Annotated in this window: 89 protein-coding genes and 2 tRNA genes (1 of these 91 running past the window's edge); 27 read left to right on the top strand and 64 right to left on the bottom strand. The window is 31.6% G+C overall.

Annotation, left to right across the window (positions count from 1 at the left end; genetic code table 11):
* From BM053_RS05090 to BM053_RS05080, 3 genes are all read left to right on the top strand, one after another.
* The coding region (locus BM053_RS05090; RefSeq protein WP_208600939.1) for a T9SS type B sorting domain-containing protein at positions 1 to 815 on the top strand (815 nt) is incomplete at its 5' end.
* 5 nt (positions 816 to 820) lie between these two features.
* Entirely contained in the window at positions 821 to 1,738 is a 918-nt protein-coding gene (locus BM053_RS05085; protein ID WP_091474713.1) for a PorP/SprF family type IX secretion system membrane protein, read from the top strand.
* An 18-nt stretch (positions 1,739 to 1,756) separates the two neighbouring features.
* Positions 1,757 to 3,682, top strand: a complete 1,926-nt coding sequence (locus BM053_RS05080) for an OmpA family protein (protein ID WP_091474710.1) — start codon at positions 1,757 to 1,759, stop codon at positions 3,680 to 3,682.
* Between the two features lie 66 nt (positions 3,683 to 3,748).
* Here BM053_RS05080 and BM053_RS05075 read toward each other — a convergent pair whose 3' ends face one another.
* The 4 genes from BM053_RS05075 to holA form a co-directional block, all read right to left on the bottom strand.
* A complete protein-coding gene (locus tag BM053_RS05075; RefSeq protein WP_091474708.1) occupies positions 3,749 to 5,938 on the bottom strand; it encodes an ATP-binding protein in 2,190 nt (729 codons plus the stop codon).
* A gap of 70 nt (positions 5,939 to 6,008) precedes the next feature.
* On the bottom strand, positions 6,009 to 7,700 hold the full coding sequence (ettA, locus tag BM053_RS05070) for an energy-dependent translational throttle protein EttA (RefSeq protein WP_091474706.1): 1,692 nt from the start codon (positions 7,698 to 7,700) through the stop codon (positions 6,009 to 6,011).
* 100 nt (positions 7,701 to 7,800) lie between these two features.
* Entirely contained in the window at positions 7,801 to 7,983 is a 183-nt protein-coding gene (locus BM053_RS05065; RefSeq protein ID WP_091474704.1) for a CAL67264 family membrane protein, read from the bottom strand.
* A 62-nt stretch (positions 7,984 to 8,045) separates the two neighbouring features.
* Positions 8,046 to 9,050: a DNA polymerase III subunit delta gene (holA, locus tag BM053_RS05060; RefSeq protein WP_091474702.1), complete on the bottom strand. Its 1,005-nt coding sequence runs from the start codon at positions 9,048 to 9,050 to the stop codon at positions 8,046 to 8,048.
* Positions 9,051 to 9,105: 55 nt separating this feature from the next.
* On the opposite strand from holA, the gene BM053_RS05055 reads away from it, so the two are divergent.
* Genes BM053_RS05055 through BM053_RS05045 form a run of 3 tightly spaced genes read left to right on the top strand, consistent with a single transcriptional unit; the run spans position 9,106 to position 10,867 of the window.
* Positions 9,106 to 9,558, top strand: coding sequence for a type I restriction enzyme HsdR N-terminal domain-containing protein (locus tag BM053_RS05055; protein ID WP_091474700.1), 453 nt, complete (start codon positions 9,106 to 9,108; stop codon positions 9,556 to 9,558).
* A 35-nt stretch (positions 9,559 to 9,593) separates the two neighbouring features.
* The gene (locus BM053_RS05050) at positions 9,594 to 10,586 is read left to right on the top strand and encodes a glycosyltransferase family 2 protein (RefSeq protein ID WP_091474698.1); all 993 of its coding nucleotides are present in this window, start codon (positions 9,594 to 9,596) and stop codon (positions 10,584 to 10,586) included.
* 41 nt (positions 10,587 to 10,627) lie between these two features.
* On the top strand, positions 10,628 to 10,867 hold the full coding sequence (locus tag BM053_RS05045; RefSeq protein WP_011963201.1) for a hypothetical protein: 240 nt from the start codon (positions 10,628 to 10,630) through the stop codon (positions 10,865 to 10,867).
* A gap of 50 nt (positions 10,868 to 10,917) precedes the next feature.
* Here BM053_RS05045 and BM053_RS05040 read toward each other — a convergent pair whose 3' ends face one another.
* Positions 10,918 to 11,058: a hypothetical protein gene (locus tag BM053_RS05040; RefSeq protein WP_091474695.1), complete on the bottom strand. Its 141-nt coding sequence runs from the start codon at positions 11,056 to 11,058 to the stop codon at positions 10,918 to 10,920.
* Positions 11,051 to 11,599 carry a hypothetical protein gene (locus BM053_RS05035; protein WP_167357288.1) on the bottom strand — a complete coding sequence of 183 codons (549 nt, stop codon included), beginning with the start codon at positions 11,597 to 11,599 and terminating at the stop codon, positions 11,051 to 11,053. Before BM053_RS05035 ends, BM053_RS05040 begins: the two co-directional genes overlap by 8 nt.
* 111 nt (positions 11,600 to 11,710) lie before the next feature.
* On the opposite strand from BM053_RS05035, the gene ade reads away from it, so the two are divergent.
* Entirely contained in the window at positions 11,711 to 13,360 is a 1,650-nt protein-coding gene (gene ade, locus BM053_RS05030) for an adenine deaminase (RefSeq protein WP_091474693.1), read from the top strand.
* 48 nt (positions 13,361 to 13,408) lie between these two features.
* Here ade and BM053_RS05025 read toward each other — a convergent pair whose 3' ends face one another.
* The 4 genes from BM053_RS05025 to BM053_RS05010 form a co-directional block, all read right to left on the bottom strand.
* Positions 13,409 to 13,930 carry a hypothetical protein gene (locus tag BM053_RS05025; protein WP_091474690.1) on the bottom strand — a complete coding sequence of 174 codons (522 nt, stop codon included), beginning with the start codon at positions 13,928 to 13,930 and terminating at the stop codon, positions 13,409 to 13,411.
* Entirely contained in the window at positions 13,931 to 14,389 is a 459-nt protein-coding gene (locus tag BM053_RS05020) for a hypothetical protein (RefSeq protein ID WP_091474688.1), read from the bottom strand.
* A 69-nt stretch (positions 14,390 to 14,458) separates the two neighbouring features.
* Positions 14,459 to 15,157, bottom strand: a complete 699-nt coding sequence (rsmI, locus tag BM053_RS05015) for a 16S rRNA (cytidine(1402)-2'-O)-methyltransferase (protein ID WP_091474686.1) — start codon at positions 15,155 to 15,157, stop codon at positions 14,459 to 14,461.
* Complete coding sequence (locus BM053_RS05010) at positions 15,158 to 16,012, bottom strand: hypothetical protein (RefSeq protein WP_091474685.1); 855 nt, start codon at positions 16,010 to 16,012, stop codon at positions 15,158 to 15,160. It abuts the gene before it with no gap.
* A gap of 101 nt (positions 16,013 to 16,113) precedes the next feature.
* On the opposite strand from BM053_RS05010, the gene BM053_RS05005 reads away from it, so the two are divergent.
* The 3 genes from BM053_RS05005 to mscL all read left to right on the top strand — a co-directional run bounded on the left by BM053_RS05005 (position 16,114) and on the right by mscL (position 19,643).
* Positions 16,114 to 16,734, top strand: a complete 621-nt coding sequence (locus BM053_RS05005) for a thymidine kinase (RefSeq protein ID WP_091474683.1) — start codon at positions 16,114 to 16,116, stop codon at positions 16,732 to 16,734.
* Between the two features lie 9 nt (positions 16,735 to 16,743).
* Positions 16,744 to 19,188: a bifunctional UDP-N-acetylmuramoyl-tripeptide:D-alanyl-D-alanine ligase/alanine racemase gene (locus tag BM053_RS05000; protein ID WP_091474681.1), complete on the top strand. Its 2,445-nt coding sequence runs from the start codon at positions 16,744 to 16,746 to the stop codon at positions 19,186 to 19,188.
* 83 nt (positions 19,189 to 19,271) lie between these two features.
* Positions 19,272 to 19,643: a large conductance mechanosensitive channel protein MscL gene (mscL, locus tag BM053_RS04995; protein ID WP_091474679.1), complete on the top strand. Its 372-nt coding sequence runs from the start codon at positions 19,272 to 19,274 to the stop codon at positions 19,641 to 19,643.
* A 43-nt stretch (positions 19,644 to 19,686) separates the two neighbouring features.
* Here mscL and BM053_RS04990 read toward each other — a convergent pair whose 3' ends face one another.
* Both BM053_RS04990 and BM053_RS04985 read right to left on the bottom strand, forming a co-directional pair.
* Entirely contained in the window at positions 19,687 to 20,070 is a 384-nt protein-coding gene (locus tag BM053_RS04990) for a hypothetical protein (protein WP_091474677.1), read from the bottom strand.
* Positions 20,071 to 20,077: 7 nt separating this feature from the next.
* Positions 20,078 to 22,045, bottom strand: coding sequence for a T9SS type A sorting domain-containing protein (locus tag BM053_RS04985; protein WP_167357287.1), 1,968 nt, complete (start codon positions 22,043 to 22,045; stop codon positions 20,078 to 20,080).
* 210 nt (positions 22,046 to 22,255) lie between these two features.
* Between BM053_RS04985 and BM053_RS04980 the strand changes: the two genes are divergently transcribed.
* The 3 genes from BM053_RS04980 to BM053_RS04970 all read left to right on the top strand — a co-directional run bounded on the left by BM053_RS04980 (position 22,256) and on the right by BM053_RS04970 (position 25,770).
* Entirely contained in the window at positions 22,256 to 23,245 is a 990-nt protein-coding gene (locus tag BM053_RS04980) for an aspartate-semialdehyde dehydrogenase (RefSeq protein ID WP_091474673.1), read from the top strand.
* A gap of 103 nt (positions 23,246 to 23,348) precedes the next feature.
* Positions 23,349 to 23,699, top strand: a complete 351-nt coding sequence (locus BM053_RS04975) for a hypothetical protein (protein ID WP_167357286.1) — start codon at positions 23,349 to 23,351, stop codon at positions 23,697 to 23,699.
* Between the two features lie 70 nt (positions 23,700 to 23,769).
* Positions 23,770 to 25,770 carry a TonB-dependent receptor plug domain-containing protein gene (locus tag BM053_RS04970; RefSeq protein ID WP_091474668.1) on the top strand — a complete coding sequence of 667 codons (2,001 nt, stop codon included), beginning with the start codon at positions 23,770 to 23,772 and terminating at the stop codon, positions 25,768 to 25,770.
* A 63-nt stretch (positions 25,771 to 25,833) separates the two neighbouring features.
* Here BM053_RS04970 and BM053_RS04965 read toward each other — a convergent pair whose 3' ends face one another.
* Entirely contained in the window at positions 25,834 to 27,879 is a 2,046-nt protein-coding gene (locus BM053_RS04965) for a M13 family metallopeptidase (protein WP_091474665.1), read from the bottom strand.
* A 137-nt stretch (positions 27,880 to 28,016) separates the two neighbouring features.
* Here BM053_RS04965 and porX point away from each other — a divergent pair, with 137 nt between their 5' ends.
* From porX to BM053_RS04940, 5 genes are all read left to right on the top strand, one after another.
* Positions 28,017 to 29,570, top strand: a complete 1,554-nt coding sequence (porX, locus tag BM053_RS04960; RefSeq protein WP_091474663.1) for a T9SS response regulator signal transducer PorX — start codon at positions 28,017 to 28,019, stop codon at positions 29,568 to 29,570.
* A 1-nt stretch (position 29,571) separates the two neighbouring features.
* The gene (gene tsaE / locus BM053_RS04955) at positions 29,572 to 29,979 is read left to right on the top strand and encodes a tRNA (adenosine(37)-N6)-threonylcarbamoyltransferase complex ATPase subunit type 1 TsaE (protein ID WP_091474661.1); all 408 of its coding nucleotides are present in this window, start codon (positions 29,572 to 29,574) and stop codon (positions 29,977 to 29,979) included.
* A gap of 43 nt (positions 29,980 to 30,022) precedes the next feature.
* Positions 30,023 to 31,216 (top strand): alanine dehydrogenase, encoded by a 1,194-nt coding sequence (locus tag BM053_RS04950; RefSeq protein WP_091474659.1) that lies wholly within the window; start codon positions 30,023 to 30,025, stop codon positions 31,214 to 31,216.
* A gap of 48 nt (positions 31,217 to 31,264) precedes the next feature.
* Entirely contained in the window at positions 31,265 to 31,639 is a 375-nt protein-coding gene (locus BM053_RS04945) for a DUF4258 domain-containing protein (protein ID WP_091474657.1), read from the top strand.
* 59 nt (positions 31,640 to 31,698) lie between these two features.
* Positions 31,699 to 31,773: transfer RNA gene (locus BM053_RS04940), tRNA-Val, on the top strand.
* A gap of 56 nt (positions 31,774 to 31,829) precedes the next feature.
* Here BM053_RS04940 and BM053_RS04935 read toward each other — a convergent pair.
* The 14 genes from BM053_RS04935 to BM053_RS04870 all read right to left on the bottom strand — a co-directional run bounded on the left by BM053_RS04935 (position 31,830) and on the right by BM053_RS04870 (position 42,343).
* Positions 31,830 to 33,584 (bottom strand): T9SS type A sorting domain-containing protein, encoded by a 1,755-nt coding sequence (locus BM053_RS04935; RefSeq protein ID WP_091474654.1) that lies wholly within the window; start codon positions 33,582 to 33,584, stop codon positions 31,830 to 31,832.
* Between the two features lie 204 nt (positions 33,585 to 33,788).
* Positions 33,789 to 34,322, bottom strand: a complete 534-nt coding sequence (locus BM053_RS04930; protein WP_091474652.1) for a hypothetical protein — start codon at positions 34,320 to 34,322, stop codon at positions 33,789 to 33,791.
* Positions 34,323 to 34,560: 238 nt separating this feature from the next.
* A complete protein-coding gene (locus tag BM053_RS04925; RefSeq protein WP_091474649.1) occupies positions 34,561 to 34,893 on the bottom strand; it encodes a hypothetical protein in 333 nt (110 codons plus the stop codon).
* A gap of 1 nt (position 34,894) precedes the next feature.
* On the bottom strand, positions 34,895 to 35,284 hold the full coding sequence (locus BM053_RS04920) for a hypothetical protein (RefSeq protein WP_091474647.1): 390 nt from the start codon (positions 35,282 to 35,284) through the stop codon (positions 34,895 to 34,897).
* Positions 35,253 to 35,483, bottom strand: coding sequence for a YtxH domain-containing protein (locus BM053_RS04915; protein ID WP_091474645.1), 231 nt, complete (start codon positions 35,481 to 35,483; stop codon positions 35,253 to 35,255). Before BM053_RS04915 ends, BM053_RS04920 begins: the two co-directional genes overlap by 32 nt.
* A 36-nt stretch (positions 35,484 to 35,519) precedes the next feature.
* Positions 35,520 to 35,705 (bottom strand): CsbD family protein, encoded by a 186-nt coding sequence (locus BM053_RS04910; RefSeq protein WP_091474643.1) that lies wholly within the window; start codon positions 35,703 to 35,705, stop codon positions 35,520 to 35,522.
* A gap of 113 nt (positions 35,706 to 35,818) precedes the next feature.
* Positions 35,819 to 36,235: a low affinity iron permease family protein gene (locus tag BM053_RS04905; protein WP_091474641.1), complete on the bottom strand. Its 417-nt coding sequence runs from the start codon at positions 36,233 to 36,235 to the stop codon at positions 35,819 to 35,821.
* A gap of 2 nt (positions 36,236 to 36,237) precedes the next feature.
* Positions 36,238 to 36,621 (bottom strand): hypothetical protein, encoded by a 384-nt coding sequence (locus BM053_RS04900; protein ID WP_091474639.1) that lies wholly within the window; start codon positions 36,619 to 36,621, stop codon positions 36,238 to 36,240.
* A gap of 12 nt (positions 36,622 to 36,633) precedes the next feature.
* Positions 36,634 to 36,858, bottom strand: a complete 225-nt coding sequence (locus tag BM053_RS04895) for a hypothetical protein (RefSeq protein WP_091474637.1) — start codon at positions 36,856 to 36,858, stop codon at positions 36,634 to 36,636.
* Positions 36,859 to 36,969: 111 nt separating this feature from the next.
* The gene (locus BM053_RS04890; RefSeq protein ID WP_091474634.1) at positions 36,970 to 37,425 is read right to left on the bottom strand and encodes a hypothetical protein; all 456 of its coding nucleotides are present in this window, start codon (positions 37,423 to 37,425) and stop codon (positions 36,970 to 36,972) included.
* 259 nt (positions 37,426 to 37,684) lie between these two features.
* Positions 37,685 to 38,365, bottom strand: coding sequence for a hypothetical protein (locus BM053_RS04885; protein WP_091474632.1), 681 nt, complete (start codon positions 38,363 to 38,365; stop codon positions 37,685 to 37,687).
* Positions 38,366 to 38,559: 194 nt separating this feature from the next.
* Positions 38,560 to 38,994, bottom strand: a complete 435-nt coding sequence (locus BM053_RS04880; protein ID WP_091474630.1) for a response regulator — start codon at positions 38,992 to 38,994, stop codon at positions 38,560 to 38,562.
* Positions 38,981 to 41,782: an ATP-binding protein gene (locus tag BM053_RS04875; RefSeq protein WP_091474628.1), complete on the bottom strand. Its 2,802-nt coding sequence runs from the start codon at positions 41,780 to 41,782 to the stop codon at positions 38,981 to 38,983. Before BM053_RS04875 ends, BM053_RS04880 begins: the two co-directional genes overlap by 14 nt.
* A gap of 15 nt (positions 41,783 to 41,797) precedes the next feature.
* The gene (locus BM053_RS04870; RefSeq protein ID WP_091474626.1) at positions 41,798 to 42,343 is read right to left on the bottom strand and encodes a helix-turn-helix domain-containing protein; all 546 of its coding nucleotides are present in this window, start codon (positions 42,341 to 42,343) and stop codon (positions 41,798 to 41,800) included.
* Positions 42,344 to 42,585: 242 nt separating this feature from the next.
* Between BM053_RS04870 and BM053_RS04865 the strand changes: the two genes are divergently transcribed.
* Positions 42,586 to 44,190 (top strand): class I SAM-dependent methyltransferase, encoded by a 1,605-nt coding sequence (locus BM053_RS04865; RefSeq protein WP_091474763.1) that lies wholly within the window; start codon positions 42,586 to 42,588, stop codon positions 44,188 to 44,190.
* 414 nt (positions 44,191 to 44,604) lie between these two features.
* Positions 44,605 to 44,784: a hypothetical protein gene (locus BM053_RS12095; RefSeq protein WP_143076464.1), complete on the top strand. Its 180-nt coding sequence runs from the start codon at positions 44,605 to 44,607 to the stop codon at positions 44,782 to 44,784.
* A gap of 297 nt (positions 44,785 to 45,081) precedes the next feature.
* Here the strand turns inward: BM053_RS12095 and BM053_RS04860 are convergent, their stop codons facing one another.
* From BM053_RS04860 to tpx, 34 genes are all read right to left on the bottom strand, one after another.
* Complete coding sequence (locus tag BM053_RS04860; RefSeq protein ID WP_091474761.1) at positions 45,082 to 48,318, bottom strand: S41 family peptidase; 3,237 nt, start codon at positions 48,316 to 48,318, stop codon at positions 45,082 to 45,084.
* Between the two features lie 218 nt (positions 48,319 to 48,536).
* Positions 48,537 to 48,833, bottom strand: a complete 297-nt coding sequence (locus BM053_RS04855) for a chaperone modulator CbpM (RefSeq protein ID WP_091474623.1) — start codon at positions 48,831 to 48,833, stop codon at positions 48,537 to 48,539.
* A complete protein-coding gene (locus BM053_RS04850) occupies positions 48,826 to 49,719 on the bottom strand; it encodes a DnaJ C-terminal domain-containing protein (protein WP_091474620.1) in 894 nt (297 codons plus the stop codon). Before BM053_RS04850 ends, BM053_RS04855 begins: the two co-directional genes overlap by 8 nt.
* A gap of 275 nt (positions 49,720 to 49,994) precedes the next feature.
* Positions 49,995 to 51,173, bottom strand: coding sequence for a DUF3570 domain-containing protein (locus BM053_RS04845; protein WP_091474618.1), 1,179 nt, complete (start codon positions 51,171 to 51,173; stop codon positions 49,995 to 49,997).
* 17 nt (positions 51,174 to 51,190) lie between these two features.
* Positions 51,191 to 51,394: a DUF4266 domain-containing protein gene (locus BM053_RS04840; protein ID WP_244148507.1), complete on the bottom strand. Its 204-nt coding sequence runs from the start codon at positions 51,392 to 51,394 to the stop codon at positions 51,191 to 51,193.
* Between the two features lie 26 nt (positions 51,395 to 51,420).
* Positions 51,421 to 52,314, bottom strand: coding sequence for an FAD:protein FMN transferase (locus BM053_RS04835; protein ID WP_244148505.1), 894 nt, complete (start codon positions 52,312 to 52,314; stop codon positions 51,421 to 51,423).
* Positions 52,315 to 52,354: 40 nt separating this feature from the next.
* Positions 52,355 to 52,789 (bottom strand): thioredoxin family protein, encoded by a 435-nt coding sequence (locus BM053_RS04830; protein ID WP_091474612.1) that lies wholly within the window; start codon positions 52,787 to 52,789, stop codon positions 52,355 to 52,357.
* Between the two features lie 154 nt (positions 52,790 to 52,943).
* Entirely contained in the window at positions 52,944 to 54,299 is a 1,356-nt protein-coding gene (locus tag BM053_RS04825; protein WP_091474610.1) for an MBL fold metallo-hydrolase RNA specificity domain-containing protein, read from the bottom strand.
* A gap of 4 nt (positions 54,300 to 54,303) precedes the next feature.
* Positions 54,304 to 55,134, bottom strand: a complete 831-nt coding sequence (locus tag BM053_RS04820; RefSeq protein WP_091474608.1) for an ATP cone domain-containing protein — start codon at positions 55,132 to 55,134, stop codon at positions 54,304 to 54,306.
* Between the two features lie 152 nt (positions 55,135 to 55,286).
* Complete coding sequence (locus BM053_RS04815) at positions 55,287 to 55,883, bottom strand: outer membrane beta-barrel protein (RefSeq protein WP_091474606.1); 597 nt, start codon at positions 55,881 to 55,883, stop codon at positions 55,287 to 55,289.
* 67 nt (positions 55,884 to 55,950) lie between these two features.
* A complete protein-coding gene (locus BM053_RS04810; RefSeq protein ID WP_143076463.1) occupies positions 55,951 to 56,397 on the bottom strand; it encodes a heavy-metal-associated domain-containing protein in 447 nt (148 codons plus the stop codon).
* 16 nt (positions 56,398 to 56,413) lie between these two features.
* The gene (locus BM053_RS04805) at positions 56,414 to 57,487 is read right to left on the bottom strand and encodes an MlaD family protein (RefSeq protein ID WP_091474602.1); all 1,074 of its coding nucleotides are present in this window, start codon (positions 57,485 to 57,487) and stop codon (positions 56,414 to 56,416) included.
* A gap of 11 nt (positions 57,488 to 57,498) precedes the next feature.
* Positions 57,499 to 58,275 carry an ABC transporter ATP-binding protein gene (locus BM053_RS04800; protein ID WP_394332544.1) on the bottom strand — a complete coding sequence of 259 codons (777 nt, stop codon included), beginning with the start codon at positions 58,273 to 58,275 and terminating at the stop codon, positions 57,499 to 57,501.
* Positions 58,276 to 58,284: 9 nt separating this feature from the next.
* On the bottom strand, positions 58,285 to 59,043 hold the full coding sequence (locus BM053_RS04795; protein WP_091474598.1) for an MlaE family ABC transporter permease: 759 nt from the start codon (positions 59,041 to 59,043) through the stop codon (positions 58,285 to 58,287).
* A 16-nt stretch (positions 59,044 to 59,059) separates the two neighbouring features.
* Positions 59,060 to 59,560 (bottom strand): TspO/MBR family protein, encoded by a 501-nt coding sequence (locus BM053_RS12280; protein ID WP_091474596.1) that lies wholly within the window; start codon positions 59,558 to 59,560, stop codon positions 59,060 to 59,062.
* 25 nt (positions 59,561 to 59,585) lie between these two features.
* On the bottom strand, positions 59,586 to 60,572 hold the full coding sequence (locus BM053_RS04785; protein ID WP_091474594.1) for a 2-hydroxyacid dehydrogenase: 987 nt from the start codon (positions 60,570 to 60,572) through the stop codon (positions 59,586 to 59,588).
* A 17-nt stretch (positions 60,573 to 60,589) separates the two neighbouring features.
* On the bottom strand, positions 60,590 to 61,450 hold the full coding sequence (locus tag BM053_RS04780) for a universal stress protein (protein ID WP_091474592.1): 861 nt from the start codon (positions 61,448 to 61,450) through the stop codon (positions 60,590 to 60,592).
* 190 nt (positions 61,451 to 61,640) lie between these two features.
* Positions 61,641 to 61,931, bottom strand: coding sequence for a heavy-metal-associated domain-containing protein (locus tag BM053_RS04775; protein WP_091474590.1), 291 nt, complete (start codon positions 61,929 to 61,931; stop codon positions 61,641 to 61,643).
* 41 nt (positions 61,932 to 61,972) lie between these two features.
* Positions 61,973 to 62,278 carry a cupin domain-containing protein gene (locus BM053_RS04770; RefSeq protein ID WP_091474588.1) on the bottom strand — a complete coding sequence of 102 codons (306 nt, stop codon included), beginning with the start codon at positions 62,276 to 62,278 and terminating at the stop codon, positions 61,973 to 61,975.
* 12 nt (positions 62,279 to 62,290) lie between these two features.
* On the bottom strand, positions 62,291 to 62,704 hold the full coding sequence (locus tag BM053_RS04765) for a cytochrome C (protein WP_091474586.1): 414 nt from the start codon (positions 62,702 to 62,704) through the stop codon (positions 62,291 to 62,293).
* Between the two features lie 6 nt (positions 62,705 to 62,710).
* Positions 62,711 to 62,962 carry a hypothetical protein gene (locus BM053_RS04760; RefSeq protein WP_091474584.1) on the bottom strand — a complete coding sequence of 84 codons (252 nt, stop codon included), beginning with the start codon at positions 62,960 to 62,962 and terminating at the stop codon, positions 62,711 to 62,713.
* A gap of 6 nt (positions 62,963 to 62,968) precedes the next feature.
* The gene (locus BM053_RS04755) at positions 62,969 to 63,982 is read right to left on the bottom strand and encodes a cbb3-type cytochrome c oxidase subunit II (RefSeq protein ID WP_091474582.1); all 1,014 of its coding nucleotides are present in this window, start codon (positions 63,980 to 63,982) and stop codon (positions 62,969 to 62,971) included.
* A gap of 6 nt (positions 63,983 to 63,988) precedes the next feature.
* The gene (locus tag BM053_RS04750) at positions 63,989 to 66,100 is read right to left on the bottom strand and encodes a cbb3-type cytochrome c oxidase subunit I (protein WP_091474759.1); all 2,112 of its coding nucleotides are present in this window, start codon (positions 66,098 to 66,100) and stop codon (positions 63,989 to 63,991) included.
* Between the two features lie 499 nt (positions 66,101 to 66,599).
* Complete coding sequence (locus tag BM053_RS04745; protein ID WP_091474580.1) at positions 66,600 to 69,128, bottom strand: cation-translocating P-type ATPase; 2,529 nt, start codon at positions 69,126 to 69,128, stop codon at positions 66,600 to 66,602.
* A gap of 55 nt (positions 69,129 to 69,183) precedes the next feature.
* Positions 69,184 to 69,618, bottom strand: coding sequence for a response regulator (locus BM053_RS04740; RefSeq protein WP_091474578.1), 435 nt, complete (start codon positions 69,616 to 69,618; stop codon positions 69,184 to 69,186).
* Between the two features lie 3 nt (positions 69,619 to 69,621).
* Positions 69,622 to 71,565, bottom strand: a complete 1,944-nt coding sequence (locus BM053_RS04735; RefSeq protein ID WP_091474576.1) for an ATP-binding protein — start codon at positions 71,563 to 71,565, stop codon at positions 69,622 to 69,624.
* A 5-nt stretch (positions 71,566 to 71,570) separates the two neighbouring features.
* Positions 71,571 to 72,158 (bottom strand): helix-turn-helix domain-containing protein, encoded by a 588-nt coding sequence (locus BM053_RS04730; protein ID WP_091474574.1) that lies wholly within the window; start codon positions 72,156 to 72,158, stop codon positions 71,571 to 71,573.
* 187 nt (positions 72,159 to 72,345) lie between these two features.
* A tRNA-Ser gene (locus BM053_RS04725) sits at positions 72,346 to 72,430 on the bottom strand.
* 136 nt (positions 72,431 to 72,566) lie between these two features.
* On the bottom strand, positions 72,567 to 73,700 hold the full coding sequence (gene ribB / locus BM053_RS04720) for a 3,4-dihydroxy-2-butanone-4-phosphate synthase (protein ID WP_091474572.1): 1,134 nt from the start codon (positions 73,698 to 73,700) through the stop codon (positions 72,567 to 72,569).
* A gap of 3 nt (positions 73,701 to 73,703) precedes the next feature.
* On the bottom strand, positions 73,704 to 75,143 hold the full coding sequence (locus BM053_RS04715) for an LptF/LptG family permease (RefSeq protein ID WP_091474570.1): 1,440 nt from the start codon (positions 75,141 to 75,143) through the stop codon (positions 73,704 to 73,706).
* Positions 75,144 to 75,148: 5 nt separating this feature from the next.
* Positions 75,149 to 75,790 (bottom strand): outer membrane lipoprotein periplasmic chaperone LolA1, encoded by a 642-nt coding sequence (locus BM053_RS04710; RefSeq protein WP_091474757.1) that lies wholly within the window; start codon positions 75,788 to 75,790, stop codon positions 75,149 to 75,151.
* A 1-nt stretch (position 75,791) separates the two neighbouring features.
* The gene (locus tag BM053_RS04705) at positions 75,792 to 78,254 is read right to left on the bottom strand and encodes a DNA translocase FtsK (protein ID WP_091474568.1); all 2,463 of its coding nucleotides are present in this window, start codon (positions 78,252 to 78,254) and stop codon (positions 75,792 to 75,794) included.
* 25 nt (positions 78,255 to 78,279) lie between these two features.
* Entirely contained in the window at positions 78,280 to 78,654 is a 375-nt protein-coding gene (locus BM053_RS04700; RefSeq protein ID WP_167357299.1) for a diacylglycerol kinase family protein, read from the bottom strand.
* A 7-nt stretch (positions 78,655 to 78,661) separates the two neighbouring features.
* A complete protein-coding gene (gene tpx, locus BM053_RS04695) occupies positions 78,662 to 79,159 on the bottom strand; it encodes a thiol peroxidase (RefSeq protein ID WP_091474564.1) in 498 nt (165 codons plus the stop codon).
* 163 nt (positions 79,160 to 79,322) lie between these two features.
* Between tpx and BM053_RS04690 the strand changes: the two genes are divergently transcribed.
* From BM053_RS04690 to BM053_RS04670, 5 genes are all read left to right on the top strand, one after another.
* Entirely contained in the window at positions 79,323 to 79,646 is a 324-nt protein-coding gene (locus BM053_RS04690; protein WP_091474561.1) for an ArsR/SmtB family transcription factor, read from the top strand.
* A 15-nt stretch (positions 79,647 to 79,661) separates the two neighbouring features.
* Positions 79,662 to 80,135, top strand: a complete 474-nt coding sequence (locus BM053_RS04685; protein WP_091474559.1) for a DUF6428 family protein — start codon at positions 79,662 to 79,664, stop codon at positions 80,133 to 80,135.
* 128 nt (positions 80,136 to 80,263) lie between these two features.
* Positions 80,264 to 80,878 (top strand): class I SAM-dependent methyltransferase, encoded by a 615-nt coding sequence (locus tag BM053_RS04680; RefSeq protein WP_091474557.1) that lies wholly within the window; start codon positions 80,264 to 80,266, stop codon positions 80,876 to 80,878.
* A 1-nt stretch (position 80,879) separates the two neighbouring features.
* Positions 80,880 to 81,302, top strand: coding sequence for an arsenate reductase ArsC (locus BM053_RS04675; RefSeq protein ID WP_091474755.1), 423 nt, complete (start codon positions 80,880 to 80,882; stop codon positions 81,300 to 81,302).
* Positions 81,303 to 81,381: 79 nt separating this feature from the next.
* Complete coding sequence (locus BM053_RS04670; RefSeq protein ID WP_091474555.1) at positions 81,382 to 81,756, top strand: DoxX family protein; 375 nt, start codon at positions 81,382 to 81,384, stop codon at positions 81,754 to 81,756.
* Between the two features lie 37 nt (positions 81,757 to 81,793).
* Here the strand turns inward: BM053_RS04670 and BM053_RS04665 are convergent, their stop codons facing one another.
* From BM053_RS04665 to BM053_RS04655, 3 genes are all read right to left on the bottom strand, one after another.
* Positions 81,794 to 82,051, bottom strand: a complete 258-nt coding sequence (locus BM053_RS04665; RefSeq protein ID WP_091474553.1) for a DUF6952 family protein — start codon at positions 82,049 to 82,051, stop codon at positions 81,794 to 81,796.
* Positions 82,052 to 82,124: 73 nt separating this feature from the next.
* Complete coding sequence (locus BM053_RS04660) at positions 82,125 to 82,433, bottom strand: thioredoxin family protein (RefSeq protein ID WP_091474551.1); 309 nt, start codon at positions 82,431 to 82,433, stop codon at positions 82,125 to 82,127.
* 84 nt (positions 82,434 to 82,517) lie between these two features.
* On the bottom strand, positions 82,518 to 83,156 hold the full coding sequence (locus tag BM053_RS04655) for a peroxiredoxin (protein ID WP_091474548.1): 639 nt from the start codon (positions 83,154 to 83,156) through the stop codon (positions 82,518 to 82,520).
* A gap of 299 nt (positions 83,157 to 83,455) precedes the next feature.
* On the opposite strand from BM053_RS04655, the gene BM053_RS04650 reads away from it, so the two are divergent.
* Complete coding sequence (locus BM053_RS04650; RefSeq protein ID WP_091474546.1) at positions 83,456 to 83,848, top strand: hypothetical protein; 393 nt, start codon at positions 83,456 to 83,458, stop codon at positions 83,846 to 83,848.
* Positions 83,849 to 83,885: 37 nt separating this feature from the next.
* A protein-coding gene (locus BM053_RS04645) for an alpha/beta hydrolase (RefSeq protein WP_091474545.1) crosses the window boundary here: on the top strand, positions 83,886 to 84,825 show its 5' portion. The gene runs 125 nt beyond the window's last position; the window shows 940 of its 1,065 coding nt (coding positions 1–940); the start codon lies at positions 83,886 to 83,888; its stop codon lies beyond the right edge, outside the window.

Raw genomic sequence — 84,825 nt, 5'->3', positions numbered from 1 at the left:
TTATTAAAGTGATAGATACAACACCACCTACTCTTTCAACTCCATTAGATTCTGTATTAAATGTAAGTTGTGGAGATGTTCCTGATGTTCCTGAATTAGTATTTGTAGATAATTGTTCGGCTATTGTTAATCCTCCTGTATTTACAACAGTAACAATAAACCAAACAGATTATACTTATACTATCGTTAGAACTTGGGTTGTTTCTGATACTTGCGGAAATTCTGATGAATTTACTCAAACTATAAATGTTAGTATAAATGAACCTTTTTCTTATGTAAATGCCTCATTATGTACTACAGAAGGAGAAAAAGATTTATTTGATTTATTGGATCCAAATATTGAAACTAATGGGACTTGGTTAGATGTAAATAACTCAGGAGGATTATCAGGTAGCATACTAGATCCTATTAATATCCCTTCAGGTTTCTATGTCTATAGATATACCATTCCTAACGGAAATTGCCCTCGAATTATCGAAGTATATATGACAATTGATAATTGTTTTGTATTAGGATGTGATATTTCAAAATTAAAAATTTCTAAAGTAGTCACTCCTAATAATGATGGTCATAATGATTTCTTTGAAATTGGAGGAATTGAAGATTGCAGATTTATTTATGAAGTAAAAATGTTTAATCGTTGGGGAGCTTTAGTTTATGAAAATAACAATTATAAAAATAATTGGGACGGAATAGCAAATGGTGCAATATCCAATAGTAACTTACCATCAGGTACATACTATTATATTGTAAATATTGTAGATAGCGGTTTTGATACATTCAAAGGTTACATTTATTTAGGAACTAAAAACTAAACGTTATGAAAAAATTATTATTAACAGCCATTATAGTTCTGAATGTGTTTTTTGCAAACGGACAACAAACACCACAGTTCACACAATATATGTACAACACTATATCCGTAAATCCTGGTTATGCAGGAAGTCGTGAAGCACTAACAGTTGTTGGTCTTCACAGAGACCAATGGGTTGGTTTTAGTGGTGGTCCAGTAACCAATACACTTTCTATACATTCTCCGCTTAGAAACGAGAGAATAGGCGTTGGTTTTTCATATATAAATGACCGATTGGGGTATGAAAATTTCAATTATATGTATGTAGATTTTTCGTACAACATTAACATCACCCAAAATACTAAGTTGGCTTTTGGAGTAAAAGGAGGTTTTAGTTATTATAACATAGACCAAAATTTATTTAATAATGAAGAAGTATATAGCGACCCTTATTTTCAAGAAAAATTAAATCGTTGGACACCAAATGTTGGAGCTGGATTATATTTGCATCAACCCAAATGGTATGTAGGAGTATCATCTCCAAAATTAATCGAAAATGATTACAATAAATTAGGAAATTATGTTGCGCTAGAACAATCTCATTTTTATGGAATTGCCGGTTATGTTTTTGACCTTAATAAAAGTGGAAATATAAAAATGAGACCAACTGCTTTAGTAAAATATACAAAAGGTTCTCCTCTTTCCTACGACACAACATTATCTTTCTTGTTTAATGAAAAATTCTGGATTGGTGGAGCTTATCGATTTGAGGATTCTGTAGGAGCTTTGGTCGATTTTCAAATAACCAAACAAATGAAATTAGGTTATGCTTATGATTATCCAATTTCAAAAATAAGACCTTTTACAACCGGATCTCATGAAATTATGATTATGTTTGATTTCAAATTTGATAACTCTAAATACAAATCTCCACGTTATTTCTAACCTAAAAACGCCTGAATTATGAAATCAATATTAAAATATATCTTGATATCTGTTATCCTATTTGGAATCATTCCTTCAGCTTCAGCTCAGTTTGGGAAACAGAAAAAAGCAGATGCTTTATATAACAGTTTTTCTTTTGTAAAAGCGATTGAAGTATACAAAGAAATGTTAGCCAATAATTATAATACAGACTATTCTAAAAGACGTTTGGCCGATTCTTATGCTATGCTTCGTGATCCAGAAAATGCCTCTGTTTACTATAAAGATGTGGTAAAACAAGACAAAGTAGAACCGGAATATTATCTGAATTATGCTTTGGCATTAAGAGCATTAAAAAAATATGATGAATCTGAAATTTGGCTCAACAAATACAAAGAATCAGGAGTTGTCGATTCTCGTATTGAAAAAATAATGCAAGACAAAAATTTTCTTACCAATATTTTTCAAATTAAGCCTCAGTTTTTTTCTAAAGAAGTTCCTTTTAATTCGGAATTAAGTGATTTTGGTGCTTTCGAAAGAAATAGCGTAATCACATTTGCATCAAGCAGAGACAAAGGTGTGGGAATAAAAAGAACGTATTCTTGGAACCAACAGCCTTTTTTAGATTTGTTTCAAATAACTAAGAACGGTGATAATCATTCTGAAGCCGAAAAAGTAAAAGGAGATGTAAATACAAAGTTTCACGAAGGTCAAATTTCGATTTCAAAAGACGGGAAAACAATGTTTTTTACTCGCAATAATTATACTAATAACAAAAAAGGAAAAGATGCTGAAGGAACTAACAACCTGAAAATATACCGTGCCACGCTAGATAAAGACAATAAATGGACAAATATTACCGAAGTACCTTTTAATAATACAAATTATTCTGTAGGTCATCCTAGTTTGTCTGTCGATGAGAAAACGCTATATTTTGCTTCGGATATGCCTGGAGGTTTCGGGAAATCAGACATTTATAAGGTAAGTGTTAATGATAATTCTTACGGAACTCCTGTAAACCTTGGTAATAAAATAAATACCGAAGGATCTGAAGTTTTCCCATTTGTGCATTCTGACGGAAATCTTTTCTTTTCTTCCGATGGACTTCAAGGTCTTGGTCAGTTAGATATTTTTACAACAGTATTAGATGGAGATGGTAATATTCAAGAAATTATAAACCTCGGAAGTCCTGTAAATTCTAATATGGATGATTTTTCGTTCTTCCTAAACGAATCTGGCGAAACTGGATTTATAGCTTCCAATCGTGAAGGCGGAAAAGGTGATGACGACATTTACGGATTTGATAGAATTCCTCCTTTCGAAATAAAAGGAACCGTAACCGATGCTATAAACAAGCAACCGATACCAAATGCTAAAATTGTGATAAAAGACAAAGATGGCAATATTATAGCCGATTTTATTACCGACGAAAAAGGAAAATACAAATTTGCTGCTGATAGGGAAACTACTTATAATCTAGAAGCCTCTCAAGTAAAATATAACTCAAAATCGAAAGTTGGAGATACTAGAAACACTAAAGGAAAGCCACATATAATTGTAGATTTCGAACTCGATCCTGTACAAGATGTAGATATTCTTGCAGGTGTAAATGTTGATAATATTTATTTCGATTTTGACAAGCAAAATATTAGAGATGATGCAGCTATCGAGCTAGATAAAATTGCTTATTTGATGAATACAACTTATCCTACAATGGCTGTAGAAATAGAGTCTCATACAGATAGCCGTGGTAGTTTTACTTACAACGAAGCATTAGCAATTCGCAGAGCAAATTCGACACATGATTATTTAATTTCTAAAGGTGTAAATTCTAATAGAATCAAAAAATTTGAAGGTTTTGGCGAATATAGTTTAGTAAATGATTGTAAAGATGGGATAGATTGTTCTGAATCTGCACATCAGTTAAACCGTCGTTCTATATTTAAAGTACTTAAAATGAAATAATAGATTGGTTATATTAATTCTTTAAAAAGCCTTTTAATTTAAATAATTAGAAGGCTTTTTTTATACTTAACTGGTTAATTTCACAATTAAATCATTTAATACACTCGACTCAAATGGTTTAACAATTATTCCATTCATTCCAGATTCAACTACCTGATGGTTAATTTCTTGTTTATCAAATGCTGTTAGAGCAATAATTGGTGTTAAAACATCGAATTCTCTGATTAGTTTTGAGGTATCGAAACCGTTTATTTTCGGCATATTAATATCCATAAGAATTACATCAAATTTTTCGGATTTTAATCTTTCTACTGCTTCAAAACCATTATCTACAACAATTGTTTTGTATCCAAAATTTTTCAAGATTTTCTGGGTAACCATTTGGTTAATCTTATTGTCTTCAATCAAAAGTATATTTAAATGCTTTTTTAGTTGTTTATTATTTTCTTCAACAGACAAAATATTTAAAGTTTCTTCGTTTGGGATATTAAACTTAATTGAGAAACTTATTTTTGTTCCTTTATTTTCTTCGCTTTCTAAATGAACTTCTCCACCAAAAAGTTGAATCAGTTTTTTTACAATAGGCAATCCTAAACCTGTTCCTTGATAATCGTCATCTCTCCGCTCTATTTGTACAAATTCTTCGAATACTTTCTCGTGATCTTCTTTAGAAATTCCTATTCCATTATCGGTAATTTCAAAAAATATTTGACAAGAATCATCCTTTTTGTCTAACACATTTGCTTTAATAATTATTTTTCCTTTTTCGGTAAATTTGAGTGAATTACTAATCAAGTTCATAAAAATTTGTGATAGTCTAATTTTATCCCCAATTATAAATAAAGGAATTGATGGATCTAACTCTAAACTTATTTTGTTCTTGTTTTTTGAGGCTAAAAATTGTAAACTATCAATTATAGAAACCAATTCTTCTTTCAAATTAAATTTAGAATTCTCAAGTACAATTTTATTTTCTGAAATTTTATAAATCTGTAATATATCGTTTACCAATGCCAATAAATATTTTGCCGAAAATTTTAATGATTTTATATACTGGCTATTTTTAAGCTCTGGATGCTCATCTGCAATTAAATCTGTAATTCCTACAACTCCGTAAAGTGGTGTTCTCAGCTCATGAGTTATTGTCGAAACAAATTGAGATTTTAATCTTGTTGCTTCTTCTGCTTTTTCTTTTGCAATTTGAAGATCTATATTTGCAATTGTAAGATCATTATTGTTTTGTTTTTTTAAGTTATAATTTTTGTATAAACTATAAACAAGTAATAATAAGAATGTTAATATTACAAAAAACAAACTCAAAATTGTATTCGATTTTTTTAGACTTAAGGATTGAATTTTTTTATCGGTTTCTAATTTTTCGATATCACTTTTGTAAATATCAAATTCTATATTTCTGGCAGCAAGATTGGCTTTTGCCATTTTCTCTTTATTAAAAAGTGATTCTACTATCTCATTATATTTTGCAAGATTTTCATAAGCTTTTTTATAATCTCCATTTTTGGCTAAGAACCTAGCGTATTCTAGATGCAAATATTGTTTTTCTTCATTAAAATCGATTTTTGTACTTTCATTTATTCCTTTCAAGTAATAATTATTAGCTGTTTCGTTTTCTCCTTTTCCTGCATAATACATGCCATTTAGCATGTTTATTGAGACAATGTAGTCTTTATCTCCAAATTTTGGTTGATATTTATTTACAAAATCTAAATTTTTAAAACCTAAATCGAATTCTTTTTCATCAAAACAAGTCCAAGCGATATTCAAGTTTATCATAACTAACCTTGTAGAATCTTTTTTTGTTTCGTAATATTCTTTAGCTTTTTTATAATAATACAATGATTTTTTGTACTGATTTAGTAAATCTGTTGAGTTTATATTTCCTAAATCATTATAGACGTTTGCTTTTATTTCCCCGTTTTTAGACTTCGTAGCATAATCTAAAGCTTTATTATAAAAAAATAATGCTTTATTTAAATCTTTTAATTCTTCGAAGTTCATACCTATTCTCTGACAGCTTATTGCTACTAGAGAATCATTACCAATAATTTTTGCATTGTGCAATGCAATACGAGAAATTTGCATAGACTTCTCGAAATTACCTTGTTTAAAATATTTTCGTGATTGCGTATTTAGTTGTACAATTTCTTGTACCGATTTTTTTTCTGACTGTGAGAAAGAATTATTCTGAAAAAGAACAAAGAATAAAAGGATGAAAAATAATTTATATTTACACATAGTGAGAACATTTTCAAAAAAACTAATGTAAAAAAAAATCCTGACAAAAGTCAGGATTCATAAAAAAATATTATCTTATTAATTTTCTATATTTCAATCGTTTAGGAGTTAAATCTCCACCCAATCGTTTCTTCTTATTCTCTTCATATTCAGAGAAGCCACCTTCAAAATAATACACTTCCGAATCTCCTTCAAATGCTAGAATGTGTGTACAAATTCTGTCTAAAAACCATCTGTCGTGAGAAATAACCACAGCACAACCAGCGAAATTTTCTAAACCTTCTTCGAGAGCACGTAAAGTATTTACATCTAAATCATTTGTAGGCTCATCTAACAAAAGTACATTTCCTTCTTCTTTTAGTGTCATGGCAAGGTGCAAACGGTTACGTTCTCCTCCAGAAAGTGTGTTTACTTTCTTGTTTTGCTCTCCTCCACCAAAGTTGAAACGGGATAAATAAGCACGAGAATTTACTTGTCGTCCGCCCATCATAATCAGTTCTTGACCATCGGCAAAGTTTTCCCAAATAGATTTGTTAGGATCTATATTAGAATGTGATTGATCTACATAAGCGATTTTTACAGTTTCACCAACAGTAAATTCACCAGAATCTGTTGCTTGTTCTCCCATTATCATTCTAAAAATAGTAGATTTACCAGCACCATTTGGCCCGATAATTCCAACAATTCCTGCTTGTGGCAAAGTAAAATTCAAATTATCATACAATAATTTATCTCCAAATGCTTTTGCTACATTTTTAGCTTCAATGACATTAGTTCCTAAACGTGGACCGTTCGGGATATAGATTTCTAGATTTTCATCTAGTTGTTTCTGATCTTCGTTTAGTAATTTATCGTAATTCTGTAAACGCGCTTTTTGTTTCGTTTGACGGCCTTTTGCACCTTGACGAACCCAATCCAATTCACGTTCTAAGTTTTTACGACGTTTTGAAGCTACTTTTTCTTCGAGTGCCATTCTGCTCGATTTTTGGTCTAACCAAGAAGAGTAATTCCCTTTCCAAGGAATACCTTCTCCTCTATCCAATTCAAGAATCCAACCTGCAACATTGTCCAAGAAATAACGGTCGTGCGTTACTGCAATTACAGTTCCTGCATATTGTGCTAAATGTTGTTCTAACCAAAGTACCGATTCTGCATCTAAGTGATTCGTAGGCTCATCTAACAACAAAACGTCTGGTTGTTGCAACAACAAACGACATAAAGCGACGCGACGGCGTTCTCCACCTGATAAATTTTTAATTGGTGTATCAGCTTCTGGTGTGCGTAAAGCATCCATAGCGATTTCTAGTTTGGTGTCTATTTCCCAAGCGCCTAATGAATCTATTTTGTCTTGCAAAGCTGCTTGACGATCCATTAGTTTGTCCATTTTATCGGCATCTTCGTAATATTCTGGCAAGCCAAACATATCATTTATTTTGTTGAACTCGTCAAGTACAGCCATAGTTTCGGCAACACCTTCGCGAACAATTTCTATAACCGTTTTAGAATCATCAAGAATTGGTTCTTGTTCTAAATAACCAACGGTATAACCTGGTGCAAAAACTACATCACCTTGGTAATTTTTATCTACTCCAGCAATAATCTTCAAAAGAGAAGATTTCCCTGAACCGTTTAGTCCTAAAATACCAATTTTTGCTCCGTAAAAGAAACTTAGATATATATTTTTTAATACTTGTTTGTCTGCTCCTTGGTAGGTTTTACTCAATTTTGACATTGAGAATATTACTTTCTTATCGTCTGACATTATTTAGATTATTAGATTAATTAGACTAACTTAGATTGTTAGATTTCTTTAGATTTTTAAAATTCAATAGAAAATTTGTAATTCGTAATTCGCAATTTTTTTATAAACGCCCTTTCAATGAGCTAAAAACCCAAGCATTTAATAAAAAACCGAAACCAACAGTTGCAAAACCCCAACCTGCTATATCAGCATATCTGTACGCTCCAAGACCGATGAGTACTAATCCCATGATTACCATCATTAATGTTGCCCAGCCTAAAATTGTATTTTTATTCATTCCCATAATTTCTTTTTTTATTTAATTTGAGGGGTACAAATATCGTCTTTTTTGAATAATTTTCAATGTTAATTAAAAATCTTAACCAACATTTCTTTCAATAAATCTGATTGCGGTAAAGCATTTGCTCCAACACCTTTACTTTTTACGTCAATATCACGTAAGGAAGCCACTATTTGACTTACTTTTTTCATAGGATAATTACGTAAAGCTACGTCATAATCCTTTAAGAAAAATGGACTTACACCTAAAATTGGAGCAACTGTTTTCGGATTTCTGTCTTTGAGTCCGTGGTATTTTAATAATTGGATAAAAAAGCTAAAAACCAAACTTGTCGTAACAACCATTGGATTATCCTTTGGGTTTTGAGCAAAATGGTCGGCAATTTGATATGATTTTAATTGGTTTCTTTCTCCAATAGCTTTTCTAAATTCAAAAACATTAAAATCCTTGCTAAATCCTATATTTTCTTCAATAACAGCTGGTGTAATTGTACTCCCTTGTGGCAAAATAATGGCTAGTTTGTCTAATTCGTTAGCGATTTTGCTTAAATCAGTACCTAAAAAATCGACTAACATAGCTGATGCTTTTGGTTCAATATTGAGTCTCTTGCCTTGTAAAACTCTCTTTAGCCACTCGCCTACTTGGTTTTCGTATAATTTTTTACTTTCGTAAACAACACCTTTTTGAGCTAAAATCTTTGTGATTTTTTTTCGCTTGTCGAGTGTTTTATATTTGTAACAAATAACTAAAACCGTTGTTGGCTGCGGATTTTCGGCATAAGATTCTAACTTATCTATTGTTTTTATTAAATCCTGAGCTTCTTTTACAATAACGACCTGACGATCCGCCATCATAGGATAACGTTTTGCGTTCGAAACCACGTCTTCAATCGTAACATCACGGCCATATAAAACCGTTTGGTTAAAATCTCTTTCGTGTTCTTGCAATATATTATGCTCGATATATTCCGACAATTTATCAATATAATAAGGCTCTTCGCCCATTAAAAAATAAATTGGCTTTATATTTCCAGCTTTTATATCATTAATTATTTTTACTACTTCGTCCACAAAAAAGTTGATTTGGTTATTTGGTAATTCGTTTATTTGATAATAGATTTGTTGAATGCAAAAACTGAATTTTCCAACTTATACATTTCGGTTCAAAAATAGTGAAAATAAAGTTTCTATTTTTGATGAAATTCGTAAAAAATTTGTGATTCTCACGCCCGAAGAATGGGTGCGTCAAAACGTAGTTCGGTTTTTGTTAGAAGAAAAAAAATACCCGAAATCATATATTAATGTTGAAAAGTTAATCAAAATCAATGATTTAAGTAAACGATATGATATAGTTGTATTTCAACCTAATGGAAAAATATTTTTACTTATAGAATGCAAAGCACCAGAGGTCCCTATTTCTCAAAATACTTTCGATCAGATTGCAAGATACAATATGGTCCTTGAGGCAGAATATTTAATGGTTACTAATGGTTTAAATCATTATTTTTGTCAAATGGATTTTGAAAACGAGAAATATTTGTTTTTGAAAGAACTTCCTGAATTCCAAATCAACGAATAACCAAATCAACGAATAACCAAATCAACGAATTAACATTGAAAATAGCCGTAGTTATATTAAATTGGAATGGACAAAAATTGCTAGAACAGTTTTTGCCTTCCATTATAGAATTCTCTCAAGAAGCTACGATTTATGTGGCTGATAATGCTTCTACCGATGCTTCAGTTTCATTTGTAAAAACTCATTTTCCTACGATAAAAATCATCGAAAACAAAGGTAATTTTGGTTATGCAAAAGGTTATAACGAGGCTTTACAGGAAGTTGAAGAAGAAATTTATGCTTTGGTAAATTCTGATATTGAAGTTACTGAAAACTGGTTACAACCTATTATTACTTTATTCGAAAACGAACCAGAAACTAGTATTATTCAACCCAAAATTCTTGACTTTAAAAACAAAGAATACTTCGAATATGCTGGTGCTGGTGGCGGATTTATAGATAAATATGGTTTTCCATTTTGTCGTGGACGTATTTTTGATACTATCGAAAAAGATAATGGACAATATAATGATACAATCGAAATATTTTGGGCTTCAGGCGCTTGTTTTTTTATTAGGAAAGATGTTTTTCGAGAGCTAAATGGTTTTGATGCTAGTTTTTTTGCACATCAGGAAGAAATCGACTTGTGTTGGAGAGCATTTAATAAAGGATATATTGCCAAATATTGTGGAGAATCGACAGTTTATCATGTTGGTGGAGCAACTTTGAATACAGAAAACCCTAAAAAAACATTCCTGAATTTTAGAAACTCTTTGTGGATGATGCTTAAAAATCTTCCAACAAACCAATTATTCACTACTTTATTTATAAGATTAAGTTTAGACGGAATTGCTGGAATTCGTTTTTTAACACAAGGAAAATTGAAACATTTTTGGGCTGTTTTAGAGTCTCATTTTTATTTCTATTATTCTCTATTTAAGTTTTTAGGAAAACGGGATATCAATCAATTTGAAAAATATTACAAGACAAAAAGCATTGTTTATAGTTATTTTATTAAAAATATAAAGATTTTTACAAACAATTTTTAGAGATTAATACTACCTTTGTCCTTTCTTTATAGAATATTATTATGACAAAATCGCTAGAAAAAAAAGGTCTTTTTACAGGACTGATAGAACAAGACGAAAACGGAAATTTCTTTTGCGGAGAATATTTATTGGATTATAAAATGGTCGTTTCTAACTTTAAATTAGGTGATAAAATCACACTAAAAACTGCTATTACAAATCCAAGTGACATTTCTTTTAAGGCTTACGAAAAGAAGTCTAAAAACTTCGCTTTATTTAATCTGAAACCAGATCACGAGTAATAAAAAAAGGGTTTAGAAATTTTCTAAACCCTTTTTTTATTTTAAAGTAATTATTCTTTTTGTTCGTTAAATTTCTTTACAATAGCTTTTAGTTGTGCCGCACGATCTACTTTTGCTTTTTTGACCTTGTCCTGAGCTTTATGAAGCTTATCATTGTGTTTCTTGATATTTTTTTCAGTGTTTCTACTCATGACAATTGCGTTTTATTTCTTCTAAATTCTTATCGGTATAAATTAATTCGTTGATGATTTTTTTTCTTAATTCATCAATGTTTTGATTGCTAAAATATTTTGCCCAACTAGTCAAAGTTAATATATTTCTAGCTTGTTTTATCCTTTTTGCAGTGTCTAATGTGTTTCTTAAAATTGGTTTATTATCAAAATCAGGGCTATTTTTGTGTTGGTAATTTATCGTTTGCCTATCAAAATCAGCTTCTAAATAATACAATTTTTCGAAGTTATTGTCTGGATAAAAACTATCCCACTTCGCAAAACCTAATTTAGTTTTCGATGTCGATTCTGGATCGAAAGCAACCAATCGCCACTTGCTATTTGCTAGTCTTCCCCAGTGATTAGAGAGGCGATACATTCCTGCTTCTGTATAAAAATATTGACTCCCAGATTCACTTTTGTAATTAGGAATCAAAGATTCAACAGTTTTAATTTCTACTTCATTAAAAACACAAAAAGTATTTTTGAAGGATTTAGAACTAGGATTAAATTTATTTAGCAACACAATGTTTTCATTAACAATTCTTAGGTACAAAATAACAACAAATATCTGATTACAATTAATAAAAATGGTGTTACTTTTGGCTTTTATTACTTTTTTAAAATAAACAAAATGCAGATTCAAGGACAAATTGTAGATATAGAAAATAAGCGTATTTATTCAGGTGAAATAAATGTCGAAAACGGAAAGATTATTTCTATCATTGAGAAAAATCATGATGTGAAAAACTATATTCTTCCAGGATTTATCGATGCACATATTCATATCGAAAGTTCGATGCTTGTTCCTTCTGAATTTGCTAAAATTGCTGTCCTTCATGGAACGGTTGCTACCATTTCCGATCCGCACGAAATTGCCAATGTTCTTGGGAAAGAAGGTGTTTATTATATGATTGAAAACGGAAAAAAAGTACCGTTGAAATTTCATTTTGGCGCGCCATCTTGTGTTCCTGCAACCGCTTTTGAAACCGCTGGTGCTATTATCGATTCTGAAGAAATAAAAGAATTAATGGCTTCACCAGACATTTATTATTTGTCGGAAATGATGAATTATCCTGGTGTTTTGTTTAATGATGAAGAAGTTTTGAAGAAGATTGCTTGGGCAAAACATTTCAACAAACCTGTTGATGGTCATGCGCCTGGATTGCGTGGCGAACCTATCAAAAAATATATTTCGGCAGGAATTACAACTGATCACGAATGTTTTACTTACGATGAAGCTCAAGAAAAATTGTCACTTGGTATGAAAGTTATTATTCGTGAAGGAAGCGCAGCCAAAAACTTCGATGCATTAATAGATTTGCTTCCAGAAAATTACGAAAATATGATGTTTTGTTCTGATGACAAACATCCTGATGATTTGATTTTAGGACACATTAATTTACTTTGTGCTCGTGCTGTTGCAAAAGGAATTGACATTTTTAAAATCCTGCAAGTCGCTTGCGTAAATCCAGTAAATCATTACAAAATGAATGTTGGTTTGTTGAAAAAAAATGACGCTGCCGATTTTATTATTGTAGATGATTTAGTAAACTTCAAAGTCAATAAAACGTATATAAATGGTGAATTGGTTGCCGAAAACGGACAATCATTTGTAAAACATATCGATTTTGAAACACCAAATAATTTTAATATTACCGAAAAACAAATTAGTGATTTCGAAATTCCGAGTTCTGCATCAAACTCGAGCGTAAGCGAACAGGCGAAGCAAATTAGAGTTATTGAAGCTTTGGAAGGGCAATTAATTACGAATGAAATTCATCATAATTCATTTATAAAAAACGGAAAACTCGTTTCAGATATTGATAATGATATTCTGAAAATGGCTGTTGTAAACCGATATTTTAACACCAAACCAGCAGTGGCATTCATTAAAAATTTTGGGTTAAAAAAAGGCGCCATTGCAAGTTCCGTAGCGCATGATTGTCATAATATTGTGGTCGTTGGAACATCAGACGAAGAGATTTGTAATGCTGTAAATTTAATTATCAAAAATACTGGCGGAATTTGTGCCGTAAATGGCAATCTAAATAAATCGTTAGCCTTACCAGTTGCCGGAATTATGAGTGATAAAGATGGTTGGGAAACAGGAAAATTATATCAAGAAATTGATGCCATGGCAAAAGATTTAGGTAGCAATCTAAAAGCGCCTTTTATGACACTTTCGTTTATGGCACTTTTAGTAATCCCTGATTTGAAATTATCTGACAAAGGATTGTTTAGTGGGAATACTTTTTCGTTTGTAGATTTGAAAGTGGAATAGTTTTTTTGACAGTAATTATATCAAAAACGCCTGTTGGCAGATCGTTTTTTATCTTTCTATTATTTTTGCTTTTAAAATTTCTTCTAAATCTTTTATACTTTTTTTACTTTCTGCTTTGAATCCAAAAGAAACTAAAACAACTCCAAATATTAGCATAAAAAAAGGAATAAACATAAACATTCCACCTTCTGAATTTAAACCATTTTTGAATATTAAGCTATATGATGTTGCTAAGCAACCAACTAAAACACCGCCTAACCAAATTATCATAAAGACTTTTACAATGTCAATTAGCTTCATATTTACATTTATTTTAGAACCATTTATATCATCTTTAACTTCTCCTTTTATTAGAGGCAAAAATGAATTTCTATAGTTTATAGCTCTTTTTATCTCAAATGTATTATTGTAAATTTTACCAATATATGGTTTAGAATATGAAAATTGATTAGCACCAAAACCAAAAGCCTTTTCAGCTTCAATTTCATTTTGTAGATGTTTTAAAAGTTCTTCTTTAGTTAATGTTGAACGATAAACTAATTTTTCAAAAGGCAATATTTTTTTTATCATCTATTTTTTAAGTTGTTTTTCAGGAAATAATATCATTTTGTTTTCTGTTTCTATTGGCTCAACATTGAATCCCATTAATTCGGGTTCATCTTCGACATTGAATGACAATATAAATCTTAAGCTATCACATTTGAGATAATATTCATAAATAAATGAGGTTTGGTTAACTCCTCCAATGTTTTTAGCGGTAAAAAAATCAACGAATTTTCCGTCTTTATTTTTCCAATCACAATTTTGTCTAATTCCACCTATTATTGGTTCTAATTGTTCTTTAGGAAAATATTTCACTGGAAATTTTTCTACAACATTTGGTTTGTCAAGATTTTCCATTATATAATCCGCTTTTTCTTGAGCTAACTCTAATTTTTGCATACTTTTCCAACCAAAATAGCTTATTATTCCAATCAAAAGAATAATAACTCCTACAATAATTCCAATAATTTTTAATGCCTTTTTCATTTTTAAATTTTACGTTTCGTTACCCCAAAATGTCTGCCAACTTGTATATTAGTGCAATCCGTGTTAAAATTATTTATCTTCTTTTTTCTCTTTTACAGAAATCTTTCCACCTACAATAACTACAATTTCACCTTTTGGCGGTTTTGTTTCAAAATGTTTCAAGACTTCTTCAGCTGTTCCTCGAATGGTTTCTTCGTGTAGTTTAGATATTTCTCGAGAAACAGAAACAGGTCTTTCTGCACCAAAATATTGAACAAATTCTGCTAATGTTTTTACTAATTTGTGTGGAGAAACATATAAAATCATTGTTCTTGTTTCTTCTGCTAAAGCTAAATAACGAGTTTGACGTCCTTTTTTTTCAGGCAAAAAACCTTCAAAAATAAATTTATCATTAGGAAAACCACTATTTACTAAAGCTGGGACAAATGCTGTTGCTCCTGGCAAACAATCTACTTCTATATTATTTTCGACACAAGCTCGAGTGAGTAAAAATCCTGGATCTGAAATAGCTGGCGTTCCTGCATCGGAAATTAAAGCAATATTTTCGCCCGTTTGTATGCGTTTTATAATGTTTTCAATGGTTTTGTGCTCGTTGTGCATGTGATGACTGTGCATATGTGTCGAAATCTCAAAATGTTTTAAGAGTTTTCCACTGGTGCGCGTATCCTCAGCGAGGATTAAATCGACTTCTTTAAGCACACGAATGGCACGAAAAGTCATGTCTTCAAGATTACCAATTGGTGTTGGAACAAGATATAATTTCCCCATTTAAACGAATTTACTGGCTACAAATTCCATAAAACGTTCTTCAAATTCTTCTTTTCCTTTCCAATCGTTGTAATCTGGCTTTACCATTTCTTCAATAAAATTCTTAGCATCTTCTAATGAATCGAAAGTCGAAATTTGTGAAACTACTCGATTGAAATCTTCAACACTTCCGTCAAATAATTGTTTTTCGAAAGCCAATTTATCGTTTAAACCAATATTGACACTTTTGTTCAATTTGTCATTAAGATTTATGGCGGGTTTCGAATCTACTTTATCAAAAAATATTTCTGTTTCAATTTTTACTTCTGGAACAACTTTTTCTTCAATTTTATCATCTATAATTTTTGATATTTCAGCTGGAATTTTAGAATCTTCTGTTTTTTTAGTATTAGAAACTCTTTCAAAAATAGGCTCTGGTTGCATATTACTTAAAAAATCATCTATAGCAATTTGCTTTTTTTCTAGCTTAGGAATTTCAATAATTGGAGTTTCAATTGTTGCTTTCGGCTCTTCAATAACTTCTTTTGGTTCCTCAATAGCCACTTTTACTTCTTCAGCAACTGCTTTTACTGGAGGAATTTCTTCATTTATGTCATGAATAATAATTTCTTCTTTAGCTTTTATAGCTGAAATTTTTTCATCAAAATCGAATGCTTTTTCAACTATAACTTCTATATCATGCAAACCAATTGTAGGCTTTGTTTCGCTAAAATGCTCTTCTACAAATAACAAAACAGACAATTTTTCGTATAATTTTTGAGTTTCGTGGTGTAATTCACGAACATCTTCTTTGTGTTTTAGTTGTAAAATTCGGTGCGCAATGCTAATTAATTCGGCTTCCAATCTTTTTTTCATAACTTTTACTATTATACGCAATAAAGCTTATCTTTTTTAATAAATTTGTTCTGTTACAAAGTAATAAAAACTATTCATTTTTATCGTTATAAAAATAAAAAATGTTTCTCGAAAATACAGTAAATCATAAAGAGCAGTTTGGTTGGATTGAAGTTGTTTGCGGATCGATGTTTTCGGGCAAAACCGAAGAATTAATTCGTAGATTAAAAAGAGCCCAATTTGCCAAACAAAAAGTCGAAATTTTCAAGCCATCTATCGATACTCGGTATGATGAAGAAATGGTGGTTTCGCACAATAAAAACGAGATTCGCTCTACTCCTGTTCCTGCCGCTGCAAATATTGCAATTTTGGCACAAGGTTGCGACGTTGTAGGGATTGATGAAGCTCAGTTTTTTGATGATGAGATTGTCAAAATTTGTAATGATCTTGCTAATTCTGGGATTAGAGTTATTGTAGCTGGATTGGATATGGATTTTAAAGGAAATCCTTTTGGACCAATGCCAGCACTTATGGCAACTGCCGAATATGTTACAAAAGTGCACGCTGTTTGTACTCGCACAGGAAATCTTGCCAATTATAGTTTTCGTAAAACCGATAATGACAAACTTGTTATGCTTGGCGAAACCGAAGAATATGAGCCGTTAAGTCGTGCCGCTTATTATAATGCAATGCGTGAAAATATGATTGTAAAAGATGCTGAACATTTATCAAAAGAAAAATAATTATACCTATTGGCTATTTCCTTACATAATATAATTCCAGTTCTAAATGCCGATTTTCAAGGTATTGAGACGGATATTCATATCAATAATATTTCTATAGACAGTCGTTCGCTACAAAATAATGAAAACACTTTATTTTTTGCTATAGTTGGCCCTAATAATGATGCTCACATTTATATTGGAGATTTAATTTCTAAAGGTGTCAAAAACTTTGTAGTTACCTATATTCCTCAAAGGTTAAAGGATAAAGCTAATTTTTTAATTGTCGAAAATACACTTTTTGCTTTACAAAAATTTGCCAGTTATTACCGTAATTTATTCCATTTTCCAGTCATAGGAATTACAGGAAGTAACGGAAAAACCATTGTAAAAGAATGGCTTAATTTTTTATTAAGTCCTGATTATAATATTATTAGAAGCCCAAAAAGTTACAATTCGCAAGTTGGTGTTCCGCTTTCGGTGATTGGGATTAATGAACATCATAATTTCGGAATTTTTGAAGCTGGAATTTCTACCAAAGGTGAAATGGAAAATCTTCAAAAGATAATTCAACCAAGCATTGGAATTTTAACGAATATTGGAACCGCTCACGACGAAGGTTTTGCCGATATTTCTGAGAAAATAAAAGAAAAACTGAAGCTATTCACTAACGTTGAAGTTTTAATTCTGAATAAGAATAAAACCATCGAAGCTTTTATAAAATCGGAAATAAAAACCTTTACTTGGAGTACAAATGATAAGTCTGCTGATGTTTTTTTTCAGAAGAAAACCTTCGATGATTATTCGATTTTGAATATTACAAATGAGGAGAAATGTTTTAAAATACAAATTCCATTTACCGACGAAGCTTCGTTAGAAAACAGCATGCATTGTATCTTAACTATGTTATATTTGAAGTATGATTTAGATACAATCGAGCATCGAGTAAGCCAATTATTTCCTGTTGAAATGCGATTGAAAGTAAAAAAAGGTATTAACAATTGTACTTTAATTGATGATAGTTATAGTGCTGATTTTCAGTCATTAAAAATTGCTTTAGATTTTCTTGAAAACCAAAAGCAACATTTAAAGAAAACACTTATTTTATCTGATATTTACCAATCTGGATTAGAAGACGAAAATTTATACGCTCGTGTTTCTCAGCTTATTATTTCAAATAAAATAAATCGAGTAATTTGTATTGGAGATATAATTTCTAAATATAAAAACAAGTTTCTCAATGCTATTTCTTATGTTTCAACCAATGATTTTATTGACGATTTTGAGAATTTAGATTTTGCAAACGAAACGATTTTAATAAAAGGCTCTCGTCATTTCGAATTCGAAAAAATCGTAACGTTACTTGAGGAAAAAACACACGAAACCGTTTTAGAAATTAACCTGAATGCGATAAGTCATAATTTAAATTACTACAAATCGAAACTGAATCCGGAAACCAAAATTATGGTTATGGTAAAAGCTTTTGGCTATGGAAGTGGCGGATTTGAAATTGCCAAACTCCTCGCCCATCACAAAGTCGATTATCTTGGTGTGGCTTTTGCCGATGAAGGAATCGAACTTCGTCAAGCAGGAATCGAATTGCCAATTATGGTTCTTAATCCAGAAATGACGAGTTTTCCATCGATAATTCAATATAATCTAGAACCCGAAATATATAGTATTCGAGGTCTTAAAGCATTTATAAAAATTACGGAACAAAAAGAACTCACCAATTATCCAATACATATTAAAATAAATACAGGAATGAATCGTTTGGGTTTTGATGACGAAATTATCCCAGAACTTATATCTATTTTACAGAAGAATGATTCAATTCAAGTAAAAAGTATTTTATCTCATTTAGCCGCTAGCGATGATTTAACACACGATATTTTTACAAAAAAACAAATTTCAGATTTTGATATAATATCTAGTAAAATTACGAGAGAGCTAAAAATATATCCTATTCGTCATATTTCAAACACTTCAGCAATAAGCAATTATCCACAAGCACAATTTGATATGGTACGATTGGGAATTGGTTTATACGGAGTTTCTAACGATATTAATGAAACAGAAGAGTTGGAAAATGTGGGTACATTAAAATCGATAATTTCACAAATACGAACTTTAGATATTGGTGAAAGCGTGGGTTATAGTCGCCGATTTATGGTCGAAAAACCAACAAAAACAGCCACAATTCCTATAGGTTATGCTGACGGAATTTCTCGTTCTTGGGGAAATGGAGTTGGTTATGTTCTAATTAATGAACAAAAAGCACCAATTATAGGAAGTATTTGTATGGATATGCTCATGGTTGACGTAACAGAAATTAATTGTTTTGAAGGAAATGAAGTTGTGATTTTTGGTAAAAATCCATCAGTTACAACCATTGCAAAAGCTATAAATACCATTCCTTATGAGATATTAACAAGTATTTCTGGCAGAGTAAAACGGGTTTTTTATAGAGAATAACTTATTAATTATTTGGTGATTATTAAAATAAAATGTTAAATTAGCTCTTTATAACAATTAAAATTAACCTAAAACAAACAATTATGGGAATGTTATCAGAATTTAAAGCTTTCGCAATGAAAGGTAATGTAGTTGACTTAGCAGTCGGTGTAGTTATTGGAGGTGCATTTGGAAAAATAGTTAGCTCATTAATAGATGATGTAATTACTCCATTATTGTTAAAACCAGCTTTGTCAGCGGCTAATTTATCTAAAATAGAAGAGTTAACTATTTTTGGCGGAGTAAAATACGGTATGTTTATATCTGCAGTAATTAACTTTATTATTATTGCTTTTGTCTTATTTATGATTATTAAAGGTATAAATGCAGCTAAAAAGAAAGAAGAAGCTGCAGCACCAGCTGGACCAACACAGGAAGAATTGCTTACTCAAATTAGAGATTTATTAAAGAAATAAATAACATATCTAAACAAAAAAGGAGGACATATGTCCTCCTTTTTTATGCTCTAACTAGCAACCAACCTTTTAAATTATACGGTACTCCAAGTATTATCAGTAATGCAAGTGGTAAACACCAGTTAGCAGATCTTTCTACAAACTCCACGATAGACTCCCCAGATATTGGTCGGCTCAAGGCAGTCATAAATGCCCACAAAACAGCCCATCCTACTATAGCACGAATTGGATAAAATAAAACCATGAAAGCAACAGCTACATCTGCTATTCCAATATAAGGCATCAAAGTAACTGCTTGGTTTTCTGTAAATCCAAAGCAGGTAAGCAATGGAATCCATTTTTGATTAATGCTTAATGCTACAATTCCGTGACCTAAGAAGGTACCAAAAACACCAACTCTAATACATTTTTCTAATATGTTATTCATTTCATAATTATTCACGAATCAGTATTGAAGTATCTTTTTGATTTCCCATTTGAATTTCAAAAGCATATACTCCTGCATTTAATGATGAAGCATTATAGCTGTATGTAAATTCAACTGATGATTTTGTGGCTTTTTCTGTTACTATAAGTTTACCTTTTATATCATAGATATTGATTTTTACATCACCTGTATTTGGAGAAGAATATTCTACTTTGAATATATCTTTTACAGGATTTGGATACAACTTAATTGGATAAAAAATTCCTTTTGGAGTATCTGTCGATAAATAAGGTTTGTTAATGCAAAAATTATCGATAACAAGATTAGAATCATCATAAACAGTACCACAAAGTGTTGTATTTGTAACATCAAACATCACATAATGATAATCTGATTTGAACGTTTGTAAAAATGAAGAAGTACCTGCTGTATACAATGGAGCACCCGCGCCACCACAAACCACTTGGCATCTACCTTCGCCAGCTAAACTACCATAATTTGCTACAGGAACTGTTGTACTCACATTTCTGTTAATAGGCTTGAATCTTTCGTATAAATGATCGTGACCAGTTAAAATTAAATCTACCCCATAATCATCAAAATCCTTAAACCATGTATTCCAATAACTATCCATTTCGCCAGCGTGTGGTCCTACAGTATAAAAAGGTCTGTGGAACGAAATAATCTTCCATTTTTTACTTGCATTTGCTATCAATGTATTGGTAAGCCATGTTCTTTGAGCTGCATCTGCTGGAGTCTCAGAATTCAAACATATAAAAATAGTTTCTCCATAATCTACAGAATAATACAATTCAGTTGTAGGCACATTGTTTTTTGGTAAATCAAAAATATTCTGATAATAAGATGCAGAAGCTACATCATGATTTCCTTGTGCGTGTAAGATTAATTTATTGTTGATTAAATTAGTTCCATTATCGAACCAAGCGTCCCATTGTGAAGCTGAACTTCCAGTATCAACAATATCACCATTAAAAACCACAAATGCTGGATTTCTTGCATTCATTAAAGTCGAAATATTGTTCCATACACTCACATTTGTTCTACTATCTCCCACGGCTGCAAAAGAAAATGCATTAACATTCAAAGGAGGTGAGGTAATATATGTTTTTTGAGCCGTCCATGTGCTAGATACAGAATCATATAACGAATAATATATTGTTGCGTTTGATGATAATACTCCAGGAAATGTGAAACTAAAAAACTTATTTGTAGCTGCGGCATAACCTGCTCTTGAAACAATATTAGTAGTTCCTTGCTCATAATCAGTCGTATATCCCCATCTAATTTGATCGGTAGTAGCTGCTGTAGAATTTGTCCATGCAACGGTTAATCCTTCTAAAGGATTTTTTGTAGTTCCCCAACGAATATGTTTCTGTGTTGTTACTACAGGAACTGTAATATTTCCGATAAGCCCAAGATCAAAACTAATATCTGAACTGTTGGCTACATTTTGATGAATTTCTACAGCAATGGTATTGTTTCCAGTTACAAATGTTCCTATTGGTAATGTTGTAGTTTGAAAAGTACCACCATCATCGCTTGCAAGTGTGGCTAAAGTTGTATTTGATGCTCCGGCGGCTAAATTATTTCTATAAACCTCACTTCCGTTTACATAAACCGCCACACCATCATCTCTTTTTACATTCAAAGTATAATTTAAAAATAAGCTCGCATCGGCTACTGAAAATGTTTTTCTAAAATAAGTTGTTATGTATTTATTTGTAGAACTCGCTCCATAACTAACTACGGTTGCTTCGTCACCATCTCCATAACCTAATTGAGCATTACCTTGTGACCAACTCGTTTCATCTATTGTCGTTGCTCTCCAAGCCGTTCCTTGATTAGAACCATTGTCTAAATATTTCCACGATGAACCTGTATTGATAAGCGTAGTTTGTGACATCATCATGCTCTGTATTCCTATGCATAACATTGCAAAATAAATTTTCTTCATTTTTATTGATTTTAGTTGTATTGATGCAAAAGTATAAAACATAGGCTTTTGTTAAATGATATAATGTTATCATTTCGTAAATGAAAGTTTAATTCTTCAATTTATTTTAATTTTAGGGTAAATACTAAACTATTCATAAATGCATAGGTTTTTTGTTTTTTGAATTTAATTATTAATTACTTTTGCACTACAAAATTTAATAAATAAATTATGAGAATTGCAGTTGTTGGTGCAACCGGAATGGTTGGTGAAGTAATGCTTCAAGTTTTAGCCGAAAGAAATTTTCCTGTAACCGAATTAATTCCTGTTGCTTCAGAGCGATCTGTAGGAAAAGAAATAGAATTTAAAGGTATAAAATATAAAGTAGTAGGAATGCAAACAGCAGTAGATATGAAAGCTGATATTGCTTTATTTTCTGCTGGTGGAGAAACTTCTTTAGAATGGGCACCAAAATTTGCCGCTGCTGGCACAACTGTAATTGATAATTCGTCGGCTTGGAGAATGGATCCAACTAAAAAACTGGTTGTTCCTGAAATAAACGCTTCGATATTAACAAAAGAAGACAAAATTATTCCAAACGCAAACTGTTCTACCATTCAATTGGTTATGGTTTTAGCTCCGTTGCATAAAAAATATAATATCAAACGAGTTATTGTTTCAACTTATCAGTCTATTACTGGAACTGGTGTAAAAGCGGTACAGCAACTAGAAAACGAATATGCAGGAATTTCTGGAGAAATGGCTTACAAATATCCTATTCACAGAAATGCTATTCCTCAATGTGATAGTTTTGAAGAAAACGGTTACACTAAAGAAGAAATGAAACTAGTTCGTGAAACTCAAAAAATTCTTGATGACAAAACTATTGCTGTTACAGCTACTGCCGTTCGCGTGCCAATTGTTGGAGGACATAGTGAAGCGGTAAATGTCGAGTTTTCTAATGATTTTGATGTGAATGAAGTTCGTCAACTTTTGCATAACACGCCTGGAGTTGTTGTACAAGATAATAACGACACTTACACGTATCCGATGCCTATGTATGCGCAAGGAAAAGATGATGTTTTTGTAGGAAGAATTCGTCGTGACGAAAGTCAACCAAACTCAATAAACATGTGGATTGTAGCCGATAATCTTCGCAAAGGTGCTGCTACAAACACAGTACAAATTGCTGAATATTTAGTAAAAAATAGTTTGGTGTAGATAAAACCTAACGTCATTTTAGAAATCCGTTTAAATTTAGCAAATCATAAATTTTGTTAAATTTAAATGGATTTTCTTTTTTGCTTTGTTACATTTGCCTTACATGAAAAAGAAGTTTGTCATCATAAATTTGCTGTTAGCGATTGTAGTATTATTTTCGATACTATTTCAATCGGTGCACAGTTATGAGCATTTGGCAAAACAAGTTTCTGAAAACAAATGTCATCACAAACCAACTTCTGGTCATCAAATTACCCACCAACACCATAATTTTGACCACTGTTTTGTTTGCGATTTTACTTTAGGTGGATTTGTTACTCCAAATATTTCTCATTTTCAATTCATAAAAAAGCAAGTCTCTACCGGATATACCTTCTTATATTCTAAAGAAATAACCAACTTTTTTAAAGGAAGCCTTTTTGCGCTTCGTGCTCCTCCCTGTTTTATTGTTTAATTTTTTTTATTACTGAAAACTTTCGGTAATAACTTCAATTTATTTTTTAAACAATAAAATATCATTAAATATGAAATCATTTTTAGTTGCCCTTTTATTAGGGTTTTCAGGTATGCTTTATGCTCAAGTTACTCAAGATACACTTCATAAAGACAAACCATTTGTAATGGATGAAGTCAAAATTTCTTCCAATGCTTTTAATAAAATTCAATCGCAAAATGTGATGAAGATTGAACACAAAAGCATCAAAGAATTACAACAAAAAGGAGCAGCAACGCTCATGGAAGGATTGGCTTCAATTCCTGGAGTTTCACAAATATCCACAGGAACATCTATAGGAAAACCTGTTATTCGTGGACTAAGCGGCAATAGAGTTTTGGTTTATACACAAGGTGTACGACTAGAAAATCAGCAGTTTGGAGAAGAACATGGTTTGGGACTTAGTGATAGCGGTATAGAAAGTGTCGAAGTTATAAAAGGCCCTGCTTCTTTACTTTATGGTTCCGATGCTTTGGGTGGTGTTTTGTACTTTAATCCAGAAAAATTTGCCAAGCCTAATTCCTATTCGGCAGATTTTAATCAAAAATTATTTTCAAATACTCACGGAAGCAACACATCATTTGGACTAAAATCATCCTCTGAAAATTGGAAATTTATCATTCGTGGTGGTTATAACAATCATGGCGATTACAAAATGCCAAATGATAGTTTAGTTACCAATACTCGTTTTGATGAAGCTGATGTAAAAACAGCTATTGGTTATAGTAATCCAAAATTCGCTACTATTTTACGTTATAATTTGAATAATTTAAACTTAGGAATTCCCGAAGAAATAGGTTTGCAAACCAGAAAAAGAGATCCTGATTATCCTAGACAAGGTGTTTTAAATCATATTTTGAGTTTGCATAATAATTTTTTCTTCAAAAACTCAAAATTGGATGCTAATTTTGGTTATATTTCTAACAATCGTAAAGAATTTGAAGACAGTACAATTCCAGTTTTAGATATGAATTTGAATACGGTAAATTATGATTTAAAATATTATTTACCAAAAATAGGAAAATTAGAAACCATAATTGGTTTGCAAGGAATGAGCCAAACCAATAGAAATTCTGGTTTAGAATTACTAATTCCTGATGCTAATACAAATGATATCGGAGCTTTGGCAACATCTAATTACGAATGGAAATCGAATGTAATACAAGCAGGATTTCGTTTTGATACCAGAAAAATTAATACCGAAACTCATGGAATTATAGGCGATGAAGGTTATTTTGAAGCCATCGACAAAAAATATACTAGTTTTAATGCTTCTTTGGGATACAAAACGAAACTGACAGACTATTTGTCTTTTAGATTTAATGTGGCATCTGGATTTAGATCGCCAAACTTGGCCGAACTAACTTCAAACGGTGTTCACGAAGGAAGTAATCGTTATGAAATTGGAAATTCTAACTTAAAAAACGAACAAAATATTCAAACTGATTTGAATCTTGAATACGGAAATTCTCATTTTGAATTTTTCGCAAATGGTTTTTACAATCACATTAACAACTACATATTTATTTCTCCAAACGGAAATATAATCGATGAGAATGATGTGTACGATTATGTACAAGCCAACGCAAAATTATATGGAGGAGAATTTGGTATTCATTTTCATCCGCATCCGTTAGATTGGTTGCATATCACGAGTAGTTTTGAAACTGTAACTGGTCAGAAACAAAACGGTGAATATTTGCCGCTTATTCCTGCAAACAAATGGAATAATAATCTTCGTACCGAATTTGATATCAATAATTGGATTAAAAAAGGTTTTGCCACAGTAAATGTTGAAAGTATTTTTAAACAAAATAACAACAGTACTTTTGAAACAAAAAACAATGATTATACATTAGTAAATATTGGTTTAGGTGGAAATATAAATATTAACAAAACCAATTTTGATATATCTATAAATGCAAATAATATGCTTAACAAAAGCTATATTTCGCATCTTTCGAGGCTAAAAACTGACGGCATTCCTAATATTGGAAGAAACATTGTTTTAGGTGTTAGTTTCTTGTTGTAATAGAAAATAGGCATAAAAAAAAACGAGGCTAATTACCTCGTTTTTTTTTATTTCAAATAAATACTACCAAATTACCACTCTTTCATTTTCTGGTAATCTCATTTTACTTCCTTCTTTGATATTAAAAGTTTTATAAAACTCAGGAATATTACTCAACGGTCCGTTAATTCTGAATTTTGCTGGCGCATGCACATCGGTCATCATTTGTTGTGCTAACGATTCTTTTTTAATGTTTACCATCCACGCATAACCATAAGCCAAGAAATAGCGTTGGTCTGGTGATAATTTTGCAATTTTCTGATTGGTTTTGTATTGATTTGTTTTCTTAAATGCTTCGTAACCCATAACAACTCCGCCTAAATCAGCAATGTTTTCTCCTTGAGTAGCATCACCATTTACAAATTTAGTTGGCAAAGCTTCGTACTTGTTAAACTGAGCAACGATAAGTTTTGTTTTAGCTTGAAATTTTTTCAAATCTTCAGCTGTCCACCAGTTGTTTAGGTTTCCGTTTTCGTCATACTGACTTCCTTGATCATCGAAACCATGTGTAATTTCGTGTCCAAAAGTAGAACCTCCAATAATTCCGTACAAAACAGCATCATCTGGCATACGACCTTCAAAACCTGGAACTAAAATATTACAAGCTGGCACACAAATTTCGTTATTACTCGGATTATAGTAAGCATTATAAGTTTGAGGAAACATTCCCCATTCGGTTCTATCTACTGGTTTTCCGTATTTAGAAACCATATCATTGTGTGACCATTTGTTTACTGCCATAACATTAGCACAATAAGAATTTTTAGTAATATTTACAGAACTCATGTCTTTCCATTTGTCTGGAAAACCAACTTTCATAACTATTTTTGCTAATTTACTTAATGCTTTTTTCTTAGTTGGTTCGCTCATCCAATCTAATTTTTTGATGTGTTCTGCATATACATCACGAATATTATTTCCTATTTCGAGTAACTTTTCTTTGGTTCCTTTTGGCAAATATTCATCAACATAAACTTGACCAATTAATTCTCCTAGTGAACCATCTGTTTGCTCTACTACTCTTTTCCAACGAGGTTTCTGAGTGGCAACTCCGCTTAAAACAGTCGAATAAAATTTGAAATTTTGTTTTTCGATATCACTTCCTAAATATGACGCAAACGTATTTTGTAAATCCCATTTCAAATACGTTTTCCAATCGGCAATCGAATAGCTTTTTATCATAGTATTCAATGCTTTGTAGAATTCTGGTTGTCCAACAATTACCGAATCGGCTTTATTAATTCCCATTAATGGCAATGTTTTGTCCCAAGCGATGTTTGTTGTGATTTTATTCAAATCGGCAACAGCCATTTTATTATAATTCTTAATTGGATCACGAAGCGCTTCCAACTTTCGAGAAGCTTTAGCCAAATCGGTTTCTAATCTCATAATAACCGAAGCGTTTTGAGATGAAACTGCCTCGCTATTTCCTAAAAATCTAGACATAACTTGAAGATGTTTCACATACTCATTACGAATGTTAACTGTTTCTTTATCGGTATTAAAATAATAATCTCTGTTACCAAGACCTAAACCACCTTGAGAGAAAAATACAGCATATTTTGTACTTATTTTATCATCTTGACCAACATAAGTAGAAAATGCTGGGCTTGCTCCAATGGTGTGCAAATGCGCCATAGCTGATAATAAAGATGGAACATCGGTAATGGCATCAATCTTAGCTAATTCGCCTTTTAGTGGAGATAATCCAGCTTTATTAATAGCAATGGTATCCATTCCTGAAGCATAAAAATCACCTATTTTTTGTTTGTTACTTCCTTTGTCTGCATTGGCAGCAGCCGATTTTTCACAAATTTGTTTTACCTGATTGTTTATCGTATCTTGAATGGTTCTAAAAATTCCGTTGCTACGTTCCGAGTCTGGAATCGGGTTTTGTTTGAACCAACCTCCATTTGCATACATAAAAAAATCGTCCGAAGGATTTACTAAAGTATCACGATTTGTAGCCAACGCATCTGACGCATTTGGGTCGAAGTCGTTCTCTTTTTTGCAACTTGTCGTTAGCATAATTACTCCCGAAAAAAGTAATGCAATGGTATTAAATTTCATAGTAAAATTGTTTGATAATTCGTCAAAGATATAAGTTTATGATAAAGTATTAAAAACTTACTATTTATTTTACAATAAAATTAAGAATCCTATGTTTAATAAGTATTAAATTGCACCATCAAAACATAAATAACGCCATGAACAGCATCAAAATACTTTGGGTAGACGACGAAATCGACTTACTAAAACCACATATTTTATTCCTAGAAAAGAAAAATTATACTGTAACGACTTGTAATAATGGTCGTGATGCTGTAGATATGTTTCAAGAAGAAAATTTTGATATTGTTTTTCTTGATGAAAATATGCCTGGAATGTCAGGTTTAGAAACGCTTTCGGAGATGAAAGAGAAAAAATCTTCTACACCTGTAATTATGATTACAAAAAGTGAAGAAGAATATATCATGGAAGAAGCGATTGGTTCTAAAATAGCCGATTATTTGATAAAACCAGTCAATCCGAATCAGATTTTATTGAGTTTGAAGAAAAATTTAGATCATTCTCGTTTAATTTCCGAAAAAACAACTTTAGATTATCAGAAAGAATTTCGTAAAATTTCTATGGAAATGTCGATGGTTAATTCCTATGAAGAATGGGTCGAATTTTACAAAAAATTAATCTTTTGGGAACTTGAATTAGAAAATATCGATGACCAAAATATGTTTCAAATTCTGGAATCTCAAAAAACAGAAGCCAATCATTTGTTCGGAAAATTTATTGAAAATAATTATGAAGATTGGTTCGAGCCAAAAGCAGACAAACCAGTACAATCGCATGATTTATTCAAAAAATTAGTCATTCCAGAACTTAAAAAAGCAGAAAATGTACTTTTTGTTGTGATTGATAATTTGCGTTATGACCAATGGAAAGCTTTCGAAAGTGTGGTAAACAATCATTACAAATTAGAAAGCGAAATACCTTATTTTGCAATACTTCCAACGGCTACACAATATGCAAGAAATGCTATTTTTTCGGGTTTATTACCATCGGAAATGGAAAAACAATTTCCTCAATATTGGAAAAATGATGTTGAAGATGGTGGAAAGAATTTATATGAAGCCGAATTTCTTACCGCACAACTAAAACGCAATGGTTTAAATATTGAACAAGAATATTTTAAAATTACTAATTTAAATAACGGAAAAAAATTAGCCGAAAATTTTAAATCCTTAAAAGACAAAAAATTAGTCACTGTTGTTTACAATTTTATCGATATGTTATCGCACGCCAAAACCGATATGGATGTCGTAAAAGAATTGGCTTCAGATGACAAAGCATATCGTTCATTGACCTTAAGTTGGTTTAAAAATTCACCTTTATTAGAAATTATTCAACAAGCTCAGAAACTTGGATTTAAACTAATTATCACAACCGATCACGGAACTATAAATTGTAAAAATCCGTCGAAAGTTATTGGTGATAAAAACACGAGTTTAAACTTACGCTACAAAACTGGACGTAGTTTAACTTATGAAAATAAAGAAGTTTACGCTGTAAAAGATCCTAAAAAAATTGGTTTACCGTCTATAAATATGACAAGCGTTTATATTTTTGCGAAAAACGATTTCTTTTTGGCTTATGTAAATAATTACAATCATTACGTGAGTTATTACCGAAATACGTACCAACACGGAGGAATTTCATTGGAAGAAGTTATTGTACCATTTTTAGTATTTAGCCCGAAGAAATAAAATGAAAATCGAATTTAATCTCGACGAAATTGAAATTGTTGCAAAGCAAATTTTAGCTGCTAATCCAGAAAAAGTAATCCTTTTTAATGGAGAAATGGGAGCTGGAAAAACAACATTTATCAAAATTTTATGCAAGGAATTAGGTGTTAAAAACCCAACAAGTAGCCCAACTTTTTCTTTAGTTAATGAATATCAAATACCTAACAATCAATTAGTTTATCATTTTGATGTATATCGATTAAAAGATCAAACTGAAGCACTCGATATGGGAATAGATGAATATTTATATTCTGGAAACTGGTGTTTTATAGAATGGTCGGAAAAAATCCCAGATTTAATTCCAGAGAAACATTCGGTGGTTACAATTTCTGTTTTAAATAATGATAAAAGATTGATTGAACTTAAATAAATGTAATAAATTTTCGTAATTTGTGCCAAATAAGTTTAAAATCATGGCCATTACACCTTTTAGCAAACAAGATTTACTTCCGCAAGAAGAAAAATTAGAAATCGCTAAGCACAAGAGCGAACTTTTTATTGGTATTCCCAAAGAAACTTCTTATCAGGAACGTCGAATTTGCCTAACTCCAGATGCTGTAAATGCAATGACTTGCCATGGTCACAGGGTTTTAATAGAAGCTGGTGCGGGAGAAAATTCGAGTTATTCCGACAAAAATTATAGTGATGCAGGTGCAGAAATAACCAATGACACTAAAAAAGTTTTGGGTTGTCCCATGATTCTAAAAGTAGAACCCGCAACGCTAGTCGAAATAGAAATGATGAATCCTAAAACGATTATTATTTCAGCTATTCAGCTAAAAACCAGAAAAAAAGAATATTTTGAAGCCTTACAAAAGAAAAAAATAACTGCCTTAGCTTTCGAATATATTAAAGACGAAGACGGTTCATTTCCAGCTGTAAAATCATTAAGCGAAATCGCGGGAACAGCATCAGTACTTGTTGCTGCCGAATTATTAACTGCAAGTAAATTTGGAAACGGACTGCTTTTTGGAAACATAACAGGCGTCCCTCCTACCGAAGTTGTTATTCTTGGCGCCGGAACTGTCGCAGAATTTGCAGCCAGAACCGCCATAGGATTGGGAGCAAGTGTTAAGGTTTTTGATAATTCAATTACTAAATTACGCCGTTTACAAAATAATTTGAATCAAAGAATATTTACATCAACCATTCAAAATAAAACATTACTAAAATCATTACAACGTTGCGATGTCGCTATTGGTGCTATGCGAGGAAAATACCGCACACCAATCGTAGTGACGGAAACGATGGTAGAACACATGAAAAAAGGTGCTGTTATTGTGGATGTGAGTATAGATACTGGAGGTTGTTTCGAAACTTCAGAAATTACGACTCATGAGAATCCTACTTTTATAAAAAACGGAGTTATTCATTATTGTGTTCCCAATATTCCTTCTAGATATTCTAAAACCGCATCATTATCTATCAGTAATATTATCACACCCTATTTACTTCAAATTGCCGATGACGGTGGGATAGAAAGTGCGATTCGTTGCGATTCCGGATTAAAAAATGGTGTTTATTTTTATCATGGAATTTTAACCAACAAAACAATTGGCGAATGGTTCGATTTGACTTATCGTGATATAAATTTAATTGTATTTTAGATTCAAAATTTGGTTAATTCTAGCTACTTTTGTTGAAAATTAAATAAAATGAAATTTTCTTACAGATTAAGTTATTATCTTTTTGGATTCTTAGTTGGTTGTGTATTTTTATTTTTTGTATTAAACAAAAAAAATACCCGTTGTAGTTATTTTCCCAACGATAGGGTTTTAAATAATTTAAGATCAAAGCCCTTTTATTATTCTGATATTGCTTCAAAAGAGTTAGCAGAAGATTGGTTAGATACTATTGATGTTAAAAACACTTTACAATATGGTGATGTCGATTTCGATAGAAGTAATCTTGTAATATCCAAAGGTAAATTATACACAATTATTGGTAAAACTACTAAAAATCAACCTATTGAAGTAATTATAGAAAATTACGAAGATAAAGTTGTTTTAAGAGAGATAAAAAAACAATAATTTATTTCAAAAAAAGGTTGTTTATATAAAATCAAGCCTTATATTTGCAATCCCAATAAGGGCGATTAGCTCAGCTGGTTCAGAGCACCTCGTTTACACCGAGGGGGTCGGGGGTTCGAACCCCTCATCGCCCACAAAAAAACTCCTTAAGTACTTAAGGAGTTTTTTTATTTTAAATCGTTTATAAAAATTATTCTTTTACAATCTTAATTGTTTTTTGTTGGTTATCATTTTCTAAGACAATAATATAAATACCATTTGTTAGATTAGATAAGTCGATGGTTTTAGAAATCGAATTATTGTCAAAATCTTTCTCTTCTATTAATTGACCTAAAAGACTATAAACACTAGCTTTTTTAAGATTAATATTGTCTAGATACAATATGCCTTTTACAGGATTTGGATAATAATTGAATGCTGCAAAATTAGATTCTTCGTTACTTAATGTAGTACCAATTACAAACTGATATGGCGTTTGATAATTTGTATTTATAGGACTTGTACTTACTAATCTTAAAAAATAATCACCTGGAGCCAATACTCTTGTAAAATTTATTGTAGCACCAGTATTATTTTGAACCACTCCAACGGCGACTCCTGAACTATCTAGAATAGTTCCATTCATTGCGCTAGTTACAATACTGCTAACAGATACAGTTACACTTGAATTTTGTGAAATTGTAAATTTATAAAAATCATTATCCGCTGCAACTGGATTCTGAATAGTTGTATACCCCAAATAATTTTTATTTGTAGCAACACCATAAGCCAATGCTCTAACATTTGGTTCGTCTAATCCTTGCATTAATTGGTAAGGATACCCGGGCAATTCTGTATGATTTTCTATCAAGTCATAACCTGAATTAAAATAAAATAATTTAGCAGGATAAGTCATAGACGGATAATACTGATTTAAATTTGAAGATGGTTCGGGGACTACTCCATCGGTAGTAATATTAGTTCCAAAAGCATTTGTAATTCTTCCGATTATATTCGAATAATCAATTGAAGCATCAATAGGTTTCTGGTTTAACCCTGTAATTGTTTCTCCCAAAATTCCATTACAATTTATATCTACATTATAAAAATCAGGTGATGAGGAATTATCATTCATACTTGTACTATTTTGAATTTCTGAACCTCCAAACAAAAAATGACTACCTTCAGCACTATAATAATACGTAGCTTTAAGATCTCTAATCGCATCAGACCTTACATCAATACCTATAAAAAATCCACCTGGTGTATCGCTGGAATTACTTCCTCCATTTGGAGTTCCCGCAGTTAGTAATTTAGCAACATGATGCTTGTTATCTGCTTGCCAGTTAGATGCGTTTTGAATATATTCTCTCGATGCCAATCCGCCCATACTATGTCCTACAAGTACTACTTTGTCTTTTCCTGTAAGTGCTAAAACTCGCTCGACTGCTTTTTTTACAGCCACTCCTTGTTTTGCAATAGCTGCTTGGTTACTAAGTGTTGTTGTACCTATTGCTCCGTTTGGATTTAAATTAAAATTTACATAATAATAATCTGCATTTGCAATTATTGTGGTTTCAAAAGCTGCAATATCCGCTCCTGAAGTTGGATAAAAGTTTTTGTTTGCCGTTGTATTACTCCCATCTGCGTTTAAACAAAAATCGAAACGTCCTCCATAAGTATAAGTGTATTGAGAATCAAAATAATCTGTAGTAGGATTCCAAGTTTCTGAACTAGAATTAAGTCCGTGAATAAAAATAATTGGATAAGGTAATTTGCTTGGAACAGCAAGTTTATCGGTGTTAGTAATATTGGGGGTTTTAAGTGTTACTATACTGTCACCAAAATATTGAAAGTATTCAAAATCACTTGGTCGTGGTTTCAATTCAAAATTATTATCTTGTGCAAAAGACTTAAAAGATAGGAATACAAGAAGTAATATTGTTTTAAAAGTAATTTTATTCATAAACAATTTATTTTAGTATAATGATATGCAATATATAAATAAATTGTTAATTTTTTTAAAATTAACACGAAATAACTTAAAAAGTTATTCGTTTAATTTGAAATTAATTATAAAAAAAAATTAATATTGTTGTAAAAAAAATTTAATACAAAAAAAATCGACCCAAATTAATGAATCGATTGTTTATTAAAATTGATGTAAATCTTATTTTACAACTGCAAACTTTTCTATAATAACCTTATCCGACTTATCATCATAAGTTTCGATAATCAAGTTGCCATCTGTATCAAAATAACCAACAGCAACTTTATTTTTTAGTCGATAAATATAACTATTGGTTGATGTTTTTCTTAATAGAGCTGGTTTCGAATTACCATAAGTCATCACATAACCTGATGCATCTAATGCTAATTTGTATTTGTTTCCGCTTGATTCATAATAAGAGCTTCTATCGACATCTACTGTTCTAGTACTTCCATCAGGATTAGTAATTTTTGTCGTTGTGGTAACCATAACTGGTGAATCTATTGTTGGAATATTTATTGTATTCGCTTTTTCTTGTCCCAACTCAATTTTTTGAACTTCTTTTGTAACCTCTTTTTTAACTGTTTTGTGTTCTCCATCTGAATCTTTTTTTGTTAAGATTGTCGTTTTTGTTTCTGTTTGTGTGTTTGTACTTTGCGCTTGAATATTCATTGAAAATAGAAACGTAATTACTGATAAAAATAATGTTTTCATAATGTTGTTTTTTAGATTATTACATTACAAATTTAAGCTTATCAATTAGTAGAATTATTTATATAAGTTTCATAATTCACAGGTAAACAGTATGTTATTTAGATTGTTTTGGATATTCTACTCCAGTTTCAAATCATTTTATATAACCTAAGTTAGAATTTTACTTTTAATCATAAAAAAAACCGAAACTTTCGAATCGGCTTTTAATTTATTGAAAAAAAATAGCTTCAATATATCACTATATTTTCTTCGACTTTTTTTCAATAAAGTTCTTCAGTGCAAATTTTAAAGCTTTTCCAAAAACTCCTTTTATAGGATTTTCAGGATTATCTTTTAATAAATTTTTAGTTAAATAATTTGTTCCCAAACCAATGACTCCGTTTATTAAATTTGTTTTTAGATTGGGAGAAGTTATTACTTCTTGCAGTGAACTTTTTATTAAGTTTATAGCTTTAAAACTGTCAATAGTAGTATGATATTGATTTTTGAGTATCAAAAAATCTTCTGCTTGTTTGTTTTTCAAAAAAGTAATTTTTTCTTTAAGAGCGGCTCTTTCATCAATTGGTTTCATACTAATTTTTCATTTTATTAATAATGAAATTGCTAACTGGATTTTTAATCCATTCTTCTCTAAAAATATAAAGCAAAATAGTCAAGCATAAATATCCAAATGCTATTAGAAAAAAGCCTAAATATGTTTCGCCCAAATATTGTCCCACACAAAGTGCTAACCCAATATTAACTAGCAATAAAAAAAGAACAACAATAATAGCTATAGTCAACTTTACAGCTAGATTTGAAAATATATCTACCGATTTTTCGACAGCTTCGTATTTGCATAATTCGAGCGTTGTTTTGCTATAAATTTCTGCTTTCTCAATTAGTTTTTCTATTGTTGTTGCCGAATTTTCCATTGTTTTTAAGCTTAATTTATTTTGGAGTGACCATTGTTTTGGCTTCATCTAAAATATTTTCATATTTGTCTGAAACATCTTGATACAAACCATCAAATTTTCCTTTTAGTTCGTCAGCATAATCCTGACCTTTTCTCATAATTTTTTTTCTAGTTTTTGTTCCTTTGTGTGGTGCAAATAATACTCCTAATAATGCACCTACTCCAATTCCTAACAAAATCCCTGCTGCTGTTTTTCCTGATTCCATGATTTCTAATTTTAAATGATTATTTATATTTTTTCTTTAAAGAGCTTCAATAATTTTGTGTAATTCTTCTTTGGTTTTTCCTAATTTCATTTGAAGTTTACCTAACATTTCTTCTTTTTTTTCATCGATAAATAATAAGTCATTATCTGTCAACTTTGCAAATTTTTCTTTGAGTTTCTCTTTTTGTACTTCCCAATTTTGTTTTAGTTCTGTAGCATTCATCTATATAAATTTAGTATTAAGAATGCATTTTCTTAACCTTACAAAGGTGAGAACGATTGGCTCATAATGTCTTATACAATTTTAGATAAGAGTTGCAATATTCACAGTTAGATTTAGTTTTTGTTATTATTTTCTTTACTCTCATTATCCATTTCTATATCTGCTGAATCGTCGGTTTCTATATATTCTTTATAAAGTTCTACGATTTCTTTTTCGGTTTTTTTACCCATATCCATTACCGAATTATTGGCTGGCTCATGAGACGAAATAAGTTCATTCATTTTTAAATGAATTAATGCCGAATAACGGTTGAATGATTTCTGAATAATAAATAAACTCAAAAAAGTAGTACCAAAAATAATATCACCAATGTCTTGATGCAAATCGTTTGAGGTAAACAAATTAGTAGCCCACCAAAATAGCACCAAAATAAGTGCTAAAATAAACGTAATAGAATTCCCTAAAACTTCAGTGACTATTGATACTAATCGTTCAAATTGTCTTTCGATATTAAAATAGGCTTTTTTCATAATTAATTAATGTAAAAACAATCATTTACAAAAGCGATTTGTTGGTTTGCAGTTAGTTTTTCTGTGTTTTTAATGATTATTTCTATGTTTATAAACTTATCACCCGCTTTTAAAATATTTGATAATTCTGTTTTTGCATTGGTTGCACCAAACAATAACACATTATTATAATTTAAGAGTTCATCTCGCAATTTTATATAAAACTCGTTTTGCATACCTTGTTCTTTATTATGCGAATGAATTTCTCCTTTTTGCAAAATTTTCTCTTTTTCAAAATTATTAAATTCTGATTTTATGGTTTTTATTGTTGTGGCACTATTTGTATATTCAATAATATTTGCCGTAAAATGATCCATATAAATGGCTATTTTTTTTATTGTTTCCATTAAGATTAGATTTTAAAAGTTATTGATAAAACTTGGGTGAGTTGGAGCATATTTTCGGAGTAAATCCTGTAAAGATTCATAATAATCTTGCAGAATTTTGATGTTTATTTCCGGAGTTACAACATCAGGTATTGTGATTTGCATTTCGTTTAAATATTTCATTAACTCTGGAAATTCGTTCCGAATTGTCATGGTCATTTTTAAAATATTTTCGCTAAGTTCGGCTTCTGTTTTCATATTTTTTTATATAAAAAATTTAAAAAGCACCAAGTATAATTTGGTGCTTTTTAAGAATTAAAAATTAACCAAAAACTAAATTCTTAAGTCTAAATTTATAATTAAACCCAATTAATGTTTTCCTTTTTTATTTCCTTTTCCATTACCATTCCCATGATTATTCCCATGATTATTGCCATTATCATGACGCACTTTGTTACCTCTAGATTTTTCCCAATTGTTACCACTTTTATAATATTTCATTTTATGTTTTTTGTAATGAGAATAAGGTCTTTGTCCATGATAATCATTCAGAACAACCACATAACCTGTGTTTAAATTATAACTTCTGTAACGGCTTGGCAATGATGCCGAACGAATCCAGACACCTCTGTTTAAATATATAAATTGCGATTGATGAATGTCATAATACGAATTGATATCTGGTAAATAATAGTATTCTTCTGTTGTAACTACTGGTCCCCAAACTGGAGGCGCACCAATATTTACATTTACAGAAACTTGTGCTTTCGAGAAACTAAATACTAATAGAAATGTTCCTAAAATAATTATTTTTAATGTTTTCATTTTTCTTAAATTTATTAATGATTATTACTTCTACAAATTTAGTATTAGATATAACGTGAAATGTTATATAATTCATATCTAAAGTTGTAAAATTATTAGCAAAAAATAAAACATTTAACTAAATTTTAGTTTTTTTTATCTAATAATAATTTATTTTTCGCTTCTGTTTCCTGCTTTTATTAAAGGGCTTTTTAATAAAAAATGCCAACCATTTCTGATTGACATTTTTAATTTTATACTTTAATTTACTTTCTAAAATTTATTCTTTTGCTTCTTGATTTTCTCTGCTTTTTGCTCCAATTCTGTTTACTTTAAACATTGGTGCTAATTTAAATTTAATGGAAGCAATTTTTCTATTATCCTCAGATGATAAACCTTCTTTTTCAACAGTATTCTTTCTAGTATCTAATGCTTCATACATTAATTTTATTTCATCATAATCTTCTCTAGTAAAGTCGGCTTTGTTATCTTTATAAGATTGAAAAAAATTATCATAAACTTTTAGAATGTTGTCTTTATTTACCCAGGTAAAGCTCATGTCATTACCTATTTTTCCCGCTCCAAATAATCTGTCTCTTAACAGTTGTGATGGATTTCGTTTTCCTGTTGTAGCAACATCTTTTGAGACTGCTTCTTTTTCAACTTTATATTCCTCATATTTAGCATTAGAAGCATCTATTTTTTCTTGAGATTTTGTTTTTGAATCTTCATCAAGATTTGTTAATGCATCATTTGCATTTGCCTTTTTAGTTTCGAAATCTTGAGAAATTCTGTCCCAATTTGCTTCTCTATCACCTGCAGAAACAGTTTTTAAAGAATCTACATAACTTTCTAATTCGCTAATTTTTTTATCAGCCATTTCTTTTTCCTTATTTTTACAAGATACCATTCCTAATAGAATCATTGAAAATAATCCGAATTTTAATACACTCTTTTTCATAATAATTAAGTTTAGAAAACATTTAATTAAGTTTAAATATTTAATGTAAATCTAGCCTCTCATAGAACTTATAATGTTATATAATTTATTTCTTTAGTTGTATAATTATGATGAAAACAAAAAAATGGCTGTCAATTCTTAACAGCCATTTTAAGCAAAAACAAAACTGATTTTAACTTTTATTTTTCACGAATTTACATTCTATCCATATACCAATTCAATTCTTTTTTTATTTGTTTCAATTTAAAAATGGAAGAAATTATTTTTTGCAATCTGAAAAAAGCGGTTTCACTTTTCACAACATAATCAAAAGCATCATGATGAATACATTGCACTGCTACTTCAATTTTATCTTGACTAGAAAGCATAATCACAGGGATTTCTGCATCAAATTTCTTAATTTCATCTAATGTTTGAAGCCCATTTATAGCGGTTTTTTCAATTCCATCTAAATGAAAATCTAAAATTACAACATCTGGTTTTTTTGATAAATTGGCTAAACATAGTTCTCCTGTTGCAAAAGTTTCAATTTCAAAATCGGCGTGATCTAAAAATTGAATTTCTAATGATTTTAAGAAAACGGCATCGTCATCTACTAGAAATAATTTTATTTTGTTATCGATTTTCATCAGTAGGTTTATTTAGGTTAATCAATTCTAATTCAAGTTCCGCACAAGCTTTTGTACATACATTTTCAAGTTGTAGAATTAACTTATCCAAATCTTTAGTCAGTTCTAAACTATGAGCATATTCTTGGATCTTCATAGCCACTTCAGTTATTTCAGGATTTATTCCCATTATAGCAAAAGAAGGTATCATTTTATGAACTGTTGAAGCCAACAATTCCCAATTTTTATCTGTAAAACTTTTTTTCAAAGAAGTTACAAGTGGCGGTGTTTGCTTTAAATATAATGAGATAATTTCAGACATTAATTTCGAATTTGATTTGGTTAATTTTACCAAATAACTCATATCGACATATCGTATTTCTTCGGTTTTTATATTTCCATTTATTTTTTTCTCAATAATCAATACTGGTTTTTTCATAATACCAATAAGTTTACTGTATAATAATCGTTCATCAACGGGTTTTGAAACATAATCATTCATACCAACTTCTTTACATCTAGCCACATCAACAGTTGTAACATCAGCCGTTAAAGCAATAATTGGAATAGTTGATTTCATTTCTTTTCTGATATATTCTGTTGCTTCAAAACCATTCATTTCAGGCATTTGCAAATCCATTAGAATAATATCAAAAGCTTTTTCTTTTAATTTTTCGATAGCGATTTTTCCATTTGAGGCGATTTCACATTCAAAACCAAAATCATCTAAAAGGGTTTTCATAAGTAACTGATTCAGTTCCATATCTTCTACCACCAAAATTTTTATATCTTTTACATCCGTATTTAATTCTAACATTTCAGGTTCTAAAACGGCTTCTGCATTTGTTTTCTTAAAATCTAAGACAAAACTAAACGTAGAGCCTACATCCAATTTACTTTCCACTTCAATTTTTCCTTTCTGACCTTCAACTAATTGTTTTACAATCGCTAAACCTAAACCTGTTCCACCGAAAATTCTTGAAGTTCCGCTTGTTGCTTGTTGGAAATTTTCGAAAACTTTTTCAATTTTAGTGTCTTTAATACCTATTCCTGTATCGGTAACAGAAAACTTAATGGTTACTTTTTCTTCATTTTCATCAACTAATTTAACGCTTACTGTAATTTTTCCTTGATTGGTAAACTTAATAGCATTGCTTAATAAATTAAGAATAATTTGATGCAAACGAACTGGATCACCAACTAAAACTTCTGGAATATTTTCGTCATAATTGGTAATTAATTTTAAGTTTTTCTCCTGAATTTTTGTTTCAAAAAGATGCAACATAGCCTTAATTGATAGATTCAATTTAAAAGGAGTTTTTTCAAACGTCATTTTTCCTGCATCCACTTTTGCCAAATCTAAAATATCATTAATCAAAACAATTAGCGCATCGCCACTCATTTTGATGGCTGTTAAATATTCTCTTTGCTTGGCAGTAAGTTCTGTTTTTAGTACCACTTTTGTAAAACCAATAATGGCATTCATTGGAGTACGAATTTCGTGACTCATATTAGACAAAAACTGTTGTTTTGATTTTACCGCTTCTTCTGCTTTTTGAGTCGCACTTTCAGCAGTCAGTTTCGCTTCTTCAGCAATACTTGTGGCTAATTCTGCAAAAATTTTAGCTTCAGTTAATTGTGTTTCTAATATTTTTTGCTCTGTAATATCTCGGGCAACCAAAACGGCTCCAATAACATTTCCTTCTTCCGATTTATAAATTGAACCATTAAACAATACTTCTGTAAGTTTATGATCTTTAATAATAAGTGGGAAATCTGCTATAAAACCTTTAGAAAAAACTTCTTCATAACTTTCTTTAGCTTTACATGTATCAGTAAAATAATCAATAAAATTAGAACCTATTAGTTTATCTTTAGACACGCCAGTGGCTTGAACCGTTGCTTCATTTGTATCTGTAACTTTTCCTTCTGGACTGATGGCAAATAAGGGATCACGACTCGCTTCAATAATACTTAATGAATATTGAGAAGCCAATTTTAGCGAATTACTATAAACTTCTAATTCTTTATTTTCAATTACTCGTTTTTCTTTTTCATCGTTTTGAAAAGCTAATTCTATATCCGCAATAACTAATTCATCTGCTCGATTTTGTTTTTCACCTGATTGAAAAAGCAACTCTTTATTTGCGATTATTAACTCATCAGCGCGATCTTGTTTTTCACCATTTTGAAATAATAATTCTTTATTTGCAATTACTAATTCATCTGCACGATCTTGCTTTTCTCCAGTTTGAAATTTTAATTCTTTATTCGCAATGACTAATTCAGCCGCACGTTTTTCTTTATGTTTATTTTGAAGCTTTAATTCTTTATTTGCAAGTAGTAATTCATTGGCACGTTTTTCTTTTTCTTCATTTTGAAAAGCCAGTTTTTTATTCGCAATTACTAATTCCGCTTCATTTTTTTTAGATTTTGAAATATTAATAAAAGAAGAAAGCGAACATTTTTTTTCTTGAAACAAAATGGTTTGAAAGGAAACTAAAAACCAAAATTGTTCTCCTCTTTTATCTTTTAAAACAATTTCAACATCTTTTATAACTTCATTTTTTTCTAATTCTAATAATTTTTCTCGAAATTCAGATGTAACTAGACTTATTTCAGAGGGTGTTTTTCCAATAATTTCATCCTTATTATATCCGAAACAATGCAGAAATGATTTGTTAGCAAATTGAAATTTTTCGGTTTCAACTTCTATTACAGTCATTCCAATTGCGCTATATTCAAACATATCAAAAAACAAATCATCTGATTTGGACATTTTGTATTCTGATTTTATTAATTTTTCCATTTTATGTAATTAAAATTATTCTCCAATTTCTTCAATTGGATTTCGTCTTTTATCTTTCAATTGTTTAAAATGAGAAGGAGAAAGTCCGGTTACTTTTTTAAATTGGCTAGACAAGTGCGCCACACTACTATATCCCATTTTCCAAGCAATTTCTGTAATATTTAGCTCGTCATAAATCATCAATTCTTTCATCCGCTCAATTTTGTGCGAAATAATAAATTGTTCTATCGTTGTACCTTGAACTTCAGAAAATAAATTGGCGAGATAAGTATAGTTGTGATCTAGTTTTTCTGACAAATAATCAGAGAAATTAATCTTAATTGGTTCTTCGGTATGGTGCACCATTTGAACAATGATATTCTTTATTTTTTCAATAAGAATGGCTCGTTTGTCGTCCATCAACTCAAAACCAGCATCAATTAGTCCCGTTTTGAGTAATTGTCGTTTTTCTGGAGTAATGTTTTCCATAATTTCGACCACTCCCAAATCGACCATAATAAAATGTAGTCCAAGTTTTTTGAGCTCATCTCTAACCGCCAATTTACAGCGATTACTAACCATATATTTTATATATAATTTCAAATTATTGTCATTTACAGATTTACCAAAGGTGCTTAAATAGAAACCAAAAACGTTATAAAAATTTAACTAAAAGTTATATAATTCATAGGTTTTAGAAATATAATATTATGAATTTCAATAAATTATATTTTTGTGAAGTTACCGTTTTATATTTGGTTATTTTTTATTTTTTGTATCAAGACAAAAGAAAAATCTTTAAATTTGAGGAAACACATTCTCTTATGATAGAAAAAACGGACCAACGCCAAATCATATTCTCTCATCTCGACGGATTAGTCACCGCACCAGTCGCTTATTCATTATTAAAAAGTGGCATTTTAGATACGATTTTATCCCAAAAAAGTATTAGTCTCTCTGCATTAACACAGCAATACAAAGCCAACGAAGGTTATTTGAATGTAGCATTGCGTACTTTGGCATCACAGGGATTTTTAGACTATGTGATTAATAATAACACTAACGAAGTAATGGTTAGTACCAACGATAAAAGTGCTTATGCCTTTTCCCTTTTTCCATTGTATGAAGATGTTGTTAACGTTTTAAAACAAACTGATTTGTTTACTTCGGTACATATTGAGACTAAATTTCTGAATCAATTAGGGACCGTTTTTAATAAATATAAAAATCATTATGGGATTACTTTTTCGGAAAATCCTAAAGAAAAATCCTTACAAGAACAAATTTTAGGTCATATTGAAGGTTATTTGGTTGGTCCTATTATTGTAAGTTTGGGAATGACGGGTATGTTTCATAAGTATTTTATGGAAACGTCTTTCAGCCCCGAAGAATTTCACAAAGAACCTCAAGTGTTTAAAATCATACTCGAATTCTTTACTCATTTGCAATGGTTTACCCAAAAAAATGGTAACTATCAATTTACCGAAACAGGCTTGTTTTTTGCCAAACGTGCCAGCGCTTACGGCGTCACTGTTTCCTACTTGCCGATGTTTAAACACATTGATGATTTGTTGTTTGGCAATCCATCTTTATTGAGAAATGTTGGTGTTAATGACGATGAACTCCACGTAAACCGAGAAATGAATGTTTGGGGTAGTGGTGGCGCACATACTACTTATTTTAAAGTTATTGATGAAATTATAATAGCACTTTTTAACAAACCTATTCAAGAACAACCCAAAGGTATTTTAGATATGGGCTGTGGCAATGGCGCTTTCCTACAGCATATTTTTGAAGTGATTGAAAGACAAACTCTCCGTGGTAAGTTATTCAATGAATATCCGTTGTTCTTGGTTGGTGCTGATTACAATCAAGCGGCTCTAAAAGTCACTCGTGCCAACCTAATTAAATCCGATATTTGGGCCAAAGTGATTTGGGGAGATATTGGCGACCCGAAGCGTCTCGCACAGGATTTACAAGAAAATTACAATATAGATCTTAAAGATTTACTCAACGTAAGAACCTTTTTAGACCACAACCGCGTCTGGGAAGCACCAACGACTAAAAATAAAAACAGAGTAAGCACTTCGACAGGGGCTTTTACACACCGAGGAGAATACATTCATAACAATGAGGTAGAAGACAATTTGCTAGAACACTTCAATAAATGGTCTCCGTACGTACATCGGTTTGGCTTGTTAATGATCGAATTGCATACCGTTTCTCCACAACTCACTGCTGCGAATCTAGGCAAAACCGCTGCCACGGCTTATGATGCTACCCATGGATTTTCGGACCAATACATTGTAGAGATTGATGTGCTGAATAAAGTTGCCGCTGAAGCTGGGCTTCTACCCGATCCGCAGTTCTTTAAAAAATTCCCTAATACGGATTATGCGACAGTGAGTATTAATTTATTAAAAGGCTAAAAAAGACTTCCTGTACAGATAAATGAGGTTTAGCATTAAAAGTAAATTCATCAACTACTATATTAAGTTATTGTATTTTTAGATGCAGATAAATTATTTAATCATTTGAAAATTAAGTAATTATAACTAACTTTACTTAAATAAAAGTTTATTTATATGGAAGATACAAAGAAAACGCTAACTGTTCTTTCGTTGAAAATGAAAGTACGGAAGAAGGCAAACTGGAAGGTTCACTTTCAGGGATAACTGAAGTTGATTTTCGATATGAAGAAAATAGAAAAAATATCGCATCCGCTCCAGTTGGATATGAAAAAACTAAGGAATAATTTGAAACCCTTTACACTAAATTATAGTCGTGATTGGTTTGATAACACAAATTTAAAAAGTTCTTTAGTTTGATTGATACAACATGAAATGAGATTTCATTTTCAGGATTTTTCTAACGATTCACTTAATACTATTGTCATGAGCGAAAATGTTTTAACACTAATTGGCTTTTTGGTTCTTTTAGCAGGGGCTTCTGTAGTCTATTATATTTTCTTAGCAGACCATCATAGTCACCATCATAACAGACACCATCATCACCAACATTAAATACAGTATCTTGTTTTAATGTTTTGAATAAGTTTATTATTTATTTGATTTTCCCTTATCTGCAAATAGAAAAAGGGGTTAGTTAGTTGATACCCGCAGGTACTGTATTCTTAGGAGGAAGTGCTTGCGGGTATTTTTTATTTACTTTAAATATGAACCAGCTCTGCTCCTTCGATTCTTTTTCCTAACAGAGAAAATGTAAACAAATTATTTTCAGAGTGTTTGGTTAATATTTCGTAATGTCTATTTATAGTTCATCAATCTTATGCCACAATAACTTATCATTGATAATTTTTTTTATTTTTTCAGAAGTTCTTTAACTGCTACTTTAATTTGAGCATCGGTTCCGTTAAGGATTTCTTCGTAAGGTACATCAACTTTAATATCTGGATTCAGTTGTTTGTTTTCAAGAGCTTCCTTCTCTCCCATGGTATGAAACGCAATCATTGGAATTCCGAAAACCATTGTCGGATCTATTTGTGTTTCCCACCAAACGGCAGTCATTGTTCCGGGTACCGGCATTCCGATGAGTTTACCAATTCCTTTGGCTCTGTAAGCAAATGGAAAACCATGCGCATCAGAATAATTTCCTTCACTCATTAATACCGCACTTGGCTTAAACCATTTGTCGGCTGGTTCGCCTCCTTTAGATTCAAATCCATAAGGGTGAAATGTGGCATATTGTTTTCCGTTTAAAAAGTTAGATAAGTCTTCATGTAACCATCCGCCCCCATTGAATCGTGTATCTACAATTAGGGCATCTTTATCTATATTTCGTCCTAAAACTTCATCAAATACTTTTCTGTAACTCGGGTCGTTCATTCCCTGAACGTGAACATAACCCACTTTTCCATTACTTAGTGAATCTACCATTTTTCGCATGGTGGTGGTCCAACGTTTGTACAATAATGCGGTTTCTATATCTTGCGAAATAGGTTTTACGGTTTCTTCCCAGCTTACTTTTTTAATTGGGTCGTAAAGGCTCAGCAATAGATTTTTACCTGCTTTTCTATTCAGAAGTCCATTCCATTCTGTATTGGCTGTAATTTCTGTTCCGTCTATTTTTTTTATAATGTGTCCTTTTTGTATTTTACTTTTAGCATTTGCCAAAGGTCCTTCTTGTATTACTTCTTGAACCAACAAGCCATCTTCTTTCGATTTTTCATCATAAAACAATCCTAAACTAGCGGTTTGATCACCATTTTCTGATTGTGGTTTGTAGCGACCTCCCGTGTGGGATGCATTGAGTTCTCCCAATAATTCACTCAAAAGGATTTGAAAATCGTAATTGTTATTAATGTGGGGTAGAAATCTTGCATAATTATCTCTATACATTTCCCAGTCGATACCATGAATTTTTGGATCGTAAAATTTATTTTTTACCTGACGCCATGCATGATTAAAGATATAGGTTCTTTCGGCTGATTTATTAAGAAGCATTTCATCTTTTATGACTACGGGAGTTAATTTAGCTCCTTCAATTTCAATTTTAGAAATGTTTCCGTCAGCTAGAACAACCAGCATTTTTCCGTCCGCACTCAAAACCAAATCTCCTTCTTTGGAGTTTGTTTTGGCTAGTAATTTTAATTCTTTGGTTCGGGCATCTAATTCCCAAACATTGTATTTGTCTTCATATTTAGCCATAAAATAGACTTTACCACCATCGGCAGTCATTTGAAATGAAGATAAATCAACCGAGCCTGGAGTCAGTTTAACTTTACGATTATCAATATTGGTTAGCTCTAAAAGAAGCGGTTTTATTACTTCTTTTTTATCAGTGCTTTTCTTTTCTTTTTCGTCTTTCTCGTTTTTTTCTTTCTCTTCCTTATCCTTTTTTTCTTTTTCGATCAGTAGCGCATATTCGTCTTTATCTAATTTAAAGCGGTCAAATTCTTCTGGATCAAAAAACATAGCGTAAATATCAACATCACCCTCCCCAGAGTTTGCTAAAGATCTTTTTCCGTTTTTGTCAGTCAGCCAAATCAATGCCTTTCCTTTTAATGCCCATTGTGGATATCCATTATAAAATCCGCTATTGGTAAGGTTAATTCCTTTTTTGTCGCTATTTGCATCATATAAAACCAAATTACTTTTACCAAAATAACCTAGCGCATTCTCAGCTACAATCCATTTGCTATCAGGACTCCATGCAAAATGCTGGTCGCCGTCGCGATAAGAGAAATTCTCTCCGTATGAAATAATGGTTCTAGTTGCTTTTTTTTCGAGGTTGTATACTTTTAAAACATTTCTGTCTTCCAGATAGGCAATTTCTTTTCCGTCGGGCGATACAACAGGTTGAAAATCATCTTTCTTACCATTAATTACCAATTCTTCTGAAACCAAGGTAGCGTTAAAAAAATAAGGTTCTTCTTTTCTGACAAGAGTGGCTTTGTAAATATCCCAACTGTCTCCTCTTTCCGAAGCATAAAACAGGGCTTTGCCATCTAATCCCCAGCTTAACGAACGCTCCTGAGCTGGTGTATTGGTAATTCTTTTTGTCAGACTTTTATCGGTTGCCGTTACAAAAACCTCTCCCCTAAACACGAATGCTATTTCTTTTCCGTTGGGAGAAAGTGCTATTTCGGTTGCGCCACCATTTACTGGAATTATTTGCTCTTCGTTTCCTCTGATATCGGCATTAATTCTAATCGCTAGTTTGAATGGTTTTTGACCTTCTTTTACCGTGTAAATTTCTCCATTCCAGGTAAAACACAGTAAATCCTCTTTAGAGCGGCTGAGTTCACGAACTGGATGCTTTTCAAAAGTAGTCAGTTGCACCTCGTTTCCGTTGGCTAAATTTCGTTTGAATAGGTTTTGGTCCCCTTTTTTCTCGCTTAAATAATAAATAGATTGCGCATTGGCACTAAAAATAGGCTCTCTGTCTTCGCCTTCAAAATCGGTGATTTTAGTATAGCTTTGTTTTTTTAAGTCGTATTCCCAAATGTCTCTGGTTACCGAAGAAGTATGTCTTTTTCGCCATTCGTCTTCATATCCTTTACGGTCTTGAAATATTATTTTTTGTCCTGTATTATCATAATGTGCATTTTGAATTGCTGCCGATGAAATTAAAATACTCCGTCCTCCTGAAACTGGTACACTATAAAGCATACTAAAAAATCTTTTGGATGGAAATCGTACAGACTCTTTCATGCCATTTCGTGGCGACGAAAAAATAACTTCCTTACCGTCAGGACTGAAATCCGTGGGATAATCATTTCCTGAATATTGTGTTAATCGTTTGGCTTCACCGCCTGTTGCCGGCATTATAAACACATCAAAATTTCCATAACGATCACTTGCAAATGCAATTTTTGTACCATCCGGACTCCAAACCGGAGTCGCATCATAGGCTTCATTCAAAGTGAGCGGTATTGCCACACCACCTACTGTTTCTACTTTGTAAAGATCTCCTTTGTAACTAAATACAATTGTTTTTCCATCGGGAGAAATGGCGGGATTTTTCATCCATAAAGGAGTGATTTGAGCAGAAATAGACATAGATAAGCCAAATATGGCCAATAAAGTGGTACACATTTTAAACATAAAAAAAAGGATTTTTTGTTAGTAAAAAAATATTATAGTAGGCAATAACCTTAAAACAAAGCTTTGAATAATTTGAGTGTCTAAAGATACTGAATAATTTTACTTTGTTAGGTTTTTTCTGTAAGTAAATTATTGTAAAAATTGCTTCGCAAATGAATTTATATATAATAAAGTGAGTCGAAAAATTTAGTGCAGTATAAAAACAAAAATTATAATCTTTCTAAAAAATTTATTCTATTCTGTCTATTTATTAGTTCGGTTTGTAAATTTTCAATCTGTTGAAGTAAGGTCATTATTGTGTCAATGCCTTCAAGGTTAATTTCCAATTCATAATGCAGCCTTATCATTTTCTCAACTTGTGCAAGCTGTTCGTGTGGAAAGTATTGTTTTTCTTCTACAACAATAATCTCAATCATTCCATAATCGTGCAGACCTGTAATAAAAGTCATGTTTATATCGTGGTGCAGACAAAATTGGTCAATCAGTATTAAGTTTTCATTACTCATAGTTTCTTAATTTTGATAGTTCGGTAAATAATTCTTTTTCTTTATCAGTAAGGTTAGTAGGAAGCTTTATGTTATAAGTGACGTACAAATCTCCAAAATTTCCTTCTGATTTATAAACTGGAAAACCTTTACCTTTTAATTTGACTTTTGTACCTGTTTGTGTTTCACTAGAAACTTTCAGTTTCACTTTGTCATCAAATGTATTTACTAAAATAGTCCCTCCTAATAATGCAGTATAAAGATCAATATCAACATTTGAATACAAATTGCTGCCATCTCTTTTAAAATTAGGATTATCAGAGATTGAAAAGGTAATATATAAGTCCCCATTAGGCCCACCATTAGATCCTGGAGCCCCATGGTCTGCAATTTTTATGACTTGGCCATTTTCTATTCCTGCCGGAATAGTTATCCTTATATTTTTACCATTAACTGTTAGGGTTTGTTTTTGTGTCTTATAAACGTCAGTCATGGATAAATGCAATTCGGCATTGAAATCCTGTCCTCTGAACTTTGCCTCCCTGCTCCTTCCGCCCCCAGCTCTTCCGTACATAGACTGAAAAAAATCGGAGAAATCATCTGAAACATCCGAATATTGCTGCTGTCTTCCTGTCCCTTGATATTGATTAGAATTATACCCTGATTTTTCAAATTCTTCAGCATGCTTCCAATCTTTACCATATTTGTCATATTTTTTACGGTTTTCGAGATGGCTTAAAACTTCATTGGCTTCATTTATTTCCTTGAATTTCTTTTCAGATTCCTTATTATTTGGATTTAAATCAGGATGGTATTTTCTGGCGAGTTTACGATATGCCTTTTTAATATCCGCTTCAGTAGCTGTTTTGTCTAGCTCGAGAATTTTATAATAATCTATAAATTCCATAGTAGCAGTTTTAAATTAGTATGGAGTTAAAATATGCCATTATTTTTACTTTTGAGATAAATAAAAATGTAATTTATGCTATATCAAACATAAAGATAATTCATTATAAAATAAAAATGCTATAAATTTAATCTGTAATGATAGAAATTTTCTGATTATTTGGTTCCCATGATTAAGACTTATTAAAAAGATATGATGACCAAGGGTTCTACTTACAATTTATACTTGTTAAATAAAAGCTACTCCAAAGAGCAGCTTTTATTTAGCACTAACACTTATTTGTATTTAATATTGAGGCTTATAATATTAGAAATCATATTAGTAGTCTTTGTATAATGACCATACCGCAACTCCAGTGTATTGAAATGCTTAATACCAAAGACACCTTTAAGCGGAGTAAGTTTCATACCTATACCAAAGAAATTGCTGTTAAATTTAGATAAGTCATAATTACTCGTGTAAAATTTCTCACTACCTGTATGCTCTTCAAATCCTTTGAAATATTTCACACCTGTTTGTGTATAATATCTATAGAATGGGCTTAACGAAAATACTGTAGACAATTTAACAGGTAATTCGATATTGGCTGTATGAGATTTCAATCCCCAATCATCCGAATAAAAGCGGTAATAACCTCTTATGATAAAATTGTCACCCAAAAAATAACTCGCTCTTATTGCTAAAGGTATTTTCAATCTTGCGTCTGGGAGTTTTTCCTGATGTACTGAACTATCCGTGAAATATACCCTGTGAAAAGGAAGGCTCAAATAACCGTTTTGCGTAATTACGTCCGCAAGGAACATTACCTGAAAGTTTTTGTTTACAATTTGCGCGTAACTCAGTGATCCAGCAAAAGTGTTACGTGAAGCTGTTGCGTAACCTTCGTTTGTCCTTAACTCTATTGGCTCAATCAATTTTACCTGATCGAGAAAGGCTTGAAATTTTGCAGTAAATTCACCGTTGCGGTCTTTTGTCTTTTTTGAATAGCTGATATTCCCGCCAAAAGACTGATAATCAAACTCTGTCGATGAAGATATGCCAGCTCCAAAAGTATTTCCTTTTTCTTCATTCTCCATAGTATAACTTACGGAAGGATAAAAACGGATATCGGCAGAAGATGCTGACGTATTAGCACTAAGGTCAACCATATCTGAAGAAGCGGATGTATAGTAGTCAAAGCCTACTTCAACATCCCAAGTATACTTTTTACCCGATTTTCCATATTTTATCAGTTTGACATCGATAGTATTGGAAAGGTCTGTAAGCTCTTCAGAACCTATACCTCCGGTAACCGCTGCATTATTACCATTTTGTGTGTAATAACTTGAAACGAAATTGACTTCTTCAACCTTTAATTTTGTGCTTTTGTATCCTGTAGAATCTGTTGGCGTATTCTGTGCGCTTAACCGTAATATCCCGAGTAAAGCAAATCCTGTAATAAATATTCTTTTCATATTCTGTTATAAGATAGTTAGTTACATCCGCATCCACCGCCGCTTTTTCCTGAATTAGCACCGGAAGCACCCTCACGGTAGGATTGAAAACTTAACTCTGTCTTTTCAATTTTTCGATTGGAAAGTACCATTTCGGAATCATTAATCTTTCCTTTCTGGTATTCTTTTACGGCCGTGCAGGAACTTCCCAACAAGCCAAAAATAACAATACTAAATAGCATTAATAAAGTTTTTAGGTTTGGTCTCTTCATTTCAAGTTAATATTTTTAGAAGTGTAAATCTTATTATCATCATCTATGATTATGCAATATAAATCTGGTATCTGGTTTACGAGAAAAAGTCCCGCTTTTATTCCCATAACAGCAATTGGAGTTGCCATAGCATCAGCAAATTCGGCATTTCCACTAATTACTGTAACGCTTTTAATCCCAGTTATAGGCAGGCCTGTCTTTGGATTTATGGTGTGTGAATACTTTTTTCCTTTTATGAGGATAAATTTTTCATAATTACCCGAAGTAGCTACTGCTTTTCCTGATATTTCAAGATATGAGAAAGCGGAAGTAGGCTGGTTGGGATTTGCAATGCCAATAGTCCATTGTTTTCCGTTGGGCTGCAATCCCCAAGAAGTAAGATCTCCACTTGCGTTGATGATACCACTTTGCACCCTATTTTGTAACAGCTTATTCTTTGCCATTTCAGCAGCATATCCTTTGCCAATACCCCCAAAACCAATACGCATTCCTTTTTCCTTTAAAAAAACAGTACTATTATTCCTATCTAGTATTATATTATTGTAATTAATCAGATATACCATCTTTTTTGCCTGTTCTGGTGTTGGCAATTTCGTCATTGTTTTGTCAAAATTCCAAAGTGTCTTGTCAATGCTTCCGTAGGTTATATCAAATGCTCCTTGGGTAATTTTTGATATCCCAATGCTTCTTTCTATCAAATTAAAAACTTCACTATCCACTTTTACAGGTTGTATTCCCGCATTTTCATTGATTAAATTGGTCTGACTGTCGGCCTTAAATGTGGTAAAAAGTTGTTCTATCCTTTTTATTTCTTCGATTGCAATTTCAATATTCTTCAGGGCAAATTTTTTATCTTCCGCAACAACTGTAACTGTGAAGTTATTGCCCATCAATTTTAAGGATTGCGAATATTTCTGCATCTGCAATATGTTACTTTTTGCTATCACAAATCGTTTTTATTTCGGCCGTCCATTGTTCAGGTGAAACTTCTGGTTTTTCATGCCATGTTTTTAAAACTTTACCATTAGAATCTAAAAGCAGAGTAAAAGGAAAGCTCCCGCCTTTGTTATATATTTCGGCTAAATTTTCGTTTTGTTTAACTTGTTCTGATGTTCCTATATTTTTCTTCTTTCTAGGAAAATCAGCATTTACCAGTACTAAGTTTTCATTTGCCATATCTGTAAATACTTGGCTTTCAAAATAGTTTCTGCGCATCAAAATACATGGTCCACACCAATCTGAACCTGAGAAATTTAATAAGATTAATTCATGTTTTTCCTTTGCAATTTTCTTTGCATTATCAAAGTCAGGCTCCCATTCTATTGGAAGTACTATTAATAAAAAGAATAGTGTAATTATTTTCATTTTTTTATTTTATATATTTACTAAATAACAAATTATTATGTTATCTATTCTCTTTATTTTCTTAAAATTTTATTAATTTAAGTATTTTCATTCTTTTTAAGTATTTTGAATATCTGAAAGGTAACTTATTAAAACTATTATACAAGTAACTATTTTATAGCTCAATTTCTTGTCCCATTAAAGGAACTGAGCAGTCCCAACCATATTTTTCATTTATTTTTATACGAAGCTCATCTGCCGGCTGGTTTTCTCCATGTACCAAAAACACTTTTTTTGGTTTTGTTGTTAATGCTGAAAGCCAATTTAATAAACCGTTCTGATCTGCATGAGCAGACAGACTTTCAATTTCAAGAATGTTTGCCAATACAGGATAATATTTTCCGTGGATTTTAATTTCTTTGGCACCCTCTAACAGTTTTCTACCTCTGGTTCCCTCTGCCTGATAACCAATAATAATTACAGTGGTTTCCGGTAGACCAATGTATGTTTCCAAATAACTTAATACCCTTCCTCCTGTAATCATACCACTGGCTGCAATGACGATTTTTGGCTGTTTATTATAAATGGTTTCAATCGTTTCCTGGTAATCTGAAATCATAGAAAACATATTGCACATACTTGTAAATTCTTCTTCATGTAATTTATGCCAGATTCTATTATTAGAAAAAATATCAAGCACACTTATTCCCATAGGAGTATCGATAATGTAAGGAACATTGGGTATTTTGTCTTCTTCTTTTAGTTGCCATAAAAGATACATTACAGTTTGTGCACGCTCTACTGCAAAACTTGGTAAAATTACTGTACCTCCTTTTCGAATAGTATTATTAATATACATTTCAAGTTCTGCTTTCGCATCAGTTTCAGGATGAATTCGGTTACCATAGGTACTTTCCAGAAAAATATAATTGGCTTTTTCCGGTTTTTCCGGTGGAAACATTAAGACATCATCATCCCTCCCAATATCACCAGAAAATACTAAGGTTTTATTTTCAAGTTTTAATTCAACCGTACAGGCTCCGATAATGTGTCCGGCATTTGTAAAAGTGGCTGTAATTTCTGGATCTAGAGAGATTACTTCTTTAGGCTTTACAATTCTGAAGAATGGAAAAACCTTTTCTGCCTGATCAACCGTATAAAGAGGTTCTGCTATTTCGTGTTTTGAATAATGACCTTCATTTGCCTTGTTGGCTTCTTCCTCTTGAATTTTAGCACTGTCGAGTAAAATTAATTTTGCCACATCTTTGGTTGGCGAAGTGCAATAAATTTTTCCGTTAAATCCTTGATTTACTAATCGTGGTAACCAGCCGCAATGATCCAAATGACCATGGGTGAGTAACACAAAATCTATAGATGAAGGTAAAATTGGTAACGGCTCCCAGTTTAGTTCACGTAATGGTTTTATCCCCTGAAACTGACCGCAATCAATTAGAATCCTAATACCGTTGCTTTCTACTAATGTCTTTGAGCCTGTGACTGTTCCGGCTCCTCCAAGAAATTTAATTTTCATGTTTTCAAATGTATTTACACAAATCCGAAGCTTCTTTTAGAACATTTTTGATTCGATTTGAGCTCAAACCAATTTTTTCTAAATGTTCAGAATTGTTGATTATTTCTTTTACCATAATTACATCCAGAATCAATAATTTGTCTTTTTCGGCTATTGATAATGTGGTTAGGCAAGTGATAGGATATAAATTATTATTATCAATTTTAGTTCTCAAATTATTGTTTTTAGGATAATCCCAACTCAATAGGTTTAAATCAGAGCAATTAGCAAAAGTGACTGCATCTGTTGTGAATCTGTTGTTTGTAACAATCCTGCATTTTGAAATCCGATCGCTGTTTGAAAAAATGTGATGAGGCCTGTCTTTTAAATCGTTAAATCGAGATAAGATATACATTGGGACTTTTACATCAGAATTTGTTTCTCTCACTGCATGAAATTTACACTCTATCATACTTATTTCATTGTTTCTCTTTATAAGAACATCAATTTCATGCGTTATACATTTTCCTTGTAAGGTTAAATTGTTTTTTGTTTGATACCCTTCTGATGCAAAAACAAGAGCCATGTATTTTTCAAAAAAGAATCCTGCAGGTCCTAATAACTGAATTGCTGCTCTTAAATTGTATCGGGCTGCATGAGAGTTTGATGATTTTTTTAATAGCTTAAAAGCCAGTTTATAAATGCGTTTTGTTGAAATTCCTTCATAAATTTCTCGCTCAATAGATGCTAAAACATTTTCAACAATCGATTCGTTTGCTCCTGATTTTAGCAGCGACCTTTCGAGTTTGTCTCGATCAAAATCTACAATATCTCCGGAATGTTTTACAATTTTCATAAGTTCCTTTATTTTGATTCTCAAAGGATAAAGGTATTTTGGATCTGATTATTTCTTCTTATATAATTCTTTTCAAAAGTTATATTATCCATCGATTTCACTTTTTTATTATTTCTAGGTCGGGATATTAATAAATGTCTAAAATTTATAATCTAAAATGACCAAATCATCCCTGCTCCAACTGAAATATAATTAAGATTTATTGGCATTTTATCGCTTCCAATCATAATGTCTCTCGATAAAGAACGGTATCTGATTGTTGGCATAATATCAAATCTATTTACAATGGTGTATGAAAACCCTGCTTCTACTTGCCAGCCAAAGCCATAGTCTGAATTCGCAATTACATTTCTTTTGTAATCTTCAATTTCTATATGATTGTATGTTCCTCCTGCACCAATTACATAATTAAACTTTGAAGATGCTATTGGATAAGTGAATTGAAAACCAAAATTGTAACCTGATTCATCAAATTCACCATTGTTTCCAGCAAAGGACTCTTTAGCAGGGAAAGAATTAAAACTCCAACCTGCAAATGCAGACAAATATTTTTGAAATCGATACGAAATTGTTGCTTCAAGACCATAGCCAATACCATGTTGGGTATCACTAAAATTTTTATTACTAAAATCAATACCAGGTCTGAATGCTATTTTCCATTTCTCTTGAGCCACCGCATAATTTGAGCAACACAACAAAAGAATACAAAGGAATACAGAAACAATTGTCGGGTTTTTAAACTTTTTCATATTCTAAATTTTAAATTAAGATCCTTGTATCATACCCATTTTCAGAAAACTATTTATTTCTCTGCAACTATTTGTTACTATTTATTTTCTTCTTTATGGTCATTTGCATATTGCAAACAGGGCATTTTCCAGGCTTTTCCGAAGTTGTTTTACACATAACACATTCGTACTTATATTTTGCTATTCTTTCATAGCGACAACATTGCTCTAATTTTTTATAAGCTGCATCTGGAGCAAGGTATAGGTCATTATCAAACCCAGCTAAGGCAATTCGTTTTAGGATTTTATTGGCTGTTGTCATTTTAGAATCATAAGTTACAGTCGCTATTTGTGTCTGCAGATTCCAATCGACCTCAGCAATATTTTTCTGGTTTCCGGCTTTTTCAATTTGTGCTTTGCACATAAAGCAGTTTCCATAAATTCTCACCGTTTTCGTCATTGCATTTTTAATCTGGGCAAAACCTGTCAAGCTCAACGTCAAGAACAGCGTTATTAGAAGGATTAGATTTTTCATTTTAATTTATTTAGTGTTATTTTTTAATATTCACTTTTTTGTTTTTCATTTCAGCTTTTTTCTTCTTTTCAAAATAGCCTTTCAATAAAATATTATTTTGAGCAGCTGCTTCAAGTTCATTGAGTCCTTTGGCTCCGGATTCAAGATTTGTAATAGTAGAATCTATAGATTCACCTAACCTCTCATCATCAATCAGTTTAGATAAAACACTATTTTTATTGTTTATTTTAGAAGTAAATCGGGCTAATTGATCTGAACTGGTTTCAAGGTTTTTAAATGTCATCTCAAAACGATTGGCAAATTCCTTATCTGTCATTAATTTGGTCAGCATGTTATGCTCATTATTCATATTTGCCGTAAAAACACTTAATTCATTGGAACTTTTTTGAAGATTCTCAATTGTACTTTCCAGCCTATTTGCAAATTCCTTATCATTAAATATTTTTGAAATTGCTCCTTTATTATCATTAAGTTTTGGAGAGAATAAGGCAATCTCTCTGACGCTGCTTTCTAGATTTACTATCGTATTCTGAATGCTGTTGGCAAAATCCTGATTAGTCATCACTTTGGATAAGATTCCTTTTTTATCATTCATTTTATAACTAAAATCTGACAGTTGCTTTGTGATCACTTCTGCATTAGCGGCACTTCTGTTTACACTGTTCATGATGTCCTCCAACTCTATAGTCTTATTAGATGCAATGATGTCATTATCTTTAACAACTTGTTTAGAGTTGACTCCCGGAGATATTATAAGTACCTTATCTCCTACTAGTCCATCTGAACCAATACTGGCAGTAGCATCCGTTTTGATATACTGCTGTGCTTCTTTCTTAATGAGTAATTTTACTGAAACCAGAGAATCTGAAATAAAATCGATTTTATGCACCGTTCCAATATTAATTCCTGAAAGCCGAACATTACTGCCTACTTTGAGTCCGCTGATATTTTTAAATTCTGATTTCAGACTAAAAGTAGAACCGAACAAATTTCGGTTTATTCCAATAAAATAAATTGCAATTACAAACAAGATGAGTCCAAAAACTACAAACAACCCTAATTTCCATATTCCTATTGATTCTTTGTCCATTGCTCAAAAATTTAAGTTAAAAAAGATCTAACCCATTTATCATTACTATTGCTAAGCGATTCATAGTTTCCTTCTGCGTGAATGACTCCGTCTTTTATAATCATTACATTATTTCCTGTGAGTTTGGCACAAGCTAAATCATGTGTAATGATTATAGAAGTTGTTTTGAATTTCTTCTGGATTTCCAATATCAATTCAATGATTTCCCTTGAGGTAATTGGATCTAAACCAGATGTGGGCTCGTCATATAAAATAATTTCAGGTTTGATAATTAATGCCCTAGCCAGACCAACTCTTTTTCTCATCCCACCTGATAATTCTGAAGGCATTTGATTAATAGCTTCTGCAAGTCCAACATTTTCAAGTGATTCTACAACTGAACTTTCAACCTCATCTGCAGTGAGTTCCTTATTATTGTGTGCTAATGTAAAAGTAAGATTTTCTCTAACGGTCATAGAATCATATAAGGCTCCATTTTGAAATAAAAAACCCACTCTCCTCCTAATTGTATTGAGTTCACTTTCATTTAATTGGGTTATATCAGTCCCGGAAACCAATATTTTTCCCTTGTCTGTTTTTATCAATCCGACTAGGCATTTTATAGCAATTGATTTTCCTGATCCTGATCTTCCGAGGATAACCAGATTCTCCCCTTTTTTTACAGAAAGATTGATTCCTCTCAGAACCGCATTGTTTCCAAATGATTTATAGACATTTTTAAACTCAATAACCGTTTGGTCTACAGTAGTCATCTGATCTTTAATAGCGCTATTTATTTCTTTTGTCATCATTTTTTTTTAGAAAAAGAGATCTGTTAGTTGTACAGCAATCATATCAATAATAAAAATGGCAAGCGAAGCAGAAACTACCGCTGAATTTGCCGCTTTACCTACACCTTCTGTTCCACTGGTGGCATTAAATCCTTTGTGACAGCCAATCATTCCGATAAAAAATCCGAAAAAGAAAGTTTTCAATGTTGCCGGAATAACATCAACAAATTCTAAAGATTCAAATACTTGCGAAAAATACCGTGTCAAATTGACTTCGCCATGCATATTCACACCAATATAACCGCCATAAATACCTATTAAATCAGCATAAAAAACTAAAATAGGAACCATCAGTGTAGTGGCTAAAATTCTAGTGACAACCAGATATCGGTAAGGATTAATGGCAGATACTTCCATAGCATCAATCTGTTCCGTTACTTTCATTGAACCTAACTCAGCACCAATACCTGAAGAAATTTTTCCTGCACAGATTAAAGCTGTAATTACAGGTGCAATTTCTCGTATCAATGAAAGAGATACCATTCCGGGAATCCAGGATTCAGCTCCAAATTTTGCCATTGCCGGTCTTGATTGGATGGTAAGTACCAATCCCATTATAAAAGCAGTAATGGAAACCAAAGGGAGAGATTTATATCCTATAACCCTACATTGTCTGATAAATTCTTTTACTTCAAAATCAGGTCTGAAAATTTCTTTAAAAAACCTTGAGGCAAATAAAGTGATACTGCCTACTTCGATGAATGTTTTTCTTAGATAAATTTTCATCATTTAAATTATTAAATTAACAGTTGTAATTACTTAGAAATAGTATTTTAAAATTTAAAACCGCTTCAAAACAAACCCATAAAAGTGATGGCACAAGTAGGAATGCAGCCATTTTAGAAATTTTAAAAAATTCAATAATGCAAAAAGCGAGGAAAACAACCAAAAGCAAAATTATAAAAAGAGCTAGCGATTGGGCATGGAAATTAAAAAATAATAATGACCAAAGAGCGCTTAAAAATAATTGTATTCCAAAGATTAATATGGTATATTTCTTCATTGATTTGTGTTTTCCGCTTATCCAGATCATCCAGATGGAGATTCCCATTAGGAAATATAAAATTGTCCAAACAGGATCAAAGAAATAAATGGGGAATTTCCAGAACGGTATAACAACTCGATTATACCAGTAATTAGATTCGGGCTGGGTTGAAAATACAGTAACCATACCCACCAATTGACAAGTTAATATCGAGATTACTAATTTTACGGTAGACTGAATATTTTTTGTAGTAGACATAACAAATTACTTTACAGGTTTTCATTTATAATTCATTTGGGCATTTTTCCCCGTTTGCCCAATCATTTATATTACTGAAAGTTGTTTCTGCAATACCAGTTAAAGCTTCTTTTGTTAGAAATGCCTGGTGACCAGTAATCAATACATTTGGAAGTGAGCGAAGCTTATCAAATATTGGATCAATAATGACATTGTTCAGGTGATTGCTAAAAAATATAGGCTTCTCGTTTTCGTAAACATCCAACCCTGCTCCTGCAATGGTTTTATTTCCCAATGCTTCTATTAAATCTTTTGTATTGACAATACTGCCACGAGCGGTATTAATAAAAATGGTTTCTTTTTTCATGATAGAAAAAAGATTCTTATTAAATAAATATTTCGTTTGGCCGTTAAGTGGACAATTTAAAGAAATCACATCCGATTGTCTGCATAAATCTTCCAAAGAAGTATAAGAAATATTAGTCTGTTGTATTAACTCTTCATTAGGCGTAATATCAAAACCAAGTAAATTACAACCAAAACCATTCATAATGTGAGCAAAGGCAGTACCAATTTTTCCTGTTCCTACAATTCCGATTGTTTTTCCATGTAAATCAAAACCAATCAAGTCATCTAAACTAAAATTGTTTTTCTTCATTAATTGCTGTCCCAATATTATCTTTCTATTCAAAGCCATTAGTAAAGCCACACCATGTTCAGCAACAGCATAAGGCGAATAAGCGGGTACATTGGCCACTTTTATACCTAACTCTTTAGTTTTGATAATATCTACATGATCATAACCAACTGAACGGAGCGCTATAAAACGAATACCATAATCATATAATAAATTTACTAGCCCAGCTGAAACATCATCGGATGTGAAAACTGAAACCACATCAGAATCTTGAGCCAACTTAGCTGTATTTTCATTTAAAGCATAAGCAGAGTAAACCAATTCATGCTTACCTTGAGCTGCTTTTTCTAAAAAATGTTTTTCAAAACGATGCGCACTATAAACAAAAATTTTCATGATATAAAATTGTTGGGTTATCTTATAGTATCCATTTTATTTGTTTTTTTTCTAAAAACCAACAGTGGAGTTTTAGCATTAAAAGACATATCGGTTGAGGTAGTTGGTTCAAATAATCGATCAAACCAGCTGCGGTTTTGTTTGGTAAACAATACTACTAATGAGGGTTTCATTACTAAAATCCCTTCTCTTAATTGATCGTTTAAAGGAGAAATAGGATTCGTTTTTCTATAATGGAAGTTAATATCATCTGTTTCATATTTTAAAGCCAAAGCGTTTAATTTTTCTTTATCGCCTTTCAAATGCACTGCATAATCGTAATGCAGTACTTTTACTTTTGCTTTAACTGAAGTTGCCAATGCAATCACTTCTCGAATTTCCATATCAATATTTTCAATATCGGAAGCATAGCAGATCGTTTTAATAGGCTGAATTCTATAATTGTTTGGAATAACAAAAACCGGAATAGGCGAATCTGTAATAAGGTGAGAAGAAGTGGTGCCGAATAATTTATTCAATACTCCTGCTCCTCTTGCGCTTACACAAATGAAATCTGCTTTGGATTCTTTGGCGTAAGAAATAATTTTATTTCCAATACCATTTCCTAATTCACATACACATTTGTAATTAATTGGAGTTAAGTTACTGTCCTTGTAAATTGTTTCAATAAATTTTTCTAATTTTTTCTGATGCTTTTTTACTTCCAAAGCATCAAATGGTGTATAGTGCAAATTACTAAAGGCAGAAGGAATAGAAACCCCAACAACAACATTATAAAACAACAACTCTATATTCGTTTGTGATGCCAGTTGAATGGCAAAACGTATGGCTTTTTTGGAATTAGCTGAAAAATCAGTAGTTACTAAAATTCTTTGCATGACTATCTATTTAGGTGTTAATAATAAGTTAGATAAACAGGCTAATGTATTCCTGTTTCGTACTGTAAAGTTGATTCACTAAAGCAAAATATTTGTTATATAACTTTTATAATTACTTATATTATTTACTAATTAGGGTAAAGAGGCTTAACTTTTGATATTTTTTATTGATAAGAAGAATGTTGAGTTATCAGTCTTTCGGTCGAGACAGGTTATTGATTTTACCAATCATACAACTTGCATAACTTTTTAATTGCTGCAACAGTCCATTTTCTTCAGTTGCTTCTGGATATCCAAGAGAATGTAGTTTTTGTATTATTTTATGTCTATCCAAATTATCGTCATGAATCAAGCATACTGTGTCATTTTCTTGATCTATAGTAACACTGTCTACTCCTTCTATTTTCAATAATTCACTTTTTATTGTTGTTTCGCACCCAGCGCATTTTAAGTTTGCGATGGTTATTTTTTCTGTTTTCATCTTTATACAGTTTAGAGTTATTTTTTTAATAATATAACAGGCTAATTCCTATATCCCTGAATTAAAATACACAGAGAATCTTCTAAAGCTTCAACAGCATGTATTTCTTCTAAAGGGATATCGAACTCTTCGTATTTATCTATGATTTTATTCCAACTAGCTCCAATGTAATTCACTTTTCCATTCATCACAGTTAGTTTAGTAGGCACACTTGTTTTATGCTCTTTTAGAGTCATTCCTTTCTTGAATGCCAACACAATAACCTTAAAAGCAATTCCTTTGTGCATTAGTTTTGCAACCGGATCGCCCTTCAATTCCAATTCTGCTATTGCTTCCTTAATTGCCATGATTTTTGTTTTTTAAATTGATAAACTCATATTCATTGAGGTAATAGCATAATATATTGCCCAGCCAATGAAAGTGATAATAACGACCCAGAACCAAGCTGGAATAGAACGGGGTGTCTCGCTTCCTTCAATAAGAAATTGCTTTTGATCCCCTTTGCTATAAGCATTTATCATAATGGGGATGATTCCATCGATGATTTCATTTTCTTTTATCCCTTCAATAGCAATGGCTGGACCATTACGGACACTGAAAGGAATTTTTCTGACACCTTCTTTGCCTAAAGTGTCTTTACTTACAATTTTTAGAGTATGCTCACCATCAACTAATTTTCGAGTATCCAATTCAAAATTTATGGGTACAGGAAAAATGCCATACGGTTTTGGGTCATCATCTAAAAATACGATTACGGAACTTTTATTATTCATACTATTTTATTTTAAAATTGAATATTTGATATGATCTGCATTTTTTTCTCCCGGTTTTACAAGCCATTTTATGGAGTATAGCAAAGTAATTACTGCGATAATTATTGTAATCCAGATACTTACATAATCCCAATTACTTTCTGGTCCAGCACCGTGAACAATACCTTTTAAAATTTTAGGCTGGTTGCGTTCGCAAACCGGACAGGCCAATAATCCTGCCGGTATTAATAAAATAAATAATAGGCTGCCTTTTTTCATAATCTTCTAATTAGATGCCGAAGCTTTAATTTTTACAAAATCCATTATTTTTTTAATTTCCTCAGGGGTGACTTTTTTCCCTGTATTACCCCAAGCACTTCTTTCATAATTAATGATGGCAGCTACTTCGTTTTCTGTAAAATTCATATTCGTTCCTACAGCAGCCATAACACCGTAATCAGCTCTTGCATCATAACCATTCATAATGATGTCCACATAAAGTTCCAGGTTTTCGCCTGTAACCACTTTACTTCCTTTCAAAGACGGAAAGGACCCTTTTAAACCTTCTCCATTGGCTTGATGACAACTCATACAGTTAGCTGCATAAAGTGCTTCCCCATCAACAGTGCCAACAGAACTGCCTTTTCCACTATCTTTAGTTACTGGTTTTTTATATAGAAAATCCAATGGTTTGGTTCCGTCAGGTAGAGGTGTTTGTTTTAACGATTGCAGGTAAGCAATCAGTTGAAGTGCTTCCTTTTTTGCTACGACTTTCCCTGTTTTACCATTTAAAAACTCGGCTGGCATACTCACAACAACATCCGTTTTGGAAGGATTCTCTTTTATTTCAAAAAGCCATTGGTAGCTTGGCATTATAGATTGTGGTACCACTGATCTTGGATGAAATAAATGCATTAAATTCCAATCCTTACTCGGTTGTCTGTTTCCAACATCTGTAAGATCTGGCCCAGTTCTTTCGGTTCCCATAAGTGTGGCTGTATTTTGCCAAATGCTTGTTCGGCCAATGTTAGCATAATCTGAAGCCATTCCGGGTCTGCTGCCGAACATCTTATCCATTTCCACATTACGTACTTGTTGCGAGTGACAACCTACGCAACCTTCGGCAATGTATATTAGTTTTCCGGCTTTTGCGTCACCTGAAAGTGGAACTGTACCTGGTAATGGCAGATTATTATACTGATTTTCAAATGCCGGCATAATTACTACGATATATGTTAAAAATGTAAATAAGGCTCCTGCTGTCAGGTATAGTCTTTTATGGTCATTAAATATGTTCATATCGTTTTATTGAAGTTGTTTTTTTAAAATTTTAAAAGCTTCGGCTTTAACGTCAATCTCTTCTACTTCTTTTGATGTCATTTTATAAAAATTATAAGCGAAGACCAAATGAGAAACAAACATCAAACTACCTCCAATGGCTCTCCATAACCAATAATCAAACATCAATACTACACTATCGATAAACGGTTTTCCTTCCATCCACATTAGTCCTCTTAAAGTGGCACCTACTGACAATGGAATAGTGTAAAAAAGCAATCCTATAAATGCCAACCAGAAATGTACTCCAACTAAATGCTGTGGTGGTTCTTTACCAGTTAGTCTTGGTATTACAACATAGAATCCGCCCCACAAAGCAAAAGTTATAATTCCATAAAATCCTAAATGAGCATGAGCCACGGTGAAATCAGTAAAGTGCCAAATAAGGTTGGTGAATTTGAATGCCTCAGCTGTTCCCTGTATTGAAACAATAAAATAGTAAACTACAGCTACTAAGAAAAAAGGTAAAGTATAGCTAGTAGATACTTTATGCCATTGTCCTTTGAAAGTCATCGTAAAATTTATTGTAGCTGCCACTACCGGAATAATCATACCAGCACTTCCAACAATAGCTACAGTTTGAAGCCACCATGGCAATGGAGCGAATACGAAATGATGTGTCCCAATGATGGTATAAAATATAATTTGGGTCCAAAATGCCATAATCCCCAAACTGTAAGCATAGATAGGCTTGTTTATTTGCTGCGGAATAAAATAATACAGCAATCCAAGTGTATAAAGTGTAAACCACATCCCAACCCCTGAGTGCATAAAATACCCCTGTACAATAGTTTCACTCACACCATCCTGCCAAAAAGGCAAGTACGCTGTAAGAGCTACAATAATGGTAAATATGATGGCGGATACAATATACCAATTGGCAATATAAATTTCTTTTGTGGTGCGTTGGGCCACGGTCATAACAAAATTTGCCAATGTAAGGATTAGTGCTACTGCAAATAATGCCATTACGGGCCAAATATATTCTCTAAATTCACCACCACCATTATTGATACCAGACATTAGACATAAAGACCCTAGAACAACCATCATATTAGTTAGTGCTAATGCTATCCAGCCCCATTTTATGCAGTAAATTTTAGCATTACTCACAATAGGCACTACATAATAGCCCAAACCGATCATCGCTAGTGAAGCCCAACCCCAAAAAACAATATTGGTATGTACAGGACGTAATCTACCAAAACTTAGCCAGCTAATGTGGTCAGCATCTGGAGATACAAATTTAATTCCTAGATATTCCCCAATGCCTGTTCCAACTACTAACCAAAAAACAGCACAGCCAAAATACCATAGGATAAGTTTGGAAATATCAGGTGCCAAACTTGGTTTATGAACTGCCTTCTTTTTTAAGGCTGTAAAGTGAACTTCATGTTTATCGCTCACATTGTGAAGAATTCCTATAGTATCTTCCGCCTTCTCAGTACCCGAAAGCTCCTCGTTGGTTAAAGTAAAATCTAAAGATTCTTTACGTTTTACCAACATATCTTCTATGTCATGATCTTCTGATTTTTCAATAAATGCTGCAAAATTTTCTGCTTCGCCCATTTTATTTTTATTAAAATAGACCTTCAAAGCATTATTTGATTTAATCATCGCATATACAATTCCTAATAAAATAGGTACAATCATCAAAACGATAGTGATTATTATTCCAGGTTGCGAAAAGAAGGATTCTTTTTCTGCTGCAAAATTGTTCTGCGCAAATAGACCACTTGTAGATATTAGAAACAGGATAAGAATACTACTCTTATTATTGTTACAATTACCTTTTTCTTTGCAATTACCAGAACATTTTTTTGATTTTAGCTTTATAAATTGTTTTATCTGGTTTTTGTCTAAATTCTTTAGATAATCATAAAAATGTTGCTCCTGATTCTCATTATTCCATTGTTTATTTTTAATTAGCTGTTCTCTAAAATTGAGATACAAGCTTCCAATCAAAACAATGATGGGAATGACCAACATGATGACCAAAATCCACATTCCAATTGAATTATTTTCTGCAATCATGTTAGTTGCGTTTTGGGCAAACATTGGTTTGGAAACCAATAACATCAACAAAAGTGCAATGGGTATTTTTTTATTTAATTTCATAAGTAAATTTTTATTTTTTAATCTTCTCTAATAAACCCTTCAGTAATCATTTGCTTGTAAATGACTTTAGAAATTTCATTAGTCATTTTTTTTATCCCACTCGGTTCGAATGTTTCGGTTATACCCGACCAGATTATTTTATTCTCTTTTATGGAAAAAACAAGTGTAAAAAAGATTCGTAAAGTAAACCCTTGTAAGGCTTTTACTTGATTTAAGAAGTGTCATAATCTTTGAATTTATTGGTTAAACATTTATTGCTTTTCAATAAGTAAAGGTCATTTCTTCAAAATACTTTTATCTTATACTATTTTTTAAAAGACTTATAGAATTTACAGAATTTTTCAAAAAAAGTGTCAAGAAAAGAATGGGAAAATTTGGTATAATTGAAAACTAAAATTTGAGCATAACTCTTTACATAAAAATATTTTTAAGTAAATCTTTTACCGATAAGTAGTAATAATTAATGTGCTAGAGCAGTACTGAAAAGGTTTTGGTATTTTCTTTTATAAAGTTTGATTAACTCATACCAAATGACCGATAAAAAGCCAATTCCGACACTGAGATATAATTGGGATGTATTCAGTCTTTCAAACTCAAAGAATTTTGTCAGAGGTTCGACATAAATTAATAATCCTGTAATTATAGTTGTAAGACCGATAATAATTAAAACCAAGTCATTTTTATATTTCATTGTTGTAATAATGGAATAGTAAAAAGAGCGATTCATCAGAGTTAAAAAGATATTAGCTGTAATCAAAGCTGAAAAAACCATAGTTCGGGTGATCGATTCATTAAAATTTTGATGTATGGCAACCTGATATACCAACAAAACTCCAATCGTTATAAACAATCCTTGAATGATACTAGTAGATAATTCTTTCCAATTAAAAAAAGTTGACGTAAACAAACGGGGTTTCTGTAACATTGCGTTCGTTTCTATTGGTTCGTTTTCATAAACAATTGAACATGTTGGCCCCATTATTAATTCCAAAAATATGATATGTATTGGAGAAAAAATATTAGGATAAACCCATCCAAGAGCTAATGGAATAAAAACGATAAGAATTATTGGAATATGAATAGAAATAATAAATTGGATTGCTTTTTTAAGATTGGCATATATTTTTCTTCCCATAGCCACAGCATCGACCATTTTAGACAAATCATCATCGATTAGGATTAAAGAAGCGGTTTGCTTGGCTATTTCTGTTCCTTTTTTGCCCATGGCAATACCTATATGAGATGCCTTAAGTGCCGGTCCGTCATTAACACCGTCTCCGGTCATGGCAACGATTTCATTATTTGATTTTAAAGCTTCGATGATTCTCAGTTTGGCCTCAGGGAACATTCGTGAAAATATATAAGTTTCCTGAACCATTTTTTTTAGCTCTTCATCAGATAATTTCATTAGTTCATCTCCTGTAATACTTCTTTCAAATCCTTTAAAACCAATCTGTTTGGCTATGGTCATTGTTGTTGTTACATTATCCCCAGTTATAATCTTAACATTAATACCCGCCTTATAGAAATGCTGCAATACCTGTTGAATATTCTCTTTTGGAGGATCATAAAAAGCAACCAATCCTTTGAATGCAAAAGAAAATTCCTGTTGTGTTTTTGGATAATTATCTCCCTTAAAATCAGATTTAGCTACAGCTAATATTCGATAGCCTTCAGAAGCCATCATTTTAATAGCTTCTACTATTTGACTTTTCTCTTTTTCTGTAAGCCCGCAAAGATTGATAATAGCTTCGGGAGCTCCTTTGGCAGCAATGATTCTGTTATTTGCATTATTATCTTTAAAAATATGCGTCATCATAGGTGGTTTCCCACTTAATGGATATTCGTGAACCATGCTGTAGTGTTTTCTTTCATCATCTGAAAAAGTTTTTGCATAAGCATCGTGCAGAGCCACTTCCATGGGATCAAATGGAATTGGTTCGCTGGCCCACATTGCCATTTGGATTAGTTCTTTTTCATCACTATTTAAAATATCTACAGCTGCGTTTATTTTTAAGGATTTCAATGTAAAAAGAGAAACCAGACTCATTTTATTTTCTGTAATTGTTCCTGTCTTATCAACACAAATAACCGTGGCACTACCCAATGTCTCGACTGTCTTCATTTGCTTTACTACAATCCCCATTTGCATCATTCTCCAAGCCCCCAGAGCCATAAATGTAGCAAATGCGACAGGAATTTCCTCAGGCAAAATACTCATGGCCAGCGTAAGCGACTTCAATAAACTGTCAAATAATAAATGGGTTTGAAAATAATTGATACTCCATACGATTAGAAAAACAAAAACACCAACAAGTGCCATTTTTTTTACAAAATTGGAAATTTGATTTTCTAACGGCGTTTTTTCTTCGTTAATGGCTTCAAGACCCTGACCTATTTTACCCAATTTGGTTTCTCCTCCAATAGCAGCAACCATGGCAATGGCTAATCCCGTGGCAACTGTCGTCCCTTGAAAAATCATATTATCTGTTGCTGATTGTTCTTTGTAGACAGGAAAGGATTCTCCTGTCAGGATTGCCTCATTTACTGAAAAATCATTAGAATGGATAATTGTACCATCAGCCATAATTAAAGTTCCTTCTTCAACTATCAAACTATCATCTATAACTAAATCTTCACTTTTAATTTCGGTTATTTTGCCGTTTCGTACGACTTTACAGTTGGGTTGGGTAAATCTTTTTAATTTTTCTAATGCATTGCGGCTTCTGGACTCCTGGTACATTGAAATGGATGAAACCAATACAATTGCCAAAGCCAGAAAAATTCCATCTACTGTTTTTCCGTTTATGAAGTATAGGAATGAGGCAACAAACAGTAAAATAATCATTGGATCTGTTGCAAACTTTTTTAAAGCATCAAAAAAAACACTTTGTCTTTTATGCTTTATAACATTGCTACCATACTTCATTTTGGAAGTTACTACTTCCTCATCAGTCAATCCCTTTATATTGAAATTTTTTACAGACATCTCATAACAGTAAATGATTTATGTAAGTATGCTATTGACTGAAATTATATAGAATTTACATTTTATTCAAAAGCCAATTGAGTCTTTTTTCAATTTTTTGGTATTTGAATACAGCATCAATTATTTTTTGTAATCGTAAAAATGCAGTTTCATTTTTAACTACGTAATCAAGTGCTTTGTGATGCATACAATCAACTGCTACTTCAATCTGATCCTGAGAAGAAAGAATTACCACATGGATTTCAGTGTTAAATTCTTTAATTTTATCGAGTGTTTTTATACCATCCATAGCATTTTCATCTACACCATCAAGATAATAATCAAGAATGATTACCTGAGGGTTTTTAGATAGATTTTCGATACAAAGTTCCCCAGTAGCAAATGTTTCAACTTCAAATTCACCTTGATTTAAAAATTGAATTTCCAACGATTTTAAAAAAAACGCATCATCATCGACCAGGAAAATTTTGATTTTATTTTGATTTTCCATTGTTTAATTCTTTTTAATATTGAGTTCAGATTCAAGCTTAACACAAATTTGTTTGCAGACTTCTGTCAGTTGCTTTGCTAAATTTTGTATTTCTTCTGAAAATTCTAATGTATGTGCTTCGTCCTGAATTCTTTTAGCAATTTTTTCCATATCAGTATTAGTACCAATAACTCCAAGAGAAGGAACCATTTTGTGCACTGCTGCTTTTAATTTTTTCCAATCTTTACTAATCAGACTATCTTCTATTATTTTTACTAATGTTAGTGTTTGTTTAAAAAAAACAGTCATCAGCTCATCAATTAATTTGGGATTGGAATTTGTGATTTTATTTAAAAAATCAAAATTAATATATACTGACTCTTGCTTTTGTATTTTTTCTACTACATTATCGCCTTTTACTGCATTACTTTTTTTAATTAAACTCACTATTTTACTGTAGAGAATTTGTTCATCAATGGGTTTTGAAATATAATCATCCATTCCAACCGCTTTACATTTCTTTATGTCAACCGTTGTCACATCTGCTGTAAGGGCGATAATTGGAATTTTAAGTTTTAAAATGTTTCTGATATAATCCGCAGCTTGAAATCCGTCCATTTCAGGCATTTGTAAATCCATGAGGATGATATCGTATGTATTCTTTTCCAATTTTTCTATAGCAAGTTTACCGTTTGCAGCAATATCAGAAGCAAATTCAAATTCGTCTAATAATGTTTTCACCAGAAGCTGGTTAAATTCAACATCTTCTACGATAAGTACTTTAATATTCTTAAGGTCATTATCAACAAATTCAATAATTTCATCTTGGGAAACTACTTCTTGATTCGTCTTTTTAAAATTCAACACAAAAGAAAAAACGGATCCTTTCCCTACTTCACTTTGTACTTGAATACTTCCGCCCTGAGTCTCTACTATTTTTTTTACAATGGCAAGACCTAATCCTGTACCTCCAAATTTTCTTGAAGTATGGATATGGGCCTGTTGAAAATTCTCGAAAATATTATCCAATTCCTCTTTTTCAATACCAATTCCGGTATCAGCAATCAAAAATTCTACAGTCACATTTTCTTGATCTTCAAATAATTTACGAACACTGACAGTTATATTTCCTTCGTTTGTAAATTTGATGGCATTACTCACTAAATTCATAATAACTTGATGCAGTCGAGTAGCATCTCCTTCTAAAACATCAGGGATATTTTCATCGTATTGAACTTCCAGCTTCAAATTTTTTTCCTGCATCTTGATTTCAAATAAATGTAGCATGGTTGAAATGGACAATGACAATCTGAATGGGGTGTTCTCGAAAATCATTTTTCCAGCATCTACTTTAGCTAAATCCAAAATATCATTGATAAGCACAATTAAGGTATCACCGCTTATTTGAATCGCCGTGAGATATTTACGCTGTTCTTCTGTTAAATCAGTCTTTAAAATTACTTTCGTAAATCCGATGATGGAGTTCATTGGGGTACGAATTTCATGGCTCATATTAGACAGAAATTGCTGTTTGGATTTCACCGCATTTTCTGCTTTTATTTTTGCTTCTATTAATTCTTTCTCAATCTTTTTCTGATTGCTAACATCTCTAATGGAAGCGCAGACCAAAAAACCTTCATCGGTATCCAACTTACTCAAACTGATTTCTACTGGAAATTCTGTGCCATCTCTGTGCTGGGCAAAAAGTTCCATACCTTCTCCCATTTTACGAATTCTTGGTTTATCAAAAAAAATATTTCTATGACCTTGGTGTGCTTCTTTGAAACGTGATGGCATCAAATGTTCAATTTTTTTTCCGATAATCTCATTTCTATCGTATCCGAAAAGGGTTTCTGTCTGGACATTCACAGATTGTATATTACCTTCTTTATTTACAATAACAATAGCATCAGGAACCGATTCTAAAAAGCTTTGAAATTTTTTATCGTTGTTATTTTTAGTGCCCATGCCTACTAATTATTTAGAATTGAATTGCCAACTTCTTCGATAGGGCTTCTTCTTTTTTCTTTTAGTTGTCTAAAATAAGAAGGTGGAAAACCTGTAACTTTTTTAAATTGAGCGGATAAATGTGCCACACTGCTATAATTCATTTTATATGCAATTTCAGTAATGGTAAGTTCTCCATAAATCATTAATTCTTTAACTCGTTCTATTTTTTGAAAAATAATAAAGTGTTCAATTGTAGTACCCTGAATATCTGAAAATAAGTTGGCAATGTAATTATAAGTGTAAGAGTGATTTAATTTCTCATTTAAATAATCAGAAAAATTTATTTTGATGTCTTCTTCTGTGTAGTGCACCATGTTTATAATGATGCCTTTAATTTTCTCAATAAGAATTGCTTTTTTGTCATCTATCAACTCCAATCCGGTTTCTAAAAGAGCTGCTGCCAAGTTTTCTCTCTCTTCTTCGGTGATATCTTCCATAATTTCAACTTCACCCAAATCAACCAGACTAAAAGTCAAATCAAATTTTTTCAGCACATCTTTAACCACAATTTTACAGCGGTTGCTTACCATATATTTAATGTATAGTTTCAAAAAAATAGGTATTAGTTCAATAATTACAAACTTCAGTATAAATGTACGAAAAAACCTTACATAATTTACCGATTTTTAGCATATTAAATTCAGAAAAAACAGCTCATTTAAGGTATTGTCTAAAAACAAAAAACCTCGAAAACATATTGTTTTCGAGGTTTTAATTTCCTTTGTGGTTCTAAACCAGCGGAGAAAGAGGGATTCGAACCCCCGGACCTGTTACAGTCAACAGTTTTCAAGACTGCCGCATTCGACCGCTCTGCCATTTCTCCAATAATACTGCAACCATTACTGTATTGCGGTTGCAAATATAGTAAGCTTTTTTGTTTATGCAAACCTTTTTTGAATAAAAAATAGAATTATTTTTTAACTAATTCATTTCGTTCAAATTAACTTTGAAAATAGTTTCTAATAATTTACATATTCAACAATCTCAAGCCCGTATCCTATCATGCCCACACGTTTTCCTTGGTCTGTATTAGATACCAATCTGATTTTAGAAATATCAATATCGTGTAAAATTTGTGCTCCAATTCCAAAATCTTTACTATCAATAACAATTTTTGGTGCTTTCATCTCTCCTTTCGATTGTAACGCTTTAAGTTCATGAATTCTATTTAACAAACTTACCGATTGCATGTCTTGGTTGATAAAAATCACTGCACCTTTACCTTCTTCATTAATCACTTTAAACATGTCGTCCAATTGCTTATCTGCATTGTTTGTTAACGTTCCCAACAAATCATTATTTACTTGTGATGAATTAATTCTAGTAATTACTGAATCCCCTAAATTCCAAGTTCCTTTGGTTAAGGCAATATGTATTTGTTTGTTTGTCGTTTGCTCGTAAGCTCGAAGTCTAAAACTCCCAAATCTAGTTTCTATATCAAAATCTTCTTTTTTAACAATCAAGCTATCATGTTGCATTCTGTAAGCGACTAAATCTTCGATTGAAACTAATTTTAAATCAAATTTTTTAGCTACTTTGTACAATTCTGATAAACGTGCCATTGAACCGTCTTCGTTCATAATTTCGACAATTACTCCTGCCGATTTAAAACCTGCTAATCTTGCAAAATCGATAGCGGCTTCGGTATGACCTGTTCTTCGTAAAACACCACCTTGTTTGGCTACTAAAGGAAATATATGTCCTGGACGCGCTAATTCATGTGGTTTTGTTCTTGAATCTACTAACGACAATATCGTTTTTGCCCTGTCTGATGCTGATATTCCTGTTGTTACTCCATTTCCTTTCAAATCGACAGAAACGGTAAATGCCGTTTCCATGTGGTCGGTATTGTTAGAAACCATAGCTCTTAACTCTAATTCTTTGCAACGGCTTTCTGTAAGTGGTGCGCAAATTAATCCTCGCCCATGGGTTGCCATAAAATTAATCATTTCTGGTGTTACTTTTTCGGCAGCAGCTAGAAAATCTCCTTCATTTTCTCGGTCTTCATCATCGACAACTATAATAACCTTGCCTTGGCGAATGTCTTCTATTGCTTCTTCAATCGTATTTAGTATAATCTTATTTGTAGTCATTTTTTATTGTAGTTTGTTGCGTTGTGTGAGTTTGATAAATATGTTTTTTATTGGCTCTGTAATTCCATCGAAGCTTATACCTCCATTATCATTTATTGCTTTTCGTGTTAGAAAAATTGCTAATGGTACTAATATAAAAAACGAAATCCAAGCACCAAAAAATGGTGTCATTCCTGATTCTTGCGCTACTTTTTTACCAAATGTATTTAGAAAGTGAAAAGTTATAAATATTAACATGGCAAAAACTATTGGTAATCCCAACCCTCCCTTTCTAATGATAGATCCCAGCGGTGCACCTATAAAAAACATTAGAATACACGCAAAAGAAATTACAAACTTTTCGTAAATAGATAACCAAAAACTATTTATATCCTTTTTTCTATACTGTAATGAAATATCATTAATATCAAAATTTTGTTTAGAACTTAATGCATCACTTACAGCTATTTCTAAAATTTTTGATTTCTCAGCTTTAGATAAAAATGTAAGTAATCCTATTGTTTTCGGCTTCTTAGGACTTATAGAATCCGCTTGTAAATTTGTGTTTATACCAACTCTCTGATACACATTATCAGCAACAGATACAATTTCTTTATTGTAACTTGTGCTTAATGAATCGACAGCATATCTAAGTTCCGACAAATTCAACATATAGCATGAATTCGTGATATTTTCTTCACTTCCTTCTACTTTATTCAATTTAGACAAATCGATATTGATATTGTATTTTTTGAAATTTACTTTTGCAAAAGGCATTTTTTGACGATCTTGATAATTTTTGGGTGTAATGTCTTCATAATAATAACCATCTAACAATACTAATTGTAATAAATTAGATTCTTCACTACTTATTAATTGTCCACTTTTAGATTTTATAACCGTTTTTGCACCTTCGCCAAGATCAGATTTTTTATGCATGGTTACTCCTTCTAGGAATTCGCCGTTTTCACCAGTTTTTTTATCAACCTTTATATTTATATTTCCAATTGTACTAAACTGACCTTCAGCAATTGCCATGGCTGGTTTTACTTGGGCTATATTTTTTCTAAAATTGGTAAACTTAAATTCGGCATACGGAATGACATTGTTTGCAAAAAAAAATGCACCTACACTTAATAAAAGTATAAAAACCGTTAATCCTTTCATTGTTCTTTGAAAAGAAATTCCTGCCGATTTCATAGCTGCAAATTCATAATTTTCGGCCATATCCCCAAAAGTCATTATTGCCGATAAAAGTATTGATAACGGTAATACCAAAGGAACCAAACTTGGCATTTTGAAAAGTAAAAATTTCAGAATTAAAATTATATCCAAGTCTTTTCCAGCCAATTCCGAAATAAATAACCAAACAGTTTGAAGGATAAATATAAAAATTAAAATCACAAATACAGACACGAATGAAGTCAAGTACGTTTTTAGAAGATATTTATCAAGAATTTTCATTCAGTTTAGTCCAATTTATTAATGTAATACTTAGGATATTTGCTTTGCACAAAAGTAAACTGATTTTTTGGTAATGCTTGGTTGGTTTTGAAAGAATTAACAGTCAAAGTGATTTTTGTACCATTTTTAGCAACTGATATGGTATTGTATATCTGATTTGTTGCCATATCTACTCCAACCAAAATTTGTTTACGTTCGTCTTTAGAACTTATTGGAGTTAATTTTACATACTGAATTTTTTTGCCTTTCACGTTTTGCGAAATATCCCAAGCATATTTGAAACCTTTGCTAAAAAAAGTAAGCATTTTTGCTGGTGTATCGTTATCATCTGCACTTCCGCCAATGTTTGAAATAGATATTTCTTCGTCTTCAGGAACTATCGAATATAATTTTTTCCCATCGCAAAGTTTTGTAACACCCATAAAATTCAACACATATTGATTTCCGCTTAAAGTTACGTTTCCTTTACTTTCCTGATTTACGTTTTCCTTTAGATTTTGTAATGAATACTTAAAATCTATTTGAATATTTTTATAACTTTTTACTTTTGCCGAAACTTTATCAAGCAATGCTTTTGCTTTTACTGCGTCTTGGGCTTGTGCAGAAAAACTAAAAATTATTAACATTAAAACTATTATCCTCTTCATATTAGTTATTATTTTTTTCATTATTAAAGAATTGTTCTAAAGCGACCAAATCCGGAATATTTACACCACGTGCTTTACTTCCTTCAAATGGTCCAACGATTCCTGCAGCTTCCAACTGATCTATTAATCTTCCTGCGCGATTGTACCCTAATTTTAGCTTTCGCTGAATTAAAGAAGCAGATCCTTGTTGTGCTGTTACAATTACTTCGGCAGCATCTCTAAACAAAGAATCTCTTTCGGATATGTCCATATCAAGTTGTATGCCATTATCTTCCCCCACAAATTCTGGAAGCAAATACGCTGTTGCATAAGCCTTCTGAGAACCTATAAATTCGGTGATTTTTTCCACTTCTGGCGTATCTACAAAGGCACATTGCACACGAACCAAATCGTTTCCGTTACTAAATAACATATCACCACGACCTATTAATTGGTCTGCTCCTCCTGAATCTAAGATGGTTCTTGAATCAATTTTAGAAGTCACCCTAAACGCGATTCTTGCAGGAAAATTGGCTTTAATCATACCTGTAATTACATTTACCGATGGTCTTTGCGTTGCAATTATTAAGTGAATTCCGATGGCACGAGCTAACTGAGCCAAACGAGCTATTGGTAATTCTACTTCTTTTCCTGCTGTCATAATCAAATCGGCAAACTCATCGACAACCAATACTATATAAGGTAGAAAACGATGTCCCGCTTCTGGGTTCAGTTTTCGTTGTTTGAACTTGTCATTATATTCTTTAATATTTCGAACCATTGCGTCTTTTAGTAAAGAGTAACGGTTGTCCATTTCTACACAAAGTGAATTTAAAGTTGCAACAACTTTTGCATTATCGGTAATAATGGCTTCATCAGTATCTGGTAATTTTGCTAAATAATGACGCTCGATTTTATTAAAAAGTGTTAGCTCGACTTTCTTCGGGTCGACCAAAACAAACTTAACTTCCGCTGGATGTTTTTTGTATAATAATGAAGTTAAAACCGCATTTAATCCTACCGATTTTCCTTGTCCTGTTGCTCCAGCCATCAATAAATGGGGCATTTTTGCTAAATCGACAACAAAAGTTTCGTTAGAAATTGTTTTTCCTAATGCGATTGGTAATTCCATTTCGGCTTCTTGAAATTTAGCTGAACCAATTACCGATTTCATAGAAACCATACTTGGATTTTTGTTCGGAACTTCGATACCAATGGTTCCTTTTCCTGGAATTGGTGCAATAATACGAATCCCTAATGCCGAAAGTGATAGGGCAATATCGTCTTCTAAACTTTTTATTTTTGAAATACGGATTCCCGCTTCTGGTACAATTTCGTATAACGTAACCGATGGACCAACGGTTGCTTTTATTTGTGCAATTTCAATTTTGTAGTTGCGTAAAGTTTCTACAATTTTGTTTTTATTTTCTTCTAATTCTTCTTGGTTGATGGTGATTCCGCCAGATGAATAATCTTTTAACAAATCGATTCCTGGGAATTTGAAATTTGACAAATCTAATGTTGGGTCAAATTCTCCAAAATCGGCAACCAATCGCGAGGCTAAATTTTCTTCTACAATATCTTCTTCTTCAACTTTTTCGATAACAAACTCATTTTCATGTGGTTTGTGATTATTATCTATTAGAATTTCTTCTTTTATAGTTGGTTCTAATATTAATTCGGAAGCATTAGAAATTGTAGGTTTCAGACTTTCTTTATTAATTTCGAATTGAGAAACTGGTTTCAAAGTGATTTCTCCCAAATCTTCTTCATCAGATTGGAAATCGAACTTTTTTGCAGGAATTTCAGCTTCTTCATCAGTTGCAAATTCTTCTAAATTATAAGTAGAAGTTGTATTGTTTATTGGTTTTAATTCTTCTGCAATATCATTTTTAGTTTTCTCGAAAAAGCCTTTAATCTTGTCTGGTGAAACTTTTATTTTAAAGATTAAATAAATAACTATTCCAAAAATTAAAGCCAATAAAGTTCCTGATTTTCCTATGTAATCTTGCGAAAATAAATTCATCTCATAACCTATTACGCCACCTAATTCTGGCAAATAATTACCGAAAAATCCAAAAAGAATCGATAAAATTATGATAACGAAAATATCCCAAAACCAAGTTTTTTTTAATTTCCCTATTGCTAAGTCTAAAACTAAATAGGCACCTGTTAAGAATAATAATCTAATAAATAAAAACGATGCTACTCCAAAACCTTTGTATATGAAGAAATCTGACACAAAAGCGCCAAATTTTCCTAACCAGTTTTGAATATTAGGATTTCTTGAAGTAAAATTACCCAATTCGCTTTGGTCGTATTTTCCGTTTACAAAATAGGATATAAATGATAACCCAAGAGCAACTGCAAATAACACCAATAAAACACCGATGGTAATTTTTTGTTGGCGAGATACACTAAAACGACTTAACAAATTCGTTTCTTCGGGTTCTGTTGGGTTTATTTCTTTTTTAGCTTTTGCCATTAGTAGGTTTACAGTCTTTTAGTTTTTATAAAAATATTGGTAAATAAATCATTAAACCTATTGCAATTGCAGTCATAGCTGCAAAGAAAACAGCTCCTGCCGCAATATCTTTTATAAAACCAATACGTTCGTGATAATCTGGATGAACAAAATCAGCCACTTTTTCGACAGCAGTATTTAGTCCTTCAATACCTAAAACTAGTCCGAAAGCTAGTATTTGAAACATCCAATCGGTTCTGGAAATTTGAAAATAAAAACCAGCTATAATTAGTATTACAGCGATAGATGATTGCACCATAACACTGTGTTCTGTGGTAATTAGCTTGATTGCACCTTTTAGCGCAAATCCCATGCTTTTAAAACGACCTGTTACAAAAGTATTGTCTTTCTCAAATTTCACACTCATATTATAATACCGCTAAAGCGTTTTCGTAATTTGGTTCATCTACAATTTCTGGAACTTGCTCGCTATATTTTATAACGCCATTTTCGTCGAGAACGATTACAACTCTAGAGTGCAAACCAGCAAGAACAGAATCTGTAATTTCAAGACCATAATTTTTACCGAAGCTTCCGTCTTTAAAATCTGATAAATTTTCGACATTTTCTAATCCTTCAGCACCACAAAAACGTTTTTGAGCAAAAGGCAAATCGCGAGAAATACATAATACTTTTGTGTTATCTAATGTGCTCGCTTTAGCATTAAAAGTTCTTACTGATGTTGCACAAGTTCCAGTATCGATACTTGGAAAAATGTTTAGCACTACTCTACTTCCTTTATAATCAGCTAATGAAACTACCGATAAATCACTTTTTACAAGTTTAAAATCTGGGGCATTTGTACCTACTTGTGGTAAACTTCCTGATGTATTTATAGCGTTCCCTCCTAATGTTATTGATATCATTTTCGAATAATTTTAATGAGTTTCAAAAGTAGTAAAAATAATTAGGATTACAGAATTTAGAAATTATGTTTTTGAAATAGATTCTTGTGGAAAATTTAACATTAAAATTAATTTCATATTATTTATTTATCGTAATATTGCAATATACAAATACATTAAAACCATGGGAGCATCTAAATCAGAATCCTTTTCGGACGAGCAAAACGAATTGGCAACACTATTCAAAGCGCTTTCGCACCCAGCAAGAGTTGCAATAATTGAATATTTACTAACTGTAGATACTTGTATTTGTGGTGACATTGTAAACGAATTGCCACTCGCCCAGCCTACTGTTTCTCAACATCTAAAAGAACTTAAAAATGCAAAAATTATACAAGGAAGCATCGAAGGAACTTCAATTTGTTATTGTATTAATACCGAAACACTGAAGAAATTTGAAAATTATTTTTTCACCATTACTAAAAAATTAAAAGAGAAATGTTGTTAACTAAAACTATAAACCATGAAACTATCAGAATTTAAAAATCAGTTAGAAAATGTAGCGCAGTTAGAATTTGTGTTGCAAAACGGACAAAAAGTACCTTCCCATTTTCATATAACCGAAATTGGAATGACCACAAAACAATTTACTGATTGTGGTAATACTTTCAGAATCTCTAAAAAAGCGACACTACAATTGTGGACATCAGTCGATTTTTACCATCGATTAGAACCTAAAAAAGTGATTTCGATAATTGAGGCAACTTCAGGAATGTTTGAAGGTGAAGATCTGGAAATTGAAATCGAATTTCAACAAGAAACAGTAGGTAAATTTGGATTGGAATATATTGACAATCAATTTGTTTTAACCAACACCAAAACCGATTGTTTAGCTAAAAGTAATTGCGGAATTCCTGTCGAAAAAATAAAAGTAAAACTAAACGAACTGCAAGAAAACATGGCTTCTTGTTGTGCACCAAACTCAAATTGTTGTTAAGTATGAAATCATTTATTATCAAATATAAGAAACCCATTATAATCACTGTTTCTATCACAGTTTTACAATTAATTTGGGGTTTTGATCCAAAATTTTGCGCTATAAATTTAATCTGGTTATTCGTATAAATGGAAAATAAAAAAGCACATTGGGAAAATGTTTTTACTACAAAAACGGAAACAGAAGTAAGTTGGTTTCAAGAAAATCCAGAAACTTCAATAAATTTTGTTAAGGAATTTGGTTTACCAAAAAATACGAAAATTATCGATATTGGTGGCGGAGACAGCTATTTTATTGATGCTTTACTGGACTTAGGTTTTACAAACTTGTATTTGTTAGACATTTCAGCCAAAGCAATAGAACGCATTAAAGAAAGATTGGGAGAAAAATCTGAAAATGTAACTTTTATAGTTTCGGATATTTTAGATTTTGAATCGGAAATTACTTTCGATTTTTGGCATGACAGAGCTTCTTTTCATTTTTTGACAACAGAAAATGAAATTAAAAAATATGTCGAAATAGTATCTAAATTGATTTCAAAAGACGGAAAAATGATTATTGGTACTTTTTCTGAAAATGGACCCAAAAAATGTAGTGGTTTAGATATTACACCTTATTCTGAAAGTAAAATGGATACTGTTTTTGAAGATAATTTCGATAAAATAAATTGTTTTACAGAAGACCACAAAACACCGTTTGACACGATACAAAATTTCATTTTTTGTAGTTTTAATAAAAAATAATATGATAAACATTTTAGTCCTTTGCACAGGAAATAGTTGCCGAAGCCAAATTGCACATGGTTATTTAGACCATTTTACTGATAGCAAAAAAGTAAAAATATATTCTGCTGGTGTAGAAACTCATGGCGTAAACCCAAAAGCAATTACCATCATGCAAGAAGACGGAATTGATATTTCTCATCATACTTCTAACAATATCGATGAGTATTTTAACATCCCTTTCGATTATGTAATTACCGTTTGTGACAATGCTAAAGAACGTTGCCCATTTTTTCCATCAAAAGCTGTAAAATTGCATTATAATTTTCCTGATCCTGCAAAAGCCACTGGAACAGACGACGAAATTACAAATGAATTTATATTGGTAAGAAAAATGATTCAGCAATATTGCAAGAATTTTGTTGACGATAATAATCTAAATTAATCTATTAGTTTTCAGTATTTTAATTGATTTGTAAGATTTTTTTTAGTAACTTTGATAGTGAACCTAAAACCTATAATTTATGAAAATAGCTACAATTATTGTACGAGTATTAATGGGTGCATTATTAGTTTTTGCCTCTGCAAGTTTCTTTTTAAAACTTGCCCCTGAACCTGAAGTAACTGGTGATTTTAAAGCATTTCAAGTAGGTCTAGTTGCTTCATCATATCTGATGCCATTAGCAAAAGCACTAGAATTACTTTGCGGATTGTCCTTTTTATCAGGAAAATACGTTACGATTGCCAACATTATTATATTACCAGTAACTTTAAATATTTTACTGATTAATCTTTATATGACACCCGAAAATTTACCCATTGGATTGTTTATCTTTTTAGGAAATTTATTTTTAATTTATAGATATTGGGATAATTATAAAAGCCTATTTACCGCTTAAAAAAAATAAAAAATGCTTCTATATTTAGAAGCATTTTTTATTTATCTATCGATCCTAAAACTCTTTTCATAAAAGCATTCAGAGCTTCTTTTTTATCCATTCCGTCTTTTGTCATCTTATGCACTTCGAGTGCGCCGTACATATTAGAAATTAATTCGCCAATAACATCGAGTTCTTCATCTTTAAGCGATGAAATTTCTGTTAAAGCTTCTAAAACTTCGATGGTTTCTACAAGATAATCTTGGTCGTTTTCCTCTATAAATTGAGTAAGGTGTTTTATAACTGGTAATTTCATTTTTAATATTTAATCGGTTAATCGTTTATTTATTTAATCGATTAAGCAAATAAACGATTAAACAAATAAACTTTTAAAGTATTTCATTCACAAAATCAATCAAAACTTCTGCTTTGTTGGTTTGTGTTTGGTTTACAAATGCTCCGTTTTTGAATATTGCAAATGTTGGCAGATTATCTACATTGGCTAATTTTCTTGATTCAGGGAAGTTTTCGGCATCGGCAATTATAAAAGTTACGTTTTCATTTTCTGAAGCCAGTTTTTTAAATTTTGGTTTCATGATTCTGCAATTTCCACACCAAGATGCTGAATATTGAACCACTACAATATCATTTTCACCAATAATTTCGGCTAAATTATCTTTTTCTAGTTCTAGTAACATAGTTTTAAATTTCAATTACAATAACATAAATCAATGGCAATTAAAATTTAAAAATTGCCATTGAAATTATTATTGAAATTATTATTAGTTCATTGATAAGTATGAAGCTGTACTGTTTCTGTCGGCATTCATTGCTTCTTTACCAGCTTCCCAGTTTGCAGGACAAACTTCTCCTTTTTCTTGAATGTGCGTATATGCATCAACCATACGTAAATATTCGTTTACGTTACGACCAAGTGGCATATCGTTTACACTTTCGTGGAAAATTTTACCAGTTTCGTCAATTAGGTAAGTTGCTCTAAAAGTTACGTTAGATCCTTCAACAATAATTGAATCAGTTTCTTCGCTATAGCTTGTAGAATCGATGTCTAAAATTCCTAAAATGTTAGATAAATTACGGTTTGTATCAGCAAGAATTGGATACGTTACACCTTCTATTCCACCATTATTTTTTGGTGTGTTTAACCAAGCAAAATGTACTTCGTTTGTATCGCAAGAAGCTCCAATTACGATTGTATTTCTTTTGTTAAATTCCGGTAAAGCTGCTTGAAAAGCATGTAATTCAGTTGGACACACGAAAGTAAAATCTTTTGGATACCAAAACAATAATACTTTTTTGTTGTTTTTTGTAGCCTCTTCAAAAATATTGATTTTTAAATTGTCTCCCATTTCAGAAATAGCATCTACTGCAATACTTGGAAATTTTTTACCTACTAATGACATAATTATATGAATTTTAATTTATTTTTTTAATGGTGCAAAAATAACTATTATCTCCATTCATAATAATAACTTTTAATTATATTATCTTATTTCGATATAGTTTAAAGTTATTTAAAGACACTAATAACATAGACTATAAATCTTTAAGAAAAAATGAATATATTTGAAATATAATAATGTTTGGTTTTGTCATACATATACTCCAAAAACTAGGAAGCTTTGTATGGTTTTAAGACCTATAAACGAGTTGTATGCAATTTAAGCGCAGATGTAAAAATCTAACGAAATTTTAAAACGAAATGAAAGTAAATTTTGCAATATTGTTTCTACTTTTAAGTTTATCAAGTTTTTGTCAAAAATTTGAAAACTCTGAATCAAAAGAAGAATTGAGAAAAAAAATAACTGGTAACTGGATTATTAAAAATGATACAACAGATTATGTTTATCAATTTAATTATGATGGAAAACTTGGAAGTTTAGATATTTCAAGTAAAGAACAAGTTCTCTCTGGTAAATTACAAATAAATAGCTGTCCACCTGTTTTTAAAATAGTAAAAACTATATTTGGTAATAAAATCAAATGGACAAGTTTAGGCGGAAGTTGGCAATCAAAAATTAAATATTTAGATGATGAAAAAATGATTTTGAAAACAAGAGGAATTTTAGTCGAATATCTAAAGTTTAAAAGTTAAAACTGCATACAACAGAATCGGAAAAAAACAGAATAATATGAAAACATACTATAAACAATTTATTACTTTTTTATTAGTTGTAGTATTTACATTTAGTTGTAGTAAAAATGAAGAAAATCAAGTAATTCCAATAATTCCAGATTCGAATATCACTTTTTCAAACTCGCCTGTTGATTTACAAGGTATCAATGCGAAATTTGCAAAAGACATAGCTTATGACAACAAGACAAGAACTCAATTTGATATTTGGCTACCAAATTCTAACACGCCAACTGGTTTAGTGATTTATGTTCACGGTGGAGGTTTTACAAGCGGTGACAAAGATTTTGTATATGCCGTTCAATCAGGAGGAGCGTGGGATTTTCCAACAGACATTCGTTACTTACTTCAAAATAATATTGCTTTTGCAACTATTCGTTACACCTATCTAAATAATACAGGAGAAATGGAAGGTGTTAAAAAACCAATGTCAGATGTAAGGAGAGCATTACAATATATCAGAAATCGGGCAATTGATTTTAATATTAACAAGACTAAAATAGTTTTGGCAGGTAATTCAGCTGGTGCAAGCACTTCACTTTGGATAGCATTTAATAATGATTCTGCTGATGCTCAAAACAACGACCCAGTTTTAAGAGAATCAACCAGAGTAAAAGGCGTAGTAGCGAGAGAAACTCAAGCAAGTTACAACATTGAAGACCGTTGGGTAAATGATGTTTTTAGTGATTATGGAGTAACTTGGTCAACAATTTTGGCAAATGAAACAGGAAACATTCAAAAAATATATGGAGTTTCCTCAAATGCTCAATACGAATCGCCTACCATTGATACTTATAGAACAGAAGTTGATATGTTATCTCTAATGACTTCAGACGACCCAGAAATATGGATAAACAATACACTTAGAGATGTAGTAAATCCGTATAATCCTTATGTTCTAGATATTCCTTCTCATCACGCTTTTCACGCAAGAGAAT

Origin of the sequence: Flavobacterium swingsii (genome assembly GCF_900111965.1) — a bacterium.
Taxonomy (GTDB): domain Bacteria; phylum Bacteroidota; class Bacteroidia; order Flavobacteriales; family Flavobacteriaceae; genus Flavobacterium; species Flavobacterium swingsii.
The sequence above is the reverse complement of the archived record's forward strand: the minus strand, read 5'-3'. Positions and strand labels throughout refer to the sequence as shown.

Coding starts and splice junctions, on each gene's coding strand:
- BM053_RS05085 (WP_091474713.1), top strand. CDS start 821: ATGAAAAAATTATTATTAACAGCCATTATAGTTCTGAATGTGTTTTTT.
- BM053_RS05080 (WP_091474710.1), top strand. CDS start 1,757: ATGAAATCAATATTAAAATATATCTTGATATCTGTTATCCTATTTGGA.
- BM053_RS05075 (WP_091474708.1), bottom strand. CDS start 5,938: ATGTGTAAATATAAATTATTTTTCATCCTTTTATTCTTTGTTCTTTTT.
- ettA (WP_091474706.1), bottom strand. CDS start 7,700: ATGTCAGACGATAAGAAAGTAATATTCTCAATGTCAAAATTGAGTAAA.
- BM053_RS05065 (WP_091474704.1), bottom strand. CDS start 7,983: ATGGGAATGAATAAAAATACAATTTTAGGCTGGGCAACATTAATGATG.
- BM053_RS05055 (WP_091474700.1), top strand. CDS start 9,106: ATGCAAAAACTGAATTTTCCAACTTATACATTTCGGTTCAAAAATAGT.
- BM053_RS05045 (WP_011963201.1), top strand. CDS start 10,628: ATGACAAAATCGCTAGAAAAAAAAGGTCTTTTTACAGGACTGATAGAA.
- BM053_RS05040 (WP_091474695.1), bottom strand. CDS start 11,058: ATGAGTAGAAACACTGAAAAAAATATCAAGAAACACAATGATAAGCTT.
- ade (WP_091474693.1), top strand. CDS start 11,711: ATGCAGATTCAAGGACAAATTGTAGATATAGAAAATAAGCGTATTTAT.
- BM053_RS05025 (WP_091474690.1), bottom strand. CDS start 13,930: ATGATAAAAAAAATATTGCCTTTTGAAAAATTAGTTTATCGTTCAACA.
- BM053_RS05020 (WP_091474688.1), bottom strand. CDS start 14,389: ATGAAAAAGGCATTAAAAATTATTGGAATTATTGTAGGAGTTATTATT.
- rsmI (WP_091474686.1), bottom strand. CDS start 15,157: ATGGGGAAATTATATCTTGTTCCAACACCAATTGGTAATCTTGAAGAC.
- BM053_RS05010 (WP_091474685.1), bottom strand. CDS start 16,012: ATGAAAAAAAGATTGGAAGCCGAATTAATTAGCATTGCGCACCGAATT.
- BM053_RS05005 (WP_091474683.1), top strand. CDS start 16,114: ATGTTTCTCGAAAATACAGTAAATCATAAAGAGCAGTTTGGTTGGATT.
- mscL (WP_091474679.1), top strand. CDS start 19,272: ATGGGAATGTTATCAGAATTTAAAGCTTTCGCAATGAAAGGTAATGTA.
- BM053_RS04990 (WP_091474677.1), bottom strand. CDS start 20,070: ATGAATAACATATTAGAAAAATGTATTAGAGTTGGTGTTTTTGGTACC.
- BM053_RS04985 (WP_167357287.1), bottom strand. CDS start 22,045: ATGAAGAAAATTTATTTTGCAATGTTATGCATAGGAATACAGAGCATG.
- BM053_RS04980 (WP_091474673.1), top strand. CDS start 22,256: ATGAGAATTGCAGTTGTTGGTGCAACCGGAATGGTTGGTGAAGTAATG.
- BM053_RS04975 (WP_167357286.1), top strand. CDS start 23,349: ATGAAAAAGAAGTTTGTCATCATAAATTTGCTGTTAGCGATTGTAGTA.
- BM053_RS04970 (WP_091474668.1), top strand. CDS start 23,770: ATGAAATCATTTTTAGTTGCCCTTTTATTAGGGTTTTCAGGTATGCTT.
- BM053_RS04965 (WP_091474665.1), bottom strand. CDS start 27,879: ATGAAATTTAATACCATTGCATTACTTTTTTCGGGAGTAATTATGCTA.
- porX (WP_091474663.1), top strand. CDS start 28,017: ATGAACAGCATCAAAATACTTTGGGTAGACGACGAAATCGACTTACTA.
- tsaE (WP_091474661.1), top strand. CDS start 29,572: ATGAAAATCGAATTTAATCTCGACGAAATTGAAATTGTTGCAAAGCAA.
- BM053_RS04950 (WP_091474659.1), top strand. CDS start 30,023: ATGGCCATTACACCTTTTAGCAAACAAGATTTACTTCCGCAAGAAGAA.
- BM053_RS04945 (WP_091474657.1), top strand. CDS start 31,265: ATGAAATTTTCTTACAGATTAAGTTATTATCTTTTTGGATTCTTAGTT.
- BM053_RS04935 (WP_091474654.1), bottom strand. CDS start 33,584: ATGAATAAAATTACTTTTAAAACAATATTACTTCTTGTATTCCTATCT.
- BM053_RS04930 (WP_091474652.1), bottom strand. CDS start 34,322: ATGAAAACATTATTTTTATCAGTAATTACGTTTCTATTTTCAATGAAT.
- BM053_RS04925 (WP_091474649.1), bottom strand. CDS start 34,893: ATGAAACCAATTGATGAAAGAGCCGCTCTTAAAGAAAAAATTACTTTT.
- BM053_RS04920 (WP_091474647.1), bottom strand. CDS start 35,284: ATGAAGCCAAAACAATGGTCACTCCAAAATAAATTAAGCTTAAAAACA.
- BM053_RS04915 (WP_091474645.1), bottom strand. CDS start 35,483: ATGGAATCAGGAAAAACAGCAGCAGGGATTTTGTTAGGAATTGGAGTA.
- BM053_RS04910 (WP_091474643.1), bottom strand. CDS start 35,705: ATGAATGCTACAGAACTAAAACAAAATTGGGAAGTACAAAAAGAGAAA.
- BM053_RS04905 (WP_091474641.1), bottom strand. CDS start 36,235: ATGAAAAAAGCCTATTTTAATATCGAAAGACAATTTGAACGATTAGTA.
- BM053_RS04900 (WP_091474639.1), bottom strand. CDS start 36,621: ATGGAAACAATAAAAAAAATAGCCATTTATATGGATCATTTTACGGCA.
- BM053_RS04895 (WP_091474637.1), bottom strand. CDS start 36,858: ATGAAAACAGAAGCCGAACTTAGCGAAAATATTTTAAAAATGACCATG.
- BM053_RS04890 (WP_091474634.1), bottom strand. CDS start 37,425: ATGAAAACATTAAAAATAATTATTTTAGGAACATTTCTATTAGTATTT.
- BM053_RS04885 (WP_091474632.1), bottom strand. CDS start 38,365: ATGAAAAAGAGTGTATTAAAATTCGGATTATTTTCAATGATTCTATTA.
- BM053_RS04880 (WP_091474630.1), bottom strand. CDS start 38,994: ATGAAAATCGATAACAAAATAAAATTATTTCTAGTAGATGACGATGCC.
- BM053_RS04875 (WP_091474628.1), bottom strand. CDS start 41,782: ATGGAAAAATTAATAAAATCAGAATACAAAATGTCCAAATCAGATGAT.
- BM053_RS04870 (WP_091474626.1), bottom strand. CDS start 42,343: ATGGTTAGTAATCGCTGTAAATTGGCGGTTAGAGATGAGCTCAAAAAA.
- BM053_RS04865 (WP_091474763.1), top strand. CDS start 42,586: ATGATAGAAAAAACGGACCAACGCCAAATCATATTCTCTCATCTCGAC.
- BM053_RS12095 (WP_143076464.1), top strand. CDS start 44,605: ATGAGATTTCATTTTCAGGATTTTTCTAACGATTCACTTAATACTATT.
- BM053_RS04860 (WP_091474761.1), bottom strand. CDS start 48,318: ATGTGTACCACTTTATTGGCCATATTTGGCTTATCTATGTCTATTTCT.
- BM053_RS04855 (WP_091474623.1), bottom strand. CDS start 48,833: ATGAGTAATGAAAACTTAATACTGATTGACCAATTTTGTCTGCACCAC.
- BM053_RS04850 (WP_091474620.1), bottom strand. CDS start 49,719: ATGGAATTTATAGATTATTATAAAATTCTCGAGCTAGACAAAACAGCT.
- BM053_RS04845 (WP_091474618.1), bottom strand. CDS start 51,173: ATGAAAAGAATATTTATTACAGGATTTGCTTTACTCGGGATATTACGG.
- BM053_RS04840 (WP_244148507.1), bottom strand. CDS start 51,394: ATGCTATTTAGTATTGTTATTTTTGGCTTGTTGGGAAGTTCCTGCACG.
- BM053_RS04835 (WP_244148505.1), bottom strand. CDS start 52,314: ATGGGCAATAACTTCACAGTTACAGTTGTTGCGGAAGATAAAAAATTT.
- BM053_RS04830 (WP_091474612.1), bottom strand. CDS start 52,789: ATGAAAATAATTACACTATTCTTTTTATTAATAGTACTTCCAATAGAA.
- BM053_RS04825 (WP_091474610.1), bottom strand. CDS start 54,299: ATGAAAATTAAATTTCTTGGAGGAGCCGGAACAGTCACAGGCTCAAAG.
- BM053_RS04820 (WP_091474608.1), bottom strand. CDS start 55,134: ATGAAAATTGTAAAACATTCCGGAGATATTGTAGATTTTGATCGAGAC.
- BM053_RS04815 (WP_091474606.1), bottom strand. CDS start 55,883: ATGAAAAAGTTTAAAAACCCGACAATTGTTTCTGTATTCCTTTGTATT.
- BM053_RS04810 (WP_143076463.1), bottom strand. CDS start 56,397: ATGAAAAATCTAATCCTTCTAATAACGCTGTTCTTGACGTTGAGCTTG.
- BM053_RS04805 (WP_091474602.1), bottom strand. CDS start 57,487: ATGGACAAAGAATCAATAGGAATATGGAAATTAGGGTTGTTTGTAGTT.
- BM053_RS04800 (WP_394332544.1), bottom strand. CDS start 58,275: ATGACAAAAGAAATAAATAGCGCTATTAAAGATCAGATGACTACTGTA.
- BM053_RS04795 (WP_091474598.1), bottom strand. CDS start 59,043: ATGAAAATTTATCTAAGAAAAACATTCATCGAAGTAGGCAGTATCACT.
- BM053_RS12280 (WP_091474596.1), bottom strand. CDS start 59,560: ATGTCTACTACAAAAAATATTCAGTCTACCGTAAAATTAGTAATCTCG.
- BM053_RS04785 (WP_091474594.1), bottom strand. CDS start 60,572: ATGAAAATTTTTGTTTATAGTGCGCATCGTTTTGAAAAACATTTTTTA.
- BM053_RS04780 (WP_091474592.1), bottom strand. CDS start 61,450: ATGCAAAGAATTTTAGTAACTACTGATTTTTCAGCTAATTCCAAAAAA.
- BM053_RS04775 (WP_091474590.1), bottom strand. CDS start 61,931: ATGAAAACAGAAAAAATAACCATCGCAAACTTAAAATGCGCTGGGTGC.
- BM053_RS04770 (WP_091474588.1), bottom strand. CDS start 62,278: ATGGCAATTAAGGAAGCAATAGCAGAATTGGAATTGAAGGGCGATCCG.
- BM053_RS04765 (WP_091474586.1), bottom strand. CDS start 62,704: ATGAATAATAAAAGTTCCGTAATCGTATTTTTAGATGATGACCCAAAA.
- BM053_RS04760 (WP_091474584.1), bottom strand. CDS start 62,962: ATGAAAAAAGGCAGCCTATTATTTATTTTATTAATACCGGCAGGATTA.
- BM053_RS04755 (WP_091474582.1), bottom strand. CDS start 63,982: ATGAACATATTTAATGACCATAAAAGACTATACCTGACAGCAGGAGCC.
- BM053_RS04750 (WP_091474759.1), bottom strand. CDS start 66,100: ATGTTATTGGTTTCCAAACCAATGTTTGCCCAAAACGCAACTAACATG.
- BM053_RS04745 (WP_091474580.1), bottom strand. CDS start 69,128: ATGTCTGTAAAAAATTTCAATATAAAGGGATTGACTGATGAGGAAGTA.
- BM053_RS04740 (WP_091474578.1), bottom strand. CDS start 69,618: ATGGAAAATCAAAATAAAATCAAAATTTTCCTGGTCGATGATGATGCG.
- BM053_RS04735 (WP_091474576.1), bottom strand. CDS start 71,565: ATGGGCACTAAAAATAACAACGATAAAAAATTTCAAAGCTTTTTAGAA.
- ribB (WP_091474572.1), bottom strand. CDS start 73,700: ATGACTACAAATAAGATTATACTAAATACGATTGAAGAAGCAATAGAA.
- BM053_RS04715 (WP_091474570.1), bottom strand. CDS start 75,143: ATGAAAATTCTTGATAAATATCTTCTAAAAACGTACTTGACTTCATTC.
- BM053_RS04710 (WP_091474757.1), bottom strand. CDS start 75,790: ATGAAGAGGATAATAGTTTTAATGTTAATAATTTTTAGTTTTTCTGCA.
- BM053_RS04705 (WP_091474568.1), bottom strand. CDS start 78,254: ATGGCAAAAGCTAAAAAAGAAATAAACCCAACAGAACCCGAAGAAACG.
- tpx (WP_091474564.1), bottom strand. CDS start 79,159: ATGATATCAATAACATTAGGAGGGAACGCTATAAATACATCAGGAAGT.
- BM053_RS04690 (WP_091474561.1), top strand. CDS start 79,323: ATGGGAGCATCTAAATCAGAATCCTTTTCGGACGAGCAAAACGAATTG.
- BM053_RS04685 (WP_091474559.1), top strand. CDS start 79,662: ATGAAACTATCAGAATTTAAAAATCAGTTAGAAAATGTAGCGCAGTTA.
- BM053_RS04680 (WP_091474557.1), top strand. CDS start 80,264: ATGGAAAATAAAAAAGCACATTGGGAAAATGTTTTTACTACAAAAACG.
- BM053_RS04675 (WP_091474755.1), top strand. CDS start 80,880: ATGATAAACATTTTAGTCCTTTGCACAGGAAATAGTTGCCGAAGCCAA.
- BM053_RS04670 (WP_091474555.1), top strand. CDS start 81,382: ATGAAAATAGCTACAATTATTGTACGAGTATTAATGGGTGCATTATTA.
- BM053_RS04665 (WP_091474553.1), bottom strand. CDS start 82,051: ATGAAATTACCAGTTATAAAACACCTTACTCAATTTATAGAGGAAAAC.
- BM053_RS04660 (WP_091474551.1), bottom strand. CDS start 82,433: ATGTTACTAGAACTAGAAAAAGATAATTTAGCCGAAATTATTGGTGAA.
- BM053_RS04655 (WP_091474548.1), bottom strand. CDS start 83,156: ATGTCATTAGTAGGTAAAAAATTTCCAAGTATTGCAGTAGATGCTATT.
- BM053_RS04650 (WP_091474546.1), top strand. CDS start 83,456: ATGAAAGTAAATTTTGCAATATTGTTTCTACTTTTAAGTTTATCAAGT.